The organism is Microbacterium trichothecenolyticum (assembly GCF_000956465.1).
Lineage (GTDB): Bacteria > Actinomycetota > Actinomycetes > Actinomycetales > Microbacteriaceae > Microbacterium > Microbacterium trichothecenolyticum.
Window position 1 is genome coordinate 1 of sequence record NZ_JYJA01000032.1, and the last position, 113,063, is coordinate 113,063.

110 protein-coding genes and 3 tRNA genes (1 of these 113 running past the window's edge) are annotated in these 113,063 nt (G+C 70.5%); 68 read left to right on the plus strand and 45 right to left on the minus strand.

The annotated features are described in order from the left end of the window. Together RS82_RS07675 and RS82_RS07680 are read left to right on the plus strand one after the other, a co-directional pair. Window positions 1–1,176, plus strand: a 1,176-nt coding sequence (locus RS82_RS07675) for a DUF2207 domain-containing protein (protein ID WP_045298018.1), incomplete at its 5' end; no start/stop codon positions are given. Between the two features lie 64 nt (window positions 1,177–1,240). Beyond that, entirely contained in the window at window positions 1,241–1,888 is a 648-nt protein-coding gene (locus tag RS82_RS07680; RefSeq protein WP_045298294.1) for a thymidine kinase, read from the plus strand. 27 nt (window positions 1,889–1,915) lie between these two features. Here RS82_RS07680 and RS82_RS07685 read toward each other — a convergent pair whose 3' ends face one another. Continuing rightward, the gene (locus RS82_RS07685) at window positions 1,916–2,746 is read right to left on the minus strand and encodes a DUF1295 domain-containing protein (RefSeq protein ID WP_045298296.1); all 831 of its coding nucleotides are present in this window, start codon (window positions 2,744–2,746) and stop codon (window positions 1,916–1,918) included. A 136-nt stretch (window positions 2,747–2,882) separates the two neighbouring features. On the opposite strand from RS82_RS07685, the gene RS82_RS07690 reads away from it, so the two are divergent. Beyond that, a complete protein-coding gene (locus RS82_RS07690) occupies window positions 2,883–3,632 on the plus strand; it encodes a FadR/GntR family transcriptional regulator (protein ID WP_045298019.1) in 750 nt (249 codons plus the stop codon). Between the two features lie 18 nt (window positions 3,633–3,650). After that, window positions 3,651–5,039, plus strand: a complete 1,389-nt coding sequence (locus RS82_RS07695) for an alpha-hydroxy acid oxidase (protein ID WP_045298020.1) — start codon at window positions 3,651–3,653, stop codon at window positions 5,037–5,039. A 99-nt stretch (window positions 5,040–5,138) separates the two neighbouring features. On the opposite strand, the gene RS82_RS07700 is transcribed toward RS82_RS07695, so the two are convergent. From RS82_RS07700 to RS82_RS07725, 6 genes are all read right to left on the minus strand, one after another. Further along, window positions 5,139–5,918 (minus strand): HAD-IIB family hydrolase, encoded by a 780-nt coding sequence (locus RS82_RS07700; RefSeq protein ID WP_045298021.1) that lies wholly within the window; start codon window positions 5,916–5,918, stop codon window positions 5,139–5,141. A gap of 54 nt (window positions 5,919–5,972) precedes the next feature. Then, window positions 5,973–6,046, minus strand: a tRNA-Pro gene (locus RS82_RS07705). Window positions 6,047–6,064: 18 nt separating this feature from the next. After that, window positions 6,065–7,603, minus strand: a complete 1,539-nt coding sequence (locus tag RS82_RS07710) for a hypothetical protein (protein ID WP_045298022.1) — start codon at window positions 7,601–7,603, stop codon at window positions 6,065–6,067. A gap of 2 nt (window positions 7,604–7,605) precedes the next feature. After that, on the minus strand, window positions 7,606–7,860 hold the full coding sequence (locus RS82_RS07715; RefSeq protein ID WP_045298023.1) for a hypothetical protein: 255 nt from the start codon (window positions 7,858–7,860) through the stop codon (window positions 7,606–7,608). A gap of 102 nt (window positions 7,861–7,962) precedes the next feature. After that, window positions 7,963–8,895, minus strand: coding sequence for a metallophosphoesterase (locus RS82_RS07720; protein WP_045298024.1), 933 nt, complete (start codon window positions 8,893–8,895; stop codon window positions 7,963–7,965). Continuing rightward, entirely contained in the window at window positions 8,895–11,714 is a 2,820-nt protein-coding gene (locus RS82_RS07725) for a transglycosylase domain-containing protein (RefSeq protein ID WP_045298025.1), read from the minus strand. The genes RS82_RS07720 and RS82_RS07725 overlap by 1 nt, the downstream gene beginning before the upstream one ends. A 109-nt stretch (window positions 11,715–11,823) precedes the next feature. Here RS82_RS07725 and sp36 point away from each other — a divergent pair, with 109 nt between their 5' ends. Further along, complete coding sequence (sp36, locus tag RS82_RS07730) at window positions 11,824–12,039, plus strand: Sp36 family protein (protein ID WP_045298026.1); 216 nt, start codon at window positions 11,824–11,826, stop codon at window positions 12,037–12,039. 2 nt (window positions 12,040–12,041) lie between these two features. Beyond that, window positions 12,042–12,509 (plus strand): RidA family protein, encoded by a 468-nt coding sequence (locus RS82_RS07735; protein WP_045298027.1) that lies wholly within the window; start codon window positions 12,042–12,044, stop codon window positions 12,507–12,509. Between the two features lie 71 nt (window positions 12,510–12,580). On the opposite strand, the gene acs is transcribed toward RS82_RS07735, so the two are convergent. After that, a complete protein-coding gene (gene acs / locus RS82_RS07740; protein ID WP_045298028.1) occupies window positions 12,581–14,572 on the minus strand; it encodes an acetate--CoA ligase in 1,992 nt (663 codons plus the stop codon). Between the two features lie 415 nt (window positions 14,573–14,987). Here acs and RS82_RS07745 point away from each other — a divergent pair, with 415 nt between their 5' ends. The 9 genes from RS82_RS07745 (at window position 14,988) to RS82_RS07785 (ending at window position 24,478) form a co-directional block, all read left to right on the plus strand. Continuing rightward, entirely contained in the window at window positions 14,988–16,196 is a 1,209-nt protein-coding gene (locus RS82_RS07745) for a TadA family conjugal transfer-associated ATPase (RefSeq protein ID WP_084695518.1), read from the plus strand. After that, a complete protein-coding gene (locus RS82_RS07750; protein WP_157005476.1) occupies window positions 16,181–17,236 on the plus strand; it encodes a type II secretion system F family protein in 1,056 nt (351 codons plus the stop codon). The genes RS82_RS07745 and RS82_RS07750 overlap by 16 nt, the downstream gene beginning before the upstream one ends. A 64-nt stretch (window positions 17,237–17,300) precedes the next feature. After that, entirely contained in the window at window positions 17,301–17,543 is a 243-nt protein-coding gene (locus RS82_RS07755) for a DUF4244 domain-containing protein (protein ID WP_045298029.1), read from the plus strand. Then, window positions 17,543–17,875 carry a TadE family type IV pilus minor pilin gene (locus RS82_RS07760; protein WP_045298030.1) on the plus strand — a complete coding sequence of 111 codons (333 nt, stop codon included), beginning with the start codon at window positions 17,543–17,545 and terminating at the stop codon, window positions 17,873–17,875. Before RS82_RS07755 ends, RS82_RS07760 begins: the two co-directional genes overlap by 1 nt. Window positions 17,876–17,921: 46 nt before the next feature. Further along, complete coding sequence (locus tag RS82_RS07765; protein WP_045298031.1) at window positions 17,922–18,239, plus strand: Rv3654c family TadE-like protein; 318 nt, start codon at window positions 17,922–17,924, stop codon at window positions 18,237–18,239. A gap of 67 nt (window positions 18,240–18,306) precedes the next feature. Further along, window positions 18,307–21,024, plus strand: a complete 2,718-nt coding sequence (gene topA, locus RS82_RS07770; protein WP_045298032.1) for a type I DNA topoisomerase — start codon at window positions 18,307–18,309, stop codon at window positions 21,022–21,024. After that, window positions 21,021–21,680, plus strand: coding sequence for a dTMP kinase (gene tmk, locus RS82_RS07775; protein WP_084695520.1), 660 nt, complete (start codon window positions 21,021–21,023; stop codon window positions 21,678–21,680). Before topA ends, tmk begins: the two co-directional genes overlap by 4 nt. 57 nt (window positions 21,681–21,737) lie before the next feature. Next, window positions 21,738–22,922, plus strand: coding sequence for a DNA polymerase III subunit delta' (locus RS82_RS07780; RefSeq protein ID WP_045298033.1), 1,185 nt, complete (start codon window positions 21,738–21,740; stop codon window positions 22,920–22,922). Then, window positions 22,919–24,478 carry an alpha/beta hydrolase gene (locus RS82_RS07785; protein WP_045298034.1) on the plus strand — a complete coding sequence of 520 codons (1,560 nt, stop codon included), beginning with the start codon at window positions 22,919–22,921 and terminating at the stop codon, window positions 24,476–24,478. The genes RS82_RS07780 and RS82_RS07785 overlap by 4 nt, the downstream gene beginning before the upstream one ends. Before the next feature lie 65 nt (window positions 24,479–24,543). Here the strand turns inward: RS82_RS07785 and RS82_RS07790 are convergent, their stop codons facing one another. The 3 genes from RS82_RS07790 to RS82_RS07800 all read right to left on the minus strand — a co-directional run bounded on the left by RS82_RS07790 (window position 24,544) and on the right by RS82_RS07800 (window position 27,223). Next, the gene (locus RS82_RS07790) at window positions 24,544–25,203 is read right to left on the minus strand and encodes a methionine ABC transporter permease (RefSeq protein ID WP_045298035.1); all 660 of its coding nucleotides are present in this window, start codon (window positions 25,201–25,203) and stop codon (window positions 24,544–24,546) included. After that, entirely contained in the window at window positions 25,196–26,233 is a 1,038-nt protein-coding gene (locus RS82_RS07795; RefSeq protein ID WP_045298036.1) for a methionine ABC transporter ATP-binding protein, read from the minus strand. The genes RS82_RS07790 and RS82_RS07795 overlap by 8 nt, the downstream gene beginning before the upstream one ends. A gap of 87 nt (window positions 26,234–26,320) precedes the next feature. Continuing rightward, window positions 26,321–27,223, minus strand: a complete 903-nt coding sequence (locus RS82_RS07800; RefSeq protein WP_045298037.1) for a MetQ/NlpA family ABC transporter substrate-binding protein — start codon at window positions 27,221–27,223, stop codon at window positions 26,321–26,323. A gap of 258 nt (window positions 27,224–27,481) precedes the next feature. Between RS82_RS07800 and RS82_RS07805 the strand changes: the two genes are divergently transcribed. Further along, a tRNA-Thr gene (locus RS82_RS07805) sits at window positions 27,482–27,554 on the plus strand. Between the two features lie 58 nt (window positions 27,555–27,612). Beyond that, complete coding sequence (locus tag RS82_RS07810) at window positions 27,613–28,008, plus strand: hypothetical protein (RefSeq protein WP_045298304.1); 396 nt, start codon at window positions 27,613–27,615, stop codon at window positions 28,006–28,008. Between the two features lie 27 nt (window positions 28,009–28,035). Here the strand turns inward: RS82_RS07810 and RS82_RS07815 are convergent, their stop codons facing one another. Further along, window positions 28,036–28,992, minus strand: a complete 957-nt coding sequence (locus RS82_RS07815) for an EamA family transporter (RefSeq protein ID WP_045298038.1) — start codon at window positions 28,990–28,992, stop codon at window positions 28,036–28,038. A 94-nt stretch (window positions 28,993–29,086) separates the two neighbouring features. On the opposite strand from RS82_RS07815, the gene RS82_RS07820 reads away from it, so the two are divergent. The 5 genes from RS82_RS07820 to RS82_RS07840 are packed head-to-tail and all read left to right on the plus strand — an operon-like array spanning window position 29,087 to window position 33,492. Continuing rightward, complete coding sequence (locus tag RS82_RS07820) at window positions 29,087–31,474, plus strand: MMPL family transporter (protein ID WP_045298039.1); 2,388 nt, start codon at window positions 29,087–29,089, stop codon at window positions 31,472–31,474. Further along, window positions 31,471–32,061 carry an isochorismatase family protein gene (locus RS82_RS07825; protein ID WP_045298040.1) on the plus strand — a complete coding sequence of 197 codons (591 nt, stop codon included), beginning with the start codon at window positions 31,471–31,473 and terminating at the stop codon, window positions 32,059–32,061. The genes RS82_RS07820 and RS82_RS07825 overlap by 4 nt, the downstream gene beginning before the upstream one ends. After that, the gene (locus tag RS82_RS07830) at window positions 32,054–32,719 is read left to right on the plus strand and encodes a DNA alkylation repair protein (RefSeq protein WP_045298041.1); all 666 of its coding nucleotides are present in this window, start codon (window positions 32,054–32,056) and stop codon (window positions 32,717–32,719) included. The genes RS82_RS07825 and RS82_RS07830 overlap by 8 nt, the downstream gene beginning before the upstream one ends. A 27-nt stretch (window positions 32,720–32,746) precedes the next feature. Continuing rightward, window positions 32,747–33,193 (plus strand): GNAT family N-acetyltransferase, encoded by a 447-nt coding sequence (locus RS82_RS07835; protein ID WP_045298042.1) that lies wholly within the window; start codon window positions 32,747–32,749, stop codon window positions 33,191–33,193. After that, entirely contained in the window at window positions 33,190–33,492 is a 303-nt protein-coding gene (locus tag RS82_RS07840; protein WP_045298043.1) for a hypothetical protein, read from the plus strand. The genes RS82_RS07835 and RS82_RS07840 overlap by 4 nt, the downstream gene beginning before the upstream one ends. 22 nt (window positions 33,493–33,514) lie before the next feature. Here the strand turns inward: RS82_RS07840 and RS82_RS07845 are convergent, their stop codons facing one another. Genes RS82_RS07845 through RS82_RS07865 form a run of 5 tightly spaced genes read right to left on the minus strand, consistent with a single transcriptional unit; the run spans window position 33,515 to window position 41,544 of the window. Then, a complete protein-coding gene (locus tag RS82_RS07845; RefSeq protein ID WP_045298044.1) occupies window positions 33,515–34,741 on the minus strand; it encodes a nitrate/nitrite transporter in 1,227 nt (408 codons plus the stop codon). Beyond that, window positions 34,738–35,526 (minus strand): respiratory nitrate reductase subunit gamma, encoded by a 789-nt coding sequence (narI, locus tag RS82_RS07850; protein WP_045298046.1) that lies wholly within the window; start codon window positions 35,524–35,526, stop codon window positions 34,738–34,740. The genes RS82_RS07845 and narI overlap by 4 nt, the downstream gene beginning before the upstream one ends. Beyond that, on the minus strand, window positions 35,526–36,149 hold the full coding sequence (gene narJ / locus RS82_RS07855) for a nitrate reductase molybdenum cofactor assembly chaperone (protein ID WP_045298048.1): 624 nt from the start codon (window positions 36,147–36,149) through the stop codon (window positions 35,526–35,528). Before narJ ends, narI begins: the two co-directional genes overlap by 1 nt. Next, on the minus strand, window positions 36,146–37,837 hold the full coding sequence (gene narH, locus RS82_RS07860; RefSeq protein ID WP_045298050.1) for a nitrate reductase subunit beta: 1,692 nt from the start codon (window positions 37,835–37,837) through the stop codon (window positions 36,146–36,148). Before narH ends, narJ begins: the two co-directional genes overlap by 4 nt. Further along, window positions 37,837–41,544, minus strand: a complete 3,708-nt coding sequence (locus RS82_RS07865; RefSeq protein ID WP_045298052.1) for a nitrate reductase subunit alpha — start codon at window positions 41,542–41,544, stop codon at window positions 37,837–37,839. The genes narH and RS82_RS07865 overlap by 1 nt, the downstream gene beginning before the upstream one ends. 515 nt (window positions 41,545–42,059) lie before the next feature. Here RS82_RS07865 and RS82_RS07870 point away from each other — a divergent pair. After that, window positions 42,060–42,524 (plus strand): hypothetical protein, encoded by a 465-nt coding sequence (locus RS82_RS07870; RefSeq protein ID WP_045298054.1) that lies wholly within the window; start codon window positions 42,060–42,062, stop codon window positions 42,522–42,524. 5 nt (window positions 42,525–42,529) lie between these two features. Here RS82_RS07870 and RS82_RS07875 read toward each other — a convergent pair whose 3' ends face one another. Continuing rightward, complete coding sequence (locus RS82_RS07875) at window positions 42,530–43,960, minus strand: serine/threonine-protein kinase (protein ID WP_045298056.1); 1,431 nt, start codon at window positions 43,958–43,960, stop codon at window positions 42,530–42,532. A gap of 198 nt (window positions 43,961–44,158) precedes the next feature. Beyond that, on the minus strand, window positions 44,159–44,821 hold the full coding sequence (locus RS82_RS07880) for a fasciclin domain-containing protein (RefSeq protein ID WP_045298058.1): 663 nt from the start codon (window positions 44,819–44,821) through the stop codon (window positions 44,159–44,161). A gap of 345 nt (window positions 44,822–45,166) precedes the next feature. Here RS82_RS07880 and sigK point away from each other — a divergent pair, with 345 nt between their 5' ends. From sigK to RS82_RS07910, 6 genes are all read left to right on the plus strand, one after another. Beyond that, window positions 45,167–45,769 carry an ECF RNA polymerase sigma factor SigK gene (gene sigK / locus RS82_RS07885; protein WP_211255888.1) on the plus strand — a complete coding sequence of 201 codons (603 nt, stop codon included), beginning with the start codon at window positions 45,167–45,169 and terminating at the stop codon, window positions 45,767–45,769. Beyond that, complete coding sequence (locus tag RS82_RS07890) at window positions 45,769–46,602, plus strand: anti-sigma factor (protein ID WP_045298060.1); 834 nt, start codon at window positions 45,769–45,771, stop codon at window positions 46,600–46,602. The genes sigK and RS82_RS07890 overlap by 1 nt, the downstream gene beginning before the upstream one ends. A gap of 168 nt (window positions 46,603–46,770) precedes the next feature. Beyond that, on the plus strand, window positions 46,771–47,118 hold the full coding sequence (locus RS82_RS07895; RefSeq protein WP_045298308.1) for a helix-turn-helix transcriptional regulator: 348 nt from the start codon (window positions 46,771–46,773) through the stop codon (window positions 47,116–47,118). A gap of 59 nt (window positions 47,119–47,177) precedes the next feature. After that, window positions 47,178–47,585, plus strand: coding sequence for a VOC family protein (locus RS82_RS07900; RefSeq protein ID WP_045298062.1), 408 nt, complete (start codon window positions 47,178–47,180; stop codon window positions 47,583–47,585). A gap of 83 nt (window positions 47,586–47,668) precedes the next feature. Then, window positions 47,669–48,307, plus strand: coding sequence for a hypothetical protein (locus RS82_RS07905; RefSeq protein WP_045298311.1), 639 nt, complete (start codon window positions 47,669–47,671; stop codon window positions 48,305–48,307). A gap of 275 nt (window positions 48,308–48,582) precedes the next feature. Continuing rightward, on the plus strand, window positions 48,583–49,470 hold the full coding sequence (locus RS82_RS07910) for an aminodeoxychorismate lyase (protein ID WP_045298064.1): 888 nt from the start codon (window positions 48,583–48,585) through the stop codon (window positions 49,468–49,470). A 9-nt stretch (window positions 49,471–49,479) separates the two neighbouring features. Here RS82_RS07910 and RS82_RS07915 read toward each other — a convergent pair whose 3' ends face one another. Further along, window positions 49,480–49,932, minus strand: coding sequence for a hypothetical protein (locus RS82_RS07915; RefSeq protein WP_157005481.1), 453 nt, complete (start codon window positions 49,930–49,932; stop codon window positions 49,480–49,482). A 69-nt stretch (window positions 49,933–50,001) separates the two neighbouring features. Between RS82_RS07915 and RS82_RS07920 the strand changes: the two genes are divergently transcribed. Next, window positions 50,002–50,550, plus strand: a complete 549-nt coding sequence (locus RS82_RS07920) for a TetR/AcrR family transcriptional regulator (RefSeq protein ID WP_045298069.1) — start codon at window positions 50,002–50,004, stop codon at window positions 50,548–50,550. Between the two features lie 50 nt (window positions 50,551–50,600). Here RS82_RS07920 and pstB read toward each other — a convergent pair whose 3' ends face one another. From pstB to RS82_RS07940, 4 genes are all read right to left on the minus strand, one after another. Next, window positions 50,601–51,380: a phosphate ABC transporter ATP-binding protein PstB gene (gene pstB, locus RS82_RS07925; protein WP_045298071.1), complete on the minus strand. Its 780-nt coding sequence runs from the start codon at window positions 51,378–51,380 to the stop codon at window positions 50,601–50,603. Window positions 51,381–51,411: 31 nt separating this feature from the next. Beyond that, window positions 51,412–52,521, minus strand: a complete 1,110-nt coding sequence (gene pstA / locus RS82_RS07930; RefSeq protein WP_084695522.1) for a phosphate ABC transporter permease PstA — start codon at window positions 52,519–52,521, stop codon at window positions 51,412–51,414. 1 nt (window position 52,522) lies between these two features. Continuing rightward, window positions 52,523–53,467 (minus strand): phosphate ABC transporter permease subunit PstC, encoded by a 945-nt coding sequence (gene pstC / locus RS82_RS07935; RefSeq protein ID WP_045298075.1) that lies wholly within the window; start codon window positions 53,465–53,467, stop codon window positions 52,523–52,525. 71 nt (window positions 53,468–53,538) lie between these two features. After that, complete coding sequence (locus RS82_RS07940) at window positions 53,539–54,651, minus strand: phosphate ABC transporter substrate-binding protein PstS (protein ID WP_045298077.1); 1,113 nt, start codon at window positions 54,649–54,651, stop codon at window positions 53,539–53,541. 239 nt (window positions 54,652–54,890) lie between these two features. Between RS82_RS07940 and RS82_RS20670 the strand changes: the two genes are divergently transcribed. The 3 genes from RS82_RS20670 to RS82_RS07955 are packed head-to-tail and all read left to right on the plus strand — an operon-like array spanning window position 54,891 to window position 61,019. Then, entirely contained in the window at window positions 54,891–55,742 is an 852-nt protein-coding gene (locus tag RS82_RS20670; RefSeq protein ID WP_052676743.1) for a hypothetical protein, read from the plus strand. A gap of 1 nt (window position 55,743) precedes the next feature. After that, a complete protein-coding gene (locus RS82_RS07950) occupies window positions 55,744–59,688 on the plus strand; it encodes a Pls/PosA family non-ribosomal peptide synthetase (protein WP_045298079.1) in 3,945 nt (1,314 codons plus the stop codon). Beyond that, window positions 59,685–61,019, plus strand: coding sequence for a M1 family metallopeptidase (locus tag RS82_RS07955; RefSeq protein WP_045298318.1), 1,335 nt, complete (start codon window positions 59,685–59,687; stop codon window positions 61,017–61,019). Before RS82_RS07950 ends, RS82_RS07955 begins: the two co-directional genes overlap by 4 nt. Here the strand turns inward: RS82_RS07955 and RS82_RS07960 are convergent. The 4 genes from RS82_RS07960 to RS82_RS07975 all read right to left on the minus strand — a co-directional run bounded on the left by RS82_RS07960 (window position 60,994) and on the right by RS82_RS07975 (window position 65,484). Beyond that, the gene (locus RS82_RS07960; protein ID WP_045298082.1) at window positions 60,994–61,536 is read right to left on the minus strand and encodes a hypothetical protein; all 543 of its coding nucleotides are present in this window, start codon (window positions 61,534–61,536) and stop codon (window positions 60,994–60,996) included. The genes RS82_RS07955 and RS82_RS07960 overlap by 26 nt on opposite strands. Further along, entirely contained in the window at window positions 61,536–62,474 is a 939-nt protein-coding gene (locus RS82_RS07965; protein ID WP_045298085.1) for an NUDIX hydrolase, read from the minus strand. The genes RS82_RS07960 and RS82_RS07965 overlap by 1 nt, the downstream gene beginning before the upstream one ends. Further along, a complete protein-coding gene (locus RS82_RS07970) occupies window positions 62,471–64,633 on the minus strand; it encodes an RNA degradosome polyphosphate kinase (protein ID WP_045298086.1) in 2,163 nt (720 codons plus the stop codon). Before RS82_RS07970 ends, RS82_RS07965 begins: the two co-directional genes overlap by 4 nt. 152 nt (window positions 64,634–64,785) lie before the next feature. Beyond that, the gene (locus tag RS82_RS07975; protein ID WP_045298087.1) at window positions 64,786–65,484 is read right to left on the minus strand and encodes a response regulator transcription factor; all 699 of its coding nucleotides are present in this window, start codon (window positions 65,482–65,484) and stop codon (window positions 64,786–64,788) included. A 142-nt stretch (window positions 65,485–65,626) separates the two neighbouring features. On the opposite strand from RS82_RS07975, the gene RS82_RS07980 reads away from it, so the two are divergent. The 4 genes from RS82_RS07980 (at window position 65,627) to RS82_RS08000 (ending at window position 68,894) form a co-directional block, all read left to right on the plus strand. After that, window positions 65,627–65,926 carry a hypothetical protein gene (locus RS82_RS07980; RefSeq protein WP_045298320.1) on the plus strand — a complete coding sequence of 100 codons (300 nt, stop codon included), beginning with the start codon at window positions 65,627–65,629 and terminating at the stop codon, window positions 65,924–65,926. Window positions 65,927–66,061: 135 nt separating this feature from the next. After that, a complete protein-coding gene (locus RS82_RS07990; protein ID WP_045298098.1) occupies window positions 66,062–66,664 on the plus strand; it encodes a heme-binding beta-barrel domain-containing protein in 603 nt (200 codons plus the stop codon). Beyond that, window positions 66,664–67,770: a CAF17-like 4Fe-4S cluster assembly/insertion protein YgfZ gene (gene ygfZ / locus RS82_RS07995; RefSeq protein ID WP_045298100.1), complete on the plus strand. Its 1,107-nt coding sequence runs from the start codon at window positions 66,664–66,666 to the stop codon at window positions 67,768–67,770. The genes RS82_RS07990 and ygfZ overlap by 1 nt, the downstream gene beginning before the upstream one ends. A gap of 11 nt (window positions 67,771–67,781) precedes the next feature. After that, window positions 67,782–68,894, plus strand: coding sequence for an FUSC family protein (locus tag RS82_RS08000; protein WP_211255889.1), 1,113 nt, complete (start codon window positions 67,782–67,784; stop codon window positions 68,892–68,894). 18 nt (window positions 68,895–68,912) lie between these two features. Here the strand turns inward: RS82_RS08000 and RS82_RS08005 are convergent, their stop codons facing one another. Next, window positions 68,913–69,731: a class I SAM-dependent methyltransferase gene (locus tag RS82_RS08005; RefSeq protein WP_045298104.1), complete on the minus strand. Its 819-nt coding sequence runs from the start codon at window positions 69,729–69,731 to the stop codon at window positions 68,913–68,915. A gap of 70 nt (window positions 69,732–69,801) precedes the next feature. On the opposite strand from RS82_RS08005, the gene RS82_RS08010 reads away from it, so the two are divergent. Continuing rightward, window positions 69,802–70,551 carry a phosphoglyceromutase gene (locus RS82_RS08010; RefSeq protein WP_045298107.1) on the plus strand — a complete coding sequence of 250 codons (750 nt, stop codon included), beginning with the start codon at window positions 69,802–69,804 and terminating at the stop codon, window positions 70,549–70,551. 104 nt (window positions 70,552–70,655) lie between these two features. Here the strand turns inward: RS82_RS08010 and phoU are convergent, their stop codons facing one another. Next, window positions 70,656–71,336: a phosphate signaling complex protein PhoU gene (gene phoU / locus RS82_RS08015; RefSeq protein ID WP_045298109.1), complete on the minus strand. Its 681-nt coding sequence runs from the start codon at window positions 71,334–71,336 to the stop codon at window positions 70,656–70,658. A gap of 165 nt (window positions 71,337–71,501) precedes the next feature. Between phoU and RS82_RS08020 the strand changes: the two genes are divergently transcribed. Beyond that, on the plus strand, window positions 71,502–72,926 hold the full coding sequence (locus RS82_RS08020; protein ID WP_245619547.1) for a sensor histidine kinase: 1,425 nt from the start codon (window positions 71,502–71,504) through the stop codon (window positions 72,924–72,926). Continuing rightward, the gene (locus RS82_RS08025; RefSeq protein WP_045298111.1) at window positions 72,923–73,606 is read left to right on the plus strand and encodes a response regulator transcription factor; all 684 of its coding nucleotides are present in this window, start codon (window positions 72,923–72,925) and stop codon (window positions 73,604–73,606) included. Before RS82_RS08020 ends, RS82_RS08025 begins: the two co-directional genes overlap by 4 nt. Window positions 73,607–73,670: 64 nt before the next feature. Here RS82_RS08025 and RS82_RS08030 read toward each other — a convergent pair whose 3' ends face one another. Further along, the gene (locus RS82_RS08030; protein ID WP_084695524.1) at window positions 73,671–74,138 is read right to left on the minus strand and encodes a DNA modification methylase; all 468 of its coding nucleotides are present in this window, start codon (window positions 74,136–74,138) and stop codon (window positions 73,671–73,673) included. 145 nt (window positions 74,139–74,283) lie between these two features. Between RS82_RS08030 and RS82_RS08035 the strand changes: the two genes are divergently transcribed. Both RS82_RS08035 and ispD read left to right on the plus strand, forming a co-directional pair. Then, entirely contained in the window at window positions 74,284–74,766 is a 483-nt protein-coding gene (locus tag RS82_RS08035; RefSeq protein ID WP_045298114.1) for a CarD family transcriptional regulator, read from the plus strand. A gap of 107 nt (window positions 74,767–74,873) precedes the next feature. After that, window positions 74,874–76,076: a 2-C-methyl-D-erythritol 4-phosphate cytidylyltransferase gene (ispD, locus tag RS82_RS08040; RefSeq protein WP_045298115.1), complete on the plus strand. Its 1,203-nt coding sequence runs from the start codon at window positions 74,874–74,876 to the stop codon at window positions 76,074–76,076. 21 nt (window positions 76,077–76,097) lie between these two features. Here ispD and RS82_RS08045 read toward each other — a convergent pair whose 3' ends face one another. Together RS82_RS08045 and RS82_RS08050 are read right to left on the minus strand one after the other, a co-directional pair. After that, window positions 76,098–76,565 carry a GNAT family N-acetyltransferase gene (locus tag RS82_RS08045; RefSeq protein ID WP_045298117.1) on the minus strand — a complete coding sequence of 156 codons (468 nt, stop codon included), beginning with the start codon at window positions 76,563–76,565 and terminating at the stop codon, window positions 76,098–76,100. Window positions 76,566–76,623: 58 nt separating this feature from the next. Further along, a complete protein-coding gene (locus tag RS82_RS08050; RefSeq protein ID WP_045298119.1) occupies window positions 76,624–77,553 on the minus strand; it encodes a DMT family transporter in 930 nt (309 codons plus the stop codon). Window positions 77,554–77,645: 92 nt separating this feature from the next. Here RS82_RS08050 and cysS point away from each other — a divergent pair, with 92 nt between their 5' ends. From cysS to RS82_RS08065, 3 genes are all read left to right on the plus strand, one after another. Further along, window positions 77,646–79,109, plus strand: a complete 1,464-nt coding sequence (gene cysS, locus RS82_RS08055) for a cysteine--tRNA ligase (protein ID WP_045298120.1) — start codon at window positions 77,646–77,648, stop codon at window positions 79,107–79,109. A gap of 29 nt (window positions 79,110–79,138) precedes the next feature. Beyond that, entirely contained in the window at window positions 79,139–80,131 is a 993-nt protein-coding gene (gene rlmB, locus RS82_RS08060; protein WP_045298121.1) for a 23S rRNA (guanosine(2251)-2'-O)-methyltransferase RlmB, read from the plus strand. Window positions 80,132–80,231: 100 nt separating this feature from the next. Next, on the plus strand, window positions 80,232–80,873 hold the full coding sequence (locus tag RS82_RS08065) for an NAD(P)-dependent oxidoreductase (protein WP_045298122.1): 642 nt from the start codon (window positions 80,232–80,234) through the stop codon (window positions 80,871–80,873). Window positions 80,874–80,948: 75 nt separating this feature from the next. On the opposite strand, the gene RS82_RS08070 is transcribed toward RS82_RS08065, so the two are convergent. Together RS82_RS08070 and RS82_RS08075 are read right to left on the minus strand one after the other, a co-directional pair. Further along, window positions 80,949–82,259, minus strand: coding sequence for a DUF4032 domain-containing protein (locus RS82_RS08070; RefSeq protein ID WP_045298124.1), 1,311 nt, complete (start codon window positions 82,257–82,259; stop codon window positions 80,949–80,951). A gap of 73 nt (window positions 82,260–82,332) precedes the next feature. Beyond that, a complete protein-coding gene (locus RS82_RS08075; RefSeq protein ID WP_045298127.1) occupies window positions 82,333–83,436 on the minus strand; it encodes an ABC transporter ATP-binding protein in 1,104 nt (367 codons plus the stop codon). A 240-nt stretch (window positions 83,437–83,676) separates the two neighbouring features. Here RS82_RS08075 and RS82_RS08080 point away from each other — a divergent pair, with 240 nt between their 5' ends. From RS82_RS08080 to pucL, 11 genes are all read left to right on the plus strand, one after another. Continuing rightward, window positions 83,677–84,618 carry a DsbA family protein gene (locus tag RS82_RS08080; RefSeq protein WP_045298130.1) on the plus strand — a complete coding sequence of 314 codons (942 nt, stop codon included), beginning with the start codon at window positions 83,677–83,679 and terminating at the stop codon, window positions 84,616–84,618. A gap of 38 nt (window positions 84,619–84,656) precedes the next feature. Beyond that, window positions 84,657–84,732 (plus strand) — tRNA-Thr (locus tag RS82_RS08085). A gap of 66 nt (window positions 84,733–84,798) precedes the next feature. Next, the gene (locus tag RS82_RS08090) at window positions 84,799–85,755 is read left to right on the plus strand and encodes a DMT family transporter (RefSeq protein WP_045298132.1); all 957 of its coding nucleotides are present in this window, start codon (window positions 84,799–84,801) and stop codon (window positions 85,753–85,755) included. 120 nt (window positions 85,756–85,875) lie between these two features. Beyond that, a complete protein-coding gene (locus RS82_RS08095; RefSeq protein ID WP_045298326.1) occupies window positions 85,876–87,159 on the plus strand; it encodes a DUF6986 family protein in 1,284 nt (427 codons plus the stop codon). Next, entirely contained in the window at window positions 87,156–87,968 is an 813-nt protein-coding gene (locus tag RS82_RS08100) for a bifunctional allantoicase/(S)-ureidoglycine aminohydrolase (protein ID WP_045298134.1), read from the plus strand. The genes RS82_RS08095 and RS82_RS08100 overlap by 4 nt, the downstream gene beginning before the upstream one ends. A 26-nt stretch (window positions 87,969–87,994) precedes the next feature. Then, a complete protein-coding gene (gene allB, locus RS82_RS08105) occupies window positions 87,995–89,344 on the plus strand; it encodes an allantoinase AllB (RefSeq protein ID WP_045298136.1) in 1,350 nt (449 codons plus the stop codon). 58 nt (window positions 89,345–89,402) lie between these two features. After that, window positions 89,403–90,317: an HpcH/HpaI aldolase/citrate lyase family protein gene (locus tag RS82_RS08110; RefSeq protein WP_245619548.1), complete on the plus strand. Its 915-nt coding sequence runs from the start codon at window positions 89,403–89,405 to the stop codon at window positions 90,315–90,317. Between the two features lie 38 nt (window positions 90,318–90,355). Further along, entirely contained in the window at window positions 90,356–90,826 is a 471-nt protein-coding gene (gene bcp / locus RS82_RS08115) for a thioredoxin-dependent thiol peroxidase (protein WP_045298331.1), read from the plus strand. A 30-nt stretch (window positions 90,827–90,856) separates the two neighbouring features. Continuing rightward, window positions 90,857–91,354 (plus strand): 2-oxo-4-hydroxy-4-carboxy-5-ureidoimidazoline decarboxylase, encoded by a 498-nt coding sequence (uraD, locus tag RS82_RS08120; RefSeq protein ID WP_045298138.1) that lies wholly within the window; start codon window positions 90,857–90,859, stop codon window positions 91,352–91,354. Next, window positions 91,351–91,677, plus strand: a complete 327-nt coding sequence (uraH, locus tag RS82_RS08125; protein WP_045298140.1) for a hydroxyisourate hydrolase — start codon at window positions 91,351–91,353, stop codon at window positions 91,675–91,677. Before uraD ends, uraH begins: the two co-directional genes overlap by 4 nt. Window position 91,678: 1 nt before the next feature. Beyond that, a complete protein-coding gene (pucL, locus tag RS82_RS08130; RefSeq protein ID WP_045298142.1) occupies window positions 91,679–92,578 on the plus strand; it encodes a factor-independent urate hydroxylase in 900 nt (299 codons plus the stop codon). Window positions 92,579–92,620: 42 nt separating this feature from the next. Here the strand turns inward: pucL and RS82_RS08135 are convergent, their stop codons facing one another. Next, on the minus strand, window positions 92,621–93,163 hold the full coding sequence (locus tag RS82_RS08135) for a nitroreductase family protein (protein WP_045298333.1): 543 nt from the start codon (window positions 93,161–93,163) through the stop codon (window positions 92,621–92,623). Then, window positions 93,163–93,573, minus strand: coding sequence for a peptide-methionine (R)-S-oxide reductase MsrB (gene msrB / locus RS82_RS08140; protein WP_045298145.1), 411 nt, complete (start codon window positions 93,571–93,573; stop codon window positions 93,163–93,165). Before msrB ends, RS82_RS08135 begins: the two co-directional genes overlap by 1 nt. A 197-nt stretch (window positions 93,574–93,770) precedes the next feature. On the opposite strand from msrB, the gene RS82_RS08145 reads away from it, so the two are divergent. The 5 genes from RS82_RS08145 to groL all read left to right on the plus strand — a co-directional run bounded on the left by RS82_RS08145 (window position 93,771) and on the right by groL (window position 97,825). Beyond that, entirely contained in the window at window positions 93,771–94,790 is a 1,020-nt protein-coding gene (locus RS82_RS08145) for a DUF2332 domain-containing protein (RefSeq protein ID WP_045298147.1), read from the plus strand. A 9-nt stretch (window positions 94,791–94,799) separates the two neighbouring features. After that, window positions 94,800–95,048 (plus strand): DUF3263 domain-containing protein, encoded by a 249-nt coding sequence (locus RS82_RS08150; RefSeq protein ID WP_045298149.1) that lies wholly within the window; start codon window positions 94,800–94,802, stop codon window positions 95,046–95,048. A gap of 68 nt (window positions 95,049–95,116) precedes the next feature. Then, window positions 95,117–95,686 (plus strand): LytR C-terminal domain-containing protein, encoded by a 570-nt coding sequence (locus RS82_RS08155; protein WP_045298152.1) that lies wholly within the window; start codon window positions 95,117–95,119, stop codon window positions 95,684–95,686. A 130-nt stretch (window positions 95,687–95,816) separates the two neighbouring features. Beyond that, the gene (locus RS82_RS08160; RefSeq protein WP_045298154.1) at window positions 95,817–96,017 is read left to right on the plus strand and encodes a cold-shock protein; all 201 of its coding nucleotides are present in this window, start codon (window positions 95,817–95,819) and stop codon (window positions 96,015–96,017) included. Window positions 96,018–96,205: 188 nt separating this feature from the next. Beyond that, entirely contained in the window at window positions 96,206–97,825 is a 1,620-nt protein-coding gene (gene groL / locus RS82_RS08165; protein WP_045298156.1) for a chaperonin GroEL, read from the plus strand. 79 nt (window positions 97,826–97,904) lie between these two features. Here the strand turns inward: groL and RS82_RS08170 are convergent, their stop codons facing one another. The 4 genes from RS82_RS08170 to RS82_RS08185 form a co-directional block, all read right to left on the minus strand. Continuing rightward, window positions 97,905–98,192, minus strand: a complete 288-nt coding sequence (locus RS82_RS08170; RefSeq protein ID WP_045298158.1) for a WXG100 family type VII secretion target — start codon at window positions 98,190–98,192, stop codon at window positions 97,905–97,907. Between the two features lie 138 nt (window positions 98,193–98,330). Then, window positions 98,331–99,965: a sensor histidine kinase gene (locus tag RS82_RS08175; RefSeq protein ID WP_245619556.1), complete on the minus strand. Its 1,635-nt coding sequence runs from the start codon at window positions 99,963–99,965 to the stop codon at window positions 98,331–98,333. 166 nt (window positions 99,966–100,131) lie between these two features. Continuing rightward, entirely contained in the window at window positions 100,132–100,824 is a 693-nt protein-coding gene (locus RS82_RS08180; protein WP_045298162.1) for a response regulator transcription factor, read from the minus strand. Window positions 100,825–100,888: 64 nt separating this feature from the next. Beyond that, window positions 100,889–101,641: a helix-turn-helix domain-containing protein gene (locus RS82_RS08185; protein ID WP_045298164.1), complete on the minus strand. Its 753-nt coding sequence runs from the start codon at window positions 101,639–101,641 to the stop codon at window positions 100,889–100,891. A 102-nt stretch (window positions 101,642–101,743) separates the two neighbouring features. Here RS82_RS08185 and folE point away from each other — a divergent pair, with 102 nt between their 5' ends. Genes folE through RS82_RS08205 form a run of 4 tightly spaced genes read left to right on the plus strand, consistent with a single transcriptional unit; the run spans window position 101,744 to window position 105,207 of the window. Continuing rightward, window positions 101,744–102,346, plus strand: a complete 603-nt coding sequence (gene folE, locus RS82_RS08190) for a GTP cyclohydrolase I (RefSeq protein WP_245619549.1) — start codon at window positions 101,744–101,746, stop codon at window positions 102,344–102,346. Window positions 102,347–102,374: 28 nt separating this feature from the next. Then, a complete protein-coding gene (locus RS82_RS08195; RefSeq protein ID WP_045298166.1) occupies window positions 102,375–103,595 on the plus strand; it encodes an NAD(P)/FAD-dependent oxidoreductase in 1,221 nt (406 codons plus the stop codon). Beyond that, window positions 103,592–104,500: a dihydropteroate synthase gene (gene folP / locus RS82_RS08200; protein WP_425411882.1), complete on the plus strand. Its 909-nt coding sequence runs from the start codon at window positions 103,592–103,594 to the stop codon at window positions 104,498–104,500. The genes RS82_RS08195 and folP overlap by 4 nt, the downstream gene beginning before the upstream one ends. Then, window positions 104,500–105,207 carry a pyrimidine reductase family protein gene (locus tag RS82_RS08205; RefSeq protein WP_045298168.1) on the plus strand — a complete coding sequence of 236 codons (708 nt, stop codon included), beginning with the start codon at window positions 104,500–104,502 and terminating at the stop codon, window positions 105,205–105,207. Before folP ends, RS82_RS08205 begins: the two co-directional genes overlap by 1 nt. 24 nt (window positions 105,208–105,231) lie before the next feature. Here RS82_RS08205 and RS82_RS08210 read toward each other — a convergent pair whose 3' ends face one another. Next, entirely contained in the window at window positions 105,232–105,783 is a 552-nt protein-coding gene (locus tag RS82_RS08210) for a TetR/AcrR family transcriptional regulator (RefSeq protein WP_045298339.1), read from the minus strand. A gap of 73 nt (window positions 105,784–105,856) precedes the next feature. On the opposite strand from RS82_RS08210, the gene RS82_RS08215 reads away from it, so the two are divergent. Both RS82_RS08215 and RS82_RS08220 read left to right on the plus strand, forming a co-directional pair. Then, a complete protein-coding gene (locus tag RS82_RS08215) occupies window positions 105,857–106,729 on the plus strand; it encodes an alpha/beta fold hydrolase (protein WP_052676744.1) in 873 nt (290 codons plus the stop codon). A 236-nt stretch (window positions 106,730–106,965) separates the two neighbouring features. After that, the gene (locus tag RS82_RS08220) at window positions 106,966–108,822 is read left to right on the plus strand and encodes a bifunctional metallophosphatase/5'-nucleotidase (protein WP_045298173.1); all 1,857 of its coding nucleotides are present in this window, start codon (window positions 106,966–106,968) and stop codon (window positions 108,820–108,822) included. A 57-nt stretch (window positions 108,823–108,879) separates the two neighbouring features. On the opposite strand, the gene RS82_RS08225 is transcribed toward RS82_RS08220, so the two are convergent. The 3 genes from RS82_RS08225 to RS82_RS08235 are packed head-to-tail and all read right to left on the minus strand — an operon-like array spanning window position 108,880 to window position 112,562. Further along, window positions 108,880–110,520: a DNA repair helicase XPB gene (locus RS82_RS08225; protein ID WP_045298175.1), complete on the minus strand. Its 1,641-nt coding sequence runs from the start codon at window positions 110,518–110,520 to the stop codon at window positions 108,880–108,882. Between the two features lie 45 nt (window positions 110,521–110,565). Further along, window positions 110,566–112,293 (minus strand): helicase-associated domain-containing protein, encoded by a 1,728-nt coding sequence (locus tag RS82_RS08230; RefSeq protein WP_045298177.1) that lies wholly within the window; start codon window positions 112,291–112,293, stop codon window positions 110,566–110,568. Between the two features lie 5 nt (window positions 112,294–112,298). Beyond that, window positions 112,299–112,562 (minus strand): hypothetical protein, encoded by a 264-nt coding sequence (locus RS82_RS08235; RefSeq protein ID WP_045298179.1) that lies wholly within the window; start codon window positions 112,560–112,562, stop codon window positions 112,299–112,301. A gap of 197 nt (window positions 112,563–112,759) precedes the next feature. Here RS82_RS08235 and RS82_RS08240 point away from each other — a divergent pair, with 197 nt between their 5' ends. Beyond that, a protein-coding gene (locus RS82_RS08240; RefSeq protein WP_045298181.1) for a cold-shock protein crosses the window boundary here: on the plus strand, window positions 112,760–113,063 show its 5' portion. 80 nt of this gene lie beyond the right edge of the window; only the first 304 of its 384 coding nucleotides appear in the window; the start codon lies at window positions 112,760–112,762; its stop codon lies beyond the right edge, outside the window.

Below are 113,063 nucleotides of genomic sequence, written 5' to 3' on the forward strand. Positions count from 1 at the left end.
CTCATGATCCCGCCGCCCCCGCCCCCGTACCCGTGGTGGCTCTGGATCCTCCCGGTGCTCGCCCTGGTGTCGGGAATCGGCGGTCTCGTGTTCGTGCTCGTGGTGAAGGCCGCCGCGCGGCGGAACCCCGACCGGTCGCCGGTGATCGTGCAGTACACGCCTCCCGACGACGAGTCGCTGACGCTGTCGGCGGGGGTGCTCGACGTTCCGGAGCGGGCCCTGGCGGCGAACGTGGTCGATCTCGCGGTGAAGGACGCGGTCGAGATCCGGGCGACGGGCGACCGCGAGGACGCCGACGACTTTGAGGTGGTGCTGCGCGACAGCGCCGGCCTCGACAGCGACGAGCGTCGCATCGTCGACACTCTGTTCGGCCGCAAGGCCGAAGCCGGCGCCGACGTCGACCTGGGCGCGTTCGCCCGCAAGCCCCCGTCGCGTGCCGTCACGTACGTGCGGCGGATCGATGAGTTCACGGTTCAGCGCGGGTATCGCAGCAAGCTGCCGGACTGGATCACGCTGCTGCGCGGATTCATCCAGCTGGCCGGGCTTGCGCTTGCGATGCTCCTCATCTTCTTCGCCGACGGCGCATTCGTGGTGCTCGATCCCCTCGGGCAGCTGGGGAACGTCATCTACTTCGCCGCGCTGGGCAGCGCCTTCTTCGCGTTCATCGGGCTGCCGTTCTTCTCGCTCCCGAAGTCGGTGCTCACCGTCGCGGGCGGCATGCACAAGACCTTTCTGGAGGGGATCCGCGAGTATCTGCAGCTCGCGGAGGAGGACCGCCTGCGCGCGGCGCAGTCGCCGCGGACCGCCGATCTCGTCTCGTCGGGGCGTCGCCCCTACGGTGACTCGCCGGATGCTCCCGGCGCATCCGTCGTCAACCTGTACGAGCACCTGCTGCCGTACGCGGTGCTGTTCGGCATGGAGCGCGAGTGGGTGAACGTCATCCGCGCGGCGGGAGCCGTCGAAGGCGCCTCGCAGCTGGCACTGTTCGACGCGGTGACCTCGCGCTCGCTCTCCGACGCGTCGTCGTCGATCGGACGGCTCGCGGCCACCCCGGTGTCGCGCCCGGGGTCGTCGTCGAGCTCGTCCTCGAGTTCGAGCTGGTCGTTCTCGGGCGGATCCTCCGGAGGCGGGTTCTCGGGCGGTGGAGGCGGCGGCGGAGGCTTCGGCGGCCGCTGACCGGCGTCCGGCGCAGGCAGACGTGCGGGCGGGCGCCGAGAGCGCCACCGACTACGCTCGATCCGTGGCCAAGCTCTACTTCCGCTACGGAGCGATGAACTCCGGCAAGTCGACGTCGCTCCTCCAGGCCGCCTACAACTACGAGGAGCGGGGGCAGCATGTGCTCCTCGCCAAGCCCGCCATCGACACCAAGGGTGCCGACCAGATCGACAGCCGCCTCGGCGTCAAGCGCACTGTCGACTTCCTGGTGCGTCCCGAGGACGACATCCGCGTCCTGTTCGCGGAGCACCGCGCGCGGGTCAAAGCCGAGGCGTCAGACACTCTCGTTCCGGAGTCAGACGAGCACGAGGTCGACGTCGCGTGCCTGCTCATCGACGAGGCGCAGTTCCTGACCCGGGAGCAGGTCGACGACCTGCTCCGCATCGTCGTCTTCGACGGCGTGCCCGTGCTCGCCTACGGCATCCGCACCGACTTCCAGACCCAGGCGTTCCCCGGGTCGGCGCGGCTGCTCGAGCTCGCCCACAGCCTCGAAGAGCTGAAGACCATCTGCCGCTGCGGCCGCAAGGCGCTGTTCAATGCCCGCCTCGTCGGCGGCCGGTTCGTCTTCGACGGCGATCAGGTGGCGATCGACGAGCTCACCGCGGACCGCGTCACCTACGAATCGCTGTGCGCCGAGGACTACCTTCGGGCTTCCGGCGGCCGTCTCGAGTGACGGCGGCGCCGGTGCGGCGGCCCGCTGTCAGGCCGTCTCGGGTGCGCGTCCGCGCCGGCGGGGAAGTGGGACCAGCATCGACGTCGTGCGCTGATACTCGCGGTAGGCCGGGTACTTCGACGTCGAGATGGACTCGGTGAACACCGTCGAGCCGATGAACAGCACGGTCAGCAGGGCAGCGCCGGCGATCGTCCAGTTCAGCCAGCTGCCGCCGTCGGCGACGAGAGCGACGGCGCCGAGCGCGTAGAACGCCCACCACTGCGCCTGCTCGAAGAAGAAGTTCGGGTGGCGGCTGTAGCTGAAGAGCCCGGTCGTGACGAAGCCGGGCTCGAGCGTGCCGCCCGCCGCCTTCTTGGCCTTGTGGAACGCCCACTGCTGCTGATCCGCCACGGTCTCGCCGACCAGGAACGCGGCGAACAGCACCGCGAACGCGGCATCCCATCCGGTGAACGGCGCGGGATGCTGCCACGCGATGTATGCGGGAAGCGAGATGAGCACGAGCAGCGCGCTCTGGAAGAGCACGATGAAGAAGATGTTGAACAGCTGGAACTGCCAGCGCGTCATGCGGCCGCGCAGGATCGCCCACCGGTAGTCCTCCATGCCGGTGTAGCCGCCCTTGCGCGCGAAGTTGAAGGTGAGCCGCGCACCCCACGCCGTGACCAGGAGCGCCATCACGACGAGGCGCGTCGCGTCGACGCCCGCGATGAGCGCGGCAGCCGCGAAGATCCACACGTAGATCACGGGGACGATCGACCACAGTCGATCGATCCAGGACGTCTCGTTCGTGACGAGCGAGGTGATCCAGCAGAACGCGGCGGCGACGCCCGCGACGATGAGGACGAGGAGGAGGGGGTCCATGGGGTCAGCGTAGTGGTCCGTGCAGACATGCGTCGTCATACGGGTTGTCTGTGGTCCGACCACAAGATATCGTGGTCAGACCACACCGTGCCCTTCAATGAGGAGGGCGCCGGATCCGACATCGACGAGGAGATCCGTGGCAGGCACCCCGACTCCGCCGGCGCTCGCGCCTGCACGCGCGTGGCGCGTCGTGCTCGAGAGGATCGAGACCGACCTGCTCGACGGCACCCTCAAGCCCGGCGATCGGCTCGCGCCCGAGCGCGAGCTCGCCGCCACGCTCGGTGTGGGGCGTTCCAGCGTCCGCGAGGCGCTGCGCGTCCTCGAGGTGATGGGGCTCATCCGCACCGGGACCGGGTCGGGGCCGACCTCCGGGGCCATCATCATCGCGACACCGCAGGGCGGCATGTCGGCGCTGCTGCGGCTGCAGGTCGCCGCGCAGGGCTTCCCTTTCGACGACGTCGTCGCGACCAGGCTCGTGCTGGAATCGGCCGTCGTCGACACCCTCGCCACCGACCCTGCGCGTTCGACCGCGCAGGCGCGCGAGGTGCTCGATGCGATGGACGCCGACGATCTCACCGCTCCCGAGTTCCTGGCCCTCGACGCCCAGCTGCACCTCGCGCTCGCCGAGGCCTCCGGCAACCTCGTCATCGCGGCGATGATGGCGGGGCTGCGCACGGCGATCGAGTCGTACGTGCAGGCGGGTGCGGCGGGCATCGCGCAATGGGATGCCGCGGCCGACCGCCTGCGCCACGAGCATCACGCGATCCTCGATGCCGTCGACGCGGGCGAACCCGCCCTCGCTCGCACCCTCGTCCACGACCACATCGTCGGCTACTACGCGGCGGCGGGTCTCGCCCGCTCGGCCGCCGCACGCACCCAGATCTGACCCATCGGAGAGGTACTCATGGTCACCCGGCAGTTCCCCAATCCCAAGGAGCTCCTCGAGCTCATGCAGTTCAAGAAGCCCGAGCTCGACGGCAAGAAGCGCCGCCTCGAGTCCGCGCTGACGATCTACGACCTGCGCGACATCGCGAAGCGCCGCACGCCCAAGGCCGCGTTCGACTACACCGACGGCGCCGCCGAGGGCGAGCTGTCGCTGTCGCGCGCGCGCCAGGCGTTCGAGGACATCGAGTTCCACCCCGATGTGCTGCGCCCCGCCGAGAACGTCGACATGTCGACCGAGATCCTCGGCGGCCCGTCGACCATGCCGTTCGGCATCGCACCGACGGGCTTCACGCGCCTCATGCAGACCGAGGGCGAGATCGCCGGCGCCGGTGCCGCTGGTGCCGCCGGCATCCCGTTCACGCTCTCGACGCTCGGCACGACGTCGATCGAGGGCGTGAAGGCCGCGAACCCGAACGGGCGCAACTGGTTCCAGCTGTACGTCATGCGCGACCGCGAGATCTCGTACGGCCTGGCCCGCCGCGCGGCCGAGGCAGGATTCGACACGCTGCAGTTCACGGTGGACACGCCGGTCGCCGGCGCACGCCTGCGCGACAAGCGCAACGGCTTCTCGATCCCGCCGCAGCTGACGCTCGGCACCATCGTCAACGCGATCCCGCGCCCGTGGTGGTGGTACGACTTCCTCACCACTCCCAAGCTCGAGTTCGCGTCGCTCTCGACGACCGGCGGGACGGTCGGCGAGCTGCTCAACTCGGCGATGGACCCGACCATCAGCTATGACGACCTCGCGATCATCCGTGAGATCTGGCCGGGCAAGATCGTGATCAAGGGCGTGCAGAACGTCGCGGACTCGAAGCGGCTCATCGACGCCGGCGTCGACGGCATCATCCTGTCGAACCACGGCGGCCGTCAGCTCGACCGCGCGCCGATCCCGTTCCGCCTCCTCCCCGAGGTCGTGCGCGAGGTCGGGAAGGACGCCACGGTCATGGTCGACACCGGCATCATGAACGGTGCCGACATCGTCGCCTCGATCGCACTCGGTGCGAAGTTCACGCTCATCGGCCGCGCGTACCTGTACGGCCTGATGGCCGGCGGACGCCAGGGCGTCGACCGCACGATCGCGATCCTGCGCAGCGAGATCGAGCGCACCATGAAGCTCCTCGGCGTCTCGTCCATTGCGGAGCTCGAGCCGCGCCACGTCACGCAGCTGCAGCGGCTCGTCCCGATCGCGGTGTCCGCCCCCGCCGCTGAGGCGGCCGTCGCCTCGGCGCCGCGCCCGCGCGCCGGCCGGGCCACGACGGCGTCGAGTGCTGCGAGCGGGGATGCTGCAGCATCCCGTCCTGCGAAGGCTCCCGCCGCGAAGAGCACCGGGCCGCGCGCGAAGGCCTGACCGCTCGCCCGTCGATGCTCGCCTGTCACGATCTGCCGCTCACCGCAGCAGAGCGTGACCGGCGAGCGATCCGGCCGGCGCGAGGCCACCGATGCTGCGTCAGACGCGGACGGGAAGCGTGGGGATGAGCTGCTCGAGGTAGACGACCGTGTCTTCCCAGCCGTCGACGGACTGGCAGCGCACGCCCATCGCGAGGACCGGATAGTCGTTGCCGTCGGGGTCGAGGCGGTCGCCGACGAAGAGCATGTCGTCGAGGGAGATGCCGGTCTGCTCTGCGAGCTGACGCATGCCGTAGGCCTTGTCGATGCCCTGCTCGGTGATGTCGACCGAGGTCGAGCCCCCGGAGCGCACCTCGAGATCGGGCAGCAGCGCAGCGACCGCGGCACGCAGGCTGTTCTTCTTCTCGCCGGTGGGGTCCCACGCTGTCTTCGCCAGAACGGGAGCCCGCTGGCCGAGGGCCGAGAAGGTGATCTGGGACCCGCGATCCTCCAGGATGTCGCCCCACGTCTCTGACTCCCACAAACCGAGGCGGCGAGCCTCGCCCTCGACGGCGGCAAGGGCGCGCGACTTCTGGTCGTCCGTGAGCGAGCGCTTGTAGACCGTGACGACTTCGTCCCCGGCGAGACGGTAGTACTGCGTGCCGCAGGTGGGGAGGAGGTGCAGACGCGCCAAGGTGTCGGCCGGGGCGTCCGGAAGGCGGTCGACGACCTGCGTCGTGAACTGTGCGAGCTGGCCGCCGGAGATGATGGCCACGTCCACGCGCTCTGCCAGCGCGACCAGCAGTTCGCCGATGCGAGGGTCGATCTGGCTCTTGGATGGAGCAAGCGTGTCGTCGAGATCGAACGCGACGAGAAGGGGCGGGGTGGCGATGTCGACCATGGTGTCCGTCCTTTCATGCGAAAGGCTCCGCCTCGCGGCGGAGCCTCTCTGCTGTCGGGGTGACAGGATTTGAACCTGCGGCCTCTTCGTCCCGAACGAAGCGCGCTACCAAGCTGCGCCACACCCCGTTTTGCAACCCTCCGAGTCTAACCGATCGTCAGGGGTGCTGCTGACCACGGCCGTCTCGAGCTCACGATCGCGACACCGAGGCTGAGGAGAGCGACGGCGATCGCCGCGGGTGCTCGGAGAGCGGCGGCGTCCGTGCCGGTGGCCGCCAGCTCCGCCGGAGACGCGGCGGCCGCGGCCGGAGGCGCTTCGGCGGCCGGGGTAGCAGCGGGCGTCGGTGGCGGTGGGGCGATCACGGTGACCTGCGAGGGCTCGCCGAACCGTTCGGTCCAGGCGAAGTCAACGCCGGTGTGGGCGGCCACGGAGGGAAGTTGGTCGGCCGCACGCAGGCTCCAGACGGCGGTGTAATACCCCGCGGTGGTCATCTCCCACGAGGACGCGATCGTGTACGGCGCGGTCGGCCCCGTCGCGGGGTCGGTCGTGAGCTGCAGCGTGCCGACCATAGCCTCGTCGCCGGGGAGTGCCGAGCCGGCGACGGGCTCGGTGTCGGTGCGGTACACGACCGCGCTCGCCGTCACCGGCAGGTAGGAGCCGTCGTCGGCGCGCGGCCACGAGCCCTCGGTCGCGGTGAAGGTGACCTCGTCTGTGTACGGACCGCCTGCTGCGTCCCGCTGCGCGACCTGCGTCGATATGGCCGGCGAGAACGGCGGGAATCGCGGGGCGGCGTCGGCCCCGGACACCTCGAACTGGACCCGCCCCGCCGGTCCGGCGGTCTCCTGGCCCCCCGGCGTCGTGAAATGCCGAACCGCGGCGGGGAGGCCGGCGTCGAAACGACCCGTTCCGCTCACGGTATAGGCACGACCTTCGGTCGGCGGCGCGGTGCGGATGGCGTACGTCGACCCCGATGCCGCGCTCTCGAGCGTCGGTGAGCCCGATTCCGCGAAGACCGCGTTCGTCAGGGTGATCGTGCCCGTCGCTGCGGCGGTCGTGTCGACCCGGACGGTACCCCTGCGGTGGTCGGCGGCATCCGTCGTGAACACGAGGCTTCCGCTCGCGGTGGAAGGGCCCGCCGGAGCACGTGTTGCTTCGTCGTAGTACGCCGCGGCACGCTCCTGGACGGCGCGGTCGTGCTGCGGGGAGAGTGCGGACATCGTCCAGTGGACAGCACCGGCGAGCGAGTCCCCACGGTAGCCGAAGGCATGCAGCGTCTCTTCGCGGTTCGCGATCGCCTTGACCGCCCATGCCACCGCTGCGGCCTGGACGGGGTCATCGGTCTGTCCGTACGTCGTCACGAGGAGATTGATTCCGGCGAGCTGCTGCGGCAAGAGGCCGGCAGCCGATCCGCTGATTCCGTGGTCGGCGGTCGGGCCTGTCGGTGCGGGCGCGCCGGGAGTGATGCAGTACGTGTGCACGCCGCCGACCAGCATCGATCCGTGCCAGCCGTAAGTCGAGACCGGAGCCCAGGTGCCGAACCCGGTGCCGCGCTCGGCGGCGTCGGCGCGGGGCGCGGAGAGGAGGGTGATCCCGATCACGATCGCGGCGATGACCAGGGGCAGCGCCGACGCGCGCCGTCGGGACCGGGGCCGGAACAGCGCTGTCGAGGAGTCCGTCGTGGACATGCTTACTCTCCGTCTGGGTTGACCGGCATGAACGGGGCGTGCCGACCGAAGCCACGGGTCCGATCCGTGTTGCCGTCATCGGCACCCTCCGTCAGGTCGACGGCGGACGGAGCGGACACGACCATGATCACCAGGGCGATCAGGAGCGCGAGCAGCCGCAGGCGCACGGGCAGCCCGATGCCGTGAACGATCGTCGTGGCGACGAGCGTGTTCCGGAACGGGGGGTCAGCGGATCGTGTGGAACGCGGAGCAGCCATGCATCGAGGATCGACGCCTCGCGCACGTGGCGGCGGCCGCGGCCGGCGAACTGTGGACGACCGATCCGCGGGCGTCGTTGGGGAGGAGCCCTGATCGCGCCGCTATGCCCGCGGAACGAGCGTGAGGAGGGAGGCCTCGGGGCGGCAGGCGAAGCGCACCGGAGCGTAGATCGAGTGACCGAGCCCTGCGCTCACGTTGAGCGGCACCGAGTGGCCGTCGTGCTCCCACGCGCTGAGCCCGCGGGCCTGACGAAGCGGGATGTCGCAGTTGGCGACGAGCGCGCCGAAGCCGGGGACGCGGACCTGGCCGCCGTGCGTGTGGCCGCCGAAGATCGCGTCTGCCCCCAGGCCGACGAAGTCGTCGAGCACACGGCGATAGGGGGCGTGGGTCACGCCGATCGAGAGGTCGAAGGTCTGCCCGTCGCGGAGCGCGGCCAGCGGCTCGGGAAGTGCCTCGAGGCGGTCCCAGTGACGATGGGCGTCACTCACGCCGAACGCGGCGATGCGCAGACCACCGGCATCCAACGATCCCACCCTGTTGTTGAGGTCGAGCCAGCCGAGCTCGCGGGCGAGATAGTCGTCCAGCGCATCGGTGTCGAGAGGCTCCGCGGCGTGCTTCACCTTCGAAGGTCCGGTGAAGTACAGGAACGGGTTGCGAGGAGACGGCGCGGCGTGGTCGTTCGAGCCGTGCACGAAGACGCCGGGCACCCCGCGCAGCGGGTCGTAGGCGCGGCGGAGTCCGCGGAGACCGTCGAAGTGGCCCATGTTGTCGCCGGTGTTGACGATCAGGTCGGGCTGGAACTCCGCGAGCCTCGCGATCCATTCCTGCTTGCGGTGCTGCCACGGCGCCATGTGCGCATCGGAGAGGTGCAGGACGCGGAGCGGCTTGGCGCCCGCGGGGAGCACAGGAACCTCATGGAAGCGAACAGTGAAGAGGTAGCGCTCGATGCCGATGCCCCAGGCCGCGGCGCCCGCGCCGACCGCCCCCACCGTGCCGAGCACGGTGAGGGCGGTGCGAGTCGTTGTCGAGGGCACTAGCCGTTGCCGCCGCCGCCGTTGCCGGGACCGCGGCCGCCTCCGCAGACCGCGGCGGCGTAGTCCACCGTGATCGACGCGTTGCGGTTCACCACCGAGCCTGCAGCCGGGTTCGTCGCGCCGGCCTTGGTCTGGGCGCCGAGGCTGGCATCGGCGGTACAGGTGCCGTCGCCGACGTTGCCGAAGCCCGCGCTGCGCAGCGCCTTCTTGGCGTCATCGAGCGTGCTCCCCGCGACGTTGGGTACGGCGATTCCCTCGCCGTTGCTCGGGTTGATCGTGACGGTGCTGCCGCCTGCGACCTTGCCCGGCCCCGGGTTCTGCGCGGCGACGACCCCCGCCGGCTGATCGGAGTCGACGGGAGCGCCGACCTCGGCGGTGAATCCGGCGTCGGTCAGGATCTTGGTCGCCTCATCGACCGACTTGCCGACGACGTTCGGGAGATCGGCCAGCTGGACCTTCGTGAGCTCGTTGTCGGGAGCGGCGAACTTGTCACCGCCGTACACGTCGTTGGCCGCGCCCTGAATCGCGCGGGTGATCGGGAAACGGATCTGGTTGAGGCGGTTGCCGTTGTACGACGTCTTCGTGATGTCGCCGCCGCCCTGCACGTTGCCGACCCACGTCGCCGTGGCCACCTTCGTGCTCGATTCGACCATCCACGTCGTGATCTCTTCGTGCGTGCCGGTCTTGCCGATGAGCGGGGTGCCATCGCCGGGGTTTCCGCCCTGACCGGTGCCGCCGCCTGCCATGACCCCCTGCAGTGCGTACGCGGCGGTCGCGGCGACGTTCGGGGCGATGACCTGGGTGCACGCGCGCGCGGGCTTCGCCAGCTCGTTGCCGTCCGAGTCCGTGACGCGGTCGATCGCCTGAGGCTGGCAGTAGATGCCGTTGTTGGCGACCGTCGCGTAGGCCTCGGCCATCGCCATCGGCGAGACGAAGTTCGTGCCGATGATGGAGTTCAAGTTGGTCATCTCGACCTCGTTGCCGTTGCCCTGCGTCACGCCCATGCGGGTGGCGACGTTCTTGATGTCGCAGAGGTCGAGCTTCTCCGCCATGGCGAAGAACCCGGTGTTCAGGGAGTCCTTGGTGAAGCGCATGGGCGTGCCCATATAGCCACCGTTGTTGCCGAAGTTCTTGATGAGCGTGTTGGCCCCGTTGACCCAGTCGCCCTCGCACGAGTTCTTCATCCTCTTGAAGACGTGCAGCGTTCCGTTCAGCGTCTCATTGACCGAATGGCCCTTCTCGAGCCAGTCGATGAGCGTGAACAGCTTGAACGTCGAACCGGCTGGGAACCCGCCGGAGGTGCCGAACTTGGCATCGCCGGCGAAGACCAGCGAGGCGTAGTTGGGGTCGCTCGAGAGCGAGGCGTCCTCGCTGAACTTGGTGTTCTGTGCGATCGCGAGCACGCGACCCGTGGTCGCCTCGATGCTCACCGAGGTAGCGCCGAAGCGCCCCGGAGAAGGGGTGGTGCGGCCGATCGGCATGTCGATCGCCGTCGGCGCGTACTTCGTCATGGCGTCCTGCGCGGCCGTCTGCACGCGCGTGTCGAGCGTGGTGTAGACGTTCAGGCCGCCGCGCTGCAGCAGCGCCCGGCGTTCGTCCTGCGTCTCTCCGAAAGCGGGGTCATTGAGGATGACGTCCTTCACGTACTGGCAGAAGTAGGCGGCGCCCTGTGCCGCCTGGCAGCCCGTGGTCGGTTCGACGACGGACGGCGTGATCGGCCAGACCGCAGCCTCCACATACTGCTCGCGCGTGATCTTGCCATCGTCGAGCATTCGGCTCAGCACGTAGAGCTGGCGCACCTTCGTCGACGTATAGCCGTCGGCGGCGGCGAGCTTCTGTTCCTCCGTGATCTCGCCCGACGCCACCAAGGCGTCGAGGACACCGAGCTTGGCGCCTTCGTCGATGACGCCGTCGGGCGCCTTATTGAAGGCCGTGCCGTCGGAGCTGAAGATGGACCCGCCCGGCTTGTCGATGCGGTAGTTGTTCGGGTTCTGCACCATGCCGGCCAGCGTGGCCGCCTGCGCGACGGTGAGGCCGGCGGCGTTGGTGTTGAAGTAGTGGCGCGCGGCGGCCTCGATGCCGTACGTGATGCCGCCGAAGTTCGCGATGTTCAGGTATCCGAGCAGGATGTCGTTCTTCGAGTACTTCTGCTCGAGCGAGATGGCGTAACGCATCTCCTGCAGCTTGCGGGTGTATCCGTCCGAGCCCTCGGCCGTGGTGGCGTCGACCCAGCACTGGCGCAGTGCGGCGTCGCGGCTCATCTTCTCGATGGGCAGTCCGGTCGCCTCGTCCTTGACGATCTCGCCCTTCTCATTCGTCTCGTAGACCGTCGTGGCGTTCTGCTCGCACTTCTGGATCAGCACGTTCTTGACGTATTGCTGGCTGATCGACGAGCCACCCTGGGTCTCGCCGCCGCCCTGGGCGTTCGACAGGAGCGCGCGGGTCGTTCCGATGAGGTCGATGCCGCCGTGCTGGTAGTAGCGCGGGTCCTCGCTGGAGAGCAGGGCGTCGTACATGACGGGGTTGATCTGGTCGAAGTTGACCGGGGTGCGGTCCTGCTCCAGGAACTTCGTCAACAGCGTCTGCTCGCCGGTCTCAGGGTTCGTGGCGTAGAAGTTGCTCGGAAGCATGAGCTTGTCGATCTCGAGGACGCTCGGGAGATTGTCGAACATCGTGATCGCGCGCTCGGCCGCGGTGCTCGTGAGCGCGACCGCGGGGGTGACGGTCGCTGCAATGAGGACACCGGCTGCGGCACTGAGGCCGACGAGCCCGGCGAGTCCGCCGAGCACACCGGTGGCCGTGCGTTTGGTATCAGGCATAGGGTTGATCGTAAGGGAGATACCTGGGCGATCCATCAAGGACGCACAGCTGACCGGGGTGTTTCCCAGCCTTCACCAGCCGTCCTTCCCGCACACTCGAGGAGTCGCGATGACGACGTGGGAGTACCTCACCACGCCCCTTCTGATCCACAACACCGCCGCGATCCTCAACAACTGGGGCAAGCAGGGCTGGGAGCTCGTGCAGGTCGTGCAGGGCCCCGAGGGCGGTCTGGTCGCCTACTTCAAGCGCCCGTCCGGCGGCGGTCAGCAGAACGCGGGACTGGATGCTGCGGCCCAGGCCGCGAAGCAGTTCGAGGAGGCGTGAGCATGAGCGTGAGCGCCCGCCTCGCTGAACTCGGCATCGACCTCCCCGACGTCGTGCCGCCTGTCGCCGCCTACGTGCCCGCGAAGGCGCACGGCGACCTCGTCTACACCGCCGGCCAGCTGCCGATGATCTCCGGCGCCCTGCCGGCGACCGGCAAGGTCGGTGAGGGCCACGGACTCGTGCCCGCGTCCGACGCGAAGGGCTACGCGCGTCAGAGCGCGCTGAACGCCATCGCGGCCGCAGCGGCCGCCGTCGGCGGGGTGGACCGCCTCACCGGCGTCCTCAAGGTCACCGGGTTCGTGGCATCCGTCCCCGAGTTCACCGGCCAGCCCGGCGTCATTAACGGCGCGAGCGAGCTGCTCGGCGAGGTCTTCGGCGACGCGGGCAAGCACGCCCGTTCCGCCGTCGGGGTGCCGGTGCTGCCGTTGGACGCCCCCGTCGAGGTCGAGGTCGTCTTCTCCTTCGCCTGACGGGCACGAGAGCCCCGAACCACAGAGCGGATGCTGCAGCCCCGGGCTGCAGCATCCGCTCGTCTCGTTCGCTATTTGACCTGCGCGGAGATCACCGACATGACGGCCGTGTCGGCGAGGGTGGTCGTGTCGCCGACCTCGCGGCCCTCGGCGACGTCGCGCAGCAGGCGCCGCATGATCTTCCCGGAGCGGGTCTTGGGCAATTCGCCAACGATGTAGACGTCCCGGGGGCGGGCGATCGGGCCGATCTGCTCGCCGACCCACAGGCGCAGGCCCTGCGCGAGGCCGTCGGGGGAGTGGGCCGACAGGTACGACTGCTTGATGATGACGAACGCGACGACCGCCTGGCCGGTGGTCTCGTCGGAGGCGCCCACGACGGCCGCTTCGGCGACCGCTTCGTTGCCGACCAGCGCCGACTCGATCTCGGTCGTGGACAGGCGGTGGCCCGACACGTTCATGACGTCATCGACGCGGCCGAGGAGCCACACGTCGCCGTCGTCGTCGAGGCGGGCGCCGTCGCCGGCGAAGTAGTAGCCCTGCTGCTGGAACTTCTCCCAGTACGTCTCGACGAAGCGCTCCGGGTCGCCCCAGATGCCGCGAAGCATCGAGGGCCACGGCTCCGTGACGACGAGGAGACCGCCGTTGCCGTTGCCGACGTGCGTGCCGTCCTCGTCGACGACGTCGATCGAGATGCCGGGGAGCGGAACCTGCGCCGAGCCGGGCTTCGTCTCGGTGACGCCCGGCAGCGCCGACACCATGATCGAGCCGGTCTCGGTCTGCCACCACGTGTCGACGATCGGGGCGGTCTTGCCGCCGATGATCTTGCGGTACCACATCCACGCCTCGGGGTTGATGGGCTCACCCACCGACCCGAGCAGGCGCAGCGATGACAGGTCGAACTGCTTCGGGATCGCGCGGCCGAGCTTCATGAACGAGCGGATCGCGGTCGGCGCCGTGTACAGCACCGTGACCCCGTACTTCTGCACGATCTCCCACCAGCGACCTGGGTGGGGGGCATCCGGCGTGCCCTCGTAGAGCACCTGCGTCGCGCCGTTCGCGAGCGGGCCGTAGGTGACGTAGCTGTGCCCGGTGATCCACCCGATGTCGGCGGTGCACCAGTACACGTCGGTCTCGGGGTGAAGGTCGTGTACGACCTTGTTCGTGAACGCGGACTGCGTCAGGTAGCCGCCGGAGGTGTGGAGGATGCCCTTCGGCTTCCCGGTGGTGCCCGACGTGTAGAGGATGAACAGCGGGTTCTCGGCGGGGAAGGCCCGCGCCTCGTGCTCGGCCGCGGCCCGCGGCACCACCTCGTGCCACCAGAGGTCGCGCCCGTCGGTCCAGTCCACCTCGTTGTCGCCGCGCTTCACGACGAGCACGTGCTCGACGGTCTCCTGCACGCCGGTGCCGCGGTCGCCGAGAGCGAGGTCGACGGCGGGCTTCAGCGGCGAGACCTTGCCCTTGCGGTAGCCGCCGTCGGCGGTGATGACGAGCTTGGCGCCGGCGTCGTCGATGCGGGCGCGCAGGCTGTCGGCCGAGAAGCCGCCGAACACGACGGAGTGGATGGCGCCGATGCGCGCGACCGCGAGCATCGAGGCGACGGCCTCGGGGATCATCGGCAGGTAGATCGCGACGCGGTCTCCCTGGCCGATGCCGAGACCTTCGAGCACGTTGGCGAGGCGCTTCACCTCGTCGGTGAGCTCGGCGTACGTGACGCGGCGCTCGTCGCCGGGCTCGCCCTCCCACAGCAGCGCCACCCGGTCGCCGTTGCCGGCCTGGACGTGACGGTCGAGGCAGTTGTACGCGACGTTGAGCTCGCCGTCGGCGAACCACTGCGCGAACGGCGGGTTCGACCAGTCGAGCACCTCGGTGAAGGGCTTGTGCCAATGGAGGTCGCGGGCCTGATCGGCCCAGAAGCCGAGGCGGTCGGCCTTGGCGTGTTCATACAGCTCGGCGGTGGCGACGGCGTTGTCGGCGAACTCGGCCGTGGGCGCGAAGCGCCGGTCCTCGTTCAGCAGGTGGTCGATCTGGCTGCTGGCTTGCGTGACAGGGGTCTGTTCGCTCATGGGAGCGCGCTCCTTTGCGGGCTGGGTCGAGGCCGAGGGGTGTCGGCGAGTCTGCCACGAAATGTACCCACCGCCGCCGGAACCGACTACCCCCGATAGTAGGTGGCGGCGCATACATCGATCCCGACCGATATATCAGTGAGAATCCTCTCCTTTTCGTTTTGTCAGGACCCTTACCTCGCATATGCTGACCGGTGGCCGAACATCGATTCTGGCATTGCGGCTCCCGACGTCACCCCCCGAATTCGGGGCCGCGCTTGGCGGCATCCCATTCCCCCCATGGGATGCCGCCTCTATTTGTTGGGAGCGGTCTCTCGGCTCGCCGGCTCCTCCCCAAGCCGTGGCGCGGCGCGGCTTTCCACGGATGACCTGTCCTGCTCGCCGGGGTGGGGCACGGGCTTCGTAGCGTCGGGGCATGTCCGCACCATTCGTCGTCCGTCCCCGTTCCGGGGCTGCGGGCGCGCCCGCCACATCGGGGCGATGGGATGCTGCGGCCCGGTGCGTGTCTTCGGTCCCGACGGTGAGCGGTCTCAGTTGCGAGACGGCCCCGCCGGCTGCGGCAACTCCGCGTGTACCGGCACAGCCTGGCCCCGGCGGGGCATGGGTGCCGCGCCGCGTCGATACGGCGGAGGGTTCGCGTGCCGAACCGGTGCGCGCGCCCGGGCCCCCGCAGCTGCCGGCGGAGCGGCATCCGGTCCTCGCACCCTTCGCCGCATACCTCGACGACGCGGAGGTCACGGATCTCTTCGTCAACGGAGCGGCGGGCCTGTTCGTCGATCGCGGAGCAGGGGCGGAGCCGGCACGCGAGTGGCGCGCCACAGAAGAGGAGGTGCGCGACCTCGCCGTCGCGCTCATCGGCCTGGGCGGGAGGCACATCGACGACGCGTCGCCGTGCGTCGATGTGCGCTTGCAGGGCGGGATCCGCGTGCACGCCGTGCTGCCGCCCATCGCCCCTGAGGGCACGGTCCTGTCGATCCGCGTGCCGCGCCTGGGCGCGGCGCGGCTCGACGAGCTGCAGCAGGCGGGGATGTTCGACGAGGCTGTCCGCGACCGCCTGCGGGAGGCGATCGCGGGGCGCACGAACCTTCTGGTCTCGGGTGCCGCGGGCGCCGGCAAGACCACGCTGCTCGCCGCGCTCCTCGCGGAGGCCCCGGCCCACGAGCGCATCGTGACGATCGAGGATGTCGCGGAGCTGCGCATCGCACACCCGCACCACGTGCGCCTCGAGGCGCGCCAGCCCAACATCGAGGGCACCGGTGGAGTCGGCCTCGCGCGTCTGGTGCGGGAGGCGCTGAGGATGCGCCCCGATCGTCTGGTCGTCGGGGAGTGCCGCGGCGACGAGGTGCGGGAGCTGCTGTCGGCGCTGAACACCGGTCACGACGGGGGAGCCGGCACAGTGCACGCGAACGGACTCCACGACGTGCCGGCACGCCTCGAGGCTCTCGGCGCACCGGCAGGACTCGACGACCGCGCGCTCGCCCGCCAGGCAGCCAGCGCGATCGGACTCGTCGTGCACGTGGAGCGAGGCGCGGACGGCTCGCGACGCATCGCCGGGGCCGGCCGCCCCATCGTCGACGGCGACGGGCGTCTCGCCATCGAGGAGGAGCGATGGGGCGCTCGCTGACGCGGATCACGGGTTCGGCGAGCACGCGGACTTCCTCGCCGGCGCCGGTGGCGTCTCGGGCCCCGGTGTCGCCCCGGTTTCGCGCATCCTCCCGGACCCCGGCATCGTCAGCCGACGTCGCCGAGACCGTGCTGCGCCTGGCGGTGCTGCTGCAGGCCGGGGTCGCACCCGCCCGCGCTTGGGAGCATCTCGCCCGCGCCGGCGACCCGGCGGCTCGGCGGGTCGCCTCTGCGATCGACGGAGGGATGCCGTTGCCCGAGGCGGTAGCCAACGCGGGAACCGGCGCGTGGCGGGAGGTCGGCGTCGCATGCCAGGTCGCGCTCGTCGTCGGTGCGCCGCTCGCCGACTGCCTGCGTGGACTCGCCACCGCATTGCGCGATGCACAGGAGGCGGCCGACGATGTGCGGGTCACACTCGCCGAGCCGGCGGGCACAGCCCGGCTCATGAGCTGGCTTCCGCTCCTCGCAGTGGGGCTGGGTGCGGCGCTCGGCTTCGACACCTTCGGCACGCTGTTCGCGAACCCGCTCGGGCTGGCCTGCCTCGGCGCCGGTGCGATGCTCATCCTCGCCGCGCACCGATGGACGAAGCGGCTCGTACGCGCAGCCGCAAGGTCGGAGGGCGCGCCCGGCCTCGACGCGGAGCTGATCGCGATCGCGCTGAGCGGCGGCGTCTCCATCGACCGCGCGCGGACCGTCGTGCAGGACGCCCGCCGAGTCGGCGCCATGGCGGACAGCGCCGATGCGGAGACGGGGTCCCGGCCCGCCACGGCGATCTCGGAAGAACGGGCGCCGGCCGGATCCGATGACGTCGACGCCGTGCTCGCGCTGTCGCGGACAGCAGGCGTGCCCGCCGTCGAGCTGCTGCGGGCTTCCGCCGCACACGCCCGGCATCGCGCCCGTGTCGAGGCCCGCCTTCGTGCCGCGCGGCTCTCGTCGCGGCTGCTCATCCCGCTGGGGGTGTGCACGCTGCCCGCCTTCCTCCTCCTCGGGGTCGCGCCCATGCTGCTCAGCGTCATGTCGACGATGTCGGTCTCGCTGTGACGTCCCCGCGACCGCGCCGCGCTCAGACCGTGCCCGAACCACGAATCCACCGAACGGAGAACCCATGTCCCTGTCCCGAACCGACCGCGTCGTGCCGCGTCTCACGCGGCGCCGCGCCGAACGATTGTTCGCACCGCGCGACGTCGACCACACATCGGTCGACGACACCGGCGCCGCGACCGCCGAGTACGCCATCGCGACGATGGCGGCCGTCGCCTTCGCCGGGCTGCTCGTCGTCATCATGCGGTCCGATGAGGTGCGCACCATCCTCACCGACCTCGTGCGACGCGCGCTCACGGTGGCGTGATGCGGCCGCGGCTGGGCGACGATCGCGGTGCGGTCGTCGCCGAGTTCGCGGTCGCCCTCCCCGCCGTCGCGCTCGTCCTGCTCGTCGGGGTCGGGATCCTCGCGGGAGCGTCCCGGCAGGTGCGGCTGCAGGACGCGGTGGCGGATGCTGCGCGCCTGAGCGCCCGCGGCGAGTCCGAGCTGCGCGTGCGCGATGCCGTCGCGGCGACGGTGGCGGAGGCATCCGTCGACATCACCGTTCGAGACGATCTTGTGTGCGTGACGGCCTCCGCTCCGGCTCTGTTCGGCGTGCGCGTCACGGCGGCCGGGTGCGCGTTGGCGGGCGGGCTGTGATGTTCCCCCGCGGCGGCGTCGCGCCGCCGGCGAGCGGGGCGGGCTGATGGCGGGGACGATGGCGGCGGTCGGGATCCTCTGTGCGGCCGCCCTGCTCGCGGCGGGGCTTGCCGGCGCCGGTGCTGCGGCGGTCACCAGCCAGCGACTCGCCTCGGCAGCCGACGCCGGTGCGCTCGCCGCGGCGGACGCGGCCTCGGGCGCGGTGCCCGGCGTCCCCTGCGAACGTGCGGCCGAGGTCGCGGGCACTTTCGGCGGTGTCATCGAGGCCTGCGAGCTCGACGAGCTGATCGCGACGGTGACGGTGTCGATGCGCCTCGGGCCGGTCACCGCGCAGGCCTCCGCACGGGCTGGGCCGCCTCCCTGATCGCGTCTCACAGCCCCCGCACCGAGAAGTGGCGTGTATGGTTTGCGTCGAAGAAAGGACGCCCCCGTTGGCAGAAGGCAAGAAGCTCGTCATCGTCGAGTCACCGACGAAGATGAAGTCGATCCAGGGGTACCTCGGCGATGGCTACGAGGTGCTCAGCTCGGTCGGACACATCCGCGACCTGGCGGACAAGAAGAGCATCCCCGCCGACAAGAAGGAGGCGTACGGGAAGTACTCGATCGACATCGACAACGGCTTCGACCCGTACTACGTCGAGAGCGAGCGCGGCAAGAAGACCGTCGCCGAGCTCAAGCGCGCGCTGAAGGGGGCGGACGAGCTCCTGCTCGCCACCGATGAAGATCGCGAGGGCGAAGCCATCGCGTGGCACCTGCTGCAGACGCTCAAGCCCAAGGTCCCCGTCAAGCGCATGGTGTTCCACGAGATCACCAAGGACGCGATCCAGGCCGCTGTGGGCAACACCCGCGAGCTCGACCTGGCGCTCGTCGACGCGCAGGAGACCCGCCGCATCCTCGACCGCCTCTACGGCTGGGACGTGAGCCCCGTGCTCTGGTACAAGGTGCAGCAGGGCACGTCTGCCGGCCGTGTCCAGTCGGCCGCGACGCGCCTGGTCGTCGACCGCGAGCGCGAGCGCATGGCGTTCGTGTCCGCCTCGTACTGGGACATCGAGGCGCTTGCCGCGCCGAACCGTCCGCAGGGCATCGACGAGTCGTTCTCGACCCGCCTCGCCCGCGTCGACGGTGCGGTGCTCGCCCGCGGCACCGACTTCGACGACCGCGGTGAGCTGAAGAAGGCCGTCCTCGTCCTCGACGAGGCCCAGGTGCGCGAACTCGCCGGCGCGATCGAGGCGGCGGCCGAGGCATCCGTCACCGCCCTGGAGTCAAAGCCCGGAACCCGCAGTCCCAAGCCGCCCTTCACGACCTCGACCCTCCAGCAGGAGGCCGGTCGCAAGCTCTCGATGAGCGCCAAGCACGCCATGGGCGTCGCGCAGCGTCTCTACGAGAAGGGGTACATCACTTATATGCGCACCGACTCGACCGCGCTGTCGACGCAGGCCGTCCAGGCCGCGCGCGAGCAGGCCGTCGCGATGTACGGCGACAAGTCGGTGCCGCCGAACCCCCGCAGCTACCGCAACAACAGCAAGAACGCGCAGGAGGCGCACGAGGCCATCCGCCCGTCGGGAGAGACGTTCCGCACACCGTCGGAGGTGTCCGGGCAGCTCGACCGTGACGAGCTGCGCCTGTACGACCTCATCTGGAAGCGCACGATGGCCAGCCAGATGTCCGACGCGAAGTACGAGACCACCACCGTGACCCTCGAGGTCTCGGCGGCCGGTCGCCGCGCCGAGTTCACGGCCTCCGGAACCGTCTACACCTTCAAGGGCTTCCTCGAGGCCTATGAGGAGGGCCGGGACGAGAAGCGCGGCGACAGCGACAAGAGCGACGACCAGGCCCTGCCGGCGATGGCCGTGGGCGACGTGCTGCGGCTTCGCGACGTCGAGCCGAAGGGCCACGCGACCAGTCCGAAGCCCCGCTATACCGAGGCGAGCCTCGTCAAGGCGCTCGAGGAGAAGGGCATCGGCCGCCCGTCGACGTTCGCGAGCATCATCGACGTGATCCTCAACCGCGGCTACGTCACCAAGCGCGGCCAGGCGCTCATCCCGAGCTGGCTCGCGTTCAGCGTCGTCCGCCTGCTCGAGCAGCACTTCGCCGACCTCGTCGACTACGACTTCACGGCGGCGCTCGAGGATGACCTCGACGCGATCGCCCGCGGCGAGCAGAAGCGCCAGGACTGGCTGCAGGACTTCTATTTCGGGGGAACCGACCACGTCGGACTCCGCAACATCGTCGACAACCTCGGCGAGATCGACGCACGCGCCCTCAACTCGACGCCCATCGGCGACGTCGCGACGCTGCGGTTCGGCAAGTACGGCCCGTACCTCGAGGTGCCGGATGCCGAGAAGCCCGACGCCGAGCCCCGGCGCGTCAACATCCCCGAAGACCTCGCGCCCGACGAGCTGACGCCGGCGCGCGCACAGGAGCTCATCGACGCCCCCGTCGCGGGTGACCGTGTGCTGGGGGAGAACCCCGCCAACGGCAAGCTCGTCGTCGTGAAGGATGGCCGCTTCGGCCCGTACGTGCAGGAGACCGACCCGCCCGCCGAGGAGGCCGTCGACGAGGAGACCGGCGAGGTCGTCGCGGTCGAGCCGGAACCTGCGCCGAAGAAGCGCGGTGCGAAGAAAGAGGTCGCGCCGAAGCCGCGCACGGCGTCGCTCTTCAAGTCGATGTCGGTCGACACGATCGACCTCGACACCGCGTTGAAGCTGCTCGACCTTCCGCGCACCGTCGGCATCGACCCTGAGACGGAAGCCCCGATCACGGCGCAGAACGGCCGCTACGGGCCTTACCTCAAGAAGGGCACGGATTCGCGCACGCTGCAGAGCGAGCAGCAGATCTTCGACATCACGCTCGAGGAGGCGCTCGCCGTCTACGCGCAGCCGAAGTACGGTGCGCGCGGCGCGTCATCGGCCCTGAAGGAGTTCGAGGCCGACCCGACGAGCGGCAAGCCGATCAAACTCAAGGACGGCCGCTTCGGCCCGTACGTCACCGACGGCGAGACGAACGCGACGATCCCGCGCGGCGAGGACGCGATGGAGGTCACGTTCGAGCGCGCGGTGCAGCTGCTCGCCGACAAGCGCGCGAAGGGCCCGGCCAAGCGCCCGGCGCGCCGCACGACGACGACCCGCAAGCCCGCGGCGAAGAAGTGACGGGCGCCGGAGACACCCGTCCGATCGCTGAGCCCGTCGAGGGGCTGTTCGTCACGTTCGAGGGCGGTGACGGCGTCGGCAAGACGACGCAGGCGGCGCTCCTCGACGCGTGGCTGACGGGAGTCGGACGCACGGTCGTGCGCACGCGCGAGCCCGGTGGCACCGAGGTCGGCGTGCTGATCCGCGATATCGTGCTGCATCACCGCGGCGAGGTCGCGCCCCGCGCCGAGGCGCTGCTGTACGCGGCGGACCGGGCGCACCACATCGAGACGCTGGTGCGGCCCGCGCTCGCCCGCGGCGAGGTCGTCATCCAGGACCGCTACCTCGACTCGTCCGTCGCGTACCAGGGTGCGGGGCGCGTCCTCGGGCGTGACGAGGTCCGAGAGCTCTCGCTCTGGGCGACCGGCGGACTTCTTCCAGACGTCACGGTACTCCTCGACCTCGACCCCGCATCCGCGCGCGAGCGCCTCGACGCCGACGACAAGCCCTTCGATCGGCTCGAGTCCGAGAAGGAGCATTTCCACGCCCGCGTGCGCGAGGAATTCCTCTCGCTTGCCGCCGCCGAGCCGGAGCGCTTCCTCGTGCTCGACGCCTCGCTCCCGCCGGACGAACTCGCCGCGGCCGTGCGCGCGCGTGTGGAGCCGCTGCTCGCATGAGGCGAACGCTCGGCGTACGCACAGCCGGTGTCCGACTGGATGGTTAGGCTGGTCGGCATGGAGCCGGTCGCCGCTGTCGCTGGGGAGTCTCCCACGACGGACGACCAGGCGTTCCCCTGGGGTGACGTGTGGGGGCAGCCCGATGCCGTCGCGGTGCTGCGGGAAGCAGCATCCGATCCCGCATCGATGACCCACGCGTGGCTCATCACAGGCCCTCCCGGCTCCGGCCGGTCCACGCTCGCCCACGCCTTCGCGGCGGCGCTCATCGCCGAGCCCGGTGACGAGCGCGCGATGCACCAGGTGCTCGCGGGGACCCATCCCGACCTGACCGCGCTCCGTACCGAGGGTGTCATCATCTCCATCAAGGACGCGCGAGCCCTGGTCGAGCGGTCGTACTTCTCGCCCTCGCTGGGGCGATACCGCGTCATCGTCATGGAAGACGCCGATCGCATGGCCGAGCGCACCTCGAACGTGCTGCTGAAGGCCCTCGAAGAGCCGCCCGAGCGCACCGTCTGGGTGCTGTGCGCGCCGAGCGACGCAGACCTGCTGCCGACGATCCGCTCTCGTGTGCGCACGCTGCGCCTGCGCGAGCCCGACGTCGCGGACGTCGCCGACCTCATCGTGCGGCGCAGCGGCGTCGATCCTGCGATCGCCGAGCAGTCCGCCCGGCACGCGCAGCGCCACATCGGCATGGCGCAGCGGCTCGCAACGGATGCCGCGGCCCGCGCCCGCCGCGACGCCACGCTGCGCGGTGTCCTCGCGGTGCGGGGCGTGGGCGACGCGGTCGAGGTCGCCGGCGCGATCGTCGCCGCCGCCACCGACGACGCCAAGGCGCTCACGGCGGAGCGCGACGAAGCGGAGCGCACGGGGCTCCTGCGCACCCTCGGCATCGCCGAAGGGGCCGCGGTCCCGCCCGCCGTGCGGTCGCAGCTGTCGGCGCTGGAAGACGAGCAGAAGCGTCGTGCCACGCGCAGCCTGCGAGACGGCATCGACCGCGTGCTCACCGACCTCGAGTCGATGTTCCGTGATGTGCTGCTGCTGCAGTTCGGCCGCGACACCGACCTGATCAATCGGGAGCTCGAGCCCGACCTGCGGGCCCTCGCCGCCGCGTGGACGCCTGAGCGCACGCTCACGGTCGTCGACCGCATCGGCGTCACCCGCGAGAACCTCGAGCTGAACGCCGCGCCCGTGCTGGCGCTCGAGAGCATGCTCGTCACCGTCGCGAGCGGAAGGACCCCGTGAACCCGACCCGCCCCCGCCGACTTCGTCGCGCCCTTGCCGTCGTCGCAGGCCTGGTCGCGGCATCCGTCGTCCTCAGCGGCTGCCTGTCGGTGATGATCCCCGACGCGTCGCCGCGGCCCAGCTCGAGCAAGGCGGCCGACACCGAGGGCGTCGCCGAGAACCTGCTGCCGTACTACGAGCAGACGCTCGACTGGTCCGGCTGCAACGAGACGTTCGACTGCACGACGGTCACCGCGCCGCTGGACTGGTCCGACCCCGCGAAGGGCGACATCGAACTGTCGGTCATCCGCAGCCGTGCCGAAGGCACCGACGACCCCATCGGGTCGCTGCTGACCAATCCCGGCGGACCCGGCGCCAGCGGCGTCGACCTGATCCGCGACTCGGTGTCGTTCGCGGTGAGCGAGCCGGTGCGCCGGCAGTTCGACGTCATCGGGTTCGATCCAAGAGGCGTCGGCGAGTCGACCGCGGTGACCTGCTACGACGCCGCCGACATGGACGCGTACCTGTTCGACATCCCCGAGGGCGTGCGCGGGACGGATGCCTGGGCCGACGAGCTCCTCGCACGCCACAAGAGCTTCGGCGAGGCCTGCGACGCGAACAGCGACGGCATCCTGCCGTACATCACGACCGAGAACTCCGCCCGCGACATGGACCTGCTGCGCGCGGTGCTCGGCGACTCGGAGCTGAACTACCTGGGCTACTCGTACGGCACGTTCCTCGGCGCGACGTACGCGAAGCTGTTCCCCGAGAAGGTGGGACGACTCGTGCTAGACGGCGCGGTCGACCCGTCGGTGACGAACCTCGACGTCAACGTGACCCAGGGCATCGGGTTCGAGTCGGCACTGCGCGCGTACATGGCGGACTGCCTGACCGACGACGAGTGCCCGTTCCGCGGCACCGTCGACGAGGCGATGGCCGATCTGGGAACGCTGCTCGCAAGCGTCGACCGCGACCCGATCCCGAACGCCGACGGCCGCATGCTCGGCTCCGACTCCCTGATGACGGCGATCGTCGCCGCACTGTACTCGCAGGACAGCTGGGGCTACCTCACGATGGCGCTGACCGACGTGCTGCAGGGCAACGCCGACATCGCCTTCCAGCTGGCGGACTTCTACTACGACCGCCAGGGCGGCACGTACACCGGCAACCAGACTGAGGCGTTCCGCGCCTACAACTGCATGGATTACCCCACCGGTGCCACCGACGAGGACCTGGCGGCCGCTGAGGCGGCCCTGGCCGACAAGGCGCCGACGATCGCGCCCTACTGGTTCGGGCCCGACCCATGCGAAGTGTGGCCGTACCCGCCGGCCGGTGTCCGCGAGCGCATCACCGCCGACGGCGCCGCGCCGATCGTCGTGGTGGGCACGACGAACGATCCGGCCACGCCGTACGAGTGGTCCGTGTCGCTGGCCGATCAGCTCTCGTCCGGCGTTCTGGTGACGCGTGTCGGCGAGGGCCACACCGGCTACAACAAGGGCAACGCGTGCGTCGACTCCGCGATCGAGACGTACCTGCTCGAAGGGACGCCGCCGCAGGACGGCCTGCGCTGCGAGTGACCAGCGAGATGTGAAGAGCCGGATTCCCCGCGTGGGGTGTCCGGCTCTTCACGGTGACGGGTGCGTCAGCGCCGCAGCACGCGGCGGGCGAGCGCGTTGCCGAGGAACTGCACGAGCTGCACGATCACGATGATCACGAGCACCGCCGCCCAGGTCACGGCCGGGTTGAACTGCTTGAAGCCGTACACGATCGCGAACTCGCCGAGTCCGCCCGCAGCGACGGCGCCGGCGATCGCGGTCATGTCGACGAGCGCGACGACGATGAACGTGTAGCCGAGGATGAGCGGACCGAGCGCCTCGCGGGGGAGCAGGCGCAGGAGGATCCGCGAGCGGCTCGCGCCCGTGGCACGGGCCGCCTCGATCACGCCCGGCCGCACCGTCAGCAGGTTCTGCTCGACGATGCGGCTGATCGCGAAGAGCGACGCGATGGTGATCGCGAAGATGCCGAACTCGGGTCCGATTCCCGGGATGCCCAGGCTGCGCGCGATCGGCTGCACCGCCGCCAGCAGGATCACGAAGGGGATCGGCCGGAAGAAGTTCACGATGACGTTGATGGTGCCGAACAGGAACCGGTTCGGGAACAGGCTCCCGGCCCTGGTGGCATAGAGCGCGAGCCCGACGAAGAGCCCGGCGATACCGCCGAACACCAGGCTCAGCGACACCACGTACAGCGTCTCGGCGGTGGCCTCCCACAGCTGCGGGAGCAGGTCGACGAGCCTATCCACGGGCGTCCTCCTCGATCAGCGGCGCGAACGCCGAGGCCGCGTCGATGGCACGCTGCACGGCATCCGTCTCTCCGGTCAATGCCAGCGTGAGATGCCCGAAGACGCGGCCGCCGATGTCGTTGATGCCGCCGTGCACGAGCTCGAAGCGCACGTCGTGCGACGAGAGCGCGGCGAAGACATCTGCCTGCGTGACGTCGCCGTCGCGGATGGTGAACGTGACGATCCGCCCGGGGTGGCGCTCGCGCAAGGCGCGCAGCTGGTCGCCGACCGGGACGTCTTCGATGATGCTTGCGACGAACCGGCGCGTGGCGGCATGCTGCGGCGATGAGAGCACGTCGAAGACGGCGCCGCTCTCGATGATGCGGCCGCTCTCCATCACGACGACGCGATCGGCGAGGGTTCGGATCACGTCCATCTCGTGAGTGATCACGAGGATGGTCACGCCGAGCTCCTGGTTGATGCGCTTGAGGAGCGCGAGCACCTCCTGCGTCGTGTCGGGGTCGAGGGCGCTCGTCGCCTCGTCGGCGAGGAGGATGCGCGGGCTCGTGGCCAGCGCTCGGGCGATCCCGACGCGCTGCTTCTGCCCGCCCGACAGCTGCTCGGGGTAGCTCTTCGCCTTGTCGGCGAGGCCGACGAAGCGCAGCAGCTCCTCGACGCGTGCCGCGATCTCGGCGCGCGGGCGGCGGGCCGCCTCGAGCGGATAGGCGATGTTCTTCGCGACTGTGCGGGAGTCGAACAGGTTGAACTGCTGGAAGATCATGCCGATGTCGCCGCGCAGCTCGCGGAGCTCGCGCTCGCGCAGATGGGTGATGTCGCGGCCGTCGATCTCGACGGTGCCGGCGGTCGGCGTCTCGAGCGCGTTCACGAGGCGCAGCACGGTGCTCTTGCCGGCGCCGGAGTAGCCGATGATGCCGCACACCTCGCCGGCGGCGACGTCGAGCGAGATGTCGTCGACCGCGGCGATCGGAGGGGCGTCCTTGGCGGGCGGGGGGAAGGTCTTGGTCACGCCGGTCAGGCGGATCAGGGTCATGGGTGCTCCTCGGCGGAACGCGCGTGTGCGGCCCGTGCGCACGAGGCGCGAACGGGCCGCACATGCGGTGCCGCAGTCGGCGGTGTCTTACGAGTTGGCGCGGATGTCGTCCTCGACGTCGGTGAGCGACGTCACGAGCTCGTCCACCGGGGTCTTCACCAGCACGGCGGTGCCGCCCGACGCCTCGACGACGCCATCGAGGACGTCCTGCGTGTTCTGGTAGATCTCGACGAGCTTCAGGTACGTCGGGTTGTCGGCGTCCTCGGCCTTCGCCGCGAAGATGTTGATGTAGGGGAACGCGCTCGGGTCGGTCGGGTCGTCCGTGGCGATGGCGTCCTCGGGGGTGAGGTTCGCGTCGGCGAGGAAGTCGTTGTTCACGATCGCCGCGGCCACGTCGGGAAGCGACGTGGCGGTGAATGCGGCGTCGAGTGCCTCGACCTTGACCTTCGACTCGGGCAGCACGTCCGCGACGGTCGAGAAGACCGAGCCGCCGTCCTTCAGCTCGATGAGGCCGGCCGACTGCAGTACGAGAAGACCGCGCGCCTGGTTCGACTCGTCGTTGGGGACGGCGACCGTGGAGCCTTCGGGAATGTCGTCGGTCGACTCGTACTGCGACGAGTACAGCCCGAGCGGGTAGATCGCCGTGGCGCCGATCGGCTGGAGGTCGTCGTCGCTCTGCACGTTGTAGGTCGCGAGGTAGATGATGTGCTGGAACTGGTTCAGGTCCAGCTCGCCCGCCGAGAGGGCGGGGTTGGGCTGCGTGTACTCGCTGAAGTTCACGAGCTCCACCTCGATGCCCTCGTCCGCGGCGGCCTCCTTGTACGTCTCCCAGTACGGATCGCCGGAGTCGACGACGCCGATGCGGACCACCTCGTTCTCGTCGGAGGCGCCGGTGGCAGCATCCGTTCCGGTGCCGGCGCAACCGGCGAGGAGGAGTGCGAGGGGAAGCGCGAGTGCTGCTGCTGCGGTGAGCTTCTTGGACGTGGACATGTGAGTGCTCCTGTGGATCGAGGCCCGTCTCGGGCTTGTGACCGCGCGCACGATCCACGGACCGCGCACGCTTCGTCGCGGACCGGGTTCGAACCTACGTGGGCGCCATGCGTCATCTCGAACCGGCGCGTAACACGTCGACACCGAGTCCGTCGGAAAGCGGGATCGGGTCCGGAACGGATGCCTCGGCCGCCGCGGTTCGCGAGCACTCTCGAGACCCTGTAAGATCGTTGCTTGTGCGTCGCGCAAGCGAGGCCCGCCACCTTAGCTCAGTCGGCAGAGCGAATCACTCGTAATGATTAGGTCAAGGGTTCGATTCCCTTAGGTGGCTCAGAACCGGAACGGCCGCGGGCAGCGGCCGTTTTCCGTATCCGAAGGACGGTGATGCGGTGTCTCAGGCGATCGACGCCCTCGCCGAGATATTCTCGTGGATCGGGTTCGGCGTGGGCGCACTCCTCGCAGGCGTCGCTCTCATCATGTATCTCCTGGACGGCACGTGGCTGCCGGTGCGAGCGGTCGTCGAGAGCGGTCCGAACGGCCGACTCGTCCGCTGGTTCGACGAGGATGGCGGCGTCGGCGAGGCGCACCTCACCCACGAGCAGGACCACCACATCGGCGACTCCGACATGGCCGACATCTTCGTGCGCCGCGGATCGCTGAACCGCATGCGGCTGACCCACGGTTCCCCGGCGGTGCGGGCGGTCACGCGACTCGCGATCGGGATGCTGGCGCTCGGGGTGGTGGCGCTCGTGACGTCCCTCGTGATGCTGTTCGTTCGAGGCTGATCCGTCGATCCCGGTCGGGTCCGGGGCCTACGCGAAGGCGAGCATGCCCCCGGCGGCCAGCGCGAGGCAGAGGCCGATCCACTGCACCCCGGCGACCCGCTCCCGCAGCACGATCGCGGCGAGCAGGATCGTGCCGGCGGGGTAGAGCGCGGTGAGCGCCGACACCACCGCCAGCTCGCCCGTGCGCAGCGCGAACAGGGCCAGGGCATTGGCCGCGGCGTCCGCGATCCCGCACGCGATCGCCAGCCACCACGCCTGACGTGTCGAGGCGACGACCCGCCCTTCACCTGTCGTCGCGTGCTCGAGGTCGGCGTGCCCGCTCGGGGTCGCGCCCAGGGGGAGCCCGGCGACGGGGAGGACCGAGCGTGCGCGCTCACCCCGGCGCAGGGCGGCGAGGGCGAGCCCGCCGACGATGGCACCCGTCACGACGGCGTTCGTCGCGCGGCTCGTCACGAGCGGCACGAGTCCGCTGTCGTCCGAGGTCTGATCGAGCGCGATGAGGAACGCGCCGATGGCGAGGCCGGCGCCCACGGCCATCGCCAAGCCTCGGGCGCTCGGCCGGACGATCCTCTCCCCGGGGATGAAGCCCACCAGTACGGCGGCGACCAGTGCCACGCCGAGACCGGCGTACCCTGCGGGCGCGAGCGCGTCGCCGTTCATGAGCAGCCCCCACAGCATCGGGGCGACGGCGGACACGACCGCGGTCAGCGGCGACAGGATGCTCATCGGCCCGATCGCGAGGCACGCGTACAGGAGCGCGATCGCGACCACGCTGAAGATGCCGCCGAGCACGCCCCACGCCACGTCGGGCGCCGACCACGCGCCGTCGAACAGCGGCTGGGCGACCAGCAGGGCCGCGAGCCCCGAGAGTGCGGCGACCGCCGTCACCACGATCGAGCGCAGGCGTCGGGCGGCGAGGCCTCCCAGGAAGTCCGCGGAGCCGTACACGATGGCGCCCACGAGGGCGATGGCGGCGGAGAGCATCGGCGCCCAGCCTAGGAGCGCGGCCGAGGAGTTCGCACGGTCGAACTCAGGCGAGTGGTCGAACTCAACCCAATTCGCTAGATAAGCTAGCGATATGACTTCGCCCCACCACGCGAACCGTCGCCCCTCGGGCTGGCTGCGGATCGGCATCCCCGCCCTGCTCGTCCTCGTCTGGCTGGCCGTGGGATCCATCGGCGGCCCGTATTTCGGCAAGGTCGACGAGGTGTCGAGCAACGACCGCTCGTCGTTCCTGCCCGAGAGCGCGGACGCGACGCAGGTGAATGAGAGGCTCGCCGGGTTCCTCGGCGGCGACAGCATCCCCGCGGTGGTCGTGGTCACGGGGGACGGTGAGCTCTCGGACGACGACATCGCCGACGTGCAGGCGCTCGCCGACGACATCGCCGAGGTCGAGGGCGTGCAGGAGGACGTGTCGCCGCCGATTCCGTCGGAGGACGGCGAGGCGGTGCAGATCTTCGTGCCCATCGACGCTTCGGGCGAGGTCGGACCGACCGTCGAAGAGATCCGCTCACTCGTGTCCGAAGACCTGCCGGCCGGGCTCGAGGGCTGGGTCACGGGGCCTGCGGGCTTCACCGCCGACCTCGTCGAGGGCTTCCTGGGGATCGACGGGCTCCTGCTCGGCGTCGCGCTGATCGCGGTGTTCCTGATTCTCGTGATCGTCTACCGCTCTCCGCTGCTGCCGGTCCTGGTGCTCCTGACGTCGATCTTCGCGCTGTGCGTTGCGCTGCTGACCGTGTGGTGGCTCGCGTACGCCGGCATCGTCGTGCTCAACGGGCAGGTGCAGGGAATCCTGTTCATCCTCGTGATCGGTGCGGCGACCGACTACGCCCTCCTGTACGTCGCGCGGTTCCGCGAATCCATCGCGACGGGGATGTCGAAATGGGATGCCACGCTGTCGGCGTGGCGCGGAGCCTTCGAGCCGATCCTCGCCTCGGGCGGCACGGTCATCGCGGGCCTGTTGTGCCTGCTGCTCTCGGACCTCGCGACCAACCGCGCGCTCGGCCCGATCGCGTCCATCGGGATCGCGTTCTCGATGCTGTCGGCCCTGACCTTCCTGCCGGCGCTCCTGGCACTGTGCGGCCGCGCGGCGTTCTGGCCCTTCATTCCGAAGGAGCCGATCGCCATGATCCCCGACGACCTCACGCAGCCGGTCAAGGGCCTCTGGCCGCGCCAGGCGCGCTTCGTCGCACGTCATGCGCGCATCGTGTGGATCGCATGCACGATCGTGCTGCTCGCGGGCGCGGTGGGCATCACTCAGCTCAAGGCCGACGGCGTGCCGACCAGCGACCTCGTGCTCGGCTCCTCCGAGGCGCGCGACGGTCAGGAGGTTCTCGCCGAGCACTTCCCGGCAGGCTCCGGCTCGCCGGTCTACGTGATCGTGCCCGAAGAGGAACTCGCCGATGCGGTGGGCGTTCTCGCGGCGTCGGACGGCATCGAGTCGGTGTCGGTCGCCTCGGAGGACTCGCCGACGGGGCAGGCGCAGGTCACGGTCGAAGACGGCGAGCCGGTCCTCACCGCGGTCGGCCCGCCCGGCACGCCCGCTCCCGCGCCGACGGTCTCAGCCGGCGATGTGCTCGTGATCGGGACGCTCACGGATGCTGCCGACTCCGTCGCGGCGGAGGACACCGTCCGCGACCTCCGCGCCGACCTCGACGAGACGCTCGGCGCCGGCGTCGCGGTCGTCGGCGGCGAGACGGCGACCGACATCGACACGAACGACACGTCGACGCGCGACCGCACGGTGATCATCCCGGTGATCCTCGCGGTGATCCTCATCATCCTGATGCTGCTGCTGCGCTCGATCCTGGCGCCCGTGCTGCTCATCGGCACCGTGATCCTCTCGTTCGCGACGGCGCTCGGCGTCAGCGCGCTGGTCTTCAACGAGGTGCTCGGCTTCCCGGGGGCGGATCCTGCCGTGCCGCTGTACGGCTTCGTGTTCCTCGTGGCGCTCGGCGTGGACTACAACATCTTCCTGATGTCGCGGGTGCGTGAGGAGTCGCTCGTCCACGGGACGAGGCCCGGCATCCTCCGGGGCCTCGTCGCCACCGGCGGGGTGATCACCTCGGCGGGACTCGTGCTCGCGGCGACCTTCGCGGCGCTCGGTGTCATCCCGATCCTGTTCCTCGCGCAGATCGCGTTCATCGTCGCCTTCGGCGTGCTGCTCGACACGTTCATCGTGCGGTCACTCCTGGTGCCGGCGCTCTCGTACGACATCGGCAAGGCGATCTGGTGGCCTTCGAAGCTCTGGCGGCGGGATGCCGGGGCGCTCGCCGGCACGGGCAGCAACTCCGCCTCACCCACGCCGAGCAGAGCCGGCGCCCTCGCAGCGGCAGCTCCCGCGACAGTGCCTGGCGGAGTTGTCGCACACGATGCGCCGATGCCTGCCGAGACCGACCCCGAGCTCGTGGCCGGCGACGGGCACCCGCTCACTCGCGAGGAGTACAGGCGTACGCTCGAACCATGAGCAAGGCGCTGTTCATCGTCGACGTCCAGAACGACTTCACCGAGGGTGGTGCGCTGGCCGTGGAGGGCGGGGACGCCGTCGCGCAGCGCATCTCGGAGTTCCTCGTGACGCACTCCGAGGAGTACGCCGTGATCGTCGCCTCGCGCGATTGGCACCACGCCGAGGGCGACAACGGCGGGCACTTCCACCCGGAGCCGGACTTCGTCGACACCTGGCCGGTCCACTGCGTGAGCGGAACCGAGGGCGCCGAGTACGACCCCGGCCTCGACACGTCGGCGGTCACCCACCACGTCAAGAAGGGCCAGGGCAAGCCCGCCTACTCGCTGTTCGAGGGCACGACCGACGACGGCGTGACCGTCGCGCACCTCCTCGAGGAGCATGGCGTGGTCGACGTCGACATCACCGGAATCGCGACCGACTACTGCGTGCGGGCCTCGGCGCTGGACGCCATCGAGCACGGCAGGCACGTCCGTGTCCTCACCGACCTCATCGCCGGCGTCGCGGCGGAATCCAGCGATGCGGCGCTCGCCGAGCTCGCGCACGCCGGAGCCGAACTGCGGCCGTCGGGGCTCGAGGGCGGTGACTGAGCCGGGGGCGCCGACCGCCGAGGGCGTCCGCACGGCGCTCGAGGGCGCAGCATCCGTCGACGAACGCGCGAAGATCCAGCGGCGCATGACCGATGCGCGCACCGAGGTGATCGGCGTGCGCATGGGCACCGTGTTCGACATCGCGAAGGCGAATTCACGGATGCCGCTCGCCGAGGTCGACCGGCTGCTCGACTCGGACGCGTATGAGATGCGCATGCTGGCGGTGTCGATCCTCGACTTCCAGGCGCGAACGAAGGACGTCGACCGTGCGGCGCTCTACGAACTGTGGATGCGGCGTCTCGATCGCATCGACACGTGGGACTACATCGACCGGTCCGCGCCGCGCGTGGTGGGGCTCCATCTGCTCGACCGCCGGCGCGACGTGCTGTTCGAGCTCGCGCGCTCCGACGACCGATGGCACCGCCGCACGGCCATCACCGCGGCTTTCTCGATCATCCGCGCGCGCGACCTCGACGACCCGCTCGCGCTCTGCGAGATCCTCGCGGACGATCCCGAGCACCTGGTGCAGACGAACGTCGGCGTCGCTCTCCGCGAGATCGGGCGGGTCGACCGCGATCGGCTGGAGGAGTTCCTGGCGCGTCGCGGCGACGACCTCAGCGCGCACGCGCGACGCACCGCCCGAACCGCCCTCGCCTGAGGCCGGCGACCGGCTACTCTCGGGCTCGTGACTGAGATCCGCCCCCTCGCCCCTGCCGACCGCGACGCCTGGCTCCCGCTCTGGCGCGGCTACATCGAGTTCTACGAGTCCGAGGTGTCGGACGAGCAGACCGCGCTGACATGGAGCCGCCTCCTCGACCCGCAGTTCCCGATCCACGGGGCGGTGGCGACGGACGACGGGCGCGCCGTCGGCTTCGTCCACTGGCTCACGCACGCGGCCACGTGGTCGGCGGCGCCCTACGTCTACCTCGAGGACCTCTTCGTCGCCCCCGACACCCGCGGCAGCGGCGCAGGGCGCGCCCTCATCGCCCACGTGACCGAGTGGGCGCGCGAGCACGACGCCGCGAAGGTGTACTGGCTCACGCAGGAGACCAACATCACCGCGCGGGCCCTCTACGATCGCGTCGCGACCCACACCGGGTTCGTGCACTACGAGATCGGGCTCGGCCGATGAGCGCGTCTGCTCCCGCCGAGCGGAGCGTCGGCGATCTCGTCGCCACTCTGCTCTTGATCGGATTCTCGGTCGGCGCCGCGGTGGTGCTCTTCTTCGTCTCGCTCGTGTGGGCGATCGGCAACCATGACAACACGGTGGCGATCGTGCTGGGCGGCTACCTGCCGCTGGCCCTGGCGGTGATCGGCGCCGTCGCCGGCATCGTCGCGCTGTCCCGAAAGCACCGGGCGTTCTGGTATCCGCTGATCGCGCTCGTGCTCAGCATCGCCGCTTGGGTCGTCGCCGCCTCGATCGCCCGCTGACCAGGCGCCACCACCCCGTCGCTCATCTCGCCGCGCGCCGCTCCCGCCGGGCCAGGAAGATCACGAAGCCCAGCGCGACCAGGGCGGTGAGGCAGAGCAGGCTGAGCCCGATCGTGTAGCTGTGGGCCTCGGCGTTGTAGGTCGCGCCCATCACGAGCGGCGGGAAGTAGCCGCCGAGCCCGCCCGCGGCACCGACGATTCCGGTGACGGTGCCGACCCGTTCGGCCGGTGCGCGCTGCGCCACCCACGTGAACACCGCGCCGGTGCCGAGCCCGAGGAAGAGCGCCATCAGGACGAACGAGGCTCCCGCAGCGAGCTCGGGCGGCGGCTGCAGCGCGATCACCACCGCCATCACGGCCGCGCCGCTGAGCGAGATGCTGAGCACGGTCGCCGGCCCGATGCGGTCCGACAGCCAGCCGCCGACCGGTCGTGCGATGACCGCGGCGATCGCGAAGCCCGCGGTGCGGGCGCCGGCGTCGGCGAGGTCGTACCCGTAGACCTCCTTGAGGTAGGTCGGGAGGTACGTCGAGAAGGCGACGAAGCCGCCGAAGGTCACGGCGTACAGGAACGCCATCTGCCACGTGACGGCGAGCTTCGACGCCGCCTTGAGCTTGGGCATGACGGGGGCGGTGTTCGGCTTCCACAGCGGCGAATCCCGCATGAAGAGCCAGACGATGACCGCGACCACGAGCAGCGCGCCCGCGATGATGAGGTGCGTGGCGACGTAGCCGAACCACGCCACCATGCGGGGCGTGAAGAACGACGACAGCGCGGTGCCCCCCATGCCGGCGCCGAAGAGGCCCGTGGCGAAGCCGCGCTTGGCCGGCTCGTACCAGGCGTTCACGAAGGGGATGCCGATCGCGAAGGTCGTGCCGGCGATGCCGAGCAGGAACCCGAAGGCGATCATGAGCGCGTAGGACCCCCACACGCCGGCGAGGGCCACCAGTACCACGGGCACGGCAGACGCCGCCGTCAGGACCGTGAACATCAGGCGCCCGCCGAAGCGATCGGTGAACGCACCGGTGAGGATGCGGCCGAGCGATCCGACCAGCACCGGCGTCGCGATGAGCAGCGACGCCTCCGTCGAGGTCAGCCCCATCTCAGCCGTGTACTGCACCGCGAGCGGTGCGACCAGGTTCCACGCCCAGAACGTGATGGTGAAGGCCAGCAGTGCCAGCAGGAGGTTCTTCGTGCGGCCGGGCAGTTCCTGGGTCCCGGTCGCGGCCGTGGCCGCAGCATCCGTCGTCATCGTCGTGTGCCTCCCGTCTTGCCTGTGGTGGTCGCCTTGCGGTCGGGGGTGCGGTCGGTGGTGCCCACGGGCGCCCAGCCGCGGCGGATCCCGCGCGCCGTCGTCGGCCGCCCGTCGCGCGAGCGGTAGATGATGTACGGGCGGAACAGGTAGTGCACCGGCGCCGTGAACGCATGCACGAGCCGGGTGAACGGCCAGATCATGAACAGCACCATGCCGATCACGGTGTGGATCTGGTAGTCGAGCGACGCCTCGCTCATCGCGGCGATGTTCGGCTGGAAGACGAACAGCGACCGGAACCACGGCGAGACCGTGTCGCGGTAGGTGAGCTCCTGGTGGGGCCCGATGACCCCCAGCACCGTGGTCGCGAGGCCCGCGACGATGGCGGCCACCAGCACGACGTACATGGTCTTGTCGTTCTTCGTCGTGGCCATGAACACCGGTCCGGTGGTGCGGCGGCGGTAGATCAGGATGCCGACGCCGACGAGCGTCGCGATCCCCGCCACGGTGCCGAGACCCAGCGCGGCGAGGTGGTACATCTCATCCGAGATGCCGAAGAAGTCGGTCCACGCCTTGGGGATCACGAGGCCGATGACGTGGCCGATGATCACGACGAGGATGCCGAAGTGGAACAGCGGCGAGCCGATGCGCAGCAGCCGCGACTCGTAGAGCTGCGACGAGCGCGTGGTCCAGCCGAACTGGTCGTAGCGGTAGCGCCAGATCGTGCCGCCGACGAGCACCGCGACCATGATGTAGGGGAGGACTCCCCACAGGAACAGGTCCATCAGCGCCTCCCGACCGGCTCGAGCGGCAGCAGCCGCGGGTCGTGGGCATCGAGGCCGACGGACTCGCGCGGCGGTCCGGCGGCTGCCATCGCCATCGCCTGCTGGCGGTCGGCGGGGGAGCGGCCGGGAAGCGTGTCGCACACCGCCGCGACGACGCCGGCGTACGGCGAGCCGCGCTCGGCGAGGGCGAGGCGGATGAGCTCGAGACTGGGCCGGTACTCCTGCAGCAGCGCCGCGCCCTCGCCCGGCGCGTGCCGTGCGAACTCGAGCACGAGCGGCAGGAAATCGGGCAGCTCGCCCGTGCCGTCGATCGTGAGCCCGGACTCGCGGTACCGCCGCTTCAGATCGGCGAGCACCGCGCCGCGCCGGCGCGTGTCGCCATCGGTCCAGTAGCTCAGGTACAGCGCGTGGCGCCGTGACATGTCGAACGTGTCGACGTACACGGTCTGCACCTCGGAGGCCGGCGTCTTCTCCCACCACTCGAGGAGAGGGGCGAAGGATGCTGCCGCCCGAGGCGCCGCCTCCGACACGGCGCGGCCGATCAGGGCGGCAGAGCCGAGCACGCCGTCATCCGGATAGCTCAGGCACAGCGACGCTGCCTGGTAGACCACCCGGACGTTCACGACGAGCCCCCTGCCGAGGCATCCGGAGCCGCATCCTTCGGCGGGAAGAGACCGGGCGGTGCGCCGTTGCCGTCCCAGTTGAGGAGGTTGACGCGGCCGCGCAGCGACTCTCCGCTCGCGGCGGCGTCGGAGGTCTGGCGTTCCTTGAGGGCGTGGAAGGTCTCCACCGCGACCGGCGTCGGCCTGCCGCTGGCCTCGCCGAACATGCCCGACTCGTTGCCGTACGGGCCGCCGTCGAAGTCGAGCGAGCAGCCGAGCTCCTCGAGCTCGTGCGCGCGCTCGTAGTGGGCGGTCGGGATGACGTAGCGGTCCTCGTACTTGGCGATCGCGAGCAGCCGGTACATCGCGTAGATGGACTCGCCGGTCATGCCGACGGCCTCGGGGATCGACTCGTCGCGCTCACGCTCGAGCGTGATGTCGCGCAGGTACGAGCGCATCGCGGCGAGGCGCCACAGCACGCCGGTGATGATGTCGGTGTCGCCCGCGGTGAAGAGCTCGGCGAGGTACTCGACGGGGATCCGCAGCGCCTCGATCGCGCCGAAGAGGGTGCCGGCGGCCTCCGAGTCGTGTCCCTGGTCGCGCAGCAGGTCGACGATCGGCGACAGCGGCGGGATGTACCAGACCATCGGCATGGTGCGGTACTCGGGGTGCAGCGGCAGCGCCACCCGGTAGGTCTTCGCCAGGGCGTAGACGGGCGAGCGGCGCGCGGCATCCATCCAGTCGTCGGGGATGTCGCCCTGTGCGCGGACCGCCGCGATCACCTCGGGGTCGTTCGGGTCGAGCATGAGGTCGAGCTGCGCCTCGTACAGGTCCTTCGGGTCGGGTGTCGACGCCGCCTCGGTGACGCGGTCGGCGTCGTAGAGGAAGAGGCCGAGGTAGCGCAGGCGCCCGACGCACGTCTCGGAGCAGACGGTGGGGATGCCGACCTCGAGGCGCGGATAGCACAGCGTGCACTTCTCGGCCTTGCCGGTCTTGTGGTTGAAGTAGATCTTCTTGTAGGGGCAGCCGGTGATGCACTGGCGCCAGCCGCGGCAGCGGTCCTGGTCGACGAGCACGATGCCGTCCTCGGCCCGCTTGTAGATCGCGCCCGACGGGCACGACGCCATGCACGACGGGTTGAGGCAGTGCTCGCAGATCCGCGGCAGGTAGAACATGAACGTCTTCTCGAACTGCAGCTTGATCTTGTCTTCCGACTCGCGCCGCACGCGCTCGACGATCGGGTCGAGATGGCCCATCTCGCTCGCGCCGCCGAGGTCGTCGTCCCAGTTCGCCGACCACGTGATCTTCGTGTCCTCGCCGGTGATGAGCGACTTCGGCCGGGCGACCGGGAAGTCGTCGCCGAGGGGCGCGTCGATGAGCGTCTCGTAGTCGTAGGTCCAGGGCTCGTAGTAGTCCTCGAGCTTCGGCTGCACCGGCGACGAGAAGATCGAGAACAGGCGCTTCGCGCGGCTGCCCGTGCGCAGCGACAGTCGCCCGCGCTTGTTGAGCGTCCACCCGCCGCGCCACTGCTCCTGGTCCTCGTAGCGGCGCGGGTAGCCCTGGCCGGGCCGGGTCTCGACGTTGTTGAACCAGACGTATTCGGTGCCGGCCCGGTTCGTCCACGCCTGCTTGCACGTGACCGAGCAGGTGTGGCACCCGATGCACTTGTCGAGGTTCATGACCATGCCCATCTGGGCCATCACGCGCATCAGAACACCACCTCCTGCGAGCGACGGCGCACCGTCGCCACCATGTCGCGTTGATTGCCGGTCGGCCCCAGATAGTTGAACGTGTACGACAGCTGCGCGTACCCGCCGATGAGGTGCGTCGGTTTGACGAGCAGCCTCGTGACGGAGTTGTGGATGCCTCCGCGCCGGCCGGTCGCCTCGGACTTCGGCACGTCGATCGTGCGCTCCTGCGCGTGGTGCACGTAGACGACGCCGGTGGGCATGCGATGCGACACGATCGCCCGCGCCACGAGCACGCCGTTCGAGTTCACGCACTCGACCCAGTCGTTGTCGGCGGCGCCGATGGCCGCGGCGTCCGCCGGACTCATCCAGACCGTGGGGCCGCCGCGCGACAGCGACAGCATGAAGAGGTTGTCCTGGTACTCGGAGTGGATCGACCACTTCGAGTGGGGCGTGAGGTAGCGCACCACGACCTGCTGCTCGCCGTTCGGGCCGAGCTTCGGCTCGCCGAACAGGCGGTGCATGTCGAGCGGCGGGCGGTAGATCGGCAGGGCCTCGCCGAGGTCGCGCATCCACGCGTGGTCGAGGTAGAAGTGCATGCGCCCGGTGAGGGTGTGGAAGGGCTTGAGCCGCTCGATGTTGACGGTGAACGGCGCGTACCGGCGCCCGCCCGTCTCGGAGCCGGACCACTCCGGCGACGTGATCACCGGCACCGGCGCCGCCTGCGTCATCGCGAACGTGATGCGCTTCTCCTCGGAACCCTCGGCGAGATCGGCGAGCGGCTTGCCCACGCGCTTCTCGAGGGTGCGGAAGCCCTGCGACGCGAGTTCGCCGTTCGTCGTGCCCGAGAACGCCAGGATCGCCTCGGCCATCTTGACGTCGGTGTCCATCGCGGGCCTGCCATCGGCTGCGCCCCCGAGCATGACGCCGTTCTTCTGGGCGAGCCGCTCGACCTCGTGCGCCACGTCGTAGGTCACGTTCTTGATCGTGAACCCGAGCTGGTCGGCGAGAGGCCCGACGGCGGCGAGCTTGTCGGCGATCGCGGTGTAGTCGCGCTCCACGACCGTGAACTGCGGCATGGTCTTGCCCGGGATGCCGGCGGTGTCGCCGCGCGCCCAGTCCCGCACCTCGCCGCCGGGCTGCGACGTCTCGCCCGGGGTGTCGTGCTGCATGGGCACCGAGACGAGGTCTTTCCGCGTACCCAGGTGGGTGCGCGCCTGCGCCGAGAATTCGACGGCGATCGCATGGAACAGGTCGAAGTCGCTCTTCGCCTCCCACGGCGGGTCGATCGCCGGGGTGAAGGCGTGCACGAACGGGTGCATGTCGGTCGACGACAGGTCGTGCTTCTCGTACCAGGTCGCGGCCGGGAAGACGACGTCCGACAGCAGCGTCGTCGAGGTCATGCGGAAGTCGGCCGACACGAGCAGGTCGAGCTTGCCCTCGGGGATCTCGTCGTGCCACTTCACGTCGTTCGGGCGCACGCTCGCCTCGTCCGTCGCCATCACGTTGTTGTGCGTGCCGAGCAGGTACTTGAGGAAGTACTCGTTGCCCTTCGCGCTCGATCCCATGAGGTTCGACCGCCACAGCGTGAGCAGGCGCGGCCAGTTCTCCGGCGCGTCGACGTCGGCGATCGCGGGCTGCAGCTCGCCGGAGGAGAGCTGCGAGGCGACGAAGGATGCGGCATCCGCCGCCTCTCCGTTCGCCACCGCCGCGTCGGCCCGGTCGGCGAGGTCGAGCGGGTTGACGTCGAACTGGGGGTAGAACGGCATCCAGCCGAGGCGCGCGGACTGGGCGATCGTGTCAGCGGTGTGCATGCCGGCGAGGTTTCCCTCGGCCAGCGGCGACGCCAGCGCGTCGGCGGAGTAACCGTCGAAGCGCCACTGGTCGGTGTGCATGTACCAGTACGCGGTGCCGATCATCGTCCGCGGCGGGCGGCTCCAGTCGAGGGCGTTCGCCAGCGACAGCCAGCCGGTGATCGGGCGGCACTTCTCCTGCCCGACGTAGTGCGCCCAGCCGCCGCCGTTGCGCCCCATCGACCCGGTGAGGATCAGGAGCGCCAGGATCGCCCGGTACGTCGCATCGCCGTGGAACCACTGACAGATGCCGGCGCCCATGATGATCATCGAGCGGCCGTTCGACTCGATGGCGTTGGCCGCGAACTCGCGTGCGATGCGCGTGCACGCCTGCGCCGGCACGCCGGTGATCTCCTCCTGCCACGCGGGCGTGTACGGAGACTCGGCGTCGTCGAGCCCGGTCGGCCAGTCGCCGGGCAGCCCGTCACGGGGGACGCCGTACTGGGCGAGCATCAGGTCGAGGACGGTCGTCACCAGGATGCCGCCCACCCGCGTCGCCGGGACGCCTCGGTGCAGCACGGCTCCCTCGCCGTCGGCGGAGTCGAAGCGGGGGAGCAGAACTTCCACGGCCTCAGAAGTTCCCGCTGCGGCGGGGAGGTCGGCGATGGACAGCGCCGGTTCCACGCCCTCGAGGTCGAGGTTCCAGCGACCCTCGCCGGACGCGGCGTACCGGAAGCCCATCGAGCCGTTGGGCACGCGCGCAGTGCCGGTCGCGGCATCCAGCACCACCGTCTTCCACTCGTCTTCGGGGGTGCCGCCGCCGAGGTCTTTCGAAGTGACGAACGTGCCGGGAACATACGCGCCGTCGCGCTCGGTGAGCCGCACGAGGTGGGGGAGATCGGTGTACTGGCGCGCGAAGTCGGCGAAGAACGGCACGCGGCGGTCGACGTAGTTCTCCTTGAGTACCACGTGGCCCATCGCCATCGCGAGTGCCGCGTCGGTGCCGGCCTGGCAAGGCAGCCATTCGTCGGCGAACTTCGTGTTGTCGGCGTAGTCAGGGCTGACCGTGACCACCTTCGTGCCGCGGTAGCGCACCTCGGCCATCCAATGCGCGTCGGGCGTGCGGGTGACCGGCACGTTCGAGCCCCACATCATCAGGTACGTGGCGTCCCACCAGTCACCGGACTCGGGAACATCGGTCTGATCGCCGAACACCTGCGGGCTCGCGACCGGGAGGTCGGCGTACCAGTCGTAGAACGACGTCATCACGCCGCCGACGAGCTGCGTGAAGCGCGTGCCGATGCAGTGCGACACCATCGACATCGCCGGGATCGGCGAGAAGCCCGCCACCCGGTCGGGGCCGTACTCCTTGATCGTGTGCACGTACCCGGCGGCGACGAGCTCGACCGCCTCGCGCCATGACGCGCGCACGAGACCCCCCTTGCCGCGCGCCTGCTGGTAGCGGCGGCGCGTCTCGGGGTTCTTCGTGATCTCGCCGAAAGCGAGCACCGGGTCACCGGTGCGGGCCTTCGCCGCGCGGTATTCCTCGAGCAGCACGCCCCGGATGTACGGGTAGCGCACGCGGGTGGGGGAGTAGGTGTACCACGAAAAAGCAGCCCCGCGGGGACACCCGCGGGGCTCGTACTCGGGACGGTCGGGGCCGACGCTCGGATAGTCGGTCTCCTGGGCCTCCCACGTGATGATGCCGTCCTTGACGTACACCTTCCACGAACAGGAGCCCGTACAGTTCACGCCGTGCGTCGACCGGACGACCTTGTCGTGGCTCCACCGATCGCGGTAGAACGCGTCGCCCTCGCGCCCGCCTTCGAGGAAGGCGGCACGATGATCGGCGGTTTCGTCCCACCTCGTGAAGAACCGCCCTGCGCGCAGTAAGGCGTCGGAAGCCGGACCGTCCACACCGATCTGGGGCGTCATGACTCGGACCCTAGCGAAACGTCCGGATGTTGCACCAGGGGGGCGCGCCGGAAACAGACGGCTGGACGGCCGCTCGATCGAGTGGAAGTGGTGCCCCCACAGGGACTCGAACCCTGGACCCACGGATTAACCTGCTGCACTGGGCTTTCCCCAGCCACCGTCTCCGGCTTGCAGTCTGGACTATATCTTCACCTTCGGCCGGACCGGTCAGGTGCGCCGCGTGTAGTCTCTGAGGTTCCCTTGCGGTTACCTGCTGATTACCCAATCCCTCGGATTGTCACTGCCGTCTCCGGCGAGTACCTCGGGCTCTCAGGGCGTCCCAGCATATAGCGGCGGTCATCCGACGCATTTCTGCGCCGGCGCTCCATTTTGTTCTGTTGAAGTCCGTTGCTCTAACCAACTGAGCTATAGGGGCCTGTCCACCCTAGCAATCCGAGAGCGATGCTCGGAGCGTCGGTGCCCGGCTCTACGATCGGCGATGCTGATGTTCGATCCAGGCGAGGAGGCCGACCAACGTGCTGAGACGCTGCGGGACGTGCCGTGAGTTCAAGCCCCTCACGGAGTTCAACCGGAAGTCCGCGCGTGCCGATGGTCTGCAGGAGGTCTGCCGACACTGCAATCGCGAGTCTTCCCGCGCCTACTACGCCCGCAATCGCGAGCGGCATGTGCAGGTCATCGTGGAACGCACGGCAATGCGTCGCGCGGCGGCGAAAGCCTTCCTCGCCGTATATCTCCGCGAGCACCCGTGCGTCGACTGCGGGATCGGTGACTTGCGCGTGCTCGATTTCGATCATCGACCCGGCGACGGGAAACGCAAGGACGTCATGGCAATGGTGCGGGAAGGCTTCAGCATCGCCAAGCTCGAAGAGGAGATCGCCAAGTGCGATGTCCGGTGTCGCAACTGCCACGCGATCGTGACGCTCGAGCGGGGCGGCGTGAACTGGCGGTCTGAGGCGATGCGCCGAGCGATGGACCGATAGCTCGGTCAGCGGTTCCCGTTGCCGTTTCCGTTCCCGCTGTTGCTGCCGGGGCCGCTGCCATTCCCGTTCCCATTGCCGTTGCCGTTGTTGTTGCCGGGTCCGCTGTTGTCGCTCCCGCCTCCACCGGTGTCCGCCGGCGGCGCCACGTCGGGAGTGACCTCCTCGGCGGGCGCGTTCGCCGGTGCTTCCTCGACCGGAGCGTTCTCCGTCGGTGCCGGGGAAACCTGCTCGACGGGGGAAGTCGGCGCGGGCTCGGGTTCCGCAGCCCAGCTGTTCGCCAGCCAGAGCGTGCCGAGGGCGATCCCGATCGCAAGGAGCGCCGCGAGCACTGCGCCGATCAGCAGCGTCCGACGCGAGGGACGACGCTCGTCGTCCCGGACAGTGGGGAGGACCGGTGCCGGTGCGGCAGCATCCGTCCCCTCGGCAATCCTCAGACGGGCCACCGACATGCGGGCATCGCGGCGCAGCGCTCCGGGCGCGACGGGAGGCGATGCGGGTGCCGGCTGGGGAAAGACCTGAGTGGGGCCCGTGGCGATCGTGGCGATCGGCGCGGTCGACGGGTCGGCGTTCTCGCGGGCGATGGTGTTCTCCATCGCTGCCAGGCGTGACGCCGTGGCGACGATCTCGAGCGCCGTCGGCCGATCGTCGGGGCGGATCGCGGTCATCCCGCGCAGCAGACCCTGCCATGCCGGATGGAGGGACTCCGGGATCCTCGGCGCCGCCGACAGTCGCGCCATGACCGTGCCGATGCCCTCGGCCTCCCCGAACGGGCGCTCGCCCGTCAGCGCCTCGATGAGCAGCAGACCGAAGGCATAGATGTCGGCGGGTGGCGCCGGCGCGACACCTCGAGCCTGCTCCGGCGCGACATACGCCATCGTGCCCACGATGACGCCCGGGGTGGTCACCCGGGCCGAGTCCATCAGGTAGGCGATGCCGAAATCGGCGAGCTTCGCGCGCCACTCCCACCCGGGCCGCGGCGAGGACCACAGGAGCACGTTGGAAGGCTTGATGTCGCGGTGCACGACCCCGTGGTCGTGTGCCACGTGGAGCCCTTCCGCGATGTCGATCGCGATCGAGGCGACCACGCGGGGATCGACGGGTCCTCGTGCGATCAGGTCGCGCAGCGTGATGCCGTCGACGAGTTCCATGACCAGATAGCTGCTCTCATCCGTGCCGACCCGGGCATCGAACACGGTGACGAGCGAATGATGGCTGAGGGAGGCGAGGAGCGTCGTCTCGGACAGGGCGCGCTCGACGGAGCCGATGGCGTCGGTCGGCTCACGGAACACCTTCACGGCGACGGCACGCTGCAGATGGGTGTCGTCGGCGCGATACACCCGCGCCATGCCGCCTTCTCCGATGCGTTCCCGCAGCAGGTAGCGCCCGTCCAAGAGCTCGCCGGTGGCGATCTCTCCGGACGCGAGCAGGTCAGTCACATGTCCTCCCACCCGTTGCGCGCACCCCTCCGGCGCCGCATCGGGCCTTGTTCCACGGTACGGACTGCCCTCCTCGCCGACTGAGGGGTTGACGAGCCTCCCCCGACGTGCAAGCGCGTGCAGCGCGGCCGCCGGCGCACCTCGCAGCGCCGGCGGCCGCGCCGCCCCCCACATGGCCGGCGTGACGCCGGCGTTCGGTCACTGAGCCGGAGGCATCAGGACCGCGTCGATGAGGTACACGGTGGCGTTGGCGGTCTGCACGCCGCCGCAGATCACGTTGGCGTCATTGACCTTCCACATGTCGCCCTCGCCCGTGACCTCGAGGTCGGACCCCTGCACCGTGGTGTGCGTGCCCGCGATGTCCGCCGGCTCGATCCGTCCCGGGACCACGTGGTACGTGAGGATCGACGTCAGCGTCGCGCTGTCGGTCTTCAGCGACTCGATGGTGGCGGGGTCGATCTTCGCGAACGCGTCGTCCACCGGCGCGAACACGGTGAACTCGTCGCCGTTCAGGGTGTCGACGAGGTTCACGTCGGGATTGAGCTGCCCGCTCACGGCGGCGGTGAGCGTCGTCAGCATCGGATTGTTGGATGCCGCGACCGCGACCGGATCCGCCGACATGCCCTCGATCGATCCGTCGCCATCCGGCACGGCCTCGGCGTACGCCGCGCAGCCGGGTCCGACGAGGTCGGCGGCGGGATCGGCCGTCATGGGCTCCTCGCTGGCCTCCATGGACGGGGTCGAAGGTTCGGTCGTGGGTGCTGCGGTCGATCCGCCCATCGAACAGGCGGAAAGCGCGAAGGTCGCGGCGACGGCGAGCATGAGCCCTGCCGACACACGCTTCCGGGTGATGCGAGACATGTCTTCCTCCTCAGTGCGGTCCTCGGACCGCGGTCTGTGCGTGTCCCCGGTGCGGGGAGCGTGCCGCAGAAGCGGCTACACGGACTGTTCGGAGGGCTCGCCGCATCGGATTGCAGATCCGACGAGAACGGATGCTGCCGCCCGGGGCCGAGGCATCCGGTTCTCGTCGTGGCAATCCGAATGCGAACCCGGTGCGAACAACTCACGACGCTTGACGGCTCGCTGGCACCGGGTGCAGGGGCGGCCGCCGTTCATGTTCTCGACGTCGGGACGCCGCCGGGCGTGGAAGTGTACTCGTTCACCCGCGGGCGAGGCCACGGCGGGGCGGAGGGGGGTGCGTAAGGCATGCTGGTGGACATGGTGATCGACGGGATCGACGTGCCGGACGACGGCACGAAGCCCGTCGACCGCGTCGCACAGCTTCTCGAGCGCACCGCGGGCGGGGACCAGGTCGCCTTCGCCCGCCTCTACGATCTGCTGTCCCCCCGGGTGTTCGGTCTGATCCTGCGCGTTCTCGTCGATCGCGCGCAGAGCGAGGAGGTGCTGCAGGAGGTCTTCCTCGAGGTGTGGCAATCCGCTGCGCGGTTCGCTCCGAACAGAGGGCAGGGAAGATCGTGGGTGCTGACGATCGCGCACCGCCGGGCCGTCGACCGCGTGAGGTCGTCGCAGGCGAGCACGGATCGCGACGTGCGCGCGGGCTTCCGAGACCTCGACGTCGCCCACGACGGGGTCGCGGAGCAGGTCGAGCTCCGCATCGAGGGGGAGAAGGTGGCGGCGGCGCTGTCGGGGCTTCCCGACGCCCAGCGGGAGGCGCTCACCCTCGCGTATTACGGGGGTTACAGTCAGAGCGAGATCGCCGCCCTGGTGGGGGCGCCGCTGGGGACGATCAAGACGAGGATGCGGGACGGCCTGTCGCGCCTCCGGGCCGAGATGGGGGTGGCCGCGTGATGGACGAGCAGGAGTTCGCCGAGCTCGCCGCAGGCGCCGCGCTGAACGCGCTGTCGCCTGACGACCGCGCGGCCTTCGAGGCGGCGCGCCGCGAGCACCCCGAATGGGAGCACTGGATCGACACGGATGCCGCCACCGCCGCGGCGCTCGCCGACACCGTCTCCGACGCCGTGCCTCCGCTCACTCTGCGCTCCACGCTGCTCTCGCGGATCGCGACGACTCCGCAGCTGCCCGCGATGGACGCGGCTGTGGCCGCGACGGCGGAGCCCGTGGACCGGTGGACGCCGGCCCCGCCGCCGGCACCGGAACGGCACGGAGACGAATCGCCCGTCGAGCCGCCCCCGCCGACGGCGGTGATCCAGGCGGTCTCGCGGCGTCGCTGGACGCGGGGCATCCTGGCGCTCGCCGCCTCCCTGGTGCTGCTCGTCGCACTAGGCCTCGGGGCCGTGCAGATCAACGAGTACATGACCCGGCCGCCGGAGGTCGTGGCGCTGCAGCAGATCGAGGACGCCCCCGATGCCCGGTCGGCGACGGTCGAGGTCGCGGACGGCGGGACGTCCACTGCGCACTGGGCGGAATCCGTCGGCAAGGTCGTGCTGGTGTCGCAGGGACTGCCGCAGATCGCGGACGACGAGAGCTTCGAGCTCTGGTTCGTGCGCGATGGCGCCGCGGTGCCCGCGGGGGTGTTCGAGCCGACGGACGGGACGACGACTGCGCTGCTCGAAGGAGCGATGGAAGCAGGCGACGTGATCGCCGTGACGATCGAGCCCCAGGGCGGCTCGCCCACGGGGGAGCCGTCGTCCGATCCCATCGTGACGATCCCCACGGCCTGACGCCGAAGACACGCGCCCGGTCGCCGAAACCCGGGTCGCCGAGGTCGTCGAAGCGCGGCGGGAGGCCGTCGATCCGGGTAGCGTGAGGCCGTGGCATCCGTCCCCCAGAGAACACAGACGGCACAGTCGACCCAGACTCTCGCGCACCTTCGCCGCGCGCGCGACCTCATGGACCGCGACTACGCGCAGCCCCTCGACGTGCCGACGATGGCGACGAAGGCCCTCATGTCGCCCGCCCACTTCTCGCGCGAGTTCAAGGCCGCGTACGGTGAGACGCCCTATGCGTACCTGATGACCCGGCGCATCGAGCGAGCCATGGCACTTCTGCGCGAGGGCATGTCGGTGACGGATGCCTGCACCGCCGTCGGCGCGACCTCCCTGGGCTCGTTCAGTTCGACGTTCACCGAGATCGTGGGTGAGACCCCGAGCTCGTACCGTTCGCGCCCGCACGACGCCGCCGAGGCGATGCCGCTCTGCGTCGCGAAGATCCTCACTCGCCCGACCCGCTACGCCTGAATCGGAACCGAGCAGGATCGGAGAAGCGTGCGGGGCGGCGTCGCCGTAGCGTGGCAGCCATGACGAACATCGCCCTGGCCTATAGCCCCATCACCGTCGACGACGTCGACGCCGCCATCCCCTTCTACCGCGACGGACTCGGCCTCGAGGTCGTGAATGACGTCGCCTACGACGGCCACCGCTGGGTGAGCTTCGGGTTCCCCGGGCAGCCCGGCCTCTCGCTCGTGGTCTCCGACCCGACCGCAGGCCGCTCGCCCGAGGACGGCGACGCGCTGCAGCGCCTCGTCGTGAAAGGCTCCGGCCCCGGACCCTACGTGTTCACCACGTCCGACCTCGACGCCACGTTCGAGAAACTGCGCGCCTTCGGCGCAGAGGTGCTGCAGGAGCCCAAGGAGCAGGGCTGGGGTCCGCGCGACGCCGCATTCCGCGACCCGGCGGGCAACCACATCCGCATCAACCAGGTCTGAGACAGGCGCGAGACGTGTGCCTGCCCTGGGCCGCCGCCGTGCAGCGCGAGCCCGTGCTCGTGGCGGCGAGTAGCCTGGACGGAATGAGCGACTCGTCCAGGGAGTTCCACAAGCCCGTCCGCCGACCGGCCGAACTCTTCGACCGGGTGTTCCCCGCCGAGGACCCGGCCGAGGTCTCCCGCGTCGCGCACACGACCGCGCACGCCCTGCTCGCCCGCGTTCGGGCCGACCCCGACGGCACCGTCGTGGATCGGCTCGTCGCCTTCACCGACGAGCACGGCATCGACGACCTCGCGGAGCTGTGGTCGCGGTCGCCCGCGAAGACGCTTCCGGGCGCCTTGTGGCGGCTGTACCTGGTGCAGCTCATGATCCACGACGACCCGCGCACGGCCGCGCTCCTGTACGAGCGCGGCCGTGCCGAGCTCCGCTCCGCCGACGACGTGGTGGCGGGCGCGCCGTCCCCCGCGGGGCCGGAGGAACTCGTCTCGCTGGTCGACACCATCCTGCGCGGGCTCTTCGAGGGCGACTTCGCCGTGGCCCTCGAAAGGGCGGCCGCGTTCTGCCGGGTGCAGGCCGCCGGCGCGACGCACGTCGCCGACGACTACGAAGCGACCGAGCCCGACCGCGCATCGGCCTTCACCACGCGCGCCCTGCGGCTGTCGGACTACGCCGCCGACCTCACGGCCTGCGCCGCCCTCTGGCGCCGCGACGCCCTCAGCTGAGCGGCTCCGGCGTCGCCTGCCCCGTCAGCTCGTCGACCCCGAGAATCCATCTGGAGGACCAGACCGCGGGGATCACCCAAGGTCTCGTCCTCCAGATGGATTCTCGCGGAGAAGACGGACCGGGTCCGGGCATGAAAGAGCCGGGCCGCAGAACGCCTCTCGGCGCGGCGCCGCTCGAAGCGGCAAATTTTGGAGCCCGGGGTTACTGCGGCCCGGCCGATCCAGTGTAACCGAGTCCGACGGCGCGGCATTCCCGAACGCCTAAGCTCAGGGGCATGGCCCTGCGTTTCGCGCTCGTGATCGAGCCCGCGGCATCCGATGATCCGCGTCCGGTCTTCTCCGACTCGTTCCGCGTGATCGACCCGTCCGCCCCGGCCCTCAGCGTCGGCGAGCTGAGCACCCAGCGCGGCGACGGCATCTTCGAGTCGATCGGCGTCGTCGACGGCCACGCGCAGGAGACCGAGGCACACCTCGAACGGCTCGCGCACTCCGCGCAGATCTGCGACCTCCCCGCCCCGAACCTCGAGCAGTGGCGTCAGGCCGTCGCCGTCGCCGCGCAGCACTCGCCGAGCGAGGGGGAGGGCGTCATCAAGCTCATCCTGAGCCGCGGCGTCGAGCACGGTCCGGCCCCCACCGCGTGGGTGACCGCGACGGCCGCCGCTGACAACTCGATCGCCCGCGAGAAGGGGATCCGGGTCGTCACGCTGGACCGCGGCTACGGCATCGACACCCCCGCCCGTGCGCCGTGGCTGCTCCTGGGAGCGAAGACCCTGTCGTACGCCGTCAACATGGCCGCGATCCGCGAGGCGAAGCGGCGAGGCGCCGACGACGCCGTATTCGTCACGTCCGACGGCTTCGTGCTCGAGGCGCCCACGGCGTCGCTCATCCTCCGAATCGGCGGCCGCTTCGTCACCCCGGCGCCCAACGGCGGCATCCTCCACGGCACGACGCAGCTGAGCCTGTTCGCCCACCTCGAAGCGCAGGGGCACGAGACGGGCTACGAGGTGCTCCCGACGAGCGCGCTCGGCGAGGCGGATGCCGCGTGGCTGGTGTCCAGCGTGCGGCTCGCCGCTCCGATCACGGCGATCGACGACATCGAGGTGCCGTCGGACGCGGAGCTCACTGCATCCTTCAACCGGTATCTGCTGAGTCCGCGCGACTGAGCCCTGAGCTCACCTCGTCACGCCCGACATGTCGCGGCGCGCGCGAGCGATCATGCCGCGCGCGAGCAGCGCGAGACCCGCGCGCAAGGGCAGCGACGCCAGGCGGCCGCCAGCGCCTTTGAAACGCATCGCCGCGACCACGCGCACGAGCGAACTCTTCTCGTCGACGCCCACCCCGACGCGCACGTCGAGGCGACGCGCGTTCACCGCGACCAGCGCCTCGTCGCCCTCGACACGGGTCACGGCCAGGCTGTCGCAGCGCGCGGGGCGGCGTCGCAGGGCCGCGAGACCGGCCAGCGAGAGCGCGATCCAGCGGGGGAGGGCCGACGTCGACAGGAGGTTGCGCGCCCACGCCGACGGATCGGCCGAGGCGTGCGCCGGGAGCACGTCGACCCACACCTGGGTGTAGTCGGGATCCGCGATGTCGACCAGGGCGAGCGACCAGAAGGCGGGTTCTCTCATGCGAAGCTCCTCCGCGACCATACGCCGACGTATGGTCCTGCGAAGAAAACTATACGGTACCGTACGGACATGGCAAGGTTCACTCGAGCGGACTGGGTCGACGCGGCGTACCGGCGGTTCAGCGACGACGGGATCCGCGCGGTCGCCGTCGAGCCGACCGCGCGGGAGCTCGGCACGACGAAGGGTTCGTTCTATTGGCACTTCGCCGACCGGCAGGCGCTCGTCGATGCGGTGCTCGAGACGTGGCGCGACCGCGAAACCGAGGCGCTCATCGCCGAGGTCGAGATGATCTCCGATCCGCAGTCCCGCCTCGCCGCGCTGCTCGAGATCATCGCTCACCGCACGGGGGAGCGCTCGGGCGAGCGGACGCTCTACGCCGATGCCGCCGCGGCCGACGTGCGCGACATCGTCGAAGCCGTCACCGAGCGGCGGGTGTCGTACCTCACCGGTCTGCTCGAGGCATCCGGTGTCCCCGGTCGCGAGGCACGACGGCGCGCGGTCATCGTCGTCTCGGCCGTCATCGGGTACCAGCAGCTCGTGTCGAGCGGATGGGATGCCGCCGCAGACCCGCGCCCGCTGGTGGAGACGCTCTTCGCCCTGGCGACGGCCCCCGTCTGACGACGAAGCCCCTCGGCGTGCGGGGAGGGGCTTCGTGGAGTCGGACGGGCTTATCCGAAGCGGCCCGAGACGTAGTCCTCGGTGGCCTGGACGGAAGGCGTCGTGAAGATCGTCTTGGTCTCGTCGTACTCGATGAGCTTGCCCGGCTTGCCGGTGCCGGCGATGTTGAAGAACGCCGTCTTGTCGGAGACGCGCGAGGCCTGCTGCATGTTGTGCGTGACGATGACGACCGTGTAGTCGTTCTTCAGCTCGCCGATCAGCTCCTCGATGGCGTAGGTCGAGATCGGGTCGAGCGCAGAGCACGGCTCGTCCATGAGGATGACCTCCGGCGAGACGGCGATCGCGCGCGCGATGCACAGACGCTGCTGCTGGCCGCCCGACAGACCCGAGCCGGGCTTGTCGAGACGGTCCTTGACCTCGTTCCAGAGGTTGGCGCCCTGGAGCGACTTCTCGACGAGCGCCTCGGAGTCGGACTTCGACATCTTCTTGTTGTTGAGCTTCACGCCCGCGAGCACGTTCTCCTTGATGGACATCGTGGGGAACGGGTTGGGGCGCTGGAAGACCATGCCGACCTGTCGGCGCACGAGCACCGGGTCGACGTTGGCGCCGTACAGGTTGTCGCCGTCGAGCAGCACCTCACCCTCGACGCGGGCGCCGGGGATCACTTCATGCATGCGGTTCAAGGTGCGCAGGAACGTCGACTTGCCGCAGCCCGAGGGACCGATGAAGGCCGTGACGCTACGCGGCTCGATGTCGAGCGAGACGCCTTCGACGGCCAGGAAGTCGCTGTAGTAGACGTTGAGGTCGTTGACTTCGATGCTCTTGGACATGGTTCCTGTCGATTCTTTCGGGTGAGGATGCTCAGCGGCCGAGCTTCGGCGAGAAGACCTTCGCGACGACGCGCGCGATGAGGTTGAGGAGCATCACAAGGACGATGAGGATGAACGCGGCGGCCCAGGCGCGGTCGATGTAGGCCTGCGCCGGGATGCCCTGGTTCATGTACTGCGAGTACGCGAACACGGGAAGCGTCATCATGCGGCCCTCGAAGAGGTTGTAGTTCATCGAGGTGGCGACGCCCGCCGTCAGCAGCAGCGGCGCGGTCTCGCCGATGACGCGCGAGATGGAGAGCATGACGCCTGTCGTGATGCCGGCGATCGAGGTGGGCAGCACGACCTTCGAGATCGTGCGCCACTTCGGCACGCCGAGCGCGTACGACGCCTCGCGCAGCTCGTTCGGGACGAGTCGCAGCATCTCCTCGGTGGAGCGGACGACCACCGGGATCATCAGCACCGACAGGGCGATGGAGCCCATGATGCCCATGCGGATGCCGGGACCGAAGATCAGGGCGAAGACCGCGTATGCGAACAGACCGGCGACGATCGACGGGATGCCCGTCATGACGTCGACGAGGAACGTGATGCCGCGGCTCAGACGCCCGCCGCGCCCGTACTCGACGAGGTAGATGGCGGTGAAGATGCCGATCGGGATCGAGATGACGGCCGCCGCGAGCGTGATGAGCACGGTGCCGACGATGGCGTGCAGCGCACCGCCGCCTTCGCCGACCACGTTGCGCATGGATGACGTGAAGAACTCGGCCGACAGGCCCGCGACGCCGTTGACGACGACGGTGATGGCCACCGACACGAGCGGGACCATCGCGATGAGGAACGCGATCGTCACCACACCGGTCACGAGGCGGTCGACGCCCTTGCGGCGACCCTCGACGAGCGACGAGATCACCGTGATCAGCACCAGGTACAGGAGCCCCGCCACCACGGCCCACCCGGCCAGGTTGAAGCCCTCGCCGGATCCCATCGCGATGATCGCGAACAGCATGCCGGCGGCCACGAGGCTGCCGACGAGGATGGCCCACGGCGCCCAGACGGGAAGGTGGCCGCTGGTCAGGCGGGGCGTCTCGCGCACCGGTGCAGCCGTCTGCGGAGGCTGAGGAGGAGCGGTCGTCACGGTCATGTCAGTTCGCTCCCGAGAATTCCTTGCGCCGGCTGACGATCCATCGGGCGATGGCGTTGACGGCGAAGGTGACGATGAAGAGGATGAGGCCCGTCGCGATGAGGACGTTGATGTTGAGGCCGTAGGCCTCGGGGAACGTCAGCGCGATGTTGGCGGGGATCGTGCCGGGGTTCTCGGAGGTGAAGAGCTGGAAGGTGACGACGTTGGCCACCGAGAGCACCATGGCGACCGCCATCGTCTCTCCGAGCGCGCGGCCGAGGCCGAGCATGGAGGCCGACACGATGCCGCTGCGGCCGAAGGGGAACACGGCCATGCGGACCATCTCCCAGCGCGTCGCACCGAGGGCGAGGGCGGCCTCCTCGTGAAGGACCGGCGTCTGCAGGAAGATCTCGCGGCAGATGGCCGTGATGATGGGCACCACCATGACCGCGAGGACGATCGCGGCGGTGAAGATCGTGCGGCCCGTGCTCGAGACGGTGCCGCTGAAGAGGGGGAACCACCCCATGTTGGCGTTGAGCCAGGCGTATACCGGCTGCACGGCCGGGGCGAGCACCAGGATGCCCCAGAGGCCGAAGACGACAGAGGGCACCGCCGCGAGCAGGTCGACGATGTAGCCGAGACCCTGCGCGAGGCGGCGAGGTGCGTAGTGCGAGATGAAGAGGGCGACCGCCACCGCGAGGGGTACGGCCATCAGCAGCGCCAGGAACGATGCCCACACGGTGCCGAACGCGAGCGGCCAGACGTACTCCCAGAAGCTCCCGGTGAGGATGCTGGCGGTCTCGTTCGTGGCGGTGAGGCCCGGGATCGACTGGATGATGAGGAAGATCGCGACGGCGGCGAGCGTGACGAGGATCATCACCCCGGCGCCGAGCGCGGTTCCCGAGAACCAGCGGTCGCCTGGCCGCTGCTTGACCTTGCCCGTCGCGGGGGCGGTCGTCGTGGTCATGGTGTCCTTCTGGAATCGGGTCTCAGGGTGATACCCGGCCCGGTCGTGCGGCCGGGCCGGGTATCGGGGTATTACTCGACGACGATCAGGTCGATCGCGGCGTTGACCTGCTCGCGCAGCGTGTCGGAGATCGGCGCGTTGCCGGCGGCGGCGGCGGCCGCGTCCTGGCCCTCGGCGCTGGCCACGTACTGCAGGTAGCCCTTGACGATCGGCGCGACAGCCGCGTCAGCGTACTCCTGGCACGCGATCATGTAGCTGACGAGTACGATCGGGTACACGCCGGCGGCGTCCGAGGTGCGCTCGAGTGCGATCGCGAGGTCTCCCTCGCCACGGCCCTCTTCGAACGGCGACTCGTCGACGATCGCGGCAGCGGCCTCGGGCGAGTACTCGACGAACTCGTCGCCGACCTGGATGGCGGCGGTCGACAGGCCCTCTTCGGCGGCGCGCGACGCGTCGGCGTAGCCGATGGTGCCGTTGCCGCCAGCGACGGCCGAGACGACACCCGAGGTGCCCTGCGCGGCCTCGCCGCTGGAGAGCGGCCACACGCCGTCGGGCTCGTACGTCCACACGTCGCCGGCGGTCTGGAAGAGGTAGTCGGTGAAGTTCTCGGTGGTGCCCGAGTCGTCCGCGCGGTGCACCGGCGTCACGGCCAGGTCGGGGAGCGTCGCGTCGGGGTTGAGCGCGGCGATCGCCGGGTCGTTCCAGTTGGTGATCGTGCCGGCGAACAGGCCCGCAGCGGTCGCGGCGTCGAGGTTGAGCGAGTCCACGCCCTCGACGTTGAAGATGATCGCGATCGGCGAGATGTAGGTCGGGAGCTCGATGATGCCCGAGCCGTCGACGCACGAGTCGAACGGGCCCGCCTCGATCTCCTCGACCTTGAACGCGCGGTCGGAGCCCGCGAACGGGAAGGCGCCGGCCTGGAAGGACTCGCGGCCCGCGCCCGAGCCGGACGGGTCGTAGTTGATGGTGACGTCGGGGTTCGCCGTCTGGAAGCCGGCGGTCCAGGCCTGGACCGCGACCTCCTGCGACGACGCGCCGCCGCCCGAGATCTCGCCGGAGAGGTCCGACGCGGCCGTGGTCTCGTCGGTGGTGCCGCCGGGGGTCTCGTTCGAGGCGCAGCCGGCGAGAGCGAGAGCCGCGACTGCGGCGACAGCGCCCACCTGGGCGATGCGAGAGATCTTCACTGTGTGAATCCTTCACGTGTCAGGGAAACAGGCCGAAACGGCCTTCGGGTTCGAACCCGGTGCGGGGTTCGCTCTGAAACGTAGGCTCGGACTCTTAAGAGACTGCGCTGTGCGGGTGAACGGAAGGTGAACGGGATGCCGACATCCATGCATCGGCATTGACACACCGGCGGGCATTCCCGCGGAATTCCGCGACACGACGCTCCGGCCGTTCACCGGCGCCCGCTAAGGTTCCTCGCATGAGCAAGACCACCAAAGCACAGCGCAAGGCGTTCGACGCGATCGACGATGCGGAGTCCGCGGCGAAGAAGGCCCGCCGGGTCGCCAAGACCCTCCCGGCCAAGAGCGCGAAGAAGCTGCGCGAGGTCGCGGCCGAGACCGTCGACCGCGTCGACGTGTCGAAGAAGGTCATCCGCAAGAACCCGCGCAAGGTGGCGAAGAAGGCGCACCGCGCCGAGGACCGCGTGCGCAAGGCCACCCGAGCCGCGGTCGCGAAGGCCGAGAAGAAGGCGCGCCTGCGCGCGGAGGCCGACCGGGCCGCCGCCGAAGCGGCGAGAGCTGCCGAAGAGGCCAAGTCGCGCGCGGCAGAGGCGAAGGCGCTCAAGAAGGCGGCCGCCAAGGCCGAGCGCGCCGCCGCCGAAGCCGAGCAGGAGGCGCTCGAGGCCGACCGCGCCCTCGAGGCCGAGCTCACCTCCGATGCGGCGGACCCGGATGCTGCCGCCACCGCGGGGCCGGAGTCCGCGGCCGCGGAAGCCGTCGCAGCGGAAGCTCCCCCCGTGGGAGAGGCATCGGCGGCAGGAGAGGCGCCCGCTGCCGCGGCGCCGAAGGCGCCCGCGAAGCGCACCACGACCCGCACTCGCACCCCGCGTGCGAAGGAGCCTGCGACCAAGCCGACCCCTGCCGCTGCAGCTGAGCCCACGCGGCCGGAGGCTCGGCGCGACGCGCCGGCGACGCGTGGAGGGGCCGTGGGGACCGGCTCGTCCGATCTCGAGACGCTCACCGTCGCGCAGCTGCGAGAGCGCGCCCGCGTCGCGGGCCGGACCGGCTACTCGCGGCTCACCAAGGCCGAGCTGATCACCCTGCTGTCCTGACGTGAGCTCGATCGATTCGCCCCCGGCCGTGACGGCTCCGCTGGATCGCATCGACGCGGCACCGGAGCCGCGCACGCTGCTCGACATCCTCCGCGCCACCGTGCAGCGCACGCCGGAGGCCTCCGCACTCGACGACGGCTCGGGGGCGCTCAGCTATCGCGAGCTCATGGCGCGCGTGGGTCGTACTGCCGCGCTGCTGCACGAGGCGGGCGTCCGCCGCGGCGACCGGGTCGGCGTGCGGATGCCCTCCGGCTCGAAGGAGTTGTACATCTCGATTCTCGGCGTGATCGCCGCCGGCGCGGCGTATGTGCCGGTCGACGCTGACGACTCCGACGAGCGGGCACGGCTCGTGTTCGGGGAGGCGCACGTCCACGGCGTGATCGGCGAGGGCGGCGCGTACGTGCCTGCCGGCGCGGCCGACGATGAGCCCGCCGCACTGTTCGGCGGCGCCGCGCCGCATCCGAGCACGCACGCGATCGTCACCGTGCCGCCCCCGACGATCGACGACGACGCCTGGATCATCTTCACCTCGGGGTCGACGGGGGTGCCGAAAGGTGTGGCTGTGTCCCACCGCTCCGCCGCCGCGTTCGTCGACGCCGAGGCGCGTCTCTTCCTCCAGGATGCGCCGCTCGGCCCGGGCGACCGCGTCCTGGCGGGCCTCTCGGTGGCCTTCGACGCCTCGTGCGAGGAGATGTGGCTCGCGTGGCGCCACGGCGCATGCCTCGTACCCGCGCCGCGCTCGCTGGTGCGGTCGGGCGAGGACCTGGCGCCGTGGCTCATCCGGCAGGCGATCACGGCGGTCTCGACCGTGCCGACGCTCGCCGCGATGTGGCCGGCCGACGCGATCGAGAACGTGCGCCTGCTCATCTTCGGCGGCGAGGCCTGCCCGCCCGAGCTCGTCGCGCGGCTCGTCGCCGACGGCCGCGAGGTCTGGAACACGTACGGCCCGACCGAGGCCACCGTCGTCGCGTGCGCGGCGCTCCTCGACGGCGAGGGACCGGTGCGCATCGGCCTCCCGCTCGACGGCTGGGCGCTGGCCGTCGTCGACGGCGACGACCGTCAGGTCGAGCCGGGCGGGGTGGGCGAGCTGATCATCGGCGGCGTGGGGCTCGCCCGCTACCTCGACCCGATCAAGGACCTCGAGAAGTACGCGCCGATGCCGACTCTGGGGTGGGACCGGGCGTACCGCTCCGGCGACCTCGTGCGCTACGAGCCGCAGGGTCTGCTCTTCCAGGGCCGTGCCGACGACCAGGTCAAGGTCGGCGGGCGCCGCATCGAGCTCGGCGAGGTCGAGAACGCCTTGCAGGAGCTGCCGGGCGTGACCGCCGCGAGCGCTGCCGTGCGCACGAGCGACGCAGGGGTCCCGGTGCTCGTGGGATACCTCGTCGTCGACGGCGAGCTCGACCGCGCCGCCGCGCGCGGCCACCTCGCCGCGCGCCTGGCCGCGGGCGTCATGCCGCTGCTCGCCGTGGTGCCCGACCTTCCCGTGCGGACCTCCGGCAAGGTCGACCGCGCCGCGCTGCCGTGGCCGCTGCCCGACCTCGACATCCCCCGCGCCGACCTGACCCCCGACGAGGCGTGGCTCGCGGATCAATGGCAGGCGGTGCTCGGCCTCCCTGTCCCGGATCGCAAGGCCGACTTCTTCGACCTCGGTGGCGGTTCGCTCGCCGCGGCGCAGCTGGTCTCCCGCATCCGTGCGCGCGTCCCCGATTTCTCGGTCGCGGACATCTATGACGTGCCGCGCCTCGGGGCGATGGCCAAGGCGCTGCAGCCGTTCCTCTCGCGAGAAGAGGCGGGGGATTTCCGGATGCCGGAGCCCACTCCGCGCGCCACGCAGTGGGTGCAGTCGATCCTCGGCGCCCCGCTGTTCATCCTCTCGGGCGTCCGCTGGCTTCTCTATCTGCTGACCGCCGGGGCCATCCTCCGGCTGTTTCCCGGATTCGAGGCGCTGCCCTCTGCGCCGTGGTGGCTGCTCATCATCGGCCTCGTGCTCTTCGCCACGCCGTTCGGCCGCATGGCGATCGCCGCAGCATCCGCTCGGCTTCTCCTGGCGGGACTGCGTCCCGGGGACTACCCGCGCGGCGGCTCGGTGCACCTGAGGCTCTGGCTCGCGGAGCAGATCTCGGATCAGGTCGACGCCGTGGGGCTGGCCGGCGCACCCTGGGTCTCGTACTACGCGCGCGCCCTCGGCGCCCGCATCGGCACGGACGTCGACATGCACACGCTTCCGCCGATCACCGGCATGCTGAAGGTCGGAGATCGCGCCTCGATCGAGCCGGAGGTCGACCTCAGCGGCTACTGGATCGACGGCGACCTCGTGCGCATCGGCGAGGTGCGCATCGGCGCCGACGCCACCGTCGGCACGCGCAGCACCCTCGCGCCCGGCACGCGGATCGGCCAGCGCGCTGAGATCGCGCCCGGCTCCGCCGTCTTCGGCCGGGTGCGCGCGAACCAGTCGTGGGCCGGCTCGCCCGCCGTGCGCGTCGGCGGCACGACCGAGGGCTGGCCGGCCGAGCGCCCGCCCGCGGCGCGACGCTGGCTGTGGGCGTACGCGGTCTCGGCTGTTGCGCTGGGGCTCCTGCCCATCGTCAGCTTCGCGGCGGGGGCTGTGGTGCTCGCGCTGGGGATGCGCGGCGCCGCCGACCTGGGCGTCGCGCTCGGCGCGGCCTTCGTGTGGCTCGTGCCGGCGGTCCTGGTGACCGGATTCGTCTACGCCGGCGCCGTCGTGCTGGGCGTCCGGCTCGCCGCGATCGGGCTCCGCGAGGGCACGCACGCCGTGCGCAGCCGGATCGGGTGGCAGGCCTGGACGACGGAGCGCCTGCTCGACTCGGCCCGTACGGTTCTGTTCCCGCTGTACTCGAGCCTGTTCACGCCGGTATGGCTGCGGCTGCTGGGCGCGCGGGTCGGACACGACGTCGAAGCATCCACCGTCCTGCTCATCCCGGCGATGGCGCGTATCGAGGACGGTGCGTTCCTCGCCGACGACACGATGGTCGCGTCGTACGAGATGCACGGCGGCTGGCTGCGACTGGGCGAGGTGCGTATCGGCAAGCGCGCCTTCCTCGGCAACTCCGGCATGGCTTCGCCCGGTCACACGGTGCCCAAGGACGGCTTGGTCGCGGTGCTGTCGGCCGCACCGGTCAAGGCCAAGGCCGGCTCCTCCTGGCTCGGCTCGCCCGCGACGCGTCTGCGCCGCCAGCCGAACGAGAGCGACGCGAGCCGCACCTACAACCCTCCGACCTCGCTGCGGGTCGCGCGGTCGCTGTGGGAGATCTGCCGGTTCATCCCCGTCGTCGTCACGTGCGGCCTCGGCCTGCTCGTGCTCTTCGCGCTGGCCGCGCTCGTCGACACCGTCGGTCCTTGGATCACGCTCCTGCTGTCGGGCTTCGTGCTCCTGGCCGCGGGCGCGGTCGCCGCGGCCATCTCGACCGCCGCGAAGTGGCTTTTCGTCGGGCCGATCCGCGCGGGGGAGCAGCCGCTGTGGTCGAGCTTCGTCTGGCGCACCGAGGTGTCGGACACCTTCACCGAGATGCTCGCGGCCCCGTGGTTCGCGCGCGCCGCCGCCGGCACACCCGCGCTCGCCGTGTGGCTGCGCAGCCTCGGCGCCCGCATCGGGCGCGGCGTGTGGTGCGAGAGCTACTGGCTGCCCGAGCCCGACCTCGTGACGCTCGGCGAGGCATCCACGGTCAACCGCGGGTGCGTCGTGCAGACGCACCTGTTCCATGATCGAATCATGAGCATGGACACCGTCGAACTCGAACCCGGTGCGACGCTCGGACCGCACAGCGTGATCCTTCCTGCCGCGTCGATCGGCGCCCACGCGACCGTCGGCCCGGCGTCGCTCGTGATGCGCGGCGAGAGCGTGCCCGTCGGCTCCCGTTGGAGCGGCAACCCGATCGGACCGTGGCGCGCGGTCACGGTGCGCGCGTACCAGTCGACGTCGTGATCGGCCCCGATGCGTACACGCCGCGCAGCGGCGACGCCTCGTTCGACGTCGTGTCGTACGACCTCGACCTGCGCTACCGCGTGCACACGAACCGGCTCGAGGGCACCGCGCTCGTCAACGCGGTCGCGACCCAGCGGACGCGCTCGGTGCGACTCGACCTGATCGGCCTGCGCGCGTCGCGGGTCCGGGTGGACGGCGACGCGCGGACGAAGTTCGCACAGGATGCCTCGGCCCTGCGCATCACGCCCCCCCAGGCGCTGGAGGCGGGAGAGGAGTTCTCCATCGAGGTGCGCTATGCCGGTGCGCCGAGGCCGCGGCGCTCGCGGTGGGGCACGATCGGGTGGGAGGAGCTGGAGGACGGCGTGCTCGTCGCGTCCCAGCCGGTCGGCGCGCCGACCTGGTTCCCCTGCAACGACCGCCCCGACGACCGGGCGAAGTTCCGCATCGCGATCACCACGGATCCGGACTACACCGTCGCGGCGACCGGCGTCCCGCAGCCGCCGGTGCGCACCGGCGGGCTCACCCGCTGGGAGTTCGTGTCGGAGGTGCCGACGGCGACCTACCTCGCTGCCGTCCACATCGGCCCGTACCGCGAGAGCGCGATCGGCCCCGTGCGGCTGATGGCTCCGGCGCCGCTCGTGACCGCTGCCCGGCGGTGGTTCTCCGACGTGCCCCGCATCCTCGACTGCTTCGAGGAGGCGTTCGGGCCGTACCCGCAGGAGGGCTGCACGGTCGTCGTCACCGCGGACCCCCTCGAGATCCCGCTCGAGGCGCAGGGACTCGTCGTGTTCGGTGCCAACCACTTCGAGCCCGAAGCCGCGCGCCTGGTGCCGCATGAGATCGCCCACCAGTGGTTCGGCAACAGCGTGGGCGTCGAGCGGTGGCACGACATCTGGCTCAACGAAGGCTTCGCGTGCTTCGCCGAGTGGCTGTGGTCCGAGGCGTCGGGCAGCGCCGACATCGCGACCCTCGCCGACCAGCACCATGCGCGCCTCCAGGTGCTGCCGCAGGACCTCGTCATCTCGGACCCGGGCCCCGCGCTCATGTTCGACGACCGCGTCTACAAGCGCGGCGCGCTCACGCTGGAGGCGCTGCGTCGCACGGTCGGGGCGGAGGTGTTCGCCGACCTCCTCCACACGTGGGTGCGCGAACACCGGCACGCACTCGCCACCACCGAGGCGTTCCGCGACTGCGTCGCCCGCACCGCCGGCCCGGCGGCGGTCGAGCTCCTCGCGGTGTGGCTCGACGCCGCGCCTCTCCCGCCGCTGCCGCCCCGCCCGCAGGCACCCGCGGTGCGACGGTGGCTCAGACTCCCGGGCTCGCGGGACTGAGGAGCGCGACGCTCACGAGGATGCCCGGCGGCCCGGCCGCATCCCATCCCGCGTAGACCTCACCGCCGGGGACGGTCGCCGTCCAGGCGCTCGCGGCCCACGCCACCCCCACCGTCGAGGGCTCCACGCGGAGTCCCCGGCCGTCGGCCTTCAGTGCGGCCTCGATGCGGATCCACTCCCGCACGCTCGCCTCGCCGTCGCCGAGCACGCCTGACATACCGGCCGCGTCGCGGCGCGCATCGTGCTCGGGCTCGGCGTCGACGCCGAGCGCCGCAGCCTCCCGCGTCGCCGCCACAGCCGCGATCGCATACCCGCCCGCGTAGGTGACGCTGGCCAGGAACGGCGCGTGCGAGACGGTCACCGGGCCATGCGGCCCGCCGCAGCGGGGGCACGGATTGCTCAGTTCGGCGCCGGCGGGCAGCATCCCCCGCAGCAGACGCCACGCGTGCTCGCGCCGTGGCGCGCCGGGCGGCACCTCGGCCCACGCGATGTCGACGATCGACCGCGCGGAGGCCATCACACCTTCGGCTCGTGCGTCTCGATCGTGACGATGCCCGAGCCGGGGTTCTCCACCGACAGGTGCACCACCGAGAACGCGGCGGGCTCCAGGGCCGAGGCACTGCCGAGGTAGGAGCCGCGCAACGTGCCCGTCGCGAGGGCGAGCTCGCTGAGGATATCGGGGAGCACGGGCCCGTGGCTGCACAGCACCGCCGGCTTGCGCGAGCGCACCCGCTCGCCGATCACCGTTCGCGCATCGGACCTGCCGTCCTCCCACGCGTCCTGGCTGATGAGCTTGGTGGTGTCGATCTCCCGGCCGATCGCGGCCGACAGCGGGGCGACGGTCTTGACGCAGCGGGCGGCAGGGCTCGACACGATCCGCCGCACGCCGAAGGCGAGCAGCGGGCCGACGATCGACGTCGCCTGCTTGCGGCCGCGGGCGGCGAGCGGGCGCGCAGCATCCTTCCCCTGCCATTCCTCGCGGGTGACGGCTTTGGCGTGCCGCAGGGCGACGATGGGGAAGGTGCGCAGCACTCCCTCGTCGACGAGCCGCAGGAAGTGCTCCATGATCTCGGTGTCGACGGGGTAGCTGAGCCGCTTCAGCGCCTTCTTGGGAGAGACCCACTCGATGGCGGCGATCTCTTTGTTCGGCACGAACGCCGACGCGCGGATCGCGGCATCGGTCGCCTCGGCCGCCCAGTAGTGCACGATCTTGGTGCGCTTGCTCGGCAGCCGGTAGCGCGAGACTCCGACGGGCACGCCGAGGGCGACACGGATGCCGGTCTCTTCGTGGATCTCGCGGACCGCCGTCTCGGCGAGCATCTCGCCGGGGTCGACCTTGCCCTTGGGGAGCGTGACGTCGCGGTACTTGGTGCGGTGGATCAGGAGCACGCGCAGCTTGTCGTCGACGACACGCCAGACGACGCCCCCGGCCGCGTAGACGGCCGTCTCGGTCATCGCACCGCGCGTGCACGCCGGCGGCGCTGCACGTTGGTCATGGTCCGGTCCTGGAGATCGAGGAGCGGCTTTCCCTCCTCGCTCTGATTGTGCCGCACCCATTCGCCGTCGGGGCGGAGATGCCACGAGCTCGTCGTGTCGCTCATCGACAACGTGAAGAGGTCGTTCAGCTCCTTCACGTGGGCCGGCGATGTGACGCGCACCAGAGCTTCGACGCGGCGGTCGAGGTTGCGATGCATCATGTCGGCGCTGCCGATGTACACGACGGGGTCGCCGTCATTGTGGAAGGCGAAGATGCGCGAATGCTCCAGGTAGCGCCCGAGGATCGAACGCACCGTGATGTTCTCGCTCATGCCCTCGACGCCCGGCTTCAACGCGCAGATGCCGCGCACGCACACCTCGACCTTCACACCGGCCTGGCTGGCACGGTAGAGGGAGTCGATGATCTGCTCGTCGACCATCGAGTTGACCTTGATGCGCACGCTCGCGGGCTTGCCCGCCAGCGCATTGCGCCGCTCCTTGTCGATCAGGCGCAGCAGGCCCTTCCGCAGGTGCAGAGGGGCGACGAGGATCCGCTTGAACTTCTTCTCGATCGCGTAGCCGCTCAGCTCGTTGAACAGACGGGTGAGGTCGCGACCGACCTGGTCGTCGGCGGTGAAGAGCCCGAAGTCCTCGTAGATGCGGCTCGTCTTCGGGTTGTAGTTGCCCGTGCCGACGTGGCTGTAGCTGCGCAGCACGCCGCTCTCCTCGCGGATCACGAGCGCCAGCTTGCAGTGCGTCTTGAGGCCCACGAGGCCGTAGACGACGTGCACACCGGCCTTCTCCAGCTTGCGCGCCCACACGATGTTGTTGGCCTCGTCGAAGCGCGCCTTGATCTCGACGAGTGCGAGCACCTGCTTGCCGGCCTCTGCGGCATCGATGAGCGCCTCGACGATCGGGCTGTCACCCGACGTGCGATACAGGGTCTGCTTGATGGCGAGCACGTGCGGGTCTTTCGCCGCCTGCTCGAGGAAGGCCTGCACACTCGTCGCGAATGACTCGTACGGGTGGTGCACGAGCACGTCGCCCTTGCGGATCGAGGCGAAGATGTCGGGCCGCTCGTTGTTGTCGCCCGGCTGGAACGCCAGTGCCGTCGTCGGCAGATGCGGCTTGAAGCGAAGGTCGGGGCGATCGATGCGCAGGTCGAACAGTCCGCGCAGATCCAGCGGCCCGGGGAGGCGGTAGACCTCCTGCTCGGTGATGTCGAGTTCCTTGATGAGCAGGTCGAGCGTGACGTCGTCCATGTCGTCCGTGATCTCGAGGCGGATCGGCGGGCCGAACCGGCGGCGCAGCAGCTCGGCCTCGAGAGCCTGGATGAGGTTCTCGGTCTCGTCCTCCTCGATCACGACGTCCTCGTTGCGCGTGAGGCGGAAGGCATGGTGGTCGAGCACCTCCATACCGGGGAAGAGGTCGTCGAGGTGGTTGGAGATGAGGTCCTCGAGCGGCAGAAAGCGCAGGGTGCCGTCGACGGGCGGCAGCTCGACGAAGCGAGGGAGCATGGGCGGCACCTTGAGGCGCGCGAACTCCTGACGACCCGTCCGTGCGTTGCGGATGCGGATCGCGAGGTTCAGCGACAGCCCCGAGATATACGGGAACGGGTGCGCGGGATCCACCGCGAGCGGCATCAGGACCGGGAAGACCTGCGCCTGGAAGTAGTCGTACAGGCCCTCGCGCTCGGCGGCGTCGAGCGTGTCGTACGAGACCATCTGGATGCCGACATCCGCCATCGCCGGCTTCACGAGCGACGTCCAGACCTCGGCGTGACGCAGCTGCAGCCGGTGCGCCTCCGCCGAGATGTCGGAGAGGACCTCGGCCGGCGAGCGGCCGACGTTGGTCGGCAGGGCGAGGCCCGTCACGATGCGGCGCTTGAGGCCCGCGACGCGCACCATGAAGAACTCGTCGAGGTTGCTCGCGAAGATCGCGAGGAAGTTGGCGCGTTCGAGAAGCGGGAGGTTCGGGTCTTCGGCGAGCTCCAGCACGCGCTGGTTGAACGCGAGCCAGCTCAGCTCGCGATCCAGGTAGCGGTGGTCGGGAAGCTGCGAGTCGAAGACCTCGGAAAGGTCGAAGTCGTCGTCGTCCGCATCGCCCAGGCCGGCGTCGAGCACCTCGGGTTCGATCATCCCTTCATCATTGCAGGGTGACGTGACGAGAGTGTGAACGATCCCCACGCCTCCTCCACGCATCGCTTCGCGCTGCGCGGAGCCTCGGGCGCGCGGGCCCACCTCGACAGCCGTCCCTCGCACACTCGGTGAGGGGCGGTGTGCCGCCCCGGTCAGGCGTCGGTGCGCTCGCGGGGGGCGGGTTCGGGCTCGTCCTCGTAGACGTTGAACCGGTAGCCCACGTTCCGCACGGTGCCGATCAGCTGCTCCATGTCGCCGAGCTTGGCGCGCAGGCGCCGCACGTGCACGTCGACCGTGCGTGTTCCGCCGAAGTAGTCGTAGCCCCACACCTCGCTCAGCAGCTGCTCGCGGGTGAAGACGCGCGAGGGGTGCGTCGCGAAGAAGTGGAGGAGCTGGAACTCCTTGTACGTGAGGTCGAGCGGGCGACCGTGCACCTTGGCCGAGTACGACGACTCGTCGATAGTGATGCCCGAGGTCTGGATGCGCGTCGAGACCTGCTCGGCAGACTGACGGCCGACGGCGAGGCGGATGCGGGCGTCCACCTCGGCGGGGCCCGCCGTGAAGAGGATGACGTCGTCGACGCCCCAGTCGGGGGAGACGGCGGTCAGGCCGCCCTCGGTCACGATCAGCAGGAGCGGAGCGTCCAGGCCCGTCGTGTTGAGGATCTTGCACAGCGATTTGGCGCCGACGAGGTCGACACGGGCGTCGACGAAGATGATGTCGGCGCTCGGCGCGTTGACGAGCTGGGCGGGCTCAGCGGGGATCAGGCGCACGCGGTGGCTCAGCAGTTCGAGCGAGGGCAGGACGGGGCCGCCTCCGTGTGTGGAACTGAGAACCAGGAGCTGTGCCAATGGATCGCCTTCCCGGCGCAGGGGGGTGCGCCGCGAACCCCAGTGTAGGGCGTGGTGGAGGGGTACTCGATCCGCATGTCCTCCGTCGACACACCCATCACCCGCGCCGCAGCGCGTGCGCCGCGCGGGTTGTTGGGTGATGATGGGATGCGTGGCCGTGCCTGAACTCGCCCCTCGCCGCACACTCGGCGGCATCGTCGCCGTGTGGGTGCTCGCGGCCGTGATCGCCGTCGTCGTCGGAATCTTCGCGACGCCGGACTGGCGTGCGGCGTGGCTGGGCGTCGGACTGGGCGGATGCCTCATCGCCGGGTTCGCGACCCAGCTGTGGTCGGGCCGGTCCCAGGGGTTCACCGAGCGCGTCGCGGCGAGCGTCCTCGGCGCCGCCCTGGTGATGGGCGTCATCAGCCTGGGGTTCGGTCTTGCCGCCCTCGTTCCCGGCTAGACTCCCTCGTATGGATACCGTCGCGCTCGAACTGTTCTTCGTGGGCCTGCTCGGTCTGGCGTCTCTGGCGATCGTCTTCGTCTCCGCCGTCGTCGTCAAGAACCTCTACCGCGGCCAGCGCTGACGGGTCCGGTCGTGCTCGACATCCCGACCGACCTTCCGGCGGAGCTCGTCCCCCTGTCGTGGCTCATCGGAGTCTGGGAGGGCACCGGCGTCATCGACTACGGCGACCACGCCTACGCCGGCGAGTTCACGCACCGCGTGAGCTTCAGCCACGACGGCGGCGACTATCTCAACTACTCCGCGGACGCGTGGCTGCATGACGCAGAGGACCCCCAGAAGCGCACGCGCCTGGTGGCAGAACTCGGCTACTGGCGTCTCGCACTCACCGCGACCGACGCCGACGCCGGGCCGGGCCTGCTTCCCGCGCTCGCCGCGCCCGTCGTCCGCACCGCCGACGACATCGAACAGCTGCGCAACGCCGACGGCGGCTTCGACCTCGAGGCGGCCCTCGTGCACGCCGACGGCGTGAGCGAGCTCTATCTCGGCCAGATCAAGGGCCCGCGCATCGACATCGCGACCGACGCCGTCGTCAGGCCCGCCGGCGCGAAGTCGTACGCGGCTGCCACCCGCATGTACGGGCTCGTCGACGGCCACCTGCTGTGGGCATGGGACATCGCCGCGCTCGGCTTCGAACTCGGCGCGCACGCGTCGGCACGACTCGCGCGGGCGGAGTGATGACCGGCCCGTTCTCCGCTGTCCCCGGCGCCGTCGTCGACGACGCCGGGCTGCAGCACGTCGGCAATCCGCTCGCCGAGCAGCGCCGGCTCGCCGCCGGAGCCGCGCTCGCGCCCCGCGCCGACCGCGCGGTCATCGCCGTCCCCGGTGAGGACCGCCTGACCTGGCTGGACTCGCTGTCGTCGCAGGCGCTGACCAGACTCGACCCCGGCGTCGGCACGGAGCTGCTGATCCTCGACCCGCAAGGACACGTCGAGCACGCGGCATCCGTCGTCGATGACGCGGAGACGACCTGGCTCATCGCCGATCGCGCCGACGTCGAGGGACTGTACGACTGGCTGCGCAAGATGCGGTTCCGGCTGCGCGTCGACCCGCGGATCGCCGACGACGAGTACGCCGTGATCGGCGGCACCGCCGCCGCGCTCGAGCGCATCTCGCCCGCGGCACCCGCCGGGGTGCCGCTGGTGTGGCGCGACCCGTGGCCGTCGGTCACGCCGGGCGGTCACGCGTACGCGCCGGTCGACCCGCACCCCGGCGCCGATCGCGATTGGGCCGAGGCGATCGTGACACGCGCCGAGGAGGCGCGGATGGCGGATGCCGCGGCCCGCGGCGAGCTGGAGCTGGCAGGCCTGACCGCGGTCGACGCGCTGCGCGTCGCCGCGTGGCGCCCGCGCTGGACGACGGACGTCGACGAGCGGGCGCTGCCGCACGAGCTGGACTGGCTGCGAACTGCGGTGCACCTCGACAAGGGCTGCTACCGCGGGCAGGAGACCATCGCCAAGGTCCACAACCTCGGGCACCCGCCGCGGCGCCTCGTCGCGCTGCAGCTGGACGGGTCCGGCAGCGTGCTGCCCGAGCACGGCGCGGCCGTGCGGCTCGGTGACGACGCCGTCGGCATCGTGACGTCGGCGGCGCTGCACTACGAGGAAGGGCCGATCGCGCTCGCGGTCGTGCGTCGCACCACGCCCGTCGACGCCCCGCTGACGGTGGACACCGCCGACGGCCCAGTCGCCGCGGCGCAGGAGGTCGTGGTGCCGCCGGACGCCGGCGCCACGGCGAACGTGCCGCGCATCACCCGGCTGTCGCGCCGCGCGGCGGCCCAGTAGGGGACTCGGCGGTGAGCGGCGACGGCGAGACCGCCGCGATCACCCAGGTCGTGCCCACGGGCTGGCGCGCCCGGCTGGACCTTCGCCCGCAGCTGGCGCGCGTGCGCGGGTCGGCGCTCGCCATCCTGCAGATCACGGTCGCGGCGACCGCGGCGTGGGCCTGCGCGCACTATGTCATCGGGCATCCGGCGCCGCTGCTCGCGGCCACGGTGACGATCACCAGTCTTGGCCTGGTGCGCGACGCGCGCCCGCGGCGCGTGCTCGAGACGGTGGTCGGGATGCTCGTCGGCATCCTCGTCGCCGAGGGCTTCGTCGTGGTCGTCGGCCCTGGCTGGTGGCAGCTCGCACTCGCCCTCGGGGTGACGCTGCTGGTCGCCCGGTTCCTGTCGCCCTATCCGCCTTTCGCGATCATGGCGGGCGTCCAGGCGTGCATCGTGATGTCGCTGCCGGCGACCGAGCCGTTCTCCCGGCTCATCGACGGCGCGGTGGGCGGCGTCGCCGCCCTCGCGGTGACCGCGCTCATCCCGCGCAATCCCCGCAGGGAGGAGGCGCGCGACGGGCACGCGGTCTTCGCGGCTGCGGACGCGGCGGCGCGCACGATCGTGCAGGCGCTGCGTCGGGGCGACGCGCTGCGGGCCGCCCGCGGCCTGGAGAAGGCGCGCGCGATCGCCCCGCGCATCGACGAGTGGCGCGCCTCGCTGGACTCCGGCCTCGCCGTCGCAGGATTCTCGCCCTGGCTGCGCCCGCAGCGGGCAGAGCTGCGCCGGCACCACGCGGTGCTGCAGGCGATGGACTTCGCCACCCGCAACCTCCGGGTGGTCGCCCGTCGCGCCGTGTACCTGTGCGACGACGGCCAGCGGCGTCCGGTGCCGGCCGAGGTGCTCGCCGAGCTCATGCGCGCCGCGGAGCTCGTGGGCGAGAGCCTCGACGACATCTCGCTGCAGCCGGCAGCGCGCGAGGCGGCGCGAGCGGTGGCCGTGCGCCTCGACCCGGCGCGGATCCTCCCGGACGGTTCGCAGGGCGAGCAGAACCTCATCACCGCGATGCGACCGTTCGCGGTCGACCTCCTCACCGCGACCGGCATGTCGTCCGCCGAGGCGCGTGCGGTGCTGCCCCGCGTGTGACGGACTGCGCGCCGCGCCTCAGCGCGGGGCCACGGCATCCCACGGCACGGTGACCTCGCCCAGGCGCCACCGCGACCGCTCGAGGACCGGCCACCCGCCGTCGACCAGCGCCGACAGCGCTGTGCGCCAGCGATGCACCGGGCCGAAGGGCGACACACTCGCCGCGCGTTCCCACTCCGCGTCGAGGGCCGCAAGGAACGCGTGCACGGGCTCGCCGGGGACGTTGCGGTGGATGAGGACCTTCGGGAGCCGCTCCGCGGCGATGGACGGATGCTGCAGCCCCGCCAGCCGCAGCGACACCGTGAGGGTGCGCGGCACGGCGTCGGGGCCGAGTGCGACCCAGGTCGCGATGCGCCCGATCTCGTCGCACGTTCCCTCGACGAGGAGTCCGTCCGGCGCGAGGCGCGCGCACATCGTCGCCCACGCCGCCGCGACCTCCGACTCGTCGTACTGACGGAGCACGTTGAACGCCCGTACGACCGCCGGGCGGCGCCCGCCGGCTGTGGGCACCTCGAAGCCGCCGCGCGCGAACGACACGAGTGCATCGGCGGCGAACGACGTGCCGCCCGCGCGGACCTGCTCCAGCTGGGCCCGCGCCCGCGCGACGCGCGAGGGATCGATCTCGAGGCCGAGCACCTCGACGTCCGGCCGTACGCGGACGAGGCGCGCGTACAGCTCCAGCGCCGTCACGCCGCTCGCGCCGTAGCCCAGGTCGACCACGAGCGGATCGTGGGCCCGGCGCAGAGCGGGATGCCGCGCGATCCAGCGATCCACGCGCCGCAGCCGGTTGGTTCCGGTGGTGCCGCGCGTGATCTGCCCGACCGGTCCCCGCGCCATGTCTCCATGATGCCAGCCGCACCCGTCACAGCATCGGGAGGCGGCCCCCGGCGCCGATATCATGGGGCGCATGACCGCGCCCTACACGCTGATCCTCCTCCGACACGGCCAGAGCGAGTGGAACAAGACCAACCAGTTCACGGGCTGGGTCGACGTCCGCCTCACCGACCAGGGCAAGGCCGAAGCCCAGCGCGGCGGCGAGCTGCTGGCCGATTCCGGCATCCTTCCCGATGTGCTGCACACCTCCGTGCTCAGCCGCGCCATCCAGACCGCCGACATCGCCCTCGACGCGGCCGACCGCCTCTGGATCCCGGTCAAGCGCTCGTGGCGCCTCAACGAGCGCCACTACGGCGCTCTGCAGGGCAAGGACAAGGCGCAGACCCTCGAGGAGTTCGGCAACGAGCAGTTCATGCTGTGGCGCCGCTCGTTCGACGTCCCGCCGCCGCCGCTGGCCGCCGACGACCAGTACAGCCAGGTCGGCGACCCGCGCTACGTGGGCATCGACGGCGAGGTGCCCGACACCGAGTCGCTCAAGATCGTCATCGACCGCATGCTGCCGTACTGGCACAGCGACATCGTCCCGGACCTCAAGGCCGGCAAGACGGTGCTCGTGACGGCGCACGGCAACTCCCTGCGCGGACTCGTGAAGCACCTCGACGGCATCAGCGACGCCGACATCGCCGAGCTCAACATCCCCACGGGCATCCCGCTGGTGTACCGCCTCGACGAGAACCTCAAGCCTCTCGGCCCGGGCGAGTACCTCGACCCTGAGGCCGCCGCTGCCGGCGCCGCCGCGGTCGCGAACCAGGGCAAGGCCTGATCTCGAACAGCGCAGAAGAGCGGATGCCTCCCCACGAGGCATCCGCTCTTCCTTTTCTTCGCCTTCGCAGCGGCAGCCCCCGGCTGCAGGCCGCGTGACGGGCTTCAGAGAGACGGGGCGACGACGTCGATCGTGTCGGTGCTCGACGTCCAGTCTCCGGTCGACAGGTACGCGACCTTCTTCGCGACCGAGACCGCGTGGTCGCCGAAGCGCTCGTGGTAGCGGCTGGCGAGCGTGGCATCGACGGTGGCCGACGGATCGCCCTGCCAGCTGTCGCTGAGCACCTTTTCGAACACCGAGACGTGCAGCTCGTCGAGCTTGTCGTCGGCGTTGCGGATCTCGTCGATGAGGTCGCCGTCCTGCGTGCGCAGCAGTTCGGTGAGCTGGCGTGCCGCCTCGACGTCGAGTTCGCCCATCTTGAGGAAGGTGGACTTCAGGCCCTTGGGGATGGCCCGCTCGGGGAAACGCATGCGGGTGAGCTGGGCGATGTGCTCGGCGATGTCGCCCATGCGCTCGAGCGACGCGCTCATGCGCAGAGCGCTGACGACGATGCGCAGGTCGCGTGCGACCGGCTGCTGGCGGGCGAGGATCTCGATGGCGAGCTCGTCGAGCTCGACGGCCTTCTCGTCGATGACCGCGTCGGCCTCGATGACCTCCTCCGCAAGCGCCACGTCGCTCGTCCCGAACGCGCGCGTCGCCTTGTCGATGGCGATCGTGACGAGCTCGGCGATCTCGACGAGACGCCCCTGCACGTCCTCGAGGGACTGGTGGAAGACTTCGCGCATTCCGACGCACCTTTCATGGTCTGGGAGGGCTTGCGCCCGCGCCCGGCCGATTGTCGCCAGGGAAGGTTAACGGACGGTGCCCCCGTGGTGAACAGTACCCGGCGCGGGTGCCCAGGTCCCGGTCACGGTCCATTGTCGCGCGCGACGTGCCCCTACGCTTGAGGCATGGACACGACGCAGCTCGCGCTGCTCGCCCTCCTCGCGGGGATCATCATCGGCGGTTCGATCTCCGCCGTCATCGTCGCGTCGATGCGCGCGCGTGACCGCGCACATGCGGAGGGATCGATCGAGATCCCTGACGGCGTGCGGGGCGTCCTTCACGGCATGGACGATGCCGCCGTGGTGGTGGACGCGTCTTTCACGGTGCTGGCTGCTTCCTCCGCCGCCGCGGCGTTCGAGCTGCTCGAAGGCGGCACGCTCCCGACCGACGAGCTGCGGACCCTCGCGCGCCGCGTGCGGACCACCGACGCCGAGGTCACCGAAGCGAGCGCGACGGAGACGATGCGGCTGCGCCGTGGCGCGCCGCCGGCCGAGCCTCGCCTCGTGGCCGTGCGTGCGTCCCGCATCTCGCCGCGGCTCACCCTCCTCGTGCTGCGCGACATCTCCGAACGCGAACGCGTCGAGGAGATGCGGCGCGACTTCGTGGCGAACACGAGCCACGAGCTCAAGACACCCGTCGGCGCAGTGAGCCTGCTCGCCGAGGCGATCGAGTCGGCGGCCGACGATCCGCCGCAGGTGCGGATCTTCGCGATGCGACTGCAAGCGGAGGCCAACCGGCTCGCGCTGCTGACCTCGCGCATCATGAACCTGTCCCGGCTGCAGGCAGCGGATGAGCTCCCGCAGCAGGACGTCTCGATCGACGAGGTCGTGGCATCCGCCCTCGACGCGCACGCGATCCAGGCGGACTCCGCCGGCGTCGAGGTGATGCGCGGCGGTGCGCGCGGGCTCTACGTGCATGGCGACGCGCAGGTGCTGAGCGAGGCGGTCGGCAACCTCATCGCGAACGCCATCGCGTATTCGCCGCGGGGCTCGAGCGTCGGCGTCGGTATCAAGGCCGTCGACCGCATCGTCGAGATCGCCGTGACGGACCGCGGCATCGGCATCGCCGAGGGCGAGCAGGACCGCGTCTTCGAACGCTTCTACCGGTCCGACCCCGCGCGCGCCCGCCGCACCGGCGGCAGCGGGCTCGGCCTCTCCATCGTCAAGCACGCGGTGCAGCGGCACGGCGGCGAGGTGCGCCTGTGGTCGCGCCCTGGCCGCGGATCCACGTTCACGATCCGCCTGCCCCAGATCGACGCGCCCGCCCTCGAGCCGGCGCCCAAGCGCGGGCGCAAGAAGAAGCGGCCCGCCGTCGCTGACATGCCGGCCACAGAGGCTGCGCCCGCCGAAGTCCCGGCACCGTCGGCCTCCGCCCCCGCTCGGGGCGCGAAGAGCGCTCCGGCCGCCCCCGGGGCGAAGCCCGCCGCTTCCGCCCGCGCGGCCAAGGCCGCGGCACCCGACCGCGCGGCCAGGTCCGCCGCGCCCAAGACTCCCGTCGGTCCTGCCGGCGGCCAGAACCCCGCATCCGTCGCGAATGGAGACCCCGCATGACCCGCGTCCTGATCGTCGAGGACGAGCCAGACCTCGCCGACCCGCTCGCCTACCTCCTTCGCCGCGAAGGCTACGAGGTCGAGATCGCCGAGGACGGCCCGACCGCCCTGACCGCGTTCCGCGAGCGCGGCGCCGACATCGTGCTCCTCGACCTCATGCTGCCCGGAATGCCGGGCACCGAGGTGTGCCGCCAGATCCGGATCAGTTCGGCCGTGCCGATCATCATGCTGACCGCGAAGGACTCCGAGGTCGACATCGTGGTGGGTCTCGAGCTCGGCGCCGACGATTACGTCACCAAGCCGTACTCGGCCCGCGAACTGCTCGCCCGCATGCGCGCCGTGCTGCGCCGGTTCTCGCAGATCGACGCCGACCTCGAGGACCGTGTGCTGGAGGGCGGCCGCGTCGTGCTCGACATCGACCGTCACACGGTCGCCGTCGAGGGCGGCGAGATCAACATGCCGCTCAAGGAATTCGAGCTGCTCGAGGTGCTCATGCGCAACGCCGGGCGCGTGCTCACGCGCGGCCAGCTCATCGACCGCGTGTGGGGGAGCGACTACTTCGGCGACACCAAGACCCTCGATGTGCACATCAAGCGGATCCGCTCCCGCATCGAGAAGAACCCCGGCGCGCCGGAGATGCTGGTCACCGTGCGGGGCCTCGGCTACCGCTTCGAGGGCTGAGCCGCAGCGCACGAAAGAGGGCGCCCCTCGCGGGGCGCCCTCTTCTCGCGTGCGCGAGCGTCGCTCAGGGAGCGAGCGGCGCGAGGTAGTTGAGAGTCCCGTCCAGGACGGGCACCGAGACGAGCGCGCCCTCGGAGTCGCCGGACTGGAAGAACGTGGTGACATCGGTGCCGGGGAGGGCGTCGAGGTCCTCGACGAGCAGCGGCTCGTCCTCCTCCGAACCGAGGCTCACTGTCGTGTTGGCGGGAACCCGCACGGTGAGCGTCGGGCCGCCTTCGCCGAACTCGATGTTGAGGGTGTGCGAGTCCTCGGTCTGGTTGATCAGGGCCGCGACGAAGTTGCCCTCGGACCCGTCCTCGTTGGCGACGATCTGGGCGTTGCGAACCTCGATCGGGCCGGCCTCGTGGACGTTCGTGCCCTCCGCCGCCGAATACGGGATCGTGGTCGCCTGCGGCGAGATCATGCTGCACCCGGTCGTCGTGAGGACGAGTGCGCCCCCGATGGCCAGCGACGCGATGAGGCGGCGGTTCACGGATCCTCCATAAGACGGATGACGGTTCTCCAGCATTCTAGGGGCTCGCGATGTGCCGCGCGGAGCACCGCCGCGGCCGCAGGGCGGAGAACCTTAGCGTATTTCGCCTGTGGTATCCTGGAGGTTGCCGAAAGGACATAACTCCATGCTTTTTGAGGTTGGCGAGACGGTCGTCTACCCCCACCACGGGGCGGCTACGATCATCGAGGTCAAAGACCGGATCATCAAGGGCGAGACGAAGAAGTACCTGAAGCTCAACGTCACGCAAGGTGATCTCATCATCGAAGTCCCCGCAGAGAACGTCGACCTGGTCGGCGTCCGAGACGTCATCGGCAAGGAGGGCCTCGACAAGGTCTTCGAGGTGCTGCGCGCTCCCTTCACGGAGGAGCCGACCAACTGGTCGCGCCGCTACAAGGCGAATCTCGAGAAGCTCGCCTCCGGCGACGTCATCAAGGTGAGCGAGGTCGTGCGCGACCTCTGGCGCCGCGATCAGGACCGCGGCCTGTCGGCCGGAGAGAAGCGCATGCTCGCCAAGGCGAAGCAGATTCTGATCTCCGAGCTCGCTCTGGCCGAGAAGACCGACGAAGAGAAGGCGAGCGTCCTTCTCGACGAGGTCCTCGCGAGCTGAGACTCCTGGAACGGCGCCCCGATGGGGCGCCGTTCTGCTGTGCGCACCCGATTCCGACTGGGCAGCACGCGCACAGCGTCGCCCGTCGATCGCGATAGCGTGAGCGGGTGAGCATCACTCCCGTCCCGCGCGTCGGCGTCATCGTCGTGGCCGCCGGGTCCGGCACCCGGCTGGGCGCTGGAGCGCCGAAAGCGTTCGTCGGCATCGACGGGAGCAGCATCCTTCGTCACGCCCTCAGCGGCGTCTTCGCCGCCCCGCTCGCGCAGGTCGTGATCGTCGCGCCCGCCGGGCGCGAGGGCGATGCGCTGAGCGAGGCACTGGCCACCGCGGGGGACCGTCGAGAGCTGGTGTCGGTGGTCGCGGGCGGCGACACGCGGCAGGCCTCCGTGGCCGCCGGTCTTGCAGCCCTGTGGGCCGATGTCGAGGTCGTGCTGGTCCACGACGCAGCGCGCGCCCTCACCCCGGCCGACGTCTTCGAGCGCGTCATCGCGGCGATCGACGGGGGCGCGGCAGGCGCGATCCCCGTGCTCCCGGTCATCGACACGCTCAAGCGCGTCACGGGTGACGAGATCGTCGCCGCGGTCGACCGCGCCGAGCTCGCCGCCGCGCAGACGCCGCAGGGGTTCCGGCGCGACGTGCTCGACACGGCATACGCCGCCGCCGCGGCGGACTTCACCGATGACGCGGCCCTGGTCGCCGAGTCCGGGCACCCCGTCGCGGCCGTGCCGGGGCATCCTCTGGCTTTCAAGATCACCACCGCGGCGGACCTCGATCGCGCGCGCCACCTGCTCGCCGAGCCTGCGCCGCACCCGGCGGCACACCTCGGCGGCGTGCCGGCGCTTCCGCGCGTCGGCGTCGGCACGGATGTGCACGCGTTCGGCGGCGAGGGGACGCTGTGGCTCGCGGGGCTCGAATGGGCGGGTGAAGCGCCGCTGTCAGGGCACTCCGACGGCGACGCCGTGGCGCACGCGATCGTCGACGCGCTGCTGGCCGCCGCGGGCCTCGGCGACATCGGCACGCACTTCGGCACGGATCATCCCGAGTACGCCGGCGCGCACGCGGACGCGTTCCTGACGCGCACCGTAGCGCTGCTCGGGGAGGCGGGCTGGCGTGTCGGCAACGTCTCGGTGCAGGTGCAGGCGAACCGTCCACGCTTCTCCGCGCGCCGCGCAGAGGCCGAGCGAACGCTGTCGGCCGCACTCGGCGGCGCACCGGTGTCGGTCTCTGCGACGACGACCGACGGCCTCGGGTTCACGGGGCGGGGCGAGGGCGTTTCCGCCTTCGCCGTCGCCCTCGTCGTTCCGGCCTGACCGCTCCGCGCCCGTCGGTCGTCAGAGCGCGCGCGTCATGAACACCGAGAACGGGTCGAGCGCGTAGTCCTCGAAGGGGCCGCAGAAGACGAAGCCCTCGCTCTCATAGAGGCGCTGCGCGGGGACGAAGTCCTCGGTGGTCCCGGTCTCGAGCCAGAGGCTCGACATGCCGCGCCGTCTGGCCTCCTCGACGATGTGGCGCAGCAGCGCACGGCCGACCCCGGTGCCGCGGAACCGGTCATCCGCGCGCATCGACTTGATCTCGCCGCGGTGCGCATCGAGCGACTTCAGCGCGCCGACGCCAGCCAGTTCGCCGTCGATCCACGCCGTCCAGACCGAGAGGGACGGATGCCGCAGTGCCTCGATGTCGAGCGCGTGTACGCTCTCGGAGGGAGAGTTGTCGTGCATCCCCGCCAGGTGCAGGGCGATGAGGCGCCGGGTGGCTTCGCCGCTCAGGTCGTCGGTGCGGATCTCGATGGTGCGCTGCATGTCGCGCCCAGTGTGCCACGCGCCGGTTTCCGTGGTGTTTCCTGCCGCCGGCGCGGTTTCACGCCTCGACGGCGTAGGGAGCGGGGTCGCGCGGGGACCGGGATCCCCACGCGAGGAGGGCGAGCCCGGCGGCGAGCACCACGAGCCCGACGATCGCGAGTGCCGACAGCCGCTCGCCGAGCACGACGATGCCGAGCACGCTTGCGGTCAGAGGCTCGCCCAGCGTGAGCGTCGCGGCGGTGGCCGCGGTGAGCCCGCTGAGGCCCCACGTGAACAGCACGTACGCGATGGAGATGGTCGCGAGGCCCAGCCACAGCGCCATCACCGCACCTGATGTCGTGCCGAGCCATGAGAGGTCCACGAAGGGGAGTGCGAAGGCACAGATGATGGCCGAGCTGGCGCCCATGGCGCCGACGACCGTGAAGGGATCCCAGCCGTCGTCGAGCAGGCGACGCTGCGCGTTGGCGATGACCGCGAACGAGGCGCCCGCGCCGATGGAGCCGAGCAATCCGAGAGGATCCGTGCCGCCGGCCGTGCCCGCTTCGCCGCCGAAGCCGAGCAGCACGACGCCGACCGTCGCGAGCGCTGTCGCGCCCATCCACGTGGGTGTCGGCATCCGTCGCGTGAGCGCCCATTCCAGCAGGCCCGCGAGGATCGGGGCGGAGCCGAGGGCGACGACCGTGCCGACCGCGACGCCGTTGCGCGCCGTGCCGAGGAAGAAGAGAGGCTGGTACAGCGCGAGGCACGCGCCCGTCAGCACCATGAGCAGCACGGGCCGGGCGCCCCAGCGCGGCCGCACCGTACCCGCGGGCAGGCGTCGGGCATGCCGTGCGGCGAGCGAGAACGCGATGATCGCGAGTCCCGTGCCGCCGATCACCATGCGCATGACACCGATCGACAGGGGAGTGGTGCCCGCAGGACCGAGCGCCTGCGAGGTGCCGGTCGTGCCGAACAGCAGCGCGGCGGCGAGGACGGCGAGCACATGCACCCACCGTTTATATCGGAATCGGCGCCATCGACCGGCATCACCCCTGCGGGCTCGCTCAGGGTCGGCACGGCACCCGCCGGTAGGCTGGTGCGGTGACGGTTCAGTTGTACGACACCAAGGCGCAGACCCTGCGCGATTTCGTGCCCCTCGACCCCGGCAACGTCACGATCTACGTCTGCGGTCCGACGGTGCAATCCGGGCCGCACATCGGGCATCTGCGCGGCGCGCTGAGCTTCGACATCCTGCGCCGCTGGCTCACCCACCGGTACGGCCGTGTCACCTTCGTCCGCAACGTCACGGACATCGACGACAAGGTGCTCGCGAACGCGTCGGACGGTGAGCCGTGGTGGGCGCTCGCCTACCGCATGGAGCTCGAGTTCACGCGCGCCTATACCGCGATCGGCATCCTCCCGCCGACGTACGAGCCTCGCGCGACGGCATCGATCCCGCAGATGCAGGAGCTCATCCAGCGCCTCATCGAGGCAGGCCACGCCTACGCCGCCCCTTCGACCGGATCAGGGACAGCAGAGACGGATGCCGCCGGCGACGTCTACTTCGACGTCCGGTCGTGGGCGGACTACGGGTCGCTCACGAACCAGTCGATCGACGCGATGGAGCCCGCCGCCGACGCCGATCCGCGTGGCAAGCGCGACCCCCGCGACTTCGCCCTCTGGAAGGGCGCCAAAGCGGACGAGCCGACATCTGCGACCTGGTCGTCTCCGTGGGGCGCCGGCCGGCCGGGCTGGCACATCGAATGCTCCGCCATGGCGCGCCGCTACCTCGGTGCCGAGTTCGACATCCACGGCGGCGGGCTCGACCTGCGCTTCCCCCACCACGAGAACGAGCTCGCGCAGTCCACGGCCGCCGGCGACGGCTTCGCGCGGTACTGGGTGCACAACGGCCTCGTGACGGTCGGCGCCCAGAAGATGTCGAAGTCGCTGTTCAACTTCGTGCTCGCCGAGGACCTGCTGCGCGAGCGCGACCCGCTCGTGGTGCGCTACGCCCTCGCGGCGGCGCACTACCGGTCGAGCCTGGACATCACGACCTCGACGTTCGACGAGGCCGAGGCGGCGCTCGAGCGCATCCGCACCTTCCTCGAGCGAGCGCTGCGCACTCTTCGGGGAACGGAGGACGTGCGGGTGGATGCTGCCGTCCCGAAGGCGTTCGCGTCAGCCCTCGATGACGACCTCGGGGTGCCGCAGGCGCTCGCCGTGCTGCACGAGACCGTGCGTGACGGCAACACCGCGCTCGACGCGGGGGACCGCGACGCGGCTCTGCGAGCGTTTGCCGACGTCGCGGTGATGGCCGGCGTGCTCGGCATCGACCCCCTCGACCCGCACTGGCGGTCGACGGACGCCTCGGCCGAGGCATCCGCTCTCGACGCCTTGGTGAAGACGATGATCGCCCAGCGCGCCGACGCGCGCGCGGCCAAGGACTGGGCGGCCGCCGACCGCATCCGCGACGCGATCGCGGCGGCCGGCATCGCCCTCGAAGACGGTCCCGACGGGACGCACTGGAGTGTCGCCGACACTCCCCGCCCGGCGGAGAACAACTGACGGGCTGCGGCCCGCACGAAGGAGAACTGATGGCGAAGCCAGGACGCCCCGGCGCCAGCAAGGGCAACAAGAAGGGCCCCACCAAGGGCACCGGCGGTAAGAACAAGCGGTCCCTCGAGGGCCGAGGGCCGACTCCCAAGGCCGAGGATCGCGCATGGCACCCTGCCGGCAAGCGCAAGGCCGCCGCTGAGCGGTACGCCGCTGCGGGCGGCACGGGCAAGCCGGGGCAGTCCGCGCCGCGGTCGTCGCGCCCCGCGAAGAAGGACGACGACACCGAGACCGTGACCGGTCGCAACTCGGTGCTGGAGGCCCTCCGCGCGAAGATCCCCGCGACCGCGTTCTACATCGCGCAACGCGTCGAGATGGACGACCGGGTCAAGGAGATGCTCGCGATCGCCACCCACCGCGACATCCCGGTGCTCGAGGTCACACGCCCGGAGCTCGATCGCATGGCGGGCTTCGACGGCGTGCACCAGGGTGTTGCGCTCAAGGTTCCGCCGTACGAGTACGCCCACCCACAGGATCTGCTCGAGAAGGTGATCGACGCGGGGCAGACGCCGCTGTTCGTCGCGCTCGACGGCATCACCGACCCGCGCAACCTGGGTGCGATCCTGCGCTCGACCGCCGCCTTCGGCGGGCAGGCGGTCATCGTGCCGCAGCGCCGGTCCGCGAGCGTCAACTCGGCCGCGTGGAAGACGAGCGCAGGTGCGGCCGCGCGCGTCCCGGTAGCGCTCGCCTCCAACCTCACCGCGATGCTCAAGGATTTCAAGAAGCAGGGCGTGTTCGTCCTCGGCCTCGACGGCGGGGGAGACGTCTCCCTGCCGGCCCTCGAGCTCGCCGACCGGCCCGTCGTGATCGTGGTCGGCTCCGAGGGCAAGGGCCTCTCGCGGCTGGTGACCGAGACCTGCGACCAGATCGTGTCCATCCCGATCTCGTCGAGCACCGAGTCGCTCAACGCCGGCATCGCGGCATCCGTCGCGCTGTATCAGGTCTCGACGCTTCGGGGCACCACTCCCGCCTGAGTCCGCGTGTGACGCGCGCGGGAACAACTCCGCGCAGCGCTCACGTTCCCCCCTGCAGAGCCGGCGATGGCCGGCGACACCACCCGTCGAAAGGCAGCACATGGCACGCATCGCCGTCATCGGAGGCTCGGGATACGCCGGCCGTCACATCGTCGCCGAGGCGGTGAGCCGGGGCCACAGCGTGCTCTCGATCGCTCGCCGCATCCCCGCCGAGCGCCACGCCGGGGCGATCTACGTCGAAGGATCGCTGACCGACGTCCCCGATCTCCTGGCGCAGATCGAGGGCGTCGATGTGGTCGTATCGGCGGTCGCACCGCGCGGCGACATGCAGGGGCTCGTGCGCCCGAACATCGCGGCGCTCGCCTCTCTCCTGCCCGAGGGCGTTCGCCTCGGCGTGATCGGCGGGGCAGGCGGCAGCCTCGTCACAGAGGGCGGCGAGCGGGTCGTCGACCTTCCCTCGTTCTCCGAGGACTACAAGGCGGAGGCTCTCGAGGCGATCGGCGTCCTCGAGGACCTCAAGGAGGGGCCGGAGTCGCTGGACTGGTTCTACATCCACCCGGCGGGCGGCTTCGGCGCGTACAACCCGGGCGAGCGGACCGGCGAGTACCGCACCGGCGGCGACGTCATCGTCACCGACGCGGAGGGCGAGTCGTACATCTCGGGCGAGGACCTCGCGGTCGCGATCGTCGACGAGATCGAGAACCCGCAGCACCCCCGTAAGCGGTTCACCGTCGGGTACTGACAGCCGCGAATCGCGAAAGGGCATATCTCCGCCGGGGATATGCCCTTTCGCGATCGGTGCGGCCGAGGACGGACGTCAGACCAGGTCGCGCCAGTCGATGTCGTCGTCGTCATCGTCATCGATGACGGGGTTCGACGACGTGATGATGGAGAGCGACACGGTCTCAGTGGGCGGACCCATCAGGGTCGCCTCGTCGCGGCGGTGGCGCAGCACGTTGTCGATGTAGCTCGTCAGCGCCTCGGCGAGGGGCACCGACTTGCCCTTGGCCTGGGACAGGTACCAGCGGTGCTCGAGCAGCTGGTGGAACACCTCTGCGGGCTCGAGCTTCGAGCGCAGGTCCCAGGGGATTGCCTTGACGACCGGCTCGAACACCCGGGTGAGCCACTCATGGGCGACCATCTCCTCGTCGTCGCCGAGGCGTGAGATGCGCACGCGGAACTCGTCGAGGTCGTTGAGGAGACGCCGGGCCTGATTCTCCTCGACGTCGAGCCCCGTGAGGCGCAGCAGGCGCCGCTGATGGTGGCCCGCGTCGACGACCTTCGGCTGGATCGACACGCGCGTGCCGTCGGCCGTGGCCTGGATCGACATCTCGCCGATGTCGAATCCGAGGTCGTTCAGCCGCTGGACGCGCTCCGTGAGCCGATACGCCTCGTCGGCGCGGAACGTCTCCTCGTCGGTGAGTGCGGCCCACAGCGAGTGGTACGCCGACACGATGCCGTCGGCGATCGCGATCGCGTCGACGCCGCCCTCGAGGCGACCGCCGGCTTCGAGGTCCATGATCTCGCCCGCGATGTTCGTGCGGGCGACGTCGAGGTCGTGTGCGCGCTGGCCAGGGGTCAGGCCGCTCTCGTGCAGCTCGCCGGTCTCGGCGTCGACGAGGTAGGCGGCGAACGCGCCCGCGTCGCGACGGAACAGCGTGTTCGACAGCGACACGTCGCCCCAGAAGAACCCGACGTTGTGCAGGCGGACCAGGAGCAGAGCGAGCGCATCGACGAGTCGCGTCGCGGTGTCGGGGCGCAGCACCTGCGTGAACAGGGCGCGGTAGGGGAGGGAGAACTTCAGGTGCGCGGTGACCAGAGCCGCGGGAAGCGGCTCCCCCGCGGCATCCGTGCGTCCGGCGATCACGGCGACGCGCTCGACGCACGGCACGTCCAGACGGGCGAGATTGCCGAGCATGTCGTACTCGCGCTGCGCCATGGCCTGCGTCGTCTCCTTGATGGCGACCACGCGGCCCGAGAGGTTGGCGAACCGCACCAGGTGGCGCGAGATGCCCTTGGGCAGGAACACGATGTGGCTCGACGGCCACTCCCCGAGCGGGGTCGACCACGGCAGCGTCAGCAGCCCCGGATCGACGCTCGAGGCGGTGATGCTCAGGGCGTCAGGCACGAACCCTCCTGGAAAAGTGCGACGGCGCGGGGGGAAGAAGCTCCCACCCGCGCCGTCGCGAACGAATCGGCGGTTACGCCGCGGCGATCGCCTTGTCGGTGAGGCGCTCGCCCGACTCGATGTCGAACACGTGGACGTGTCCGGGGACCGGAGCCAGCGTGACCTTGTCGCCGGCGATCGGGTGACGGCGGCCGTCGACGCGCGCGACGATGTCGGTGCGCTTGCCGGCGACGTCGGCGTGACCGTAGAGGTAGCCGTCGGCGCCGAGCTCCTCGACGAGGTCGACCGTGACCGTGAGGCCCTTGCCGTCGGCGGGGGCGACCTGGATGTCCTCGGGACGCACACCGATGGTGACCTCGCTGCCGTGCGCCTTGCCGAGCGTGTCGGCCTCGACGCCCACGACGGTGTCGCCGAACTGCACGCCACCCTCGGCGATGTGCGCCGGGAACAGGTTCATGGCGGGCGAGCCGATGAAGCCGGCGACGAACACGTTGTTCGGCTTCTCGTACAGGTCGCGCGGGGTGCCGACCTGCTGGAGGAGGCCGTCCTTGAGGACCGCGATGCGGTCACCCATCGTGAGCGCCTCCGTCTGGTCGTGGGTCACGTACACCGTGGTGACGCCGAGGCGGCGCTGCAGCGACGCGATCTGCGTACGGGTCTGGACGCGGAGCTTCGCGTCGAGGTTCGACAGCGGCTCGTCCATGAGGAACACCTGGGGCTGGCGGACGATCGCGCGGCCCATGGCGACGCGCTGACGCTGACCACCCGAGAGGGCCTTGGGCTTGCGGGTCAGGTACTCCTCGAGGTCGAGGAGCTTCGCAGCCTCGAGCACGCGAGCGGCGCGCTCCTCCTTGCCGACGCCGGCGATCTTGAGCGCGAAGCCCATGTTCTCGGCGACCGTCATGTGCGGGTACAGCGCGTAGTTCTGGAAGACCATCGCGATGTCGCGGTCCTTCGGGGGGACGTCGGTGACGTCACGGTCGCCGATCAGGATGCGGCCCGAGTTGACCTCTTCGAGGCCGGCCAGCATGCGCAGCGACGTGGACTTGCCGCAGCCCGACGGGCCGACGAGAACCAGGAACTCGCCATCGGCGACCTCGAGGTTGAGCTTGTCCACAGCGGGGCGAGTGCCCCCGGGGTACAGACGGGTTGCGTTGTCAAACGTGACGGACGCCATGTTCTCTTCTCCTTCACCGGCAGGTACGTGCCGGACGATCCGTAGTGAGGAATGAGCGGGGGCTTTACCCGCACGCCCGCCATCGGGCGCAAGGAACAGTATGACACGGCGCGCGCGGAGCTTGCGTCTGGGCATTTCCCAGGGTGGCTGACTAGCATCGTGGACGGCCGCTTTCCCGCCTGGCCAGTGCGAATCCATGGCTGATCCGGATCGCCGCCCCCTTCCGCCCCGAGAGGTTTCATGTCGAGCGACGAGTCACAGAACGCCGCGTCCAGCGAGCGCCGCGACGCCGTGCGCGAGAAGGCGCAGCAGGTGAAGGCGCGCCAGTCGCGAGCACGTCTGATCCGACGGACGTCGCTCATCGCCGTCGCCGTCGCGTTCGTGGCCGTCATCGCCGTCGTGGTGACGTGGACCGTCTCGTCGAGCGCATCGAAGCCGACCATGAGCCCCGCCAAAGGCGTCGACGGCGGGTTCGTCGTGACCGATGTCACCGGAGCGGGCGTCGCCGACGACTCCAGCGCCGGCGGCCTGGTCGAGGGCGAGGCGAGCACGACTCCCGAGACCGAGCCGACTCCCACGGCGACCCCGACCGACGCGCCGGCGGTCGACATCCGCGTGTATGTCGACTACCTCTCGACGGGTTCGCGCGAGTTCCAGCTCGCGAACATGAAGCAGCTCTCGCAGTGGGTCGATGACGGCGCCGCCACCCTGACCTACTACCCGGTGGCCATGCTCACCGCGAAGTCGAACGGCACGAAGTACTCGCTGCGCGCCGCCGGCGCCGCGGCCTGCGTCGCGCAGCACTCGCCCGACTACTTCTTCGCGTTCAACGACGCCCTGCTCCGCCAGCAGCCGGAGGTCGACTCCGACGGCCTCAGCGACGCCGAGCTCGCCGACCTCGCGCAGGCCACCGGGCTCGACGGCCCGAAGGTCGTACGGGCGTGCATCGAGGACCAGTCGTACGCCTCATGGGCGAAGACGGCGACCGAGCAGGCGCTCAAGGAGCTCCCCGGCACCGACGGCGTCGCTCTCACCGGCACGCCGATGGTCCTCGTCAACGGCACGCAGTACGTGGGCAAGCTCGGCGACCCGAAGGAGTTCGCGCAGTTCGTGCTGACGGTGGCGAGCGACGCCTACTACAAGGCGACACCGACGCCGACGCCGACGCCGACGGCACCCTGATCGGGTCCTCGCGCGGGCGCCGCTAGACTGGGCGCTCTGCCGACTTGGCGCAATTGGTAGCGCACCGTACTTGTAATACGGGGGTTACGGGTTCAAGTCCCGTAGTCGGCTCCAGTTTCCGGCGACTCGTCGCCGCGGGTCCGCGCCTCGTGTCGGCTCCCGTCCCACGGGCAGGAGAGGATGGATCGGGTGACCGGACGCCGCCTGCCTGCATGGGTCGGCCTCGGAGGCGCCGCGCTGATCGGCATCCTCACCGCCGTGCAAGCGCGCATCAACGGCCAGCTCGGCGTCCGCATCGGCGACGGGTTCGCCGCCGCCGTGATCTCGTTCGGGTCGGGGCTGATCGTCCTGGTCGTGCTGTCGGCCGCACTGCCGCAGGGACGGCGCGGATTCGGCGCCTTGGTGACGGGGCTGCGGGGGCGGAGGATCCCGATCTGGATGCTGTGCGGCGGCGTCGCCGGCGCGCTCTCGGTCGCCACGCAGTCGCTCGCGGTCGGCATCATCGGCGTGGCCCTGTTCACGGTGGGGGTCGTCGCCGGGCAGACGGTGAGCGGGCTGCTGCTGGACCGCGCCGGTGTCGGCCCGGCCGGTGTCGTGGCGGTGACGCCGGCGCGCCTCGTCGGCGGTGCGCTCGCGGTGCTCGCCGCGGCGGTGTCGCTGGCCGGAGGCGTGCACGCGCCGTTGGTGCTCCTGGTGCTGCCGTTCCTCGTCGGAGCGGGGATCGCGTGGCAGTCGGCGGTCAACGGCCGGCTGCGCCAGCGCGTGGGCACCCCGCTGACGGCGACCTTCGTCAACTTCATCGGCGGCACGGCGGTGCTCGGGGCGGCCGAGCTGATCCACACCGCGATCGCGGGACCCCCGACCTCGTTCCCGTCCGACCCGTGGCTGTACTTCGGCGGGGTCATCGGCGTGGCCTACATCTTCCTCGCGGCAGCTCTGGTGCCTTACACCGGCGTCCTGCTGCTCGGCCTCGGCACCGTCGTGGGACAGGTCGTGACTTCGGTCCTCATCGACGCCCTCTGGCCGACGGAGGCCGCGCCGGCGGTCGGCGCCTCTCTCCTCATGTCGACGCTCGCGATCCTGTCGGTGGTCGTGGCAGCGGTGCCGTGGAGACGGATGCCGCGCCGCGACCGCTGACGCCGCGCACGTCGTCGCCTCACCCCGCGTCGTACTGCGGGGTGGCATGCTGAGACCGTGCCGAAGGGGTCGCAGCCGCACCGCACCCTCCCGTCGCGCGCCGACGACGGTGCTCGACCGCTGGACCGTGCGGCGACCGCGCTGAGGCCCGAGGAACTCATCGGCATCGATCGGCTCCTTGCGGCCGCCGACCGGCTGCTCGCGGACGACTACCCCGGCGACGACGACACGCGCCAGCCCGTGCACACCGTCTACGTGGCCGCCGATCGGTACGCGCCTGCGCTGCCTCGGGAGTGGGGCGCCGCGGCACGGGATGCCGTCGAGGCGCACGGCGGCATGGAGGCCGTCGCCCTCGACCTGGGCGTGCCCGAGGCGTTCGCCGCCGACGTCGCGACGCTCGTCACGGCGAAGCTCGCGTCCGAGCCGATCGAGGACCTGCGCCTCGACCTCGAAGACGGGTACGGCGACCGCGGCGACGAGAACGAGGACGCCGACGTCCGACGCGCAGCTGGGCACCTGCTCGATGCGTTGGCCGGCGGCGAGGCGCCGCCCTTCTTCGGGATCCGCATCAAGGGCCTCGAACGGGCCACGCGGGCACGCGGCATCCGTTCTCTCGATCTCTTCCTTTCGACGCTGCTCGAAGCCGGCGACCTCCCGAAGGGCGTTCGGCTGACTCTGCCGAAGGTGACCACCGTCGCGCAGGTCGAGGCGATGGCGCGGCTCTGCGACCGCCTCGAGCAGCACCACGGGCTCGCGGCCCGAAGCCTGCGGTTCGAGATGCAGGTCGAGACCCCGCAGATCGTTCTCGCCGCGGACGGGACCTCGCCGCTGGCCCGGGCGATCCACGCCTCAGACGGCCGGGTGAGCGGGCTGCACTACGGCACGTACGACTACAGCGCCGCCCTCGGCATCGCCCCGGCCTACCAGTCGCTGGATCACCCGGCGGCCGATCACGCCAAGAACGTGATGCAGGTCGCGGCGGCGCAGACCGGAGTCCGGCTGGCCGACGGCTCGACGAACGTCCTCCCGGTCGGCGACGCGGACGCGGTGCGCGCCGCCTGGCGTCTGAGCGCACGGCTCACCCGCCGTTCGCTCGAGCGGGGCTTCTTCCAGGGCTGGGACCTGCACCCCGCGCAGCTCGTGCCGAGGTTCGTCGCCAACGCGCTCTTCTACCGCGAGGGCTTCGCGCCGGCTGCGGCGCGCCTGCGCGCCTACGTCGACCGGGTCGAGGGCGGGATCCTCGATGAACCCGCCACCGCCCGCGCGCTCGCGACGTTCGTGGCTCGCGGCGTCGCCTGCGGGGCCGTCACCGAGCAGGAGCTGACGGATGCCGCGGGCCTCGATCTCGCCGCCCTCGCCGCGCTCGCGCATCCGCCGCACACCACGACCGAGGGGCACCCATGAGCTACTACACGCCGCAGGGCGGCCTGCCGCCGCAGACCGCGCTCCTCACCGATCGCGCCGTGGTGAAGCCCGCGTACACGTTCATCCCGAAAGGCGTGCTGCGCGACATCGTCACGAGCAGCCTGCCCGGGTTCACAGACACACGATCGTGGATCCTGGCGCGGCCCGTCGCGGGTTCGGCGACGACCTTCGCGCAGCTGATCGTCGAGATCGCACCCGGCGGGGGAGCCGACAGACCCGAGCCCGAGAGCGGGGTCGAGGGTGTCGTCTTCGTCACGGCGGGCACGCTCACGCTCACCCTCGAGGGAGAGCGGCACGCGCTCGACCCGGGCGGCTACGCGTTCCTCGCGCCGGGTGCGGCATGGTCACTGGCCAACGAGGGCGGCGTGCCGGCGACGTTCCACTGGATCCGCAAGGCCTACGAGCCGGTCGAGGGGGTGCCGGCGCCCACGTCGTTCTTCGCGCGCGACCAGGACGTCGAGCCGCGGGCGATGCCTGACACCGACGGTGCGTGGGCGACGACGCGCTTCGTCGATCCCGACGACCTCTCGCACGACATGCACGTCAACATCGTCACGTTCCAGCCCGGCGGGTCGATCCCGTTCGCCGAGACCCACGTCATGGAGCACGGCCTGTACGTCCTGCAGGGCAAGGCGGTGTACCGGCTCAACGACGACTGGGTCGAGTGCGAGGCCGGCGACTACATGCTGCTCAGGGCCTTCTGCCCCCAGGCCTGCTACGCGGGCGGACCCGAGCCCTTCCGATACCTGCTGTACAAGGACGTCAACCGCCAGATCCGGCTCACGTGACGAGGGGCGAACGGGGGAGTCCACACATGAGCGAACGGATGCCGCAGCACGATCTCGTCGTGCGCGGCCGTCGCGTGCTCACCGACAGCGTGTTCCGGCCGTGCGAGATCGGCGTCACCGCTGGGGTCGTCGTGGCGATCGAGCCCCATGGCGCGGGACTGCGCGGACGCGAGGAAGTCGAGCTGCAGAACGACGAGGCGCTGCTGCCGGGACTCGTCGACACGCACGTGCATGTCGACGAACCCGGCCGCACCGAATGGGAGGGGTTCGCCTCGGCCACGAAGGCCGCTGCGGCCGGCGGCGTCACGACCATCGTCGACATGCCCCTCAACAGCGTCCCGCCGACCGTCTCGGTCGAGGCGCTGGAGATCAAGCGCCGGGCCGCACGGTCCCAGGTGTTCGTCGACGTCGGGTTCTGGGGCGGGGCGGTCCCCGGCAACACGCGGGAGCTCGGCCCGTTGCACGACGCCGGGGTGTTCGGGTTCAAGTGCTTCCTGCTGCCCTCGGGCGTGGACGAGTTCCCTCCGCTCGATGCCGCGGAGATGGAGCGCGACATGGCCGAACTCGCCGGGTTCGGCGGGCTGCTCATCGTGCACGCGGAGGACGCGGCGACGATCGAGCACGCCCCCCACGCGCAGGGGGCCCGTTACGACCGGTTCCTCGCCTCGCGCCCGCACACGGCGGAGGACGTCGCCATCGCCGAGGTGATCGACCGCGCGCGCCGCACCGGGGCCCGCGCGCACATCCTGCACCTCTCGTCGTCCGACGCGCTCCCGCTCATCGCCGCCGCCAAGCGTGACGGCGTGCGCCTCACCGTCGAGACGTGCCCGCACTATCTGACGTTGACCGCGGAGGACGTCCTGGACGGGGCGACCGCCTTCAAGTGCTGTCCGCCGATCCGTGAGGCGGCCAACCGCGAGCGGCTCTGGGAGGGACTCGTCGACGGAACGATCGACTGCATCGTCACGGACCATTCGCCCGCCACCATCGACCTCAAGGCGCCCGCCGACGGCGACTTCGCCGTCGCATGGGGCGGTGTCTCTTCACTTCAACTGGGGCTGCCCGTCGTCTGGACCGAGGCCCGCCGACGCGGCATCCCGCTCGAGAAGGTGGTGGAATGGATGTCGGCGCGTCCGGCGGCCCTGACGGGCCTCGCCCGCAAGGGCGGGATCGCGCTCGGCTTCGACGCCGACCTGTCGGTGTTCGCACCCGATGACGGGTTCGTCGTCGACGTCGCCCGTCTGCACCACAAGAATCCCGTCTCGCCGTACGTCGGCCGCGCCCTGTCGGGCGTCGTACGCGAGACCTTCCTGCGGGGCGAGCGGGTCGACTTCGCCGAGCCCCGTGGTCGCCTGCTGCGTCGCGGCGCGGCGTGAGCGCCGACACCGGCCCCCTCCGGCCGGGTGAGACGTGACGATACGGAAGAAGAGTGAGATGTCGGCAGATCCCTATGGCAGCGGTGCAGAAGTCCTCGAGGCGGAGGACGACCTGCGGTCGCTGATCACCCCGCGTCCCGCGCGCCACCGCGCCGTGGACCCGGCGATCGCGCGCTCGTGGCTGCTCGTCCCCGGGACCCGCCCGGACTCGTTCGACGACATGGCGGCGTCGCGCGCCGATGCGGTCGTGCTCGACATCGAGGATGCCGTCGACCCGAGCAACAAGCCGCAGGCGCGGCAGGACGTCACCGACTGGCTCCGTGGCGGCGGCCGTGCCTGGGTGCGCGTCAACGACGCGCTGAGCCCGTTCTGGGGCGAAGACCTCGCGGCGCTCGCGGGCATCCCCACGCTGCTCGGCATCATGCTCGCGAAGACCGAGTCGGCCGACCAGGTGACGAGTTCGTTCGACCGCCTCGGCGGCAACGTCCCCGTGGTGGCGCTCGTCGAGTCGGCGCTGGGCATGGAGGACGCCGCCCACATCGCGCGCGCCCGGGGCGCCTTCCGCCTCGCGTTCGGCAGCGGAGACTTCCGCCGCGACACCGGCATGAGCGCAGACGCCGAGGCGATGGCCTACCCGCGTGCGCGCCTGGTCGTCGCCAGCCGCGTGGGCGATCTGCCCGGGCCGATCGACGGTCCGACGGTGGGCAACAGCATGCCGACGCTGCGCGAGCACTCCGCGATCACGGTCTCGATGGGCATGACCGGCAAGCTCTGCCTCGCTGCCGAGCAGGCCCCCGTCATCAACGAGGTCATCTGCCCCACGCCGAGCGAGGTGCTGTGGGCACTGGACTTCCTGGCCGACTTCGAGGGCCGCGGTCGTGTGGTCCGCGACGGCAGCGACTTGCCCCGGCTCGGCCGGGCGCAGAAGATCGAGAAGCTGGCTCTCGCGTTCGGCGTGCACCCGACCTCGTGACCGGCGACGAGCGAAGAACCATCGAAGGGATGCACGACATGGCCGACATCCGCCTGAGCGAGGGCGACGCGAACCCCGGGTTCGCCCTGCCCGACTCCACCGGCACCGTGGTGCGGCCGGAGGACTTCGCCGGCCGCCGCCTCGTCGTGTACTTCTACCCGGCCGCGTTCACCCCCGGCTGCACGACCGAGGCGTGCGACTTCCGCGACAACCTCGCCTCGCTGCAGGCGGCGGGGGTCGCCGTCGTCGGCGTCTCGCCCGACTCGGTCGAGCGGCTCGCGGAGTGGGCCCAGGCCGAGCAGCTGCAGTTCCCGCTCCTCTCCGACGAGGACCACGCCGTCGCGGAGGCATGGGGCGCGTGGGGCACCAAGGTCGTCAACGGTGAGGAGCGCGTGGGCCTCATCCGCTCGACGTTCGTGCTGGATGCCGACGGCACGGTGCAGTCCGCCGAGTACCGGGTCGACCCCAACGGCCACGTCGACCGCCTCCGCGCCCAGCTCGCCGCCTGAGCCCACCCGCCCGACAGGTACGCCGAAGCGATGGAGCTGGACGCGTTCAACCGCCTCGACGCCGAAGCCGCGCGAGCTGTGGTGCGCCGGTGCGTCGACATCGACCGGTGGGTCGATGCCGTCGTCAGCGGGCGGCCGTATGCGACGACCGCGGACCTCCTCGCGGCGGCGCGCACGAGCGCCGCGCCGTGGACGGTGGCCGAGATCGACGGTGCCCTCGCCCACCACCCCCGCATCGGCGAGCGCGCGAGCGGAGCGGGGGCCGAGGCATCCCTCTCGCGATCCGAGCAGGCGGGGATCGGGATGCCGTCCGCCGACGTCGCCGCCGCGCTCGCCGCAGGCAACCGCGCCTACGAGGAGAAGTTCTCGCGGGTCTTCCTCGTCCGGGCGGCCGGGCGCAGCGCCGACGAGATCCTCGGTGCGCTGAGCGAGCGGCTGGCCCACACTGAGGAGGAGGAGATGCCGGTCGTGGCGGAGCAGCTGCGGCAGATCGCGGTCCTCCGACTGGAAGGGATCATCGGTTCATGAGCCAGATCACGACGCACGTGCTGGATGCTGCGCTCGGAGGCCCTGCCCGCGGCGTCGGCGTCGTGCTGACCACGGCCGACGGGGCCGAGATCGCGTCCGGCGTGACCGACGGGGCGGGCCGGATCTCGGATCTGGGCCCGGAGCGTCTCGACGCCGGCACGTACCGGCTCACGTTCGCGACCGGCGACTTCTTCGCCGCGACGGGGCGCACCACGTTCTACCCGGTCGTGTCGATCGACTTCGCGGTCGCCGACGCCGACCAGCACTACCACGTGCCCCTGCTGCTCAGCCCGTTCGCGTACTCGACCTACCGGGGGAACTGACATGCCCGAGCCCGCGATCGTGCTCGGCGCGAACCAGTACGGCAAAGCCGAGGTGCGACTCGTCCGCATCGACCGGGACGGCCCGCGACACGGGATCACCGACTTCGACGTGACCTCGCAGCTGCGTGGCGATTTCGCCGCGGCCCACATGGAGGGGGACAATTCGCGGATCGTCGCCACCGACACGCAGAAGAACACGGTGTTCGCCTTCGCCCGCGACGGCGTCGGCACGCCCGAGGAGTTCCTGCTCCGGCTGGGACGCCACTTCACAGGGGAGTTCGACTGGGTCACCGGCGGACGCTGGGAGGCCGAGCAGTACACCTGGAACCGCATCCCCGTCGACGGTGCGGGGCACGACCACTCGTTCGTGCGCGGCGGCACAGAGACCCGCACGGCCGTGGTCACGTTCGTGGGAGCCGAGGCGACCGTCATCTCGGGGCTGCGCGATCTCGCGGTGCTGAAGTCCGCCGGGTCGGAGTTCCACGGGTTCGTGCGCGACCGGTACGCGACGCTCGCCGAGACGGACGACCGCATCCTCGCGACGTCCGTCACCGCGAGGTGGCGCTACAACCGCCTCGACGTCGGGTTCGACGAGTCCTACGCCGAAGTGCGCCGTCTGCTGCTCGAGGCATTCGCCCGGACGCACTCGCTCGCGCTGCAGCAGACCCTGTACGAGATGGGTCGGTGGGTCCTAGAGGCCCGCACCGAGATCGACGAGATCCGCTTCTCGATGTCGAACCTGCATCACTTCGCGGTGGACTTGACGCCGTTCGGGCTCGACAACCCCAACGAAGTCTTCTACGCCGCCGATCGCCCGTACGGGCTGATCGAGGCGACGGTGCTCCGCGACGGCGTGCCGGGGAACCACCCCGCGTGGCAGGGGATCGCCGGCTTCTGCTGAGGCCCTCGGCCCCACGCACGGAGAAGAACGCGTTGGGCCGTGTCAGCTCTTCGGCATGCGGCTCACGAAGCGGGTGGCGTCGACGCCCTTGCGGCGGGTCGGACGCGAGCGCTTCGGCTTGCCGCCGACGTAGAGCCAGCCGAGCAGCTCCTCGTTCTTCTTGAGGCCGTGGGCCTTCGCGACGGCCTTCGACCGGGTGTAGTCGCCGGTGCGCCAGAAGACACCCCAGCCGGCCTCGTCGAGCACCAGGCTCAGCACGTGCGCGACTCCGGAGGCGACGGCCTCCTGCTCCCACCGCGGCACCTTATGCGTCTTGCTGTAGCTCGCCACCACCGCGATGAGCAGCGGCGCCCGCATCGGCTTGGACGACGTGCCCTTGTCGCCCTCGGCCTTGTTGATGGCCCGGCCCAGGCGCTGTCGATCGGCACCGCGCAGCTCGATGAGACGCCACGGGTGCAGCGACTTGTGGTCGGCGACGCGCCCGGCGGCGGCGACGAAATCGAGGAGCTCCTCGTGCGTAGGCGCCTCATCCGTCACCTTCGACCACGACCGCCGCGCGAGTGCGGCGTCGAGCGCGCCGGACATCACGCCGCGCCCTCGCCGGGCGTGAACTGCAGCGAGATCGAGTTCATGCAGTAGCGGTCGCCGGTGGGGGTGCCGAAGCCGTCGGGGAACACATGGCCCAGGTGCGAGCCGCAGTTCGCGCAGCGCACCTCGGTGCGCACCATGCCGTGGCTGTCGTCCTCGATGAGCTCGACCGCCTCGGGGCGGATGGACTCGTAGAAGCTCGGCCAGCCGCAGTGCGAGTCGAACTTCGTCCCGCTCTGGAACAGCTCGGCGCCGCACGCCGCGCACGTGTACAGTCCGGCGCGGCTCTCGTCGAGCAGCTCACCGGTCCAGGGCCGTTCGGTGCCCGCCTGGCGCAGCACGGCGTACTGATCGGGGGTCAGCTCGTCGCGCCACTCGGCTTCGCTCTTGTCGACGGCGTAGCTCATGGTTCCTCCTCGCCGCCCACTGCGGCCACGCTCCATTCAACCCCAGCTGCCGGGGCGGTGGGCCGCACCGGGTCGCCCGCATCCGTGAAACCCCACCGTGCGGACGAGACCTCGGGGTTTCCCCACGGTCTCGTCCTTCGACTGCGGTCTCACCGACGCGCGCGACGGGACGGGACGGTGTGGGCGAGGATGAGGGCATGGACGAGGCGGACGCACACGAGCGCGCGGCGGTCGTCGAGCGGTACGCGCGTTTCGCGCGCGACGAGGCGCCCGGCCGCTCGCCGCTGTACGCCGAGTGGGCGGACGGGGTCGCCTCCGATCCGGAGCTCGCCGCCATCCTCGCCCGCATCCCCGCCACTCGGCGGCAGCCGCCGCTCGTCTTCGCGGTGACCCGCATGCTCGGCGCCCCCGAGGGCGCGTTCCCGGCCTGGGCCGCGTGGCTCGTCGAGCACGGCGAGGAGGTGGTGGCCGAGGCATCCGTCCGTCGTCTGCAGACCAACGAGCCGCAGCGGTGTGCCGCCCTGCTCCCGGCGCTCGCGACGGTCGACGGGCCGATCGCACTGCTCGAAGTCGGCGCGAGCGGAGGGCTGTGCCTGTACCCCGACCGCTACTCGTACCGCTACCGGGGGAGCGGTGGCGTCCTCGCGCTCGATCCCGACGCCGGGGCCTCACCGGTGGTGCTCGAGTGTGACGTCACCGGCGAACCGCCGCTGCGGCTGCCGGAGGTCGTGTGGCGCGCCGGGATCGACCTCGAGCCGCTCGACGCGGCCGACGTGGGCGACCGTCGGTTCCTCATGAGCCTCGTGTGGCCGGGCGAGAGCGGAAGGACGGAGCGGATCGCCGCCGCCCTCGACATCGCCGCCGCAGAACCGCCGCACCTGATCGCCGGCGACGCATCCGACCCCGAGGTGCTGCGCGCGGCCGCCGCGCTCGCACCCGCCGACGCGACGCTCGTCATCAGCACGCCGGGGGTCCTGCCGCACATCCCGCGCGCCGGACGCGAACGCCTCCTCGATGCCGTGCGCACCCTCGACGCGGTCTGGATCACGATCGACCCGCCCGCGCTGCACGATCGGTGGCGGCCTCCCGTCGACGCCGCGTCGTGGGGCGGCTTCGTGCTCGGTCGCGGCGGTCACCCGCTCGCTGCGGTCGACCCGCTCGGCTCGTTCGTGCACTGGCGCGCGTGGCTCACGGGAGGAACGGATGCCGCGGGCTAGCGTGGAGGCGTGCCTCTGACCGACCGCGACCGCGCCATCCTCGACTTCGAGGCCGAGTGGCGCCGGCACGCGGGGGCCAAGGAGGAGGCCATCCGCTCCGACCTGGGCCTGTCGCCCGCGCGGTACTACCAGCTGCTCGGCCGCCTCATCGACACGACCGACGCGCAGGAGCACGACCCCATGCTCGTGAAGCGGCTCCGCCGGCTGCGCGAGGCGCGTCTGCACGAGCGCGCCGGCCGCGCCGCCGACGCGCGCTGACCCGCCGCCGCGCGCCACGCGGGCCGTCACGGACCGGGAGCCCGGGGTTCGGCGGGTAACATCGACGGGTGCCGACCACCAGCTTCCCCCGGGATCGTTTCGACGATGTGCCGGAGACGGACCGCGTCGGCGCCCACCGGGCCGAGAACCCCCGGATGCGGGGATGGGTCGTCCTGCTGTGGGCCGCGCTGGCCACCGTCGTGCTCATCGTCGTGGGCATCTTCGGCACACTGCTGGCGTCCGGGCGCATCGAGCTGGTCCCCACGCCCACCCCGACCGTGGAACCGGTTCCCGAGGTGACGCCGGTCGTCGACGTGAACTACGACGTGATGATCCTCAACGCGACCCCCGAGCAGGGTCTCGCGACGCAGATGAAGGACGTCGTCGTCGGTGCGGGCTGGGCGGATGACAAGGTGACCGCGGGCGAGGCGGGGTCGCAGGACTTCCCGACGACCACCGTGTTCTACGTCGACCCGGCTGACGAAGCCGCGGCCGCGGGCCTCGCCGGCATCATCGGAGGCGCCGAGATCGAGCAGAGCGAGGCGTACCCCGCGACCACGGAGGGCGTGCCGCAGCTCACTGTCGTGATCGGTCTCGACCGCACGGCTGCGGGGCAGACCCCGGCCCCTACGCCCTGACCCGTCGAGCGCGTGTTTCGCGCCGGTAAACACTTGTGTGCCTGCATGTCAACAAGTGACGAAACGCGCGGATGCCGCGATTTGGCCTGCATACGATGAAGCCCTGCACCGCCGGCAACAGGAGAAACGCATGACCCAGGGCACCGTCAAATGGTTCAACGCCGAGAAGGGATTCGGCTTCATCACCGTCGCCGACGGCCAGGACGTCTTCGTCCACTACTCGAACATCGACATGTCGGGCTTCCGCGTGCTGGAGGAGGGGCAGACCGTGGAGTTCACGGTCGGCTCCGGCCAGAAGGGGCCGCAGGCCGAGTCCGTGCGCGTCGTCTGACGCCCGGCTCAGCGCCCGACGCTGAACCGACACCGGAGACGGGATGCCGAGAGGCGTCCCGTCTCCTTGCGTTTCAGCATCCGTCCCCACGGCTTGCACTCGGTAGGGTCGAGTGCCAGAATGATTTAGCACTCGTCTTCATTGAGTGCTAATACCCAAAGCCAACGTTCCGGAGGGACGACACACACATGGCAAAGATCATCGCTTTCGACGAGGAGGCCCGTCGCGGCCTCGAGCGCGGCCTCAACATCCTGGCCGACGCCGTCAAGGTGACGCTCGGCCCGCGCGGTCGCAACGTCGTGCTCGAGAAGAAGTGGGGCGCCCCCACGATCACGAACGACGGTGTCTCCATCGCCAAGGAGATCGAGCTGGACGACCCGTACGAGAAGATCGGTGCGGAGCTCGTCAAGGAGGTCGCCAAGAAGACCGACGACGTCGCCGGTGACGGCACCACCACCGCGACCGTTCTGGCTCAGGCGCTCGTGCGCGAGGGCCTGCGCAACGTCGCGGCCGGCGCCGACCCCATCTCGCTCAAGAAGGGCATCGAGAAGGCCGTCGCCGCCATCACCGCCGAGCTGCTCGAGTCGGCCAAGGAGGTCGAGTCCAAGGACCAGATCGCCGCCACGGCGTCGATCTCGGCCGCCGACCCCGAGATCGGCCAGCTCATCGCCGAGGCCATCGACAAGGTGGGCAAGGAGGGCGTCGTCACCGTCGAGGAGTCGCAGACCTTCGGCACCGAGCTCGAGCTCACCGAGGGCATGCGCTTCGACAAGGGCTACATCAACCCCTACTTCGTCACGGACCCGGAGCGCCAGGAGGCGGTCTTCGAGGACCCGTACATCCTCATCGCGAACCAGAAGATCTCGAACATCAAGGACCTTCTGCCCGTCGTCGACAAGGTGATCCAGGACGGCAAGGAGCTCGTCATCATCGCCGAGGACGTCGAGGGCGAGGCTCTCGCGACGCTCGTGCTCAACAAGATCCGCGGCATCTTCAAGTCGGTCGCCGTCAAGGCCCCCGGCTTCGGCGACCGTCGCAAGGCGCAGCTGCAGGACATCGCGATCCTCACCGGCGGCCAGGTCATCACCGAGGAGGTCGGTCTCAAGCTCGAGAACGCCACCCTCGACCTGCTCGGCCGTGCGCGCAAGGTCATCGTCACCAAGGACGAGACGACCATCGTCGAGGGCGCCGGTGAGGCCGGCCAGATCGAGGGTCGCGTGACCCAGATCCGCCGCGAGATCGACAACACCGACAGCGACTACGACCGCGAGAAGCTCCAGGAGCGCCTCGCCAAGCTCGCCGGCGGCGTTGCCGTCATCAAGGCGGGCGCGGCCACCGAGGTCGAGCTCAAGGAGCGCAAGCACCGTATCGAGGACGCCGTCCGCAACGCGAAGGCTGCCGTCGAGGAGGGCATCGTCGCCGGTGGTGGCGTCGCGCTCATCCAGTCGGGCCGCAAGGCTCTCGACTCGCTCGAGCTCACCGGTGACGAGGCGACCGGTGCCAACATCGTGCGCGTCGCGATCGAGGCTCCGCTGAAGCAGATCGCCCTCAACGCGGGTCTCGAGCCCGGTGTCGTGGCGAACAAGGTGTCGGAGCTCCCGCTCGGCCACGGCCTCAACGCCGCGACGGGCGAGTACGGTGACCTGTTCGCGCAGGGCATCATCGACCCCGCCAAGGTGACCCGCTCGGCGCTGCAGAACGCCGCGTCGATCGCCGGCCTCTTCCTCACGACCGAGGCCGTCGTCGCCGACAAGCCCGAGAAGGCCGCCGCTCCCGTCGGCGACCCGACCGGTGGCATGGACTTCTGATCCAGAACTCCACGACCGCGTAACGCGTTCACAGAACGGCCCCTCCGCGCGGAGGGGCCGTTCTGCGTTCCGGTGGGGGTCAGCGGAACAGGCTCGTGGTGGCGAGTTCGGTGTCGGCGTACTGGTGGCCGGCCGCCGCGAGCGCGGCGTTGATGTTCGCCAGTGATTCCTCGACCTGACGCTGCGTCGCCCGCCACTGCTCGACGACGCCCGCGAACGCGGCCGAGGCCGATCCGGTCCACGACGACTGCAGCTGCGTGAGCTGGGCGAGCATCGCGTTCGACTCCGCCTGCAGTCGGTCGATCGTGCCCCGCACCGTGGCGGTCGAGGTGAGGATGCTGTCGCTGTCGACGGTGAAGACGGCCATTCGGGGCTCCTGATCAACGTGCGGCGGCCGGATGCCGAACCGCGGTGAAGCCACGCTAGGCGTCCGACAGCGCGGGGCGGAGGCATCCGTCGTCAGCTGTGCACGATGAGGCACCGGCCGCGGCTGGGGAGGAGGCGCTCACTCGGGGGCGTCGGCGAGCCTCGCCATGGGCTGGGTCGCGAGATCGACGTGCTCCGCCGCGTCGCGCGCGTCGGCGAGGGGGAACGCCACGCGGAAGGTCGCACCGCCCCCCGGCGTGTCGACGACCCCGACCGAGCCGTGCAGCGCCTCGACGATCGATGCGACGATCGACAGGCCCAGACCCGACCCGCCGGTCTCGCGCGTGCGCGACGTGTCGGCCCGCCAGAAGCGCTGGAAGATCTTGTCCTTGATCTGGTCGGGCACGCCCTCGCCGTGGTCGATCACCTCGATCCACCCCATGCGATCGCGCACGTCGACGCCGACGCGCAGCTCGACGGGGGACTCGTCCGACGAGTACCGCCGCGCGTTGCCGAGCAGGTTCGTCACGACCTGGCGGATGCGATTCTCGTCGCCGAGCACCACCGGCAGGAGGCCGTCGACGGGCGGCTCCGGGTCGGCGTCGGGAAGGATCGTCGGCAGCGTCGCACTCGCGGCGGCTCCCGCGGCGGGCACCGGCTTCGGGCGGCGGCGCAGCAGCGACAGCGTCGCACCGGCGCGCGAGATCGCGGAGGGCCCCCCGGCGCGGCGCTTGGTCTCGGGCGGGACGGATGCCTCGTCCTCGGGCGGCAGCGCGGGCTCGCCGACCGTGGTGTCGATGACGGTGACCAGGCGCATCGGCGAGGCGGCGCGCACGTCGAGGGCGGCGTCGCGCGCGATGGGGCGCAGGTCGACGGGGCCGATCACGACGTCGCGGCGCTCGTCCAGCCGGGCGAGCGCGAGCAGGTCCTCGACGAGGACGCCCATGCGGATCGCCTCCTTCTCGATGCGCTCCATCGACTGGGCGACGTCTTCGTCGCCGCGGATGGCCCCCATGCGGTACAGCTCGGCATACCCGCGGACGGTGACCAGCGGGGTGCGCAGCTCGTGGCTCGCGTCGCCGACGAACCGCCGCATCTGCCGCACCGTCGAGTCGCGCTGCGAGAGAGCCGCGTCGACGCGGTCGAGCATCGCGTTGATCGCGGTCTTGAGACGGCCCACCTCGGTCGTCGTCGGCTCGATGTCGGTCATGCGCAGGCTGAAGTCGCCGCCCGCGATGGCGTCGGCGGTCGATTCGACCTGGCCGAGGCTGCGGAAAGTCAGCGTGACGAGGAAGCGCGTCGCCACCGCACCGGCGATGAGCACCACGAGCGCGAGGATCGAGTAGATGCCGATGTACTGCGCGATCGTCCGGTTGACGCTGGCCAGGGGGAGGGCGACGAGCTGCGGGTAGAGGATGCCGGTGTCCTCGGACGGCTGGGTCGAGACGGTGGCGAGGAACTCCGCTTCGCCGTCGTCCGACATGAGCTGCGTGATCTGCAGCTCCTTGGTGACCGCCTGCTCGGGCGTCAACGTGAGCGGCACCGCAGGAGAGGGTCCGCCGCGTCCGCCGACCAGCGCGAGGAGGTTGTCCTCCGGCGTCTTCGGCTCGTAGACGGCGACGAAGTAGTCGACGTCGGCGGTGCCCTCCTTCTCTTCGACGTCGAGGAGTCCGTCGACGGAGGAGAACTCGAGCAGGGGAGCGCCCGCTTCGGTGCGTGCGAGGGCGATGAGCTGCGTCTCGACGCCGTCGATCAGCGAGTTGCGGAGGAACAGGGCGGTGCCGACGCCGGCGGCGATGAGCCCGATCCCGAGGAGCGCGACGGTGACCCCGGTGACCTTCGCGCGCAGACTCGTGCCGCGCCACCACCGGGTGATCGCGTCGGGCTTGTGCGCCAGATGGTCCCCCTCGCTCGCTGCCGCGCCGGGCGGCGCTTCCAGGCTAAGCGGTCTTGCCGGCCTTCAGCATGTAGCCGAAGCCGCGCTTGGTCTGGATGAGCGGCTCGGACGAGTGCGGGTCGATCTTGCGGCGCAGGTACGAGATGTAGCTTTCGACGATGCCGGCGTCGCCGTTGAAGTCGTATTCCCAGACGTGGTCGAGGATCTGGGCCTTCGACAGCACGCGGTTGGGGTTGAGCATGAGGTAGCGCAGCAGCTTGAACTCGGTCGGGCTGAGGTCGATGGAGGCGTCGCCCACCTGCACGTCGTGGGTGTCCTGGTCCATCGTGATCTCGCCGGCACGGATCACCGACTCCTCATCGGCCTGCATCGTGCGGCGCAGGATCGCCTGGATGCGGGCGACGATCTCGTCGAGGCTGAAGGGCTTGGTGACGTAGTCGTCGCCGCCGGCGTTGAGGCCGGTGATCTTGTCTTCGGTCTCGTCCTTGGCGGTGAGGAAGAGGATCGGCGCGGTGTAGCCGGCGCCGCGGAGGCGCTTGGTGACGCTGAACCCGTTCATATCGGGCAGCATCACGTCGAGGATGATGAGGTCCGGCTCCTCCTCGAGCACCGCAGAGATCGTCTGGGCGCCGTTCGAGACGGCCCGTACCTGGAATCCGGCGAATCGCAGGCTCGTGATCAGCAGGTCGCGGATGTTCGGTTCGTCGTCCACGACGAGGATGCGCGGTGCGGTCATGCCCTCATTATGTCGGCGGAACCCATGCGGCGTCTGGATATCCGGCGACGCGGCCGAGAATCCGTCAGCCGGCGCTCTGGCGGATCTCGACGCAGCAACGGCCCGCCGCGGGTGCCAGGACAGGCGTCCGTTCATCGCCGGTGGCGGTCGCGAGCCCCCGCACGAGCTCGAGGTTCGCTCCGCAGATGAGGGCGGTGTGCCGGGCCGCGAGGGTGTGGAAGGGGCAGTTCTCGAGGACCAGATCGGCAGTGGTCCCCACGGCCCCTCCACGCGCCGCTGGCGCGTCGCGCGGAGCCTCCGGCCGCGTGGGCCCAGCCGCGTCCTCCGCGCCGTCCGCAGCGGCCGCGTCCTTCGCGCACGGCGCGTAGCCGCAGAGGGTGAGCGCCGCCTCGAGGTCGGCACACCCGGCGCCGATCGCGGCACCTGCGGCGAACGCCTCGGCCTCGAGCGCGTCGCGCACCGGCACCCCTCGCTCATCGGCCACCGCCGCCGCGGCCGCGAGCAGCTCACCGGCGAGCTCGTAGTGCCGTTCCGGGATGGTGGCGGCGAGCTCGGCGTCGGCGGCGCGGTAGAGCTTCGCCGGGCGCCCCGCGCCGGGGCCCGTGCGACCGGAACGCCTCTCGTACGAGATCGCCAGGAGGCCGGCATCCGCCAGCCGATCGAGGTTCACCGCCGCCGTGCTCCGCGGCATCCCGAGAGCGGCCGCAGCCTCGTCGCGGCCGATCGGCCGCTCGCTCGCGAGGCGGTACAGCTCGCGGCGCTGCGGGTCTGCGAGTGCCGCGACGGCCTCGGCGCGGTTGGGGGTGAGGATGCTCACGGCGTGAGTCTACCTCTAAAAGCAGGAATCTTGACAAAAGAATCCCAGAGTTCTAGCGTCGGGATCGGACGAGCCGATCGTGCTCAACACGAAGGAGTGGGGATGATGTCGACCCCGGCGCACGCGACGGCGCTGCACGCCCTGCCCGACGAGGCTCCGATCGATCGCGACGCGGCGATGCTCGCCGTCGGCGATCTGCTCGCGGCACTCGGCTTCGATCCGGACGAGGGCGACCTGGTCGAGACGCCGCGGCGCGTCGCCGACGCGTTCATCGAGATGATTACGCCCGAGCCGTTCGAGATGACCACGTTCGCGAACGAGGACGCGTACGACGAGCCGGTCGTCGTACGCGGCATCCCGTTCGTGTCGCTGTGCCGGCACCACCTGCTGCCGTTCCGCGGCACCGCGACCGTGGGCTACGTGCCCGGCGACCGTCTCGTGGGGCTCTCGAAGCTCGCGCGCGTCGTCGCGCACCACTCCCGTGGGCTTCAGGTGCAGGAGGCGCTGACGGTGCAGATCGCGCGCACGCTCGACAACGCCCTGGAACCGCGCGGGGTCGGCGTCGTCGTCGAGGCGGAGCACCTGTGCATGTCGGCGCGCGGAGTCCGCACCGATGCCGCCCTCACCACGACCACGGCGTTCCGTGGTGTGCTCGCCGCCGATCCGGCGATGCAGGCACGATTCGTCGGGACGCGCCCCGTCTGACGTCCCGACACAGGCGAGAGGAGTCGTCATGAGCCACATGCTGATCATCGGAGGAGGCCTCGCGGGCGGAACGGCCGCAGAGGCGCTGCGAGACGAGGGGTTCGACGGAGACATCACCGTCGTCGCCGCCGAGGCGCATCCGCCGTACCAGCGACCCCCGCTCTCGAAGGGGTATCTCGCGGGGAGCGAGGGTCTGGATGCCGTCCTCCTCCACCCCGCCGAGTGGTACGACGAGCGCGGAATCCGGCTGATCACCGGCGTCGCGGCCACCTCGCTCGAGCCCGCCGCGCACGCAGTGGAGCTCGAGGATGGCGAGAGACTGACGTACGACGCGGTGCTGCTCGCGACGGGGGCGACGCCGCGGATGGTCCCGCTGCCCGGCCACGACCTGCCCGGAGTCATGACGCTGCGGCGTCTGGACGACTCCGACGAGCTCGCGGCGCAGCTTCGCGAAGGCGGCAAGCGGCTCGTGGTGATCGGCGCGGGCTGGATCGGCATGGAGGTCGCCGCGACGGCCCGCGGCTTCGGCAACGAGGTCGCGATCCTCGAGCGTGACGCGGTGCCGCTCGCGATGGCGCTCGGCGCCGAGATGGGGGAGGTGTTCCGGGGGCTCCACCTCGAGCACGGCGTCGACCTCCGCACGTCGGTCGGCGTGGACCGCATCGTCGGCGAAGGGCGCGCCGAGGGGGTCGTCGTCGACGGCGAGACGCTTGCCGCGGACCTCGTCCTCGTCGGCGTCGGTGCGTCTGCGAACACGGCGCTCGCCGAGGAGGCGGGGCTCGACATCCTGAACGGCGTCCTGACCGATGAGGCGCTGCGCACGAGCGCGGCCGACGTGTTCGCCGCGGGAGACATCGCCAACGCGTTCCACCCCGTGCTGCAGCGGCACCTGCGCAGTGAGCACTGGGCGAATGCGCTGAATGCCGGCAAGGTCGTGGCGCGGTCGATGCTCGGGCAGCCGGCATCCTTCGACGACATCCCGTACTTCTACACGGACCAGTACGACCTCGGCATGGAGCTGTCGGGGTATGCGCCCCTGATGACGGATGCCGAGATCGTCGTGCGCGGCGATCTCGACGCGCGCGAGTTCATCGCCTTCTGGACCGACGACGGTCGTATCGTCGCGGGCATGAACGTCAACGTGTGGGACGTGAACGACAAGGTGCAGTCCCTCATCCGCTCCGGAGCGAGGATCGACCCCGACCGGCTGCGTGACCCCGAGGCGCCGCTGGAGGACCTGATCCCGTGACACTCGCGCCCGACACCGCCTCGGCCCTGCTCGCCCCGGTGCTCGACCTGCCGGGCGGTGCGCTCGACCTCTCGCGGCACATCGCGGTGATGGCGATCGTGAACCGCACGCCGGACTCGTTCTACGACCGCGGGGCGACGTTCGCGCTCGACGCCGCGGTGTCGGCCGGCTTCGCCGCCGTGGAGGCCGGCGCCGAGATCGTGGACGTGGGAGGCGTGAAGTTCGCGCCCGGCCCGCCGGTTCCCATCGACGAGGAGATCGCGCGCGTCCTGCCCGTCGTGCGCGAGCTGGCGCCGGTCGCCCGCGTGAGCGTGGACACGTTCCACCCCGAGGTGGCGCGGGCGGCGATCGATGCGGGCGCCGCGATCATCAACGACACGACGGGCCTGCACGATCCCGCGATGGCCGAGGTGATCGCGCGGGGAGGCGCCGGGGTGGTCATCGCCCACAGTCTCGCGGCGCCGCGCACGCAGCATCCGCTCCCGCACTACGACGACGTGATCGGCGACATCGCCGAGTTCCTCGTCGCGCGCCGTGACCTGGCGAGGGAGCGTGGGATTCCCGATTCGCGGATCGTGCTCGACCCCGGCCACGACCTCAACAAGAACACGCAGCAGACCCTGGAGCTCACCCGGCGCCTGGGCGAGCTCGCGGGGCTCGGCGCGCCGCTGCTGGTGGCGCTTTCGAACAAGGACTTCGTCGGCGAGGCGCTCGACCGCGAGAAGGGCGACCGCCTTCCCGGCTCCCTCGCCGCGGCCGTGTTCTGCGCGCTGAACGGCGCACGCATCGTGCGTGCCCACAACGTGCGCGAGACCGTCGACGCGATGCGCATGGTGGAGGCGATCCTCGGCTGGCGCCGGCCCGCCTACGAGCGGCACAACACCCGACCCGAGGGGAATGACTGATGCCGACGCGCTCCGAGCTCTTCGACGCCTATGCGCTGCACGGCCGCGACGGCACGCGCGTGCGCATGAACTTCGTCTCGAGCGCCGACGGAGCGGTCACGCTCGAAGGACGCAGCGGCGCTCTCGGTGGCGACACGGACCGCGAGCTCATGCAGGTGCTGCGCGCGATGGCCGACGTGGTGCTGGTCGGTGCCGGCACCGTGCGTGCCGAAGGCTATGGCGGACTGCAGGTCGATCAGGACGAGGTCGCGTGGCGCCGCGCCCGCGGACTCGCCGACCAGCCAGCGCTCGCCGTGGTGAGCGGCGGCCTGCATCTCGATCCGGCCGACAAGGTCTTCGCCGAGGCGGTGCGCCGCCCGGTGATCGTGACGACGGATGCCGCGGCCGCCGCGGACGGCCGGCGCTTCGAGTCGGTGGCATCCGTGGTGGCATGCGGGGAAGCCGGCGTCGATCTCGCGGCGATGCTGGCCGCCTTCGCGCGCCGCGGCTGGACGCAGGTGCTGTGCGAGGGTGGCCCGCACCTCTTCGGAGCGCTGCTGGAGGCCGATCTCGTCGATGAGGTGTGCGTCACGCTGGCGCCCCGGTTCGTCGGAGGTGAGGCGGGCCGGATCGTGCAGGGCGCGGCCGAGGCCGACCGGCGGTTCGCCCTCGGGAGTGTCGTGACCGACGACGAGGGGTTCGCGTTCCTCCGCTACGTCGCTCCCTGACCCTCTCGACCACGTCGTCCTCGATCATGCCGTGAGGCAACCGCGAACGGCGACGGCGACGCTCGGACGCACGGGCGCGGTCGGGTCGACACTGAGTCGATGCAGGATGATGCCGTCGCCGAAGGCCATGAATGCGTGCAGCGCCGCATCCGGATGGGGTGCTCCGAGCGCGACCAGGAGTCCGCGGGTCCACGCGGCGATGCCCTCGCGCTGAGCGCGAAGGGGTGCGAAGAGCACGGGGTCGGATGCCGCCTCGAGGAACAGTGCGTAGCGTGCCCGGGTGCGCACCGCGTGCGGTCCGGTGAGAAGTTCTATGCCCGCGCTGAAGATGTCGATAAAGCCTTCGAGGTCGTCGAACGGCTGAGCGAGCACCGCGGTGAGATCGCCGGCCTCGCGCTGCGCGATCCACTCCGCGACACCGGACAGCAGCGCGGCGCGGGTCCGGAAGTGGTTCGACGTCGAACCGCGCGGCAACCCCGCGTGCGCATCGACGCGCGCATGGGTGAGCGCGCGGATCCCCTGGGTGCCGACGAGTTCGACGGCGGCGTCCAGGGCGCGTTCACGGGTGGTGGTCATCCAGTCGAGCCTATGCGACCAGACCACTGTGAGAGCGGTGACAATCTACTATGAACGTAGTATCCTCGGGGTCATGACCGATGTCACGGGTCTCCGTTCGCGGATGGTCACCGCCAACGGACTGCGGATGCATGTGACCGAGATCGGCGCCGGTGAACCGGTGCTGCTCCTGCACGGTTTCCCTCAGAGTTCGCGGGAGTGGGCGCCGGTGATGGCGGGCCTGGCGGATCGGGCGCGCCTGATCGCGCCGGACCTGCGCGGGGCGGGGGAGACGGAAGCCCCGCCGTCGGGCTACGACGCGCGGACAGTCCTGCACGACGTGATCGCGCTGCTCGATGAGCTCGGCATCGAACGCGTGGACCTCGTCGGGCACGACTGGGGAGCGCTCGTCGGCTTCGACCTCTGTCTCGGGCACCCCGATCGGGTTCGCAGATACGTTGCCATCGCCGTGCCGGCCCCGTATTTCGACATGACCCCCGCGCTGCTGGCGGGCATGGGGAAGGCGATGCCGCACCTGTGGTTCCAGTGGGCGATCGCGACGCCGGTGCTCGGACCGCGACTGCTGTCGCGCGGAAGGCAGAGGCTCGCCCGTTGGCTGCTCCGCGGGTTCGAGCGGCGGCCGATGGACTCGGCGGATGTGGAGGCGTACGTCGCGGCGCTGCGAGATCCCGCTCGGGCCCGAGCGGCCTCGAAGCTCTACCGTGGACTGATCCTCCCCGCGTTCATGAAGATCATGCGCGGCGGCTATCGCGGGCGGGTCCTGAACACCCCGACGCTGGTGCTCTTCGGCGCCGACGACGCGCTGCTGCCCAAGGACGCCATGGCGGTGAGGCCCGAGGACGCGCCGCACACCACGGTCGAGTTCGTTCCCGGCGGAGCGCACTTCCTCGTCGATGACAATCCTGACGAGGTCACTCGACGGGTGGCCGGCTTCCTTCTCGACTGAGCTGCCAACCTGCTCCGCAGCATCCGGCCGCTAGTGCGTGGCTGCCTGACCCGGGTGGTGCGACCACACGCTGTTGTGCTCTGGCATGAGACAGGTCTACCCGCCCGGTCCGACATCCGGGTTTGCTCTGTCGTGTGCGCGCGCCGTGTATTAGGTTTCTCGTGATCGCGCCCACGAGGACGCGTGCATCTCGGCGGGCACAGCCGCCCGCCAGAAAACGGGAGGGTTCTGTGCACATGCGCAAGACATCGACGGCCCGGCTTGCGGGAGGCGCGGTCATCGCCGCCACCGCGGTCGCGCTCGCCCTGGTCGGTCCGGGATCGGCGGCTACCGCCGTGTCTGATGACAAGAAGACGCCGCCAGGCCAGCAGTTCGACATCCAGCTGCTGTCGTTCAACGACTTCCACGGCAACCTCGAACCGCCCGCCGGATCCAGCGGTCGCCTCGTCATCGATCACTTGCTCGCCCCCGGGGCGACCCGGCCGACAGACGTTACGACGGACACGCTCACGCCTGCCGGAGTCGGCGGGGTCGAGTACCTCGCGACCCATCTCGCGCAGGCGCGGGAGTCCAACCATTGGTCGCTCACGGTCGCGGCCGGTGACCTCATCGGCGCATCGCCCCTGCTGTCGGGCGCATTTCACGACGAGCCGACCATCGAGGCTCTCAACGCACTGAAGCTCGACGTGTCCGCGGTCGGAAACCACGAGTTCGACGAGGGCTACGTCGAGCTGCAGCGCATGGCGAACGGCGGCTGCATCGACGACGGCGACGGCGCGAACAACCAGAACTCCTGCCCGGACCGCAAGTTCCGCGGCGCCGACTTCGACTACCTGGCCGCCAACGTCGTGAAGGCGGGGACGAACGAGACGATCCTCCCGGCGTACACGATCAAGAAGATGAAGAGCGCCAAGATCGCCTTCATCGGAATGACCCTCAAGGACACCCCCGACATCGTCACCGCGTCGGGCATCGCGGGTCTCGAGTTCAAGGACGAGGTTGCCACTGCGAACGCACTGGTGCCCGAGCTCAAGGCGAAGGGCGTCAACGCGATCGTCGTGCTCATCCACCAGGGCGGCGTGCCCGGACAGCAGACCTGGTACGACCAGAACAACAACCCGTACCAGGTGAACCCGTCCTATGATGCGGCGTGCGCCAATGGCGCACAGCTCGATCCTACGAGCCCGATCATCCCGATCGCCCAGGGTCTCGACCCGGCGATCGACATGATCATCTCGGGGCACACCCACCAGCCGTACGTGTGCAGCATCAAGGATCCCGCCGGACAGGACCGCATGGTGACGTCCGCCTCGTCGTTCGGACGCCTCTACACCGACACCACGCTCACGTACGACAAGAAGGCCGACGACATCATTCGTACCTCGGTGAAGAGCGCAAACGTGCTCGTGACCCGTGATGTGGCGAAAGACAAGGCAGAGACCGAGCTCATCGCGAAGTACAAGACGCTGGTGGCCCCGATCGCGAGCAAGGTGATCGGCCAGATCTCGTCCGACATCAACCGCGCGGCCAACCCGGGCGGCGAAACGGCGCTGGGCGACCTCATCGCCGATGCGCAGCTCGCCGATCCCAGCGTCGTCGGTCCGTACGCACCGCCGGTCATCGCCCTGATGAATCCCGGCGGCATCCGTGCCGATCTGACGTACAGCGCGTCGTCGTGGGGCGAGGCGCCGGGGGCGGTCACGTTCGAGGAGGCGTTCACGGTCCAGCCGTTCAACAACTACCTGGTCTCGCTCGACCTCACCGGTGCGCAGATCAAGCAGCTGCTGAACCAGCAGTGGAGTGGAGCCAATGCGAGCGCGAAGAAGATCCTGCAGGTGAGCGCGGGCTTCGCGTACTCCTACTCGGGCACAACGCTCGGGGCGGTCACGCTCAACGGGCAGCCGCTGGCCGACACGACGGTATACCGCGTGGTCACGAACAACTTCCTCGCCGGCGGCGGGGATGGGTTCCCGACGTTCCTGCAGGCGCAGAACGTCTACTACGGCGGGCTCGACATCGACGCGTTCGCCGCGTACCTGACCGCGCACAGCCCCTACGCGCCGGGCGCGCTCAACCGCATCACCCTGCAATAAGCCGCGGGACAGCGGTGGCCCGGCGCGACAGGCGCCGGGCCACCGCTCTCTCAGCGGTCAGGCCGCGAGCGAGTGCGCGTCGAGGATCGTGTACGCGTAGCCCTGCTCGGCGAGGAAGCGCTGGCGGTTCTGCGCGAAGTCCTGGTCGACGGTGTCGCGTGCGATGAGCGTGTAGAAGCTCGCGGTGTGGTTCGACTGCTTCGGCCGCAGCAGGCGTCCGAGGCGCTGGGCCTCCTCCTGACGCGAGCCGAACGAACCGGAGACCTGGATGGCGACGGATGCCTCGGGCAGATCGATCGAGAAGTTCGCGACCTTCGACACCACGAGCACGGAGATCTCGCCGACGCGGAACGCCTGGTACAGCTCTTCGCGCTCGTCGATCGGGGTCTGCCCGGTGATCTTCGGAGCGTTGAGCGCTTCGGCGAGGACGTCGATCTGGTCCAGGTACTGGCCGATGATCAGGATGCGTTCGCCCTCGTGCCGCGCGACCAGGTCGCGCACGACCCCGATCTTCGCGGGCGCCGTCGCGGCGAGGCGGTAGCGCTCGTCGTCGGCCGCCGCCGCGTACTCGAGGCGGTCGCCGGCCGGCAGGTCCACCCGCACCTCGTAGCAGACGGCCGGGGAGATGAAGCCCTGCGCCTCGATCTCCTTCCACGGGGCGTCGAACCTCTTCGGGCCGATGAGGCTGAAGACGTCTCCCTCGCGGCCGTCCTCGCGCACGAGGGTGGCGGTGAGGCCGAGGCGGCGTCGCGCCTGCAGGTCGGCCGTCAACTTGAAGACGGGCGCGGGGAGGAGGTGGACCTCGTCGTAGACGATGAGACCCCAGTCGAGGGCGTCGAGCAGAGCGAGGTGGGCGTACTGTCCCTTCCGCTTCGCGGTGAGGATCTGGTAGGTGGCGATCGTGACCGGCTTGATCTCCTTGGTCTGGCCGGAGTACTCGCCGATCTCCTCGGGCGTGAGCGAGGTGCGCTTGAGAAGCTCGTCGCGCCACTGGCGGGCGCTGACGGTGTTGGTCACGAGGATCAGCGTCGTGGTCTTGGTGTCGGCCATGGCGGCCGCGCCGACGAGCGTCTTGCCTGCGCCACAGGGGAGCACGACGACGCCGGACCCGCCCTGCGTGAAGATGTCGACGGCCTGCCGCTGGTACGGCCGCAGGTGCCAGCCGTCCTCCGCGAGGTCGATCGGGTGCGGTGTCCCGGGCGTGTAGCCCGCGAGGTCCTCGGCGGGCCAGCCGATCTTCAGCAGCTCCTGCTTGATCTGGCCGCGCGCCCACGCGTCGATGACGAACGAGTCGGACGAGGGGTGCCCGATCAGCAGCGGCTGGATGCGCTTGTTCTTCGACACCTCGGCGAGGACCGCGGCATCCGTGGATCTGAGGATCAGCTCGCCGTCCTCGTTGCGCTCGATGACGAGGCGGCCGTAGCGGCCCACCGTATCGGCGATGTCGATCGATACCGACGGGGGCACGGGGAAGCGCGACCAGCGGTCGAGGGTCGCCAGCATGTCTTCGGCGTCGTGCCCGGCGGCGCGTGCGTTCCACAGCCCGAGCCGCGTGACGCGGTACGTGTGGATGTGCTCGGGGGCGCGCTCGAGCTCGGCGAAGATCGCGAGTTCGTGCCGCGCGCTCTCGGCATCGGGGTGCGCGACCTCGAGGAGAACGGTGCGGTCGCTCTGGACGATGAGGGGGCCGTCAGCCATAACGGACCAGTCTACCGGGGTGGAGGGGTGTCGGATGCTGCGGGCTCAGGCCGCGTGGACGCTCACGATGCTCGACACGGGCAGTGTGCGCTCGATGTCGGCGGCGCGGTCGCGTCCGCGCAGGCGCCCACCGCCGAGGCCCGCCGCCTCGAGCGTGAACGAGCGCTCCGAGCCGTCCGGCATGCGCACGACCACCACGATCTCCGCGCGGGCGCGCACCGCCTGCTCCAGCTCGCGTTCGAGCCAGCCGGCCTCGCCCTGGGTGCCGTGGCCGCCGCGGAGCGTGGCGATGAGGCGCGCGTACGTCTCCTGCGGGGTCGCAGCCGGCTCTGATGCGGTCGCGGTGGTGCGCCGGTGGATCGACTCGGGAAGCCCGCGGGCGTCGAGGGCGATGACGGGGTAGCGGGCGTCGACGAGGGTCCAGTAGACCGCGTCGCGAGCCACGCGGGACGAGAGCGCGTCGTCGCCTTCGAGCACGAGCAGCCCCAGCGGCCGCAGCGCCTGGTCGACGGTGATCGCGTCGAGCAGACCCTCATCAGGGCTCTCGACGCGGGTGCGGCCGGTAGCCTCGTCGGCGCGCACACGCACCAGGCCATGGCGGGTGGCCGTGCTCTCGATGAGGTAGGCCAGCGGCTGAGGTATGCCGGTGAGCGACAAGCCCGCCAGGAAGTCGCGCATCGACTCGGCCGTCTCGCCCTCGGTCATTCCGACGCCGATCGACTCGGCCGTGAAGCGGTACGTCGACGCCTGAGCGCGTGACTCCCGCAGTGCGATCGATCGCAGGCGCAGATCGAGGGCGGGTGCGAGAGGACCGGGCGCGATCGCGGTGAGGTCCGCCTGCAGGTAGACCCGGTCGATCTCGGTGGGGAGGTACGGCGCCATGGTGGCGGCATCCGCTCGCCCTCCCGCGCGCAGGGCAGCGGTCCAGGGGAACTCGGCCGGGGATCGGTCGGCGGTGAACAGCCCCCAGCGCACACCGATGCGGTGCAGCCGCTCCGCCCGGGCGGGCCACTCGGGGTCGAGAGGGTACGTGCCGGGCCATGCGTCCGGCGGGAGGAAGCCGTGCGACGGCGTGCGGAGCCCACGAGGAAGACTCGCGCGGAAGCCCTCGGCGATCGCCTCCCACCGCTCCGCCGTCGGCGCCTTCAGCCAGCGTTCGCCGGCTTCGGTGACGCTCCATTCGCGTTCGTGCGCGGTCGCGAGGCCGGCACCCGCTGCCGAGGCGAGCAGATCTTCGAGGTCGTCGGCGAACTCGAGGGCGCCGGCATCCAGCAGCCGGCGACGGTCCACGGCACTCACCGGTCCCGCGCCGGTACGCACGAGCGGCGTGTGGGAGCACAGGAGGAGCACGTCGGCGAGCGAGCCCGCGGTGGTGAACGCCCGCTCCGCGGCGGCGGCCGCGACGCGCGCGTCGGCGGGACCCGGTGCGACCGGCGGCGGCGATTCGGCGAAGGCATGCGGCGCCGTGGCGGCTGCAGCCGCAACTCGTTCCGAGACAGGGGCGTAGGGAGAGCCTTCGGCGTCGGTGAGGGCGAGGAGGGCAGGCTCGCCGTCGACGCCCGCGTCGCCCCGATCGAGGGCGAGGAGGTCCCGACGGTCGAGGCGCGTCAGCGCCCGGTCGACGGACGCGGGGTCGAGCAGGCCCTCCGCGGCGTCGAAGAAGTCGTGCCACGCCGCCTGCGGCGAGACTCCGCGCGCTGCGAGCGTCGTGGCGAGCGCGGCGTCGCCGAGCTCGGCGAGCCGCGTCGCGAGAGCGCGCGCGTCGGAGACCAACCGGGTCAGCCCCCTCTGTTCGCCCGGGCCCTCCGCACGAAGCTCATGATGAGGACTGCGAGCAGCAGCGCGAACGCGACGATGGGGGCGATGTACACCAGCACGCCGACCATCGGCCAGATGCCTGTACTCATGTCGGCCCCGGAGGCCGACGCGATCATGATCGCGAAGAAGCTCACGATCGAGAGCACGAGCAGGCCCAGCGACATGAAGGCCAGGACGCGGTCGATGCGGCGGACGGGGACGTCGCCGGAGGGGTTCGTGCTCATCCGCACCAGCCTACTCGCTGACGTCCGCGCCGCGGTCCGAAGGCGCGCGTCTGAGATCGCGCAGGACGCATGCCTCACCGTGGGGTCGCGGGCGGACGCCGTGCCGTTAGGCTGGGAGGCGGGGTTGTACGATCCCGCTTTTGTCATGCTCTGTATCGCCCGCGACGCATCGCGGGCGCCGATCCAGCGAGGTTTCGATGCCCACCGGCAAGGTCAGGTTCTACGACGAGGAGAAGGGGTTCGGCTTCATCTCCTCCGAAGATGGTCAAGACGTCTTCCTGCACGCCTCTGCCCTTCCGCCCGGCACGCCCGCACCCAAGGCGGGAACCCGCCTCGAGTACGGGATCGCTGACGGCAAGCGCGGTCCGCAGGCCCTTTCGGTGCGCGTCCTCGAGGCTCCGGTGAGCCTCGCCAAGCGCTCCCGCAAGCCCGCCGACGACATGGCGATCATCATCGAGGACCTCGTGAAGCTCCTCGACGGCATCGGCGGAGACCTCCGCC

Bases quoted from the DNA above. Each gene is read 5' to 3' on its own strand.
- RS82_RS07685 (WP_045298296.1), bottom strand. From the start codon at position 2,746: ATGGACCCCCTCCTCCTCGTCCTCATCGTCGCGGGCGTCGCCGCCGCG.
- RS82_RS07695 (WP_045298020.1), top strand. From the start codon at position 3,651: ATGGTCACCCGGCAGTTCCCCAATCCCAAGGAGCTCCTCGAGCTCATG.
- RS82_RS07700 (WP_045298021.1), bottom strand. From the start codon at position 5,918: ATGGTCGACATCGCCACCCCGCCCCTTCTCGTCGCGTTCGATCTCGAC.
- RS82_RS07710 (WP_045298022.1), bottom strand. From the start codon at position 7,603: ATGTCCACGACGGACTCCTCGACAGCGCTGTTCCGGCCCCGGTCCCGA.
- RS82_RS07715 (WP_045298023.1), bottom strand. From the start codon at position 7,860: ATGGCTGCTCCGCGTTCCACACGATCCGCTGACCCCCCGTTCCGGAAC.
- RS82_RS07725 (WP_045298025.1), bottom strand. From the start codon at position 11,714: ATGCCTGATACCAAACGCACGGCCACCGGTGTGCTCGGCGGACTCGCC.
- sp36 (WP_045298026.1), top strand. From the start codon at position 11,824: ATGACGACGTGGGAGTACCTCACCACGCCCCTTCTGATCCACAACACC.
- RS82_RS07735 (WP_045298027.1), top strand. From the start codon at position 12,042: ATGAGCGTGAGCGCCCGCCTCGCTGAACTCGGCATCGACCTCCCCGAC.
- acs (WP_045298028.1), bottom strand. From the start codon at position 14,572: ATGAGCGAACAGACCCCTGTCACGCAAGCCAGCAGCCAGATCGACCAC.
- RS82_RS07745 (WP_084695518.1), top strand. From the start codon at position 14,988: ATGTCCGCACCATTCGTCGTCCGTCCCCGTTCCGGGGCTGCGGGCGCG.
- RS82_RS07750 (WP_157005476.1), top strand. From the start codon at position 16,181: ATGGGGCGCTCGCTGACGCGGATCACGGGTTCGGCGAGCACGCGGACT.
- RS82_RS07755 (WP_045298029.1), top strand. From the start codon at position 17,301: ATGTCCCTGTCCCGAACCGACCGCGTCGTGCCGCGTCTCACGCGGCGC.
- RS82_RS07760 (WP_045298030.1), top strand. From the start codon at position 17,543: ATGCGGCCGCGGCTGGGCGACGATCGCGGTGCGGTCGTCGCCGAGTTC.
- RS82_RS07765 (WP_045298031.1), top strand. From the start codon at position 17,922: ATGGCGGGGACGATGGCGGCGGTCGGGATCCTCTGTGCGGCCGCCCTG.
- RS82_RS07780 (WP_045298033.1), top strand. From the start codon at position 21,738: ATGGAGCCGGTCGCCGCTGTCGCTGGGGAGTCTCCCACGACGGACGAC.
- RS82_RS07795 (WP_045298036.1), bottom strand. From the start codon at position 26,233: ATGACCCTGATCCGCCTGACCGGCGTGACCAAGACCTTCCCCCCGCCC.
- RS82_RS07800 (WP_045298037.1), bottom strand. From the start codon at position 27,223: ATGTCCACGTCCAAGAAGCTCACCGCAGCAGCAGCACTCGCGCTTCCC.
- RS82_RS07815 (WP_045298038.1), bottom strand. From the start codon at position 28,992: ATGCTCTCCGCCGCCATCGCCCTCGTGGGCGCCATCGTGTACGGCTCC.
- RS82_RS07820 (WP_045298039.1), top strand. From the start codon at position 29,087: ATGACTTCGCCCCACCACGCGAACCGTCGCCCCTCGGGCTGGCTGCGG.
- RS82_RS07825 (WP_045298040.1), top strand. From the start codon at position 31,471: ATGAGCAAGGCGCTGTTCATCGTCGACGTCCAGAACGACTTCACCGAG.
- RS82_RS07840 (WP_045298043.1), top strand. From the start codon at position 33,190: ATGAGCGCGTCTGCTCCCGCCGAGCGGAGCGTCGGCGATCTCGTCGCC.
- RS82_RS07845 (WP_045298044.1), bottom strand. From the start codon at position 34,741: ATGACGACGGATGCTGCGGCCACGGCCGCGACCGGGACCCAGGAACTG.
- narI (WP_045298046.1), bottom strand. From the start codon at position 35,526: ATGGACCTGTTCCTGTGGGGAGTCCTCCCCTACATCATGGTCGCGGTG.
- narH (WP_045298050.1), bottom strand. From the start codon at position 37,837: ATGCGCGTGATGGCCCAGATGGGCATGGTCATGAACCTCGACAAGTGC.
- RS82_RS07865 (WP_045298052.1), bottom strand. From the start codon at position 41,544: ATGACGCCCCAGATCGGTGTGGACGGTCCGGCTTCCGACGCCTTACTG.
- RS82_RS07880 (WP_045298058.1), bottom strand. From the start codon at position 44,821: ATGTCTCGCATCACCCGGAAGCGTGTGTCGGCAGGGCTCATGCTCGCC.
- sigK (WP_211255888.1), top strand. From the start codon at position 45,167: ATGCTGGTGGACATGGTGATCGACGGGATCGACGTGCCGGACGACGGC.
- RS82_RS07890 (WP_045298060.1), top strand. From the start codon at position 45,769: ATGGACGAGCAGGAGTTCGCCGAGCTCGCCGCAGGCGCCGCGCTGAAC.
- RS82_RS07895 (WP_045298308.1), top strand. From the start codon at position 46,771: ATGGACCGCGACTACGCGCAGCCCCTCGACGTGCCGACGATGGCGACG.
- RS82_RS07900 (WP_045298062.1), top strand. From the start codon at position 47,178: ATGACGAACATCGCCCTGGCCTATAGCCCCATCACCGTCGACGACGTC.
- RS82_RS07905 (WP_045298311.1), top strand. From the start codon at position 47,669: ATGAGCGACTCGTCCAGGGAGTTCCACAAGCCCGTCCGCCGACCGGCC.
- RS82_RS07910 (WP_045298064.1), top strand. From the start codon at position 48,583: ATGGCCCTGCGTTTCGCGCTCGTGATCGAGCCCGCGGCATCCGATGAT.
- RS82_RS07915 (WP_157005481.1), bottom strand. From the start codon at position 49,932: ATGAGAGAACCCGCCTTCTGGTCGCTCGCCCTGGTCGACATCGCGGAT.
- RS82_RS07920 (WP_045298069.1), top strand. From the start codon at position 50,002: ATGGCAAGGTTCACTCGAGCGGACTGGGTCGACGCGGCGTACCGGCGG.
- pstB (WP_045298071.1), bottom strand. From the start codon at position 51,380: ATGTCCAAGAGCATCGAAGTCAACGACCTCAACGTCTACTACAGCGAC.
- pstA (WP_084695522.1), bottom strand. From the start codon at position 52,521: ATGACCGTGACGACCGCTCCTCCTCAGCCTCCGCAGACGGCTGCACCG.
- pstC (WP_045298075.1), bottom strand. From the start codon at position 53,467: ATGACCACGACGACCGCCCCCGCGACGGGCAAGGTCAAGCAGCGGCCA.
- RS82_RS20670 (WP_052676743.1), top strand. From the start codon at position 54,891: ATGAGCAAGACCACCAAAGCACAGCGCAAGGCGTTCGACGCGATCGAC.
- RS82_RS07960 (WP_045298082.1), bottom strand. From the start codon at position 61,536: ATGGCCTCCGCGCGGTCGATCGTCGACATCGCGTGGGCCGAGGTGCCG.
- RS82_RS07965 (WP_045298085.1), bottom strand. From the start codon at position 62,474: ATGACCGAGACGGCCGTCTACGCGGCCGGGGGCGTCGTCTGGCGTGTC.
- RS82_RS07970 (WP_045298086.1), bottom strand. From the start codon at position 64,633: ATGATCGAACCCGAGGTGCTCGACGCCGGCCTGGGCGATGCGGACGAC.
- RS82_RS07980 (WP_045298320.1), top strand. From the start codon at position 65,627: ATGGGATGCGTGGCCGTGCCTGAACTCGCCCCTCGCCGCACACTCGGC.
- ygfZ (WP_045298100.1), top strand. From the start codon at position 66,664: ATGACCGGCCCGTTCTCCGCTGTCCCCGGCGCCGTCGTCGACGACGCC.
- RS82_RS08005 (WP_045298104.1), bottom strand. From the start codon at position 69,731: ATGGCGCGGGGACCGGTCGGGCAGATCACGCGCGGCACCACCGGAACC.
- RS82_RS08010 (WP_045298107.1), top strand. From the start codon at position 69,802: ATGACCGCGCCCTACACGCTGATCCTCCTCCGACACGGCCAGAGCGAG.
- phoU (WP_045298109.1), bottom strand. From the start codon at position 71,336: ATGCGCGAAGTCTTCCACCAGTCCCTCGAGGACGTGCAGGGGCGTCTC.
- RS82_RS08020 (WP_245619547.1), top strand. From the start codon at position 71,502: ATGGACACGACGCAGCTCGCGCTGCTCGCCCTCCTCGCGGGGATCATC.
- RS82_RS08025 (WP_045298111.1), top strand. From the start codon at position 72,923: ATGACCCGCGTCCTGATCGTCGAGGACGAGCCAGACCTCGCCGACCCG.
- RS82_RS08035 (WP_045298114.1), top strand. From the start codon at position 74,284: ATGCTTTTTGAGGTTGGCGAGACGGTCGTCTACCCCCACCACGGGGCG.
- RS82_RS08045 (WP_045298117.1), bottom strand. From the start codon at position 76,565: ATGCAGCGCACCATCGAGATCCGCACCGACGACCTGAGCGGCGAAGCC.
- rlmB (WP_045298121.1), top strand. From the start codon at position 79,139: ATGGCGAAGCCAGGACGCCCCGGCGCCAGCAAGGGCAACAAGAAGGGC.
- RS82_RS08065 (WP_045298122.1), top strand. From the start codon at position 80,232: ATGGCACGCATCGCCGTCATCGGAGGCTCGGGATACGCCGGCCGTCAC.
- RS82_RS08075 (WP_045298127.1), bottom strand. From the start codon at position 83,436: ATGGCGTCCGTCACGTTTGACAACGCAACCCGTCTGTACCCCGGGGGC.
- RS82_RS08080 (WP_045298130.1), top strand. From the start codon at position 83,677: ATGTCGAGCGACGAGTCACAGAACGCCGCGTCCAGCGAGCGCCGCGAC.
- RS82_RS08090 (WP_045298132.1), top strand. From the start codon at position 84,799: ATGGATCGGGTGACCGGACGCCGCCTGCCTGCATGGGTCGGCCTCGGA.
- RS82_RS08100 (WP_045298134.1), top strand. From the start codon at position 87,156: ATGAGCTACTACACGCCGCAGGGCGGCCTGCCGCCGCAGACCGCGCTC.
- allB (WP_045298136.1), top strand. From the start codon at position 87,995: ATGAGCGAACGGATGCCGCAGCACGATCTCGTCGTGCGCGGCCGTCGC.
- RS82_RS08110 (WP_245619548.1), top strand. From the start codon at position 89,403: ATGTCGGCAGATCCCTATGGCAGCGGTGCAGAAGTCCTCGAGGCGGAG.
- bcp (WP_045298331.1), top strand. From the start codon at position 90,356: ATGGCCGACATCCGCCTGAGCGAGGGCGACGCGAACCCCGGGTTCGCC.
- uraD (WP_045298138.1), top strand. From the start codon at position 90,857: ATGGAGCTGGACGCGTTCAACCGCCTCGACGCCGAAGCCGCGCGAGCT.
- uraH (WP_045298140.1), top strand. From the start codon at position 91,351: ATGAGCCAGATCACGACGCACGTGCTGGATGCTGCGCTCGGAGGCCCT.
- pucL (WP_045298142.1), top strand. From the start codon at position 91,679: ATGCCCGAGCCCGCGATCGTGCTCGGCGCGAACCAGTACGGCAAAGCC.
- RS82_RS08135 (WP_045298333.1), bottom strand. From the start codon at position 93,163: ATGTCCGGCGCGCTCGACGCCGCACTCGCGCGGCGGTCGTGGTCGAAG.
- msrB (WP_045298145.1), bottom strand. From the start codon at position 93,573: ATGAGCTACGCCGTCGACAAGAGCGAAGCCGAGTGGCGCGACGAGCTG.
- RS82_RS08145 (WP_045298147.1), top strand. From the start codon at position 93,771: ATGGACGAGGCGGACGCACACGAGCGCGCGGCGGTCGTCGAGCGGTAC.
- RS82_RS08160 (WP_045298154.1), top strand. From the start codon at position 95,817: ATGACCCAGGGCACCGTCAAATGGTTCAACGCCGAGAAGGGATTCGGC.
- groL (WP_045298156.1), top strand. From the start codon at position 96,206: ATGGCAAAGATCATCGCTTTCGACGAGGAGGCCCGTCGCGGCCTCGAG.
- RS82_RS08170 (WP_045298158.1), bottom strand. From the start codon at position 98,192: ATGGCCGTCTTCACCGTCGACAGCGACAGCATCCTCACCTCGACCGCC.
- RS82_RS08180 (WP_045298162.1), bottom strand. From the start codon at position 100,824: ATGACCGCACCGCGCATCCTCGTCGTGGACGACGAACCGAACATCCGC.
- folE (WP_245619549.1), top strand. From the start codon at position 101,744: ATGATGTCGACCCCGGCGCACGCGACGGCGCTGCACGCCCTGCCCGAC.
- RS82_RS08195 (WP_045298166.1), top strand. From the start codon at position 102,375: ATGAGCCACATGCTGATCATCGGAGGAGGCCTCGCGGGCGGAACGGCC.
- RS82_RS08205 (WP_045298168.1), top strand. From the start codon at position 104,500: ATGCCGACGCGCTCCGAGCTCTTCGACGCCTATGCGCTGCACGGCCGC.
- RS82_RS08210 (WP_045298339.1), bottom strand. From the start codon at position 105,783: ATGACCACCACCCGTGAACGCGCCCTGGACGCCGCCGTCGAACTCGTC.
- RS82_RS08215 (WP_052676744.1), top strand. From the start codon at position 105,857: ATGACCGATGTCACGGGTCTCCGTTCGCGGATGGTCACCGCCAACGGA.
- RS82_RS08220 (WP_045298173.1), top strand. From the start codon at position 106,966: ATGCGCAAGACATCGACGGCCCGGCTTGCGGGAGGCGCGGTCATCGCC.
- RS82_RS08225 (WP_045298175.1), bottom strand. From the start codon at position 110,520: ATGGCTGACGGCCCCCTCATCGTCCAGAGCGACCGCACCGTTCTCCTC.
- RS82_RS08235 (WP_045298179.1), bottom strand. From the start codon at position 112,562: ATGAGCACGAACCCCTCCGGCGACGTCCCCGTCCGCCGCATCGACCGC.